The organism is Pseudoalteromonas sp. NZS37 (genome assembly GCF_015864265.1).
Taxonomy (GTDB): Bacteria; Pseudomonadota; Gammaproteobacteria; order Enterobacterales; family Alteromonadaceae; genus Pseudoalteromonas; species Pseudoalteromonas arctica.
Genome location: NZ_JADYXL010000012.1, coordinates 1 through 90,207 on the forward strand (window position 1 = coordinate 1; position 90,207 = coordinate 90,207).

100 protein-coding genes and 1 pseudogene are annotated in these 90,207 nt (G+C 39.8%); 32 read left to right on the top strand and 69 right to left on the bottom strand.

Annotation, left to right across the window (positions count from 1 at the left end):
* Nucleotides 1–984 precede the first annotated feature (984 nt).
* The 18 genes from rplQ to I6F47_RS17890 all read right to left on the bottom strand — a co-directional run bounded on the left by rplQ (nt 985) and on the right by I6F47_RS17890 (nt 11,704).
* On the bottom strand, nt 985–1,386 hold the full coding sequence (gene rplQ, locus I6F47_RS17805; RefSeq protein WP_002959450.1) for a 50S ribosomal protein L17: 402 nt from the start codon (nt 1,384–1,386) through the stop codon (nt 985–987).
* 39 nt (nt 1,387–1,425) lie between these two features.
* Nucleotides 1,426–2,412 (bottom strand): DNA-directed RNA polymerase subunit alpha, encoded by a 987-nt coding sequence (locus I6F47_RS17810; protein WP_002959452.1) that lies wholly within the window; start codon nt 2,410–2,412, stop codon nt 1,426–1,428.
* Nucleotides 2,413–2,436: 24 nt separating this feature from the next.
* Nucleotides 2,437–3,057 carry a 30S ribosomal protein S4 gene (gene rpsD / locus I6F47_RS17815; protein ID WP_002959461.1) on the bottom strand — a complete coding sequence of 207 codons (621 nt, stop codon included), beginning with the start codon at nt 3,055–3,057 and terminating at the stop codon, nt 2,437–2,439.
* Nucleotides 3,058–3,078: 21 nt separating this feature from the next.
* Nucleotides 3,079–3,465: a 30S ribosomal protein S11 gene (rpsK, locus tag I6F47_RS17820; RefSeq protein ID WP_002959471.1), complete on the bottom strand. Its 387-nt coding sequence runs from the start codon at nt 3,463–3,465 to the stop codon at nt 3,079–3,081.
* A 12-nt stretch (nt 3,466–3,477) separates the two neighbouring features.
* Nucleotides 3,478–3,834, bottom strand: coding sequence for a 30S ribosomal protein S13 (gene rpsM / locus I6F47_RS17825; RefSeq protein ID WP_007584664.1), 357 nt, complete (start codon nt 3,832–3,834; stop codon nt 3,478–3,480).
* 124 nt (nt 3,835–3,958) lie between these two features.
* Entirely contained in the window at nt 3,959–4,072 is a 114-nt protein-coding gene (gene rpmJ, locus I6F47_RS17830) for a 50S ribosomal protein L36 (RefSeq protein ID WP_002959476.1), read from the bottom strand.
* Between the two features lie 22 nt (nt 4,073–4,094).
* Complete coding sequence (gene secY, locus I6F47_RS17835) at nt 4,095–5,423, bottom strand: preprotein translocase subunit SecY (RefSeq protein WP_007584663.1); 1,329 nt, start codon at nt 5,421–5,423, stop codon at nt 4,095–4,097.
* Nucleotides 5,424–5,433: 10 nt separating this feature from the next.
* Nucleotides 5,434–5,868, bottom strand: a complete 435-nt coding sequence (gene rplO / locus I6F47_RS17840) for a 50S ribosomal protein L15 (protein ID WP_002959480.1) — start codon at nt 5,866–5,868, stop codon at nt 5,434–5,436.
* A 4-nt stretch (nt 5,869–5,872) separates the two neighbouring features.
* Entirely contained in the window at nt 5,873–6,055 is a 183-nt protein-coding gene (gene rpmD, locus I6F47_RS17845; RefSeq protein WP_002959482.1) for a 50S ribosomal protein L30, read from the bottom strand.
* A 2-nt stretch (nt 6,056–6,057) separates the two neighbouring features.
* A complete protein-coding gene (gene rpsE / locus I6F47_RS17850) occupies nt 6,058–6,564 on the bottom strand; it encodes a 30S ribosomal protein S5 (protein ID WP_002959485.1) in 507 nt (168 codons plus the stop codon).
* A 9-nt stretch (nt 6,565–6,573) separates the two neighbouring features.
* Nucleotides 6,574–6,924: a 50S ribosomal protein L18 gene (gene rplR / locus I6F47_RS17855; RefSeq protein ID WP_002959486.1), complete on the bottom strand. Its 351-nt coding sequence runs from the start codon at nt 6,922–6,924 to the stop codon at nt 6,574–6,576.
* Between the two features lie 9 nt (nt 6,925–6,933).
* Nucleotides 6,934–7,467, bottom strand: a complete 534-nt coding sequence (gene rplF, locus I6F47_RS17860) for a 50S ribosomal protein L6 (RefSeq protein ID WP_002959488.1) — start codon at nt 7,465–7,467, stop codon at nt 6,934–6,936.
* A 13-nt stretch (nt 7,468–7,480) separates the two neighbouring features.
* The gene (rpsH, locus tag I6F47_RS17865) at nt 7,481–7,873 is read right to left on the bottom strand and encodes a 30S ribosomal protein S8 (RefSeq protein ID WP_007584660.1); all 393 of its coding nucleotides are present in this window, start codon (nt 7,871–7,873) and stop codon (nt 7,481–7,483) included.
* A 21-nt stretch (nt 7,874–7,894) separates the two neighbouring features.
* The gene (rpsN, locus tag I6F47_RS17870) at nt 7,895–8,200 is read right to left on the bottom strand and encodes a 30S ribosomal protein S14 (RefSeq protein ID WP_010554914.1); all 306 of its coding nucleotides are present in this window, start codon (nt 8,198–8,200) and stop codon (nt 7,895–7,897) included.
* A gap of 10 nt (nt 8,201–8,210) precedes the next feature.
* Nucleotides 8,211–8,750, bottom strand: coding sequence for a 50S ribosomal protein L5 (rplE, locus tag I6F47_RS17875; protein ID WP_010554915.1), 540 nt, complete (start codon nt 8,748–8,750; stop codon nt 8,211–8,213).
* A 16-nt stretch (nt 8,751–8,766) separates the two neighbouring features.
* Nucleotides 8,767–9,081: a 50S ribosomal protein L24 gene (gene rplX, locus I6F47_RS17880; protein ID WP_002959496.1), complete on the bottom strand. Its 315-nt coding sequence runs from the start codon at nt 9,079–9,081 to the stop codon at nt 8,767–8,769.
* Nucleotides 9,082–9,091: 10 nt separating this feature from the next.
* The gene (gene rplN, locus I6F47_RS17885; RefSeq protein ID WP_002959498.1) at nt 9,092–9,460 is read right to left on the bottom strand and encodes a 50S ribosomal protein L14; all 369 of its coding nucleotides are present in this window, start codon (nt 9,458–9,460) and stop codon (nt 9,092–9,094) included.
* A 273-nt stretch (nt 9,461–9,733) separates the two neighbouring features.
* On the bottom strand, nt 9,734–11,704 hold the full coding sequence (locus tag I6F47_RS17890) for an AsmA family protein (protein ID WP_197184286.1): 1,971 nt from the start codon (nt 11,702–11,704) through the stop codon (nt 9,734–9,736).
* Nucleotides 11,705–11,937: 233 nt separating this feature from the next.
* Here I6F47_RS17890 and I6F47_RS17895 point away from each other — a divergent pair, with 233 nt between their 5' ends.
* From I6F47_RS17895 to I6F47_RS17930, 8 genes are all read left to right on the top strand, one after another.
* Nucleotides 11,938–12,369, top strand: coding sequence for a hypothetical protein (locus I6F47_RS17895; RefSeq protein WP_197184287.1), 432 nt, complete (start codon nt 11,938–11,940; stop codon nt 12,367–12,369).
* Between the two features lie 8 nt (nt 12,370–12,377).
* The gene (locus I6F47_RS17900) at nt 12,378–12,578 is read left to right on the top strand and encodes a helix-turn-helix transcriptional regulator (protein ID WP_024599496.1); all 201 of its coding nucleotides are present in this window, start codon (nt 12,378–12,380) and stop codon (nt 12,576–12,578) included.
* 155 nt (nt 12,579–12,733) lie between these two features.
* On the top strand, nt 12,734–13,897 hold the full coding sequence (locus I6F47_RS17905; protein ID WP_024591362.1) for a hypothetical protein: 1,164 nt from the start codon (nt 12,734–12,736) through the stop codon (nt 13,895–13,897).
* A 277-nt stretch (nt 13,898–14,174) separates the two neighbouring features.
* The gene (locus I6F47_RS17910; protein WP_024591363.1) at nt 14,175–14,861 is read left to right on the top strand and encodes a TorF family putative porin; all 687 of its coding nucleotides are present in this window, start codon (nt 14,175–14,177) and stop codon (nt 14,859–14,861) included.
* 192 nt (nt 14,862–15,053) lie between these two features.
* Nucleotides 15,054–15,767: a YIP1 family protein gene (locus tag I6F47_RS17915; RefSeq protein WP_024594265.1), complete on the top strand. Its 714-nt coding sequence runs from the start codon at nt 15,054–15,056 to the stop codon at nt 15,765–15,767.
* Between the two features lie 56 nt (nt 15,768–15,823).
* Nucleotides 15,824–16,990 carry an efflux RND transporter periplasmic adaptor subunit gene (locus tag I6F47_RS17920; protein ID WP_197184288.1) on the top strand — a complete coding sequence of 389 codons (1,167 nt, stop codon included), beginning with the start codon at nt 15,824–15,826 and terminating at the stop codon, nt 16,988–16,990.
* Nucleotides 16,990–17,697 (top strand): ABC transporter ATP-binding protein, encoded by a 708-nt coding sequence (locus I6F47_RS17925; RefSeq protein ID WP_024594267.1) that lies wholly within the window; start codon nt 16,990–16,992, stop codon nt 17,695–17,697. Before I6F47_RS17920 ends, I6F47_RS17925 begins: the two co-directional genes overlap by 1 nt.
* The gene (locus I6F47_RS17930) at nt 17,690–18,928 is read left to right on the top strand and encodes an ABC transporter permease (RefSeq protein ID WP_101216074.1); all 1,239 of its coding nucleotides are present in this window, start codon (nt 17,690–17,692) and stop codon (nt 18,926–18,928) included. The genes I6F47_RS17925 and I6F47_RS17930 overlap by 8 nt, the downstream gene beginning before the upstream one ends.
* A 13-nt stretch (nt 18,929–18,941) precedes the next feature.
* Here I6F47_RS17930 and I6F47_RS17935 read toward each other — a convergent pair whose 3' ends face one another.
* The 4 genes from I6F47_RS17935 to I6F47_RS17950 all read right to left on the bottom strand — a co-directional run bounded on the left by I6F47_RS17935 (nt 18,942) and on the right by I6F47_RS17950 (nt 24,232).
* Nucleotides 18,942–19,271, bottom strand: coding sequence for a Bor/Iss family lipoprotein (locus I6F47_RS17935; RefSeq protein WP_197184289.1), 330 nt, complete (start codon nt 19,269–19,271; stop codon nt 18,942–18,944).
* Nucleotides 19,268–19,579: a Bor family protein gene (locus I6F47_RS17940; RefSeq protein ID WP_197184290.1), complete on the bottom strand. Its 312-nt coding sequence runs from the start codon at nt 19,577–19,579 to the stop codon at nt 19,268–19,270. Before I6F47_RS17940 ends, I6F47_RS17935 begins: the two co-directional genes overlap by 4 nt.
* A 183-nt stretch (nt 19,580–19,762) precedes the next feature.
* Nucleotides 19,763–23,341, bottom strand: coding sequence for an ABC transporter permease/M1 family aminopeptidase (locus tag I6F47_RS17945; protein ID WP_197184291.1), 3,579 nt, complete (start codon nt 23,339–23,341; stop codon nt 19,763–19,765).
* Nucleotides 23,342–23,350: 9 nt separating this feature from the next.
* Nucleotides 23,351–24,232, bottom strand: a complete 882-nt coding sequence (locus I6F47_RS17950; protein WP_197184292.1) for an ABC transporter ATP-binding protein — start codon at nt 24,230–24,232, stop codon at nt 23,351–23,353.
* 187 nt (nt 24,233–24,419) lie between these two features.
* On the opposite strand from I6F47_RS17950, the gene I6F47_RS17955 reads away from it, so the two are divergent.
* Nucleotides 24,420–25,097, top strand: a complete 678-nt coding sequence (locus I6F47_RS17955; protein ID WP_165722780.1) for a nitroreductase family protein — start codon at nt 24,420–24,422, stop codon at nt 25,095–25,097.
* Here I6F47_RS17955 and I6F47_RS17960 read toward each other — a convergent pair.
* A complete protein-coding gene (locus tag I6F47_RS17960; RefSeq protein WP_007584618.1) occupies nt 25,090–25,398 on the bottom strand; it encodes an ArsR/SmtB family transcription factor in 309 nt (102 codons plus the stop codon). The genes I6F47_RS17955 and I6F47_RS17960 overlap by 8 nt on opposite strands.
* 285 nt (nt 25,399–25,683) lie before the next feature.
* On the opposite strand from I6F47_RS17960, the gene I6F47_RS17965 reads away from it, so the two are divergent.
* Entirely contained in the window at nt 25,684–26,028 is a 345-nt protein-coding gene (locus I6F47_RS17965) for a rhodanese-like domain-containing protein (protein WP_166378880.1), read from the top strand.
* Nucleotides 26,029–26,051: 23 nt separating this feature from the next.
* On the opposite strand, the gene I6F47_RS17970 is transcribed toward I6F47_RS17965, so the two are convergent.
* The 5 genes from I6F47_RS17970 to I6F47_RS17990 form a co-directional block, all read right to left on the bottom strand.
* A complete protein-coding gene (locus tag I6F47_RS17970; RefSeq protein WP_024599483.1) occupies nt 26,052–26,447 on the bottom strand; it encodes a DUF1801 domain-containing protein in 396 nt (131 codons plus the stop codon).
* A gap of 45 nt (nt 26,448–26,492) precedes the next feature.
* Nucleotides 26,493–27,038 (bottom strand): PH domain-containing protein, encoded by a 546-nt coding sequence (locus tag I6F47_RS17975; protein WP_024599482.1) that lies wholly within the window; start codon nt 27,036–27,038, stop codon nt 26,493–26,495.
* 66 nt (nt 27,039–27,104) lie between these two features.
* Nucleotides 27,105–27,722 carry a LysE family translocator gene (locus I6F47_RS17980; protein WP_024599481.1) on the bottom strand — a complete coding sequence of 206 codons (618 nt, stop codon included), beginning with the start codon at nt 27,720–27,722 and terminating at the stop codon, nt 27,105–27,107.
* Complete coding sequence (locus I6F47_RS17985) at nt 27,723–27,905, bottom strand: hypothetical protein (RefSeq protein ID WP_024599480.1); 183 nt, start codon at nt 27,903–27,905, stop codon at nt 27,723–27,725.
* A gap of 17 nt (nt 27,906–27,922) precedes the next feature.
* A complete protein-coding gene (locus I6F47_RS17990) occupies nt 27,923–28,321 on the bottom strand; it encodes a DUF3224 domain-containing protein (protein ID WP_197184293.1) in 399 nt (132 codons plus the stop codon).
* A gap of 88 nt (nt 28,322–28,409) precedes the next feature.
* Between I6F47_RS17990 and I6F47_RS17995 the strand changes: the two genes are divergently transcribed.
* Nucleotides 28,410–30,188, top strand: a complete 1,779-nt coding sequence (locus I6F47_RS17995; protein WP_197184294.1) for an ABC transporter transmembrane domain-containing protein — start codon at nt 28,410–28,412, stop codon at nt 30,186–30,188.
* Here the strand turns inward: I6F47_RS17995 and I6F47_RS18000 are convergent, their stop codons facing one another.
* Nucleotides 30,189–30,821: an OmpA family protein gene (locus tag I6F47_RS18000; protein WP_165722786.1), complete on the bottom strand. Its 633-nt coding sequence runs from the start codon at nt 30,819–30,821 to the stop codon at nt 30,189–30,191. It lies immediately after the preceding gene.
* Between the two features lie 190 nt (nt 30,822–31,011).
* Here I6F47_RS18000 and chrA point away from each other — a divergent pair, with 190 nt between their 5' ends.
* A complete protein-coding gene (gene chrA, locus I6F47_RS18005; RefSeq protein WP_010554934.1) occupies nt 31,012–32,166 on the top strand; it encodes a chromate efflux transporter in 1,155 nt (384 codons plus the stop codon).
* On the opposite strand, the gene I6F47_RS18010 is transcribed toward chrA, so the two are convergent.
* From I6F47_RS18010 to speA, 4 genes are read right to left on the bottom strand one after another with little or no spacing between them, the layout of a single operon-like run.
* Nucleotides 32,123–33,382, bottom strand: coding sequence for a mechanosensitive ion channel family protein (locus I6F47_RS18010; RefSeq protein ID WP_197184295.1), 1,260 nt, complete (start codon nt 33,380–33,382; stop codon nt 32,123–32,125). The genes chrA and I6F47_RS18010 overlap by 44 nt on opposite strands.
* The gene (locus tag I6F47_RS18015; protein WP_197184296.1) at nt 33,379–34,299 is read right to left on the bottom strand and encodes an acetyltransferase; all 921 of its coding nucleotides are present in this window, start codon (nt 34,297–34,299) and stop codon (nt 33,379–33,381) included. Before I6F47_RS18015 ends, I6F47_RS18010 begins: the two co-directional genes overlap by 4 nt.
* A 25-nt stretch (nt 34,300–34,324) precedes the next feature.
* Complete coding sequence (locus tag I6F47_RS18020) at nt 34,325–35,203, bottom strand: acyltransferase (RefSeq protein ID WP_197184317.1); 879 nt, start codon at nt 35,201–35,203, stop codon at nt 34,325–34,327.
* A 60-nt stretch (nt 35,204–35,263) separates the two neighbouring features.
* Nucleotides 35,264–37,144: a biosynthetic arginine decarboxylase gene (gene speA, locus I6F47_RS18025; protein ID WP_024591379.1), complete on the bottom strand. Its 1,881-nt coding sequence runs from the start codon at nt 37,142–37,144 to the stop codon at nt 35,264–35,266.
* Nucleotides 37,145–37,342: 198 nt separating this feature from the next.
* Here speA and speE point away from each other — a divergent pair, with 198 nt between their 5' ends.
* Nucleotides 37,343–38,206 (top strand): polyamine aminopropyltransferase, encoded by an 864-nt coding sequence (gene speE, locus I6F47_RS18030; RefSeq protein ID WP_007584590.1) that lies wholly within the window; start codon nt 37,343–37,345, stop codon nt 38,204–38,206.
* Between the two features lie 221 nt (nt 38,207–38,427).
* Here the strand turns inward: speE and I6F47_RS18035 are convergent, their stop codons facing one another.
* Both I6F47_RS18035 and I6F47_RS18040 read right to left on the bottom strand, forming a co-directional pair.
* The gene (locus tag I6F47_RS18035; RefSeq protein WP_197184297.1) at nt 38,428–39,660 is read right to left on the bottom strand and encodes a hypothetical protein; all 1,233 of its coding nucleotides are present in this window, start codon (nt 39,658–39,660) and stop codon (nt 38,428–38,430) included.
* Nucleotides 39,650–40,273, bottom strand: coding sequence for a methylamine utilization protein (locus I6F47_RS18040; RefSeq protein WP_197184298.1), 624 nt, complete (start codon nt 40,271–40,273; stop codon nt 39,650–39,652). The genes I6F47_RS18035 and I6F47_RS18040 overlap by 11 nt, the downstream gene beginning before the upstream one ends.
* A 158-nt stretch (nt 40,274–40,431) precedes the next feature.
* Between I6F47_RS18040 and I6F47_RS18045 the strand changes: the two genes are divergently transcribed.
* On the top strand, nt 40,432–42,474 hold the full coding sequence (locus I6F47_RS18045; protein ID WP_197184299.1) for a glycoside hydrolase family 97 protein: 2,043 nt from the start codon (nt 40,432–40,434) through the stop codon (nt 42,472–42,474).
* Nucleotides 42,475–42,496: 22 nt separating this feature from the next.
* On the opposite strand, the gene envZ is transcribed toward I6F47_RS18045, so the two are convergent.
* Both envZ and ompR read right to left on the bottom strand, forming a co-directional pair.
* Nucleotides 42,497–43,810, bottom strand: a complete 1,314-nt coding sequence (gene envZ / locus I6F47_RS18050; RefSeq protein ID WP_197184300.1) for a two-component system sensor histidine kinase EnvZ — start codon at nt 43,808–43,810, stop codon at nt 42,497–42,499.
* Between the two features lie 5 nt (nt 43,811–43,815).
* Entirely contained in the window at nt 43,816–44,535 is a 720-nt protein-coding gene (ompR, locus tag I6F47_RS18055; protein ID WP_002959552.1) for an osmolarity response regulator transcription factor OmpR, read from the bottom strand.
* Nucleotides 44,536–44,730: 195 nt separating this feature from the next.
* Here ompR and greB point away from each other — a divergent pair, with 195 nt between their 5' ends.
* The 4 genes from greB (at nt 44,731) to I6F47_RS18075 (ending at nt 48,778) form a co-directional block, all read left to right on the top strand.
* Nucleotides 44,731–45,210, top strand: coding sequence for a transcription elongation factor GreB (greB, locus tag I6F47_RS18060; RefSeq protein ID WP_007584978.1), 480 nt, complete (start codon nt 44,731–44,733; stop codon nt 45,208–45,210).
* Between the two features lie 128 nt (nt 45,211–45,338).
* Nucleotides 45,339–45,650, top strand: a complete 312-nt coding sequence (locus tag I6F47_RS18065) for a hypothetical protein (RefSeq protein WP_007584977.1) — start codon at nt 45,339–45,341, stop codon at nt 45,648–45,650.
* A 50-nt stretch (nt 45,651–45,700) separates the two neighbouring features.
* A complete protein-coding gene (locus tag I6F47_RS18070) occupies nt 45,701–46,282 on the top strand; it encodes a CBS domain-containing protein (RefSeq protein WP_165736147.1) in 582 nt (193 codons plus the stop codon).
* 168 nt (nt 46,283–46,450) lie between these two features.
* Nucleotides 46,451–48,778: a Tex family protein gene (locus tag I6F47_RS18075; RefSeq protein WP_197184301.1), complete on the top strand. Its 2,328-nt coding sequence runs from the start codon at nt 46,451–46,453 to the stop codon at nt 48,776–48,778.
* Between the two features lie 72 nt (nt 48,779–48,850).
* Here the strand turns inward: I6F47_RS18075 and I6F47_RS18080 are convergent, their stop codons facing one another.
* The 3 genes from I6F47_RS18080 to bioH form a co-directional block, all read right to left on the bottom strand.
* On the bottom strand, nt 48,851–49,705 hold the full coding sequence (locus tag I6F47_RS18080) for a putative metalloprotease CJM1_0395 family protein (RefSeq protein ID WP_165722793.1): 855 nt from the start codon (nt 49,703–49,705) through the stop codon (nt 48,851–48,853).
* Between the two features lie 4 nt (nt 49,706–49,709).
* A complete protein-coding gene (locus I6F47_RS18085; RefSeq protein WP_007584971.1) occupies nt 49,710–50,018 on the bottom strand; it encodes a hypothetical protein in 309 nt (102 codons plus the stop codon).
* 90 nt (nt 50,019–50,108) lie between these two features.
* Nucleotides 50,109–50,846, bottom strand: a complete 738-nt coding sequence (gene bioH, locus I6F47_RS18090) for a pimeloyl-ACP methyl ester esterase BioH (RefSeq protein ID WP_010554945.1) — start codon at nt 50,844–50,846, stop codon at nt 50,109–50,111.
* Between the two features lie 74 nt (nt 50,847–50,920).
* On the opposite strand from bioH, the gene I6F47_RS18095 reads away from it, so the two are divergent.
* On the top strand, nt 50,921–51,598 hold the full coding sequence (locus I6F47_RS18095; protein ID WP_197184302.1) for a ComF family protein: 678 nt from the start codon (nt 50,921–50,923) through the stop codon (nt 51,596–51,598).
* 224 nt (nt 51,599–51,822) lie between these two features.
* Here I6F47_RS18095 and I6F47_RS18100 read toward each other — a convergent pair whose 3' ends face one another.
* Entirely contained in the window at nt 51,823–54,372 is a 2,550-nt protein-coding gene (locus tag I6F47_RS18100) for a M14 family zinc carboxypeptidase (RefSeq protein ID WP_197184303.1), read from the bottom strand.
* Between the two features lie 146 nt (nt 54,373–54,518).
* Here I6F47_RS18100 and nfuA point away from each other — a divergent pair, with 146 nt between their 5' ends.
* Nucleotides 54,519–55,094, top strand: a complete 576-nt coding sequence (nfuA, locus tag I6F47_RS18105) for a Fe-S biogenesis protein NfuA (RefSeq protein ID WP_007584966.1) — start codon at nt 54,519–54,521, stop codon at nt 55,092–55,094.
* Nucleotides 55,095–55,103: 9 nt separating this feature from the next.
* Nucleotides 55,104–55,373, top strand: coding sequence for a hypothetical protein (locus tag I6F47_RS18110; RefSeq protein ID WP_002959572.1), 270 nt, complete (start codon nt 55,104–55,106; stop codon nt 55,371–55,373).
* A 14-nt stretch (nt 55,374–55,387) separates the two neighbouring features.
* On the opposite strand, the gene I6F47_RS18115 is transcribed toward I6F47_RS18110, so the two are convergent.
* A complete protein-coding gene (locus tag I6F47_RS18115) occupies nt 55,388–56,722 on the bottom strand; it encodes an MATE family efflux transporter (RefSeq protein WP_407072744.1) in 1,335 nt (444 codons plus the stop codon).
* On the opposite strand from I6F47_RS18115, the gene I6F47_RS18120 reads away from it, so the two are divergent.
* Nucleotides 56,702–57,739: a polysaccharide deacetylase family protein gene (locus I6F47_RS18120; RefSeq protein WP_197184304.1), complete on the top strand. Its 1,038-nt coding sequence runs from the start codon at nt 56,702–56,704 to the stop codon at nt 57,737–57,739. The genes I6F47_RS18115 and I6F47_RS18120 overlap by 21 nt on opposite strands.
* Here I6F47_RS18120 and I6F47_RS18125 read toward each other — a convergent pair.
* From I6F47_RS18125 to I6F47_RS18185, 13 genes are all read right to left on the bottom strand, one after another.
* Complete coding sequence (locus tag I6F47_RS18125; RefSeq protein WP_007584963.1) at nt 57,729–58,760, bottom strand: protein-glutamate methylesterase/protein-glutamine glutaminase; 1,032 nt, start codon at nt 58,758–58,760, stop codon at nt 57,729–57,731. The genes I6F47_RS18120 and I6F47_RS18125 overlap by 11 nt on opposite strands.
* Nucleotides 58,761–58,768: 8 nt before the next feature.
* Nucleotides 58,769–59,386: a chemoreceptor glutamine deamidase CheD gene (gene cheD / locus I6F47_RS18130; RefSeq protein WP_007584962.1), complete on the bottom strand. Its 618-nt coding sequence runs from the start codon at nt 59,384–59,386 to the stop codon at nt 58,769–58,771.
* A complete protein-coding gene (locus I6F47_RS18135; protein ID WP_024591684.1) occupies nt 59,370–60,200 on the bottom strand; it encodes a CheR family methyltransferase in 831 nt (276 codons plus the stop codon). Before I6F47_RS18135 ends, cheD begins: the two co-directional genes overlap by 17 nt.
* Before the next feature lie 79 nt (nt 60,201–60,279).
* A complete protein-coding gene (locus I6F47_RS18140; protein ID WP_007584960.1) occupies nt 60,280–62,586 on the bottom strand; it encodes a methyl-accepting chemotaxis protein in 2,307 nt (768 codons plus the stop codon).
* Between the two features lie 45 nt (nt 62,587–62,631).
* On the bottom strand, nt 62,632–63,117 hold the full coding sequence (locus I6F47_RS18145) for a chemotaxis protein CheW (RefSeq protein ID WP_007584959.1): 486 nt from the start codon (nt 63,115–63,117) through the stop codon (nt 62,632–62,634).
* Nucleotides 63,114–65,204: a chemotaxis protein CheA gene (locus I6F47_RS18150; RefSeq protein WP_197184305.1), complete on the bottom strand. Its 2,091-nt coding sequence runs from the start codon at nt 65,202–65,204 to the stop codon at nt 63,114–63,116. The genes I6F47_RS18145 and I6F47_RS18150 overlap by 4 nt, the downstream gene beginning before the upstream one ends.
* Nucleotides 65,205–65,214: 10 nt before the next feature.
* Nucleotides 65,215–65,577 carry a response regulator gene (locus I6F47_RS18155; protein WP_007584956.1) on the bottom strand — a complete coding sequence of 121 codons (363 nt, stop codon included), beginning with the start codon at nt 65,575–65,577 and terminating at the stop codon, nt 65,215–65,217.
* A gap of 8 nt (nt 65,578–65,585) precedes the next feature.
* Entirely contained in the window at nt 65,586–65,858 is a 273-nt protein-coding gene (locus I6F47_RS18160; protein WP_002959595.1) for an STAS domain-containing protein, read from the bottom strand.
* A 152-nt stretch (nt 65,859–66,010) separates the two neighbouring features.
* Nucleotides 66,011–66,628, bottom strand: coding sequence for an SCO family protein (locus tag I6F47_RS18165; RefSeq protein ID WP_007584954.1), 618 nt, complete (start codon nt 66,626–66,628; stop codon nt 66,011–66,013).
* On the bottom strand, nt 66,625–67,554 hold the full coding sequence (cyoE, locus tag I6F47_RS18170) for a heme o synthase (RefSeq protein ID WP_002959598.1): 930 nt from the start codon (nt 67,552–67,554) through the stop codon (nt 66,625–66,627). The genes I6F47_RS18165 and cyoE overlap by 4 nt, the downstream gene beginning before the upstream one ends.
* Before the next feature lie 12 nt (nt 67,555–67,566).
* Nucleotides 67,567–68,556, bottom strand: a complete 990-nt coding sequence (locus I6F47_RS18175) for a COX15/CtaA family protein (RefSeq protein WP_197184306.1) — start codon at nt 68,554–68,556, stop codon at nt 67,567–67,569.
* Nucleotides 68,557–68,584: 28 nt separating this feature from the next.
* Nucleotides 68,585–69,079, bottom strand: coding sequence for a transmembrane cytochrome oxidase associated protein (locus I6F47_RS18180; RefSeq protein WP_101216094.1), 495 nt, complete (start codon nt 69,077–69,079; stop codon nt 68,585–68,587).
* Complete coding sequence (locus I6F47_RS18185) at nt 69,069–69,809, bottom strand: SURF1 family protein (RefSeq protein WP_197184307.1); 741 nt, start codon at nt 69,807–69,809, stop codon at nt 69,069–69,071. Before I6F47_RS18185 ends, I6F47_RS18180 begins: the two co-directional genes overlap by 11 nt.
* Nucleotides 69,810–69,823: 14 nt before the next feature.
* On the opposite strand from I6F47_RS18185, the gene I6F47_RS20730 reads away from it, so the two are divergent.
* Nucleotides 69,824–70,132, top strand: coding sequence for a DUF2909 family protein (locus I6F47_RS20730; protein ID WP_076915320.1), 309 nt, complete (start codon nt 69,824–69,826; stop codon nt 70,130–70,132).
* On the opposite strand, the gene I6F47_RS18195 is transcribed toward I6F47_RS20730, so the two are convergent.
* The 5 genes from I6F47_RS18195 to lexA form a co-directional block, all read right to left on the bottom strand.
* Nucleotides 70,035–70,910: a cytochrome c oxidase subunit 3 gene (locus I6F47_RS18195; protein WP_002959610.1), complete on the bottom strand. Its 876-nt coding sequence runs from the start codon at nt 70,908–70,910 to the stop codon at nt 70,035–70,037. The genes I6F47_RS20730 and I6F47_RS18195 overlap by 98 nt on opposite strands.
* A gap of 35 nt (nt 70,911–70,945) precedes the next feature.
* Nucleotides 70,946–71,476 carry a cytochrome c oxidase assembly protein gene (locus I6F47_RS18200; RefSeq protein WP_002959612.1) on the bottom strand — a complete coding sequence of 177 codons (531 nt, stop codon included), beginning with the start codon at nt 71,474–71,476 and terminating at the stop codon, nt 70,946–70,948.
* Nucleotides 71,476–73,068, bottom strand: a complete 1,593-nt coding sequence (gene ctaD / locus I6F47_RS18205; RefSeq protein WP_197184308.1) for a cytochrome c oxidase subunit I — start codon at nt 73,066–73,068, stop codon at nt 71,476–71,478. Before ctaD ends, I6F47_RS18200 begins: the two co-directional genes overlap by 1 nt.
* Nucleotides 73,068–74,210, bottom strand: coding sequence for a cytochrome c oxidase subunit II (gene coxB / locus I6F47_RS18210; RefSeq protein WP_024594300.1), 1,143 nt, complete (start codon nt 74,208–74,210; stop codon nt 73,068–73,070). The genes ctaD and coxB overlap by 1 nt, the downstream gene beginning before the upstream one ends.
* 483 nt (nt 74,211–74,693) lie before the next feature.
* Nucleotides 74,694–75,311, bottom strand: a complete 618-nt coding sequence (gene lexA / locus I6F47_RS18215) for a transcriptional repressor LexA (protein WP_007584941.1) — start codon at nt 75,309–75,311, stop codon at nt 74,694–74,696.
* A gap of 167 nt (nt 75,312–75,478) precedes the next feature.
* Here lexA and I6F47_RS18220 point away from each other — a divergent pair, with 167 nt between their 5' ends.
* Nucleotides 75,479–75,919 carry a PaaI family thioesterase gene (locus I6F47_RS18220; RefSeq protein WP_197184309.1) on the top strand — a complete coding sequence of 147 codons (441 nt, stop codon included), beginning with the start codon at nt 75,479–75,481 and terminating at the stop codon, nt 75,917–75,919.
* On the opposite strand, the gene I6F47_RS18225 is transcribed toward I6F47_RS18220, so the two are convergent.
* The gene (locus tag I6F47_RS18225; RefSeq protein ID WP_008138697.1) at nt 75,920–76,300 is read right to left on the bottom strand and encodes a hypothetical protein; all 381 of its coding nucleotides are present in this window, start codon (nt 76,298–76,300) and stop codon (nt 75,920–75,922) included. It lies immediately after the preceding gene.
* 313 nt (nt 76,301–76,613) lie between these two features.
* Between I6F47_RS18225 and I6F47_RS18230 the strand changes: the two genes are divergently transcribed.
* Nucleotides 76,614–77,339, top strand: coding sequence for a hypothetical protein (locus I6F47_RS18230; RefSeq protein WP_197184310.1), 726 nt, complete (start codon nt 76,614–76,616; stop codon nt 77,337–77,339).
* Between the two features lie 75 nt (nt 77,340–77,414).
* Here I6F47_RS18230 and I6F47_RS18235 read toward each other — a convergent pair whose 3' ends face one another.
* Together I6F47_RS18235 and I6F47_RS18240 are read right to left on the bottom strand one after the other, a co-directional pair.
* Nucleotides 77,415–77,735: a chaperone modulator CbpM gene (locus I6F47_RS18235; protein WP_007584937.1), complete on the bottom strand. Its 321-nt coding sequence runs from the start codon at nt 77,733–77,735 to the stop codon at nt 77,415–77,417.
* Nucleotides 77,735–78,703, bottom strand: a complete 969-nt coding sequence (locus tag I6F47_RS18240; protein ID WP_197184311.1) for a DnaJ C-terminal domain-containing protein — start codon at nt 78,701–78,703, stop codon at nt 77,735–77,737. The genes I6F47_RS18235 and I6F47_RS18240 overlap by 1 nt, the downstream gene beginning before the upstream one ends.
* A gap of 231 nt (nt 78,704–78,934) precedes the next feature.
* On the opposite strand from I6F47_RS18240, the gene I6F47_RS18245 reads away from it, so the two are divergent.
* From I6F47_RS18245 to I6F47_RS18255, 3 genes are all read left to right on the top strand, one after another.
* Nucleotides 78,935–79,588 carry an endonuclease gene (locus I6F47_RS18245; protein ID WP_197184312.1) on the top strand — a complete coding sequence of 218 codons (654 nt, stop codon included), beginning with the start codon at nt 78,935–78,937 and terminating at the stop codon, nt 79,586–79,588.
* 99 nt (nt 79,589–79,687) lie between these two features.
* Nucleotides 79,688–81,307 carry a S41 family peptidase gene (locus I6F47_RS18250; RefSeq protein WP_197184313.1) on the top strand — a complete coding sequence of 540 codons (1,620 nt, stop codon included), beginning with the start codon at nt 79,688–79,690 and terminating at the stop codon, nt 81,305–81,307.
* The gene (locus tag I6F47_RS18255) at nt 81,307–81,678 is read left to right on the top strand and encodes a hypothetical protein (RefSeq protein ID WP_024591696.1); all 372 of its coding nucleotides are present in this window, start codon (nt 81,307–81,309) and stop codon (nt 81,676–81,678) included. Before I6F47_RS18250 ends, I6F47_RS18255 begins: the two co-directional genes overlap by 1 nt.
* Before the next feature lie 80 nt (nt 81,679–81,758).
* Here I6F47_RS18255 and hmpA read toward each other — a convergent pair whose 3' ends face one another.
* Genes hmpA through I6F47_RS18270 form a run of 3 tightly spaced genes read right to left on the bottom strand, consistent with a single transcriptional unit; the run spans nt 81,759 to nt 84,462 of the window.
* On the bottom strand, nt 81,759–82,940 hold the full coding sequence (gene hmpA / locus I6F47_RS18260; RefSeq protein WP_165722802.1) for an NO-inducible flavohemoprotein: 1,182 nt from the start codon (nt 82,938–82,940) through the stop codon (nt 81,759–81,761).
* Between the two features lie 20 nt (nt 82,941–82,960).
* Nucleotides 82,961–84,193 carry an NnrS family protein gene (locus I6F47_RS18265; RefSeq protein ID WP_165722803.1) on the bottom strand — a complete coding sequence of 411 codons (1,233 nt, stop codon included), beginning with the start codon at nt 84,191–84,193 and terminating at the stop codon, nt 82,961–82,963.
* Nucleotides 84,193–84,462, bottom strand: a complete 270-nt coding sequence (locus I6F47_RS18270) for a hypothetical protein (protein WP_007584928.1) — start codon at nt 84,460–84,462, stop codon at nt 84,193–84,195. The genes I6F47_RS18265 and I6F47_RS18270 overlap by 1 nt, the downstream gene beginning before the upstream one ends.
* Nucleotides 84,463–84,622: 160 nt before the next feature.
* Between I6F47_RS18270 and norR the strand changes: the two genes are divergently transcribed.
* Entirely contained in the window at nt 84,623–86,179 is a 1,557-nt protein-coding gene (norR, locus tag I6F47_RS18275; RefSeq protein ID WP_165722804.1) for a nitric oxide reductase transcriptional regulator NorR, read from the top strand.
* A gap of 21 nt (nt 86,180–86,200) precedes the next feature.
* Here the strand turns inward: norR and I6F47_RS18280 are convergent, their stop codons facing one another.
* The gene (locus I6F47_RS18280) at nt 86,201–87,100 is read right to left on the bottom strand and encodes a LysR family transcriptional regulator (RefSeq protein WP_197184314.1); all 900 of its coding nucleotides are present in this window, start codon (nt 87,098–87,100) and stop codon (nt 86,201–86,203) included.
* Between the two features lie 119 nt (nt 87,101–87,219).
* Between I6F47_RS18280 and I6F47_RS18285 the strand changes: the two genes are divergently transcribed.
* On the top strand, nt 87,220–87,786 hold the full coding sequence (locus tag I6F47_RS18285) for an NADPH-dependent FMN reductase (protein WP_165722806.1): 567 nt from the start codon (nt 87,220–87,222) through the stop codon (nt 87,784–87,786).
* Between the two features lie 21 nt (nt 87,787–87,807).
* Here the strand turns inward: I6F47_RS18285 and I6F47_RS18290 are convergent, their stop codons facing one another.
* Nucleotides 87,808–88,248: a tellurite resistance TerB family protein gene (locus tag I6F47_RS18290; protein WP_197184315.1), complete on the bottom strand. Its 441-nt coding sequence runs from the start codon at nt 88,246–88,248 to the stop codon at nt 87,808–87,810.
* Between the two features lie 99 nt (nt 88,249–88,347).
* Between I6F47_RS18290 and I6F47_RS18295 the strand changes: the two genes are divergently transcribed.
* Nucleotides 88,348–88,728 (top strand): hypothetical protein, encoded by a 381-nt coding sequence (locus tag I6F47_RS18295; RefSeq protein WP_024591701.1) that lies wholly within the window; start codon nt 88,348–88,350, stop codon nt 88,726–88,728.
* Between the two features lie 2 nt (nt 88,729–88,730).
* Here the strand turns inward: I6F47_RS18295 and I6F47_RS18300 are convergent, their stop codons facing one another.
* Nucleotides 88,731–89,324 (bottom strand): hypothetical protein, encoded by a 594-nt coding sequence (locus tag I6F47_RS18300; protein WP_197184316.1) that lies wholly within the window; start codon nt 89,322–89,324, stop codon nt 88,731–88,733.
* 145 nt (nt 89,325–89,469) lie between these two features.
* On the opposite strand from I6F47_RS18300, the pseudogene I6F47_RS18305 reads away from it, so the two are divergent.
* Nucleotides 89,470–89,808 (top strand): annotated as a pseudogene (locus I6F47_RS18305) (DapH/DapD/GlmU-related protein); the annotation flags it as partial.
* Nucleotides 89,809–90,207: the final 399 nt, after the last annotated feature.

A 90,207-nucleotide genomic window follows, 5' to 3' on the forward strand; every position in this document is an offset into this window, starting at 1 on the left:
GAGACTCTAATTTGTTTGCCTCGCTACCTAAGTAGGTTGGCTGTTAGAACTCAATCTGTACGAGTGCCCACACAGATGATTGCTTTATATTGTTAAAGAACGTTGCGATTATAAAGTTAAACTTTATCTCGCTAGGGCTGCGCATATTACGCTTTCCTATTTTTTTGTCAACACTTAAATTTAAACTTTCTAAAAATATTCAATCTAAGTTTTACTTAACACCCTGAGTTGTTCGTGCCTCGCTATGCGTTGGCGTTTCCCGTCTCAGTGGGGTCGCATTATAGGGAGATCCGAAAACAGATCAACCCTTTTTTGAAGAAAACTTGAAATAATGTGCTGTTCGCTGAGTATTTGAGCTAAACGCTCAAAAACACAACTAAACTACCATTATTAATAGGTTCATAGAGCTATTTGAGATGAAAGTTGGGCAACTACTAACGGGTAGAGACACATTTCGATCATCGATGCAGAAAAAACAACCAATAGAGCAAGAGTCGTATTCCTATTATCATTTAAATTAATCAAAAGCTGATAATTGAATTGATCAGCCTATGTTTAATAATAGTTTTACATATTTTAGGAGGAAGTTTACTTAGGCCGTAATGGTTAACTTTACTCTGAGGTTCTTAGTACCGGTATATTTATAAGAGTACGCACGTTATATCTTTTAATCAGCTCTATAAGTAGAAACTTCGTTAGGGATTGCTCTAATTGTAGCTCAATTCGCGGCGGTATTATTAATAGCTGTAAATCACAATATATAGTGGAAATGATCTTTAACTAGAATCTGATAGGCTATTTTGAATGAATGGTAAATAAAGAGTAATTAGATAGAGCTATTAAAGCAGCTGTCAAAACAACTTATCAATTCAGAATCTATGAGTCATTGCCCATAATAGAAGGTAATTACTGGTTCATATAGTTTGACAAATTTTAGGCAAGAAAAAGCCGAGCATAGGCTCGGCTTTTAGGTTTCTTTAAGACTTACTCTGCAGACTGTGCGTCTTCTTGAACTGCTTCGCTAGTCGCTGGGCGACCAACTAGTTCAATATAAGCCATTGGTGCATTATCACCAGTACGGAAGCCACACTTAAGAATACGAGTGTAACCACCTGGACGATCCGCGTTACGTGGACCGATTTCACTGAATAATTTACCAACAACTTCATTATCACGCGTGCGAGCAAACGCTAAACGGCGATTTGCTACACTGTCAGTCTTAGCCAGTGTGATTAAAGGTTCAATTACACGACGTAACTCTTTCGCTTTAGGCAAAGTAGTTTTGATGATTTCATGTTTCACCAAAGAACCTGCCATATTGCTAAACATCGCTTTACGATGGCTACTGTTACGGTTTAATTGACGACCACTCTTACGATGGCGCATGACCCTATCCTTCTAACTAAACTAATATAGTGATTTAGATTATTCAGCTAAACTTGCAGGTGGCCAATTTTCTAGGCGCATGCCCAGAGAAAGTCCACGTGAAGCTAGCACGTCTTTAATTTCAGTTAGAGACTTCTTACCTAAATTAGGTGTTTTAAGAAGCTCAACTTCAGTGCGCTGAACTAAATCACCGATATATTGAATTTGCTCGGCTTTCAAACAATTTGCTGAGCGTACTGTTAATTCAAGGTCATCAACTGGACGAAGTAGAATAGGATCGAATTCTGGCTTCTCTTCTTTCTCTTCTGGCTCAGTTACATCACGTAAATCTACGAATGCATCTAATTGCTCAGCTAAGATAGTAGACGCACGGCGGATCGCTTCTTCTGGATCTAAAGTGCCGTTTGTTTCCATATCAATGATTAACTTGTCTAAATCTGTACGTTGCTCAACTCGAGCTGATTCAACCGAGTACGCAATACGTTCAACTGGGCTAAATGATGCATCAAGCAACAATCTACCAATTGGACGCTCATCGTCATCAGAGGATAAACGACTAGATGCCGGCACATAACCACGACCACGTTCAACACGAATACGCATGCTGATCTCGCTGTTATTTGTAGTTAAATTACAAATAACGTGATCTGGATTAGCAATTGTTACATCGCCATCGTGCTGAATATCAGCCGCAGTAACAGGGCCTACACCAGATTTAGTCAGGGTCAGAAAAACTTCATCTTTGCCTTCTAACGTTACTGCTAAACCTTTAAGGTTTAATAGTATTTCAATGATGTCTTCTTGAACGCCTTCTTTCGCGCTGTACTCATGTAATACACCGTCGATTTCAACTTCAGTTACTGCACATCCAGGCATAGATGAAAGTAATATACGGCGTAAAGCATTACCCAGAGTATGGCCAAAGCCACGCTCTAATGGTTCTAAAACTATTTTAGAACGCGTTGGGTTGATAGCGTCGATGTCGACTAACCTTGGTTTTAGAAATTCTGTAACAGAACCCTGCATTTTATCCTCTCTTAACTCTTAACTTTACTTAGAGTAAAGTTCGACGATTAGTTGTTCATTAATGTCCGCAGACAGGTCTGAACGCTCAGGTAGACGCTTAAAGCTGCCTTCCAATTTCTTACCGTCAACTTCAACCCAAGTCGGCTTTTCACGTTGCTCAGCCAACTCTAGAGCAGCGATGATACGTGCTTGTGTCTTAGACTTCTCACGGATTACAACAGTATCTTCTGGAGTAATTACGTATGAAGGAATGTTCACAACACGACCATTAACTAAAATCGCTTTATGGCTTACTAACTGACGTGCTTCTGCACGTGTGCTAGCAAAACCCATGCGATATACAACATTGTCTAAACGTTGCTCTAAAAGCTGTAACAAGTTTTCACCTGTATTACCTTTAAGGCGAGCAGCTTCTTTGTAGTAGTTACGGAATTGCTTTTCTAATACACCGTATATACGACGTACTTTTTGCTTTTCACGTAATTGTAAACCGTAATCAGATAAACGACCTTTACGGGCGCCGTGCTGACCAGGTGCAGTCTCAAGTTTACACTTAGAGTCGATAGCTCTTACGCCGCTCTTAAGGAACAGGTCAGTACCTTCACGACGACTCAGCTTGAGCTTAGGGCCCAAATATCTTGCCATGTTATTTCTCCTAACCTATTGTTAAACGCGACGTTTCTTCGGTGGACGACAACCATTATGTGGTATAGGCGTCACGTCAGTAATGTTGGTAATACGGTAACCAGCAGCATTCAAAGCACGTACAGCAGATTCACGACCTGGACCTGGACCTTTGATGAAAACTTCTAGATTTTTTAAACCGTATTCTTGAGCAGCAGTACCTGCACGCTCTGCAGCAACCTGAGCAGCAAATGGTGTAGATTTACGTGAACCACGGAAACCTGAACCACCGGCAGTAGCCCATGATAGTGCATTACCTTGACGGTCGGTAATCGTTACAATAGTGTTGTTGAAAGACGCATGAACATGAGCCATACCATCAGCAACTTGTTTTTTAACCTTTTTACGACGAATTGGTGTCTTAGCCATAATACTATCCCCTTATCGCTTAATAGGCTTACGAGGACCCTTGCGGGTGCGCGCGTTAGTCTTAGTTCTTTGACCACGTAGTGGTAAAGAGCGACGGTGACGTAGGCCACGATAACAACCAAGGTCCATAAGGCGCTTGATATTTAAAGTAACTTCACGACGAAGATCACCTTCAACAGTGTACTTGCCAACTGCATCACGCAGTACGTCAAGAATTTCGTCTGAAAGTTCACCGATTTTTGTGGTTTCGGCGATACCAGTCGCTACTAAGATAGCCTTAGAGCGAGTCTTACCTATGCCATAAATAGCTGTTAAACCAATAACTGCATGTTTATGATCAGGGACGTTAATGCCAGCAATACGGGCCACTAACACATCTCCTATATTCGAATTTGGTAATCATCTGTTTGAAAAGCCCGTAAGGATACTCAAACGAAGACCAAATTACTACTAAAAACACAGGCCGAGAAAACTCAGCCTGCACGCTGTTTACTTAACCTTGCCTTTGCTTATGCTTAGGCTCACTGCAAATTACGCGTACTACACCAGCACGTTTAATAACTTTACAGTTACGGCATATTTTCTTAACGGAAGCACGTACTTTCATTGCTCAACTCCGTAAACTGACCTTATCGACCGTAGCCTTTAAGGTTCGCTTTTTTCAGCACAGAATCATACTGATGAGACATCAGGTGAGTCTGTACTTGTGCCATAAAGTCCATGATCACTACAACGATAATCAAAACTGATGTACCGCCGAAGTAGAATGGCGTTTGCCACGCCATCGTCATGAATTCAGGCACCAGACAGATAAAGGTTATATACAAAGCACCTGCCAATGTCAGGCGTGTCATCACTTTATCAATGTATTTAGATGTCTGCTCACCTGGACGAATACCTGGGATAAATGCGCCAGATTTCTTAAGGTTATCTGCTGTTTCACGTGGGTTAAAAACCAACGCTGTGTAGAAAAAGCAGAAGAAGATAATAGCCGCAGCTAAAACAAGTGAGTACAACGGTTGACCTGGGGTCAACGTAGTAGCAACAGCTTGTAATACATCAGCGACTGGACCTTCACCTTGGCCGAACCAGCTAGCAATTGTACCAGGGAACAGAATTATACTGCTAGCGAAGATTGGTGGAATAACACCCGCCATATTTACTTTTAGTGGTAAATGCGTGCTTTGAGCAGCAAATACTTGACGACCTTGTTGGCGTTTAGCGTAGTTAACAACAATACGACGTTGTCCACGTTCGAAAAACACTACAAGATAAGTAACAGCGAATACGATTACCGCAACCATCAACAGTACAAAAACATTCAAATCACCTTGGCGCGCCATTTCGACTGTCGAACCAATAGCAGACGGCAAGTTAGCTACAATACCAACAAATATTAGAACAGAGATACCGTTACCGATACCGCGCTCTGTTATTTGTTCACCCAACCACATAAGGAACATAGTACCAGTTACTAAACTCACCACTGCGGTGAAATAGAAACCCATACCAGGGTTAACAACTAACCCCTCCATCATGCCCGGTAAGCTAGAAGCAATACCGATTGATTGAATAGTAGCTAGCACAAGCGTGCCATAGCGTGTGTACTGGCTAATTTTTTTACGCCCTTGCTCACCTTCTTTCTTAAGCTCTATAAACGGAGGATACATATGCGTTAATAGTTGCGTAATAATCGAAGCCGAGATATACGGCATAATACCCAGTGCTAACACTGAAGCTCGCTCAAGTGCACCACCACTGAACATGTTGAACATCTCAACAATGGTGCCCTTTTGTTGCTCGAAGAAATCGGCAAGTACAGCGGCGTCAATCCCAGGGATCGGCACAAATGAACCTAGACGGTAAATTATGATAGCACCCAATACGAAGAGTAATCGGCGCTTCAATTCCGAAAGTCCACCTTGTGCACTTTTTGTATCTTGACCTGGTTTAGCCATTAGTACTTCCTTAGTCTTCTACCTTGCCTCCGGCAGCTTCAATAGCTTCGCGAGCACCTTTAGAGGCTTTAAGGCCTTTAACGGTAACAGCGCGTGAAACTTCGCCAGATTTAACAACTTTAACGAAAAGAACGTTCTTTTTAACTAGACCAGCTGCTTGTAACGCGCTTAGGTCTACCACATCGCCTTCTACTTTAGCGATTTCAAAAAGGTTTATTTCTGCAGATACTAAAGATTTGCGAGAAGTAAAACCAAATTTAGGTAGACGACGTTGCATAGGCATTTGACCGCCTTCAAAACCAACGCGTACTTTGCCGCCAGAACGTGATTTTTGACCTTTGTGACCACGGCCGCCAGTCTTACCTAGACCAGAACCGATACCACGACCAACACGTTTTGGAGCAGTTTTTGAACCTGCAGCAGGTGAAAGTGTATTCAAATGCATCGAATTAACCCTCTACCTTAACCATGTAAGAAACCTTGTTTATCATACCACGTACACATGCTGTGTCTTCTAACTCAACAGTGTGGTTGATACGACGTAAACCAAGACCGCGTAATGTAGCTTTATGTTTCGGTAAACGACCGATAGAGCTTTTTACTTGTGTTACTTTTACAGTTTGATTTGCCATGGTTACCCCAGTATTTCGTCTACGCGAAGGCCACGTTTAGCAGCGATTGACTGTGGAGAATTCATATTCTCAAGAGCCGAAATCGTTGCACGTACCACGTTGATCGGGTTAGTAGAACCGTAACATTTAGAAAGTACGTTCTGCACACCAGTAACTTCTAGTACTGCACGCATAGCACCACCTGCAATGATACCAGTACCTTCAGATGCTGGTTTCATGAACACTAGTGAGCCAGCATGACGTCCCTTAACAGGATGCTGTAATGTGTTGCCATTTAGGTCTACGTTGATCATGTTACGACGTGCTTTTTCCATTGCTTTTTGAATAGCAGCTGGAACTTCACGTGCTTTACCATAACCGAAACCTACTTTACCTGCGCCATCACCAACTACAGTTAGTGCAGTAAAGCTAAAGATACGACCACCTTTAACTACTTTAGACACACGGTTCACCGCGATTAGCTTTTCAGCTAGATCAGGCTGTTGTTGCTTTGCTTCTACGTTAGCCATAGTCTACTCCTAGAATTGCAAACCGGCTTCACGCGCAGCATCAGCTAGCGCCTTCACACGGCCGTGATATTTAAAGCCACTGCGATCAAAAGCAATCTTTTCGATGCCTTTGTCAGCCGCACGTTCAGCAACCGCTTTGCCAACTGCTTGCGCAGCTTCAACGTTACCGGTGCCTTTAACTGTTTCGCTAATAGCCTTTTCAACAGTAGAAGCAGCAGCCAGTACATTACCCTCAGCATTTACTACTTGAGCGTATATGTGACGTGGCGTGCGGTGGATAACAAGACGCGTTGTGCCTTGTTCAATATAATTTCTACGAGTGCGTTTAGCACGACGTAGACGAGCTGTTTTTTTATCCATCGTCTTACCTTACTTCTTCTTAGCCTCTTTACGGCGTACATTCTCATCTGAATAACGAACACCCTTACCTTTATAAGGCTCAGGTTTACGGTATGCACGAATGTTAGCAGCTGTTTGACCAACTAACTGCTTATCTACGCCCTTAACTAGAACTTCTGTTTGGCTTGGAGTTTCAATCGTAATTCCTTCAGGAACTGCGAAATTAACTGGGTGTGAGAAGCCAAGAGTTAAATCTAATGTTTTACCCTTAGCTGCAGCACGGTAACCCACGCCTACTAACTGAAGTTTCTTCTCGTAACCTTCATGCGTACCAACAACCATGTTGTTGATTAGAGCGCGAGCAGTACCTGCTTGAGCCCATGCATTAGCTACGCCATCACGAGGTAAAGTAGTAATAACGTTGTCATTAACTTGTACTTCAACAGCGTTGTTGATAGTACGAGTAAGTTCACCGTTTTTGCCTTTAACTGTGATTTCCTGGCCTTTTAATGTAACTTCTACACCGGCAGGAACAGTAATTGGTGCCTTTGCTATGCGAGACATAGTTCCCCTCCGATTAAGCTACAAAACCAATGATTTCACCACCAACACCAGCACTACGTGCTGTGCGGTCTGTCATTAGGCCTTTAGAAGTTGATACGATAGCGATACCAAGACCACCCATTACCTTAGGTAATTGGTCACGTTTCTTATAGATACGTAGACCAGGGCGACTTACACGCTGGATATTTTCAATTACAGCTTTGCCTTCGAAGTACTTCAACTCGATAGAAAGCTCAGGTTTAGTTTCACCGTTAACGGCGAAATCTACGATATAACCTTCGTCTTTTAGTACTTTAGCTAATGCTACTTTCAGCTTTGAAGTTGGCATCGTTACAGATACTTTCTTCGCTGATTGACCGTTACGAATTCGTGTAAACAAATCCGCGATAGGATCTTGCAAGCTCATAGTCTTACTCCCATGATTCTATTACCAGCTAGCCTTTTTAAGGCCAGGAATTTCACCGCGCATAGCTGCTTCGCGAACTTTAATACGGCTCATGCCGAATTTGCGAAGGAAACCATGTGGGCGGCCCGTAATGTTACAACGATTACGTTGACGTGCAGGGCTAGAATCACGAGGTAAAGCTTGTAGCTTAAGTACCGCGTCCCAACGATCATCTTCAGATGTATTAACATCACTGATGATAGCTTTTAGTGCCGCGCGCTTTTCAGCGAACTGAGCAACTAGTTTTGTGCGCTTTGCTTCGCGCGCTTTCATAGAATTCTTTGCCATAACCCTACCCTTATTTCTTAAATGGGAAGTTAAACGCTTCTAACAACGCACGGCCTTCCTCATCAGATTTCGCAGAAGTAGTGATAGTAATATCCATACCGCGTACACGGTCTACTTTATCGTAATCGATTTCTGGGAAGATGATTTGTTCACGTACGCCCATGCTGTAGTTGCCACGTCCATCAAAAGACTTAGCACTTACGCCACGGAAGTCACGAATACGTGGGATAGCGATTGATACCAAACGCTCAAAAAAGTCCCACATACGCTCGCCGCGTAGGGTTACTTTACAACCAATCGGGTAACCTTCACGCACTTTGAAGCCAGCAACAGATTTGCGTGCTTTAGTGATTAGAGGTTTCTGACCAGAGATTGCTGCTAGATCCGCTACTGCGTTATCTAAAATCTTCTTGTCAGCTAGGGCTTCGCCCACGCCCATATTCAATGTGATCTTTTCGATCTGAGGGACTTGCATGACAGAGCTGAAACCAAACTTCTCTTGAAGTTCCGCAACTACTTTGTCTTTATATACTTCATGCAGTTTCGCCATCATTCTACTCCAACTATTAGATAGTTTTACCAGTAGATTTAAAGATACGTAATTTCTTACCATCTTCAATCTTGAAACCTACACGATCAGCTTTACTCGTTTCCGAGTTGAAGATCGCAACGTTTGATGCATCCATAGATGCTTCTTTCTCAACAATGCCGCCAGCTTGGTTCAATTGTGGAACCGGCTTTTGGTGTTTCTTGATCAAGTTTATGCCTTCGACAAAGATTCGACCAGATTCAGTAACAACTGAAAGCACTTTTCCGCGCTTACCTTTGTCTTTACCTGCTAGTACGATTACTTCGTCATCACGACGTATTTTTGCTGCCATGATTGGCTCCTTACAGTACTTCTGGGGCTAGTGAAACGATTTTCATGAACTTATCATTACGAAGTTCGCGAGTCACAGGGCCGAAAATACGTGTACCAATTGGCTGCAAGTTATCATTTAAGATAACAGCCGCGTTGCTGTCAAAACGGATCAAAGAACCATCTGGACGGCGAACACCTTTTCTGGTACGCACAACTACCGCGTTTTTAACATCACCTTTCTTCACTTTACCGCGAGGAATAGCTTCTTTTACAGAAACTTTAATGATGTCGCCAATCGCTGCGTAGCGACGGTGTGAACCACCAAGGACTTTTATACACTGCACTTTGCGAGCGCCGCTGTTATCAGCAACTTCCAGCTGAGTTTGCATTTGGATCATGTTAATGACCTCCGGTGTAGTAATTACAACGTGTCTAAAATTCGTTTAAAAATCAGACATTTCGATTAAATCCCAATCAAAAAACAAACGAGTTGTCTCTTAAGGGCGGGCAATTGTACCAGCATTGAGGGGGTAGTGATAGGTTATTTTTTAATTAATTTAGAGCGTATGGTTATTAAAGTTGAGTAATTACGGCTATGTAGCTATTTTACAGATGGTTACAAAACAAACAAGGCACTATATAAGTGCCTTGTTTGTTTTAACTATAGATGATTAACCGAATAAACCTTTTAATTTATCTTTAATCTTATCCTTTGCTTTGTCTTTGGCTTTTTCTTTTGCCTCATCAACCTTCTGCTTAGCTTCATCTTTAAGCGCATTGCCTACATCAAGCTTTATACCAACATCGTGGAAAGGCCCTTTTATACGTAGTGGTATTTTAAAACCAGTGCTGTCATCAGTGGTCCCCTGTCCTTCGATTGATCCAACTATGCCTGTAACCAAACGGTAATTAACTGTTGTTTGTGGTAAATCAACATCGCCTTCACCTGATATTCTAACGAGTGGGCTAATAAGTGATAAATCAGTATTTTTACCAACACCATTAGTAAAGTTAAAACTTCCTGTTAGTGCAGAGAAATCTGTTTGCTCTGATTCTTCAAACCCGGTATCCAGCCCTTCAGACGCAGCACCGAAGTTTCCTGAAATGAGTTCCTTACCTTTACGAACCATCTCAGCTATATTCGCACCTTTTACGGCTCCATCAGCAAACTCAAATCCAAGTTTTCCGTTAAGCGCACCAATAAACGACTTTTGACTTTGGCCAGTTGTGTTTAGGTTCCAATTTAAAGACCCCTTACCCATTAGCTTGTCAAAACCTGCCGCATCAGTTAATAGAGGCTGTGCATCTATACCAGCTAAGTCAAAGTTAGTTGATATTTTATAAGGTACTTGTTGTGCGTTTACATTGATAACGCCTTTACCTGACCCTTCATAAGCAGAAAAGCTATCTAGGCTTAGTTTTGCAATGCTATTTTTTAAAGCAACAGTAAATTGATTTGCGCCCAACTTAATATCGTTAGCTTTTAATCCACTTGAACGAATAACTACATTCGCATCTAGTGAATTTAACGCACTTAGATCAATTTTAGTGTCATCCCATACTATTGGCTCTGCAGGTTTATCATTTTGCTCTACTGGCTCTTCTTGTTTTGCTACTGCTTCAGGTAGGTACGGGTTTAAATCAAGCATACCTAAATCGATATCAGCATTTACAGCTAAACGCTTACCTAGGTTAAGCTCGCTCTTACCTTTTATTTCCAATGCGTCTAACGTCGCAACTAAATCGTCTAAATTAAATTCCTCACCTGCTAGGTGCATTTTACCGTTTACACTGAATGCGTTAAAAGCATTGTCTTTAGCGTCTAACTCTACACCTTGCCATTTTGCAATACTTTTAACAGACTCACCGCTTAGTGATAACTGACCTTTAATATCTTGTCCTTGCCCAGCGATGCTCCCTTCGAACGTTAGATCAACTAAACGAGAATCTAAGGTTTGTTTAACATTAAAAGTAGCACCTTCAATTGCTTTAGCAGGAGTATCTAATTTTATATCAAGCTCAAAACGCTCCTGCATATAAGTAATCCCCCCTTTTACTTCTAATGCTTTACGAAGTGATGGAAGTAAAATAGCGAGTTCTAAATCACTAATTTGTTGCTTAGCACCTGTTAGACCATCTAGATAAGTAAATGTGCCGCCATAAATAGCAACCTCACCTAACTCAATATCAAAGTTATCTGGAAGCTTTATCGCTTCACCTGATTGGCTTTGCTCTTTAGGTTGCTCTGCAACTGCATCAAACAACTGCCAATTAGCTTTACCATTTTTGTCAGTTTCTAATAGGATATTTGGTTCGTTTATAACAAACTTATCTAATTTAAACTCACCACCAAATAATGAAAACCAAGGTATATGTACAGCAAGCTGTTTCATACTCGCCATATCGGCGCGCGAACCTGATTCCATATTTGCAAAATGCACGTCGTTAAGTTCTAACTTTAATGCAGGGAATACGCTAAGTGTTTTATCACCTTTAATAGTAAGAGTGCGCCCAGTTGTTTGTTCTACCTGCTCAGACACTTTATTAAAAATAGTATCAGTAGGGATTAAAAACGGTGCGGCAACAATTAGTGCTATACATAGTAAAAGTATTACACCTACAATTTTAAGTAAAGTTTTCATGATCGTCCTTTCAAACGTGCAAATAATGTTCTTATCATAGCGAGTGTTAGCCTTAAAATCATTGTAGTTGATGTAAAAAAGCCACTAAAACCATTTTACCTGTTATATGTGAATCTTTCCTGAAACATTTTGATACCTTTAGGTTACAAATAAATATTGACCCGGTGATACCCCAAGGTTACATTGATACCCAGAGGTTACAAAAAATAAAATACTATCACAGGATGAATACTATGAAACAACAGGATATTAAAACTGAAGAACAATTTATGGGTCAAAACATATGGATTAGTTTAAGCGCAGGGATAGTTTGTTTACTTCTCTGTGTTTACTCACTAATAAAACAAGATCAACATATTGGAGGGCTTTTAACTGTTGGAATGGGCGTTTTTTTTTATGTAGTTATAGTGATTATTTACCTCATTAAAGGGGGCTTTCCGTTAAAAATGTATTTTCAATACGCTTATAAAGATGAGTTTCTAAACACCATTGATACTAATGCCTATAAACATTTAAGTTTTGCATTTGTATTTTGCCTTCTTGGAGTTTTTTATAAAGGTAATGAAATAGCTAGCGAGGTCTCGCATGCAACTATGGCAATATTCTACCTAGGTATCATGCTCTTGGTATATGGCGCTTCATTGCTTTGGCAAAATCGTGATTAGGAGAGGAAATGCAAAATAACATAGCAAAGTATCGAAAAGAAGCCAGGCTTTCACAGCAAGAACTTGCTGATGCTATTAACGTGTCGCGCAAAACAATAAGTACCGTAGAAACAAACCGGTTTACGCCGTCGGTAATAATCGCTCTAAAAATAGCAAAGCATTTTAATACCTCAGTCGAAAGTCTCTTTGTACTGGATGAAAATGATTGATACATGTTAAAGCATTAGTCTCATTTTATTAGCAAAAATACCGATTTAGTCACTTCAATTACAACGTATGGAGGACAGCGCTGTTGTTATTAGCGTAATTGCGCTAAAATAGACCAGCAAAAAAATATATATCTAAACCGGAGATTCTACAAGGCATGAAAAAACTGCTAATTTCACCGTCAAAAATGACGCTAGGCGAACAAGAAAATCAAATCTATCAGAACATTCTGAAGCAATCTTCAGAGTTAAGCCTTAACCTTATGGCCGTGAAAGTAGAAAACCACCCTGATGATTTTTTACCTTGGTGTTACGAATTGCTAAGTGCAAGCAGAGATCGTATGAACTACGATTTACTAGAGCCACAGCAGTTACCAGTACTTAAGAAGCTACACGATCAGCTTATTTCAGCTATCAGCTTTTTACAGGTTAAAACTTTACGTATTGCTCCGTGGCCTGTTGTAAGTGTATTTGTAGAACAACACAAAGATGTTATTGCACTTGATGAACAGCTTCGTTTGGTAGACTACATTAAAAGCATTCGTGAACAATCTCTTAAAGATATGATTCCTGAAGACTTACTTGCGTTTAGCGGTAAGCACATGGCATCACTTGATCCAAGCACATACAACTTTGACGTTGAATGGTTTGCATCAACAAAAAGTGCAAAGAGCTTCCATCAAATGCTTGGAGATTTACCAGGTGCTTTTGACGATGCACTAGTGAATATTCCACTTGAAGGTGATATTACTCAATACGAATATCAACAATTTGTTGCTGCTTATTCAAAAATATTCACCGACAACAACGAAAAACCAACACTTGCGCCTGCAACACGACTGCTTGCAATGCGTCGCCCTGATTTATTTACTCCGATTACAAATAATCGATTAGATGCATTATGTGGTGCCCTTGGTGTTTCTAAACTTAAAAATAGTGATTTTGAGCGTTACTGGCAAGATATCGTAAAAGGTATTCAAGCTATGTCATGGTACAAAATGGCTAAACCTAGTAACGAGTTAGAAGAACAATTGGTTGCTATTAAAGCATTAATTCCATGTTTCTTTCACTACGCTGATGCTAAAACACCAGATAACTCTAACTACATTAAACTGCTAACCAAGCCTAAACGTACTACAACTACAACAGGTAAAACTCAGCGTAGAGGTAAAGAGTCTGCAGAAATATTAGTAGACCGTGCTCTTGCTGCTGACGATATTCCTGAACACATTCGCAGTAAACGTGATTCAATTGTGAGTGAAGTACAAAAAGGTCGCAGCGTAAACGAAACAATTAGCCTTATGCGCACTATATTCGGTTAAAATCTTCTAATTTAGCCGTACTTTTATGGTGCGGCTAGGTTAATTTATGCACCAGCAATGTGCGCAACATCTTCCTTCATGTTATATCCCCATCCTATTCATAAAATTCAAGCTCATGTTTTTAATAAATAAAAAATAATTTTTAATAAAAAATAATGAAGCTGGCACATACAGTGCAATTATCCCGTTAGTTAAACAATAAAAAGCCGTCAGCCTAAAGGTTCCGATTACATAATAAAAACCTTGGCGAGCAAAAATCATATAACGGGAAATGGACATGCTAAAACTAAAAAAAACCATCGCTATAAGTGCTATAGCATTAATGGGCGCAACATCTTTAACGTCAACAGCCGTACATGCTGAAGTAACAGCAAACGCAGCGGCAACATCAAACTACTTATGGCGTGGTCAAGAGCAAACTGGGGGCGATGCAGCTATTTCAGGCGGTATTGATTACGCCAATGAATCGGGCTTTTATGCAGGTACTTGGGCTTCAAATGCATCGTGGGCAGATGAAATGACCTATGAGCTTGATTTATACGCAGGCTTTGGTGGCGACATTAACGAAAGCGTTAGCTACGATGTTGGTTATATTTATTACGCTTACCCAGATGCCGCTTCTGAGGCTGACGCAGATTTCTCTGAAATTTACGGTAGCATCAGTGTTGAAGGCTTTACATTTGGTGCTTCAGTACTTGCAACATCAGCTGCAAGTGGTGATGGTACAGACTTTGGTGATTCACTTTACCTGACAGCTGATTACGGTTTTGCTGTTGGCAGTAACGGCACTGAAATGGCACTTCACTTAGGCCACTACTCTGGTGACTTTATTGGCGATGATAATATCCTAGATTACGGTGTATCAATTTCGAAAGATGGTTTCACTTTTGGTTTATCTGATACAGATATGGATGATTCAGATATTAAAGCTTACGTTGCTTATTCTGTAGACTTTAATTTATAAGAAAGAATGTGTTACTTGCTGCGACACGAAGGGCCTTTTGGCCCTTTTCTCGTTTTTGAACAAAACCCCTCACATCTGTTAACAAACCGTTACAATTGAATAAAAACAATACATACATTTTCCTTTATTCTATTACTTAGTCACTGGGCATTTATAACTGCCTAGCCATAAAATAGGTATAAAGGAATAATAATGAAATCACCTAACGCTTTTAGCGCCCTACTCGATATTTATATAAATCCTAGTAAAGCTTTCAATGGTGTTGAACACGCCAAAGGTTGGTCATGGTTAGCATTTATATGTATTACCCTTGCTAGTATCGCTAGTGTTTATATTTTTTACTCTAGTGTTGATATGCAGTTTTTGATTAATGAGCAAGTAGCAGCATCAAGTATAGATGCAACAATTGGCGAGCAAAAAGCAATTCGTCAAAGTATAGAGCTAAATGCAGAAAACCAAATTTGGTTTGCTCTGTTTGGCGGCGTAATTGCGCTGGCTATCATGAATGCACTCATGGCACTTTATTATATGCTTGTGGCTAAACAAGATCCTGAATCAGAACATAGCTACGGAGCTTGGTATGGATTCTCTACCTGGACAATGATGCCAGTTGTTATTTCAAGCCTAGGCACAATTGCTCTTGTACTAAGTGCAAGTACAGATCAAATATCTCAACAAGCCGTATTTAGCTACGCATCTATTAACCAGTTAATAATAGGACTTGAAATAGGCCATCCTTTTTATAGCTTATTAGAATCAATAAACTTATTTAGCTTTTGGAGCATTGCACTGGGAATGATCGGCTTAAAATGCTGGACTAATTTTTCAACTAACAAAGCACTCCTATTCTCTGCACTTCCTTCAATCATTATTTTTGGTATTTGGGCAGTCATTGCAGCAATGTAACCACTAGATGGGGGTATGTATTGCCTCCGCATTACTTAATTCACGGATAGATAAAAATGAAAAAAGCAATAATCATCACACTCGCTGTAGGCGCATTTATAGCCCTAATTGTGTCAAAGCAAATCTCTGGCGATGAAAAACAAGCCGAAGTAAATATTGCTCAAGTAGAGCTTGGCGACATTGCTGACTCAATAATGGCTTCAGGTAATTTAGTTTTTAATACACAAGTGCAATTACGCTCTGAAGTGACAGGCCGAGTAGATAAAATATTTGTTCAAGAAGGTCAAGGAGTGAAACAAGGCGATATGTTAATGCGCCTTGATACAACTGCTTTTGAATCAGAAGTTACCCGTAGTAAAGCAATCCTTCGCGCCACAGAGATTGAAATTAAACATAGTAAAACACGCCTTGCTAACCTAGAGCGCCAACTTAAAAGACAAAAAGACTTATATGACGTCGGTTTAGGTAATCAAGAGAGCTACGAGAATATTGAAAGCGCACGCGATCTGGCTAAAATCGATATTGAATCACGAATAGAGTCGTACAACCAAGCACAAGCGTCATTACAAATTGCGCAAGATCGCTTAAGTAAAAGTGTATTTAGAGCTCCAATGAGCGGCTTGCTTGCATCTGTAAATATTAAAGAAGGTGAAACCGTTATAGCCGGTACTACTAATATTATTGGTTCTGATTTGATGTTAGTAGCCGACCCAAGCGCTATTTTAGCCGAGCTACGTGTTGATGAAACCGACATTGCGAGTATTAAGCTTAACCAAAAAGCGAATATTTATGCTGCCGCATACCCAAATAAACCATTTAGCGGCACAGTAATCAATATTGGTACATCAGCTAAAAACCAAGCCGGCTCTCAAGGTTTATCGTTTAAAGTAAAAGTATTACTCGATACTACTGAGCGCCAGCTATATGCAGGAATGAGTTGTAGAGCAGAGATCGCAACAAGCATTGCCGAAAACGGTTTAAAACTTCCAATAGAAGCAATCCAAAAAGAAGACGATAAAACATTTGTATGGCGACTAAATAGCGATAATACAGTTAGCAAAATTGCCGTAACTGTTGGAATATCATCTGATATAGAGCAAGCAATTACTGACGGCTTAAATGAGGGCGACAAAATAGTTATTGGCCCTGCGCGCCCAGTAAGTCTTCTGACTGAAGGTGATGTGGTAAAACTTAAATCAGATGCAGACAAGGAAGAAGCCTAATGTCTGCGGTAATCAAGCTAGAGCATATTAATAAACAATACAAAATGGGCTCAGAGGTATTTAAAGCACTTGATGATGTAAACGTACATATAATGCAAAACGAATACGTGGCGATTATAGGACCTTCTGGTTCAGGCAAGTCGACCTTGATGAACTTACTAGGTTGTTTAGATACACCCAGCAGTGGCGAATACTACTTAAAAGATAAACTAGTAAAAAGTATGACCGAGACAGAGCTTGCTCATCAGCGTAATGAAAGTGTCGGGTTTATATTTCAAAGCTTTAACTTAATACCACGTGCAACCGCACTAGAAAATGTAATGCAGCCTTTAGTATATCGCTTTATTCCTAGTAAACAACGCAAGCAACAAGCTCTAGAAGCACTAAAGCGGGTAGGTCTCGGTGATAAAGTTAATCATTTATCTAGCCAGCTATCGGGCGGGCAACGTCAACGTGTTGCTATTGCCCGCGCTTTAGTCACAAAACCACATATATTATTAGGAGATGAACCCACAGGTAATCTTGATAGTAAAACGACCCGCGAAATTATGGATTTGTTTGATGAGCTGCATAACGAAGGTCACACTATTATTTTAGTAACACATGAGCAAGAAATTGCCGATCATTGCCAACGCGTAATTCGTTTAGTGGACGGTAAAGTGGTAAGTGATGTAACTAAAGATGAAGGAATCAAGCAACATGTTTAAATCAGCTCTTGCCATAATGGAAGGCACTAAAGCCGCTTTTTCAGCTATTAAAGCTAATGCAATGCGCAGCGCACTGACTTGCTTGGGCATTATTATTGGTGTTGCCGCCGTAGTTACTGTCGTTGCAGTAATGCAGGGTTTTACAAAGCAAATAAACGATCAACTTGCTGATATGTCGCCAGATGTAACAACAATAAAGCCTTACACCAGTATTGAACTCGAAATGGTTGGTAAAAATGCCAAGCTTACCTACGACGATTTTTTAGCTTTAAAGTCGCGTATAAAAGAAGCTGAAACGCTAACTGCCCTAATGTTTACCTGGCGCTTTTCGGGGGGAGCTGAGTATGGAAATAAAAGCCACTCATCGCGTGTTATCGGTACTGAGCAAGACTATCAAAAAGCGTATCGTACTTATCCTGAACTTGGTCGCTTTATTCGTGCTGAGGACGATGATAAGCGAAGAAGGGTCGCATTTATCGGCCCTTCAATCATAGAAAAGCTAAACCTTCCTGAAAACCCAGTAGGTGAATATATAAAGCTAGGTGGTGAATGGTTTAGAATTATTGGCGTTGCTGAAAAACAAGGTAGCTTATTTGGTTTTGACCAAGACGATTACATTAATATTCCAATTAGTACCATGAGTGCTTTAGAAGGCGGAAGTACACAAACTAATGTGCAAATTATGTTTAGGTTAAATGAAGGTACTAACGAAGAACAAGTGCTTGCAAAAATAACCCGTGTATTGCGCCAACTACATAAACTAAAAGAGAAAGATGAAAACGACTTTGAATTTGAAACCGCTGAAAAATCTCGTGCCCAAATAGATAAATTTACCAGCAGTGCTACTGCTATTACTGCTGGTATTGTTGGAATAAGCTTACTTGTTGGCGGTATTGGTGTTATGAATATAATGCTAGTGTCGGTAACTGAACGCACACGCGTTATTGGTACATTAAAAGCACTAGGCGCAACACCTGGTTTTATTATGCTGCAGTTTTTAGTTGAAGCCGTTGTGCTTTCACTCTTTGGTGGTTTAATAGGACTCATTATAGGATATGGCGCCGCAGGGCTTATTTCGTTTTTAGTCCCTAGTATGCCTGATGCATATATACCAGCATGGGCTGTAATACTATCGTTCGGATTTACATCAATGATTGGGATTATATTTGGTTTAGCCCCTGCTATTAAAGCAGCAAGACTAAACCCTATAGATGCACTGCGTTACGAATAACTAGTTTAAATAATTATTTAGCTTTAAATGGTACCTTATTACATTGTACTTCTACTGTTTTAGGGTACCAAGCTGGGCCGATTTGATTCACAACCACCTCAGCTAAACCATTAGTAAACGATTTATACGTATGAACGCTTTTCCACTCCCCTTGTGGGCAATGTGTTGTTAAATCTAACGGCTCTGATCCCTCGTACAACGCAAGTGCAAAATTATGATGCCACTGTGAGCTTTTTAGCGTTTTATTGCTTACTTTGCTCTGTATACCGTTATCAAAGTAAATATTTGTACACCCCGTTAAAATAATCAGTGTGCAACCGGCTGCAAATAGCTTGATGCTCATAATGTCTCCCCTAGTATTTGCTCTTGGCACCACACTTTAATGGTATGAGGCGAGTATATTCCAAGCGTAATTAAACTCAGCGCTCCATCACTAAACGTTTGTTGTGACTGCATTTGAATAACCGGTGTATTTGAACATATTTGTTTTACATCTACCCGCTGCTCACCCACTAATCCCCATAAATAAAATGGGCGGCTATCCTCATAGATCGCTTTACTTGTAATTTTTGCGATAGCTTGTGGCTGAATGGTTACCGCAGAACAAGCGCTGAGGCTTAATACTATCGCCCCTATAATTAATGACTTCATACTCTTCCTTATAAACTAAATACCAGTAAGGTAACTTTATAAGAGAACATAAAATATTAGCGTAAAAAGCTGTGGGGAATATGTAGAAACGCTATGAAGTTTTATACAGTTTATTACACATAAAGGCCGCATAAATGCGGCCTTTAAAGTAGTCAGTTTAAGTGGTTAGTAAATAAATAGACGTTAGAATTTAGCTAAGTTGTTTTTACTGTCTTTATCGACCAGCTTAATGTAAGGATCAACCCCCGCAAATAGTGGCTTTTCTTTTACTTTTAGCTCAATAGTATTGGTTCCAGATACTATTTGATGCTTGTGCGAGTAAATAACAAAGTCATCAGCTAGTAAGTTTTCAGGGTCGTCGCTAAATAATGCAATATCAATTAGCTCATCGAGCGGCTGTTCGGTTTCTTCACCTTGGCCATCCGCACGCTGTTTAATGGCTTCAATGTTTAGCGTAACGCTATAAAAGCCATCACTATCAGCGCTATCTGTAACTGAAACGTCTTTCATCTCAAGCTCATACAAGGTGATATATTTAAACTGATCGTCAATAAAACTTTGTTCTGCTTGCGTTGCGTCTTGTTTTAAATAGCTAAGTAAATCAAGCGTAGTTGGGTATGGTGTTGATTGGTATTTAAACTCATTCAAAAATGCTTTAAGTGCATCATTTAAACGTTTTTCACCTAAACGATCATAAATCGCCATCATCACAACTGATCCTTTATTGTAATGAAGATATTGTTGCGACTGTGTTTTATATAGTGGCATTTCTTCAAAGGCTTCCCCTGTACGCCCTATTAAGTACCTATCAAGCTCATATTTTAAAAACTTACGTAGCTTCTCGCCGCCAAAGCGTTTTTTTAGCACCATAAGCGCACTATACTGTGAAAGCGTTTCAGAAATAACAGCACTGCCCTCAACATTTGCTCCCGACACTTGATGCCCCCACCACTGGTGCGCTACTTCATGTGCGGTAACATAGTAAGGGTAGTCAACTTTACTCTCATCTCTTAAGTCTGTAATAAACCCCATGCTTTCTGAGTAAGGGACTGTATTGGCAAAACTTTGTGCAAACGAGCGATACTTAGGAAACTCAATAATACGTAGCTGTTTATGCTGATACGGCCCAAATGCTTGTGTAAAGTAATCTATCGAGTCTTGTACTGACTCAATCATACGGTCAATATTCCATGCATGATTTTTGTGGTAATACACCTCAATATTTACCCCATTATGTTCAACCTTTTTACTTTCAAGCTCTGCCGAAAGCACCGCATAAAAGTTTAAAATAGGCGCATCCATTTCATAAACAAAAGTGCGGCGCCCGTCTTTTACACTTTCACTTTGTAAATACCCTGGGGTAATAGCAAATTGCGACTCGTCGGTTGTTACCGTTGCCTTAAAGTTAATAAACCCATTAGCTGCACCAAAATTACTTTGTGTATAGTACTGACTGGCTTCTAGCTTATGGGCACGTTCAAGTTCTGGTAAATCATGCTTACGGCGTTCAAATTTATCAGCTACCTGTAAACCACGGCTATAACCAAAGCTAGGGAGGAGTTCAAAGTTATTAATAAAAGTGCCATTGGCAACTAATTGTGTATCAGAACCTTGATCAGTAAAGCCTTTGTGATCGCGAGTAACCGACAGTTGCCCTTCTCTTATTTCGTTTGGCATAAGCGGCTGCTCAAACTCAAACCATGCTGAATAAAGCGCTGGTAATTTTTCAACTATCTTACCGCCTGCCATGGCTACATCCCAACTTTTAGCGTGTTGAGGTGAGCTTATTAACACTCGCGTAATTGGCTCGTTAGATGTATTGGTAAATTTAATTTTTGCCACAGCACTTAAAGCACGCTTTTTTGGAAAAATATCAACAGTTAAGTCAACATCGGTCACCATAGGTAGTGCTAAGTCTTTGTATTGTGCAAACTGCTGCTCATAACTTATTTGCTTGTCTTGAAACTCATCGCTCGTAGTAAACTCGTTCAAAACTCTTGTGTTGTTATAAATATTGTAGCCTGCACCAACAAACACTAATGCACTAATAACCGCAACCGCTTGCCCTTTTAACGACATATTATAACGAAGCATAGACAGGCGTGTGCGCAGCGTTTGTGAAGGACCACGATGCCATAACGCAAACCCAACAATCGCTAAAACAAGACTTAACGCGCCCCAATATAATGTGTACCAATGCGCAGCTAATAAAAAGTGCCCATAACCATTTATATCAGAATACGGTACGCTACTGCTTTGGCTAAAATGATACATATGATGCTCAAACCCATAAGAATCCATTACTGTTTGCACTATGTAATACAAAATAAACAAGCCCATTCCTACATATTTATTCGGGCTAATAATTTGTAAAAAGAAGGCGAGTACCGTCAGCATAATTAACGGTAAAATCGATAAATAAACAATCCTAAATAAATACTGTCCTAGCTCTAAATTAAATTGACCTTTAAATAACTGAACTGTAATTGTGAGTATCATTCCCACGAGGAACAACCCAGAAATAGCGGCGATTAAAGCCAGTATTTTTGACACCCAAAAAACACTATTATGTACTGGAAAGCTGTCTACAATATCGCCCATACCACTTTGTCGCTCTCGCCATACAAGCTCAGCACTATAAAAAGCGATAATAACAAACAAAAATAAACCGGAAATACCACTAATAACATTTACCATATTCTGAGTTAAAGGCCAGTTAGTAGTGCCATAAGCACCAATAGGCGCAAACAGAGGGATCATAAGCGTTACAATGCTTACACCCGCTAAAATCATAAAAGGAGCACTAAATATAACTTGTTTAAGTTCGAATATACTGCGCATTATTAGCTGAGATTTAGTACTAACCCCCGCTGATTTATAATTTTTAGCACTATTGATAAGTGCAGCTTGTTTATTTTGTACAAAAGCAGAGACTTTAAATTGCTTCTTCTGTTTTTTAGTTACTATGCGATTGCTTAGCTTTCCAAGGCCAAAAAACATTGCAACACTGATTGCCACCCACAATATACGGTTAACTAAAAGGTCACCTGTGAGCGTTAGAACTTCTGTGTTTTTATCATTTACAGTCCAATAACGTGTTAAATCAATTAACGAACCAGAGCCAAATGGGTCGGCGTAAACAACAATATTTCTAAATGCTAAATCATCAAAGTAAACGCCGGCAATTTGATAGGCTATAAAAATCACAACAGCTGCTACATACACCGACATCATGGTTTTAAAATAGACCGCTACACTATTAAAAATAGCCGAAAGCACCAGTAAACTTGGCACTGCTAAATAAAGATAAGGCGCAGCGTAGTACATTAGCTTATTAGGACCAATCAATTCGCCATCGAGCCAGCCAACTAATAAACCAAATTGCGACCCTAAAAACACACCCAATGGCACGCTTAAAAACACAATAAGTACAACTAAGTAAGAACCAAAAAAACGCCCTGCTTGATAAGGCACCGGATTAACAGGCTTACTAAAAACCAGCTCATCCATTTTGCTTTCACTGTTGCGAATAGCAGAGCTGGCAACAAAGTTAACCACTAAAAACATCGCAAACGTACAAAATGTAACGGTTAAAAGCATAATCGAGAAAGGCGAGTTCATATGAACATTCGCCCCACCAAGTGGAAATTTACTGCTAGAGCTTATAAAAAACGCCATAAAAAAGAAGATTAACGAGGTGACATAAAACGAAGGCTGACGCACAAAATAACGCAGCTCAAACGCGAGCATATTAAAAAACATAACGCCCCCTTATGCTACTTGGCTGTTACGATGACTAAGCAGCGTAGAAAAATACACATCTTCTAAATTTGCATTACTTGCTTCAAACCCTTGTGGGGCTTGCTCTGCTATTACATGTAAAATTGTTTTCCCTGCAAATAGGCGCTTAGAAATAACCGGTAATTGCGGCTCAAGTTCTTGCGCTTCTTCTTGGCTCATGGCTTTGCGCCAAATTTGTCCTTGAAGCTTATCGGTAAGCGCTATTGGGTTACCTTCCAGTAAAATCTTACCGCCAGCCAACACCGCCATATTTGGGCAAAGCTCTGCTACATCTTCAACAATGTGAGTCGATAATATAACGACTTTTTGCTCACCTAAGCTTACTAACAAGTTATGAAATCGATTACGTTCCTCTGGGTCTAACCCTGCTGTTGGTTCATCAACGATTAGTAAATCAGGGTCGCCTAATAACGCTTGAGCAATACCAAAACGCTGGCGCATACCGCCCGAAAAGCCACTTACGGCTTTAGAGCGATGTTGATATAAATTAGTGTGCGCAAGTAATCCTTCAACCGACTCTTTACGCTCTGCTTTATTATGAATACCCTTTAAAACAGCCATATGATCTAGCAAGTCGTAAGCACTAACGCGTGGGTAAACACCAAAATCTTGCGGGAGGTAGCCTAAACGTTGGCGCAGTGCCTGTGGGTCTTTAAATACATCAATGCCATCAAAAGTAATTGAACCTGAATCAGCCGACTGCAGTGTTGCAATGGTACGCATTAGCGATGACTTACCTGCGCCATTTGGCCCAAGCAATCCAAACATCCCTTTACCGATAGATAAATCAACACCTTGTAGTGCATGTACGCCGTTATCGTAGGTTTTAGATAACCCAGTTATTGATAGCATTTTTACTTCCTTGAATATGAGTAATTATTTTTATAATGTTTTATATCACAAGCAAAACAGGAACATAAGTTACTTGTTAGTTAAATTTGTAACAACAAATAAACATAATTTAAACTCATAACACTTGCCTGCACTGTATTCACTCGGTATAAAAACCACATATACTTTTTATAAGAAGCGAAAAGCCATGCAAGATCACCAAAGCCAACCATTAAACGACTTTATAGAATATCCACACGACGAAATGCTAAATCGTGCTAACGAGTTTTTACAAACCAGCCAACGCCGTCATAGCATTCGTAGCTTTAGCGATCGCCCAGTACCAAAAAATATTATTGAAGCATGTATAAAAGCAGCTGGCACAGCACCAAGTGGAGCGAATCATCAGCCTTGGCATTTTGTGGCTATAAACAGTAGCGATGTAAAAAAACAAATAAGAGAAGCTGCCGAAAAGCTAGAGCGTTCTTTTTACGAAGGACGAGCAGGTGAAGAATGGTTAGATGCGCTAAAACCGTTAGGTACCGACGCCAATAAACCTTATTTAGAGCATGCACCTTGGCTTATAGCTGTATTTAGTCAAAAAAAGGGCGGCGTAAGCACTGATGATAAAAATACGAATTATTATGTGCATGAGTCTGTTGGTTTAGCTACCGGCTTTTTAATTCAAGCTTTGCACCGCAGTGGTTTGGCAACCCTTACTCATACTCCAAAACCAATGAGTTTTTTAACCGACATATGTGGACGCGATAGAGATAACGAACGCCCGTATATGCTACTTATTGCAGGCTACCCAAGTGATGATGCAACAATACCTGCTCATGCACTGGATAAAAAATCTATCGATGAAATAGCTACGTTTATTTAGTATTTTCTTGTCGGCAAAACCACTCATATAGCAAAGCAATGATCGACTCAACTTTTGGGTCTGTCAATGAGTAATAAATAGTATGCCCTTCTCGGCGAGTAACAACCATATTTGCCTTGCGTAAACTTGCTAAATGCTGAGATAGCGCCGACTGCGCTAAAGGTACCTTTTTATTTAGCTCACCTACACTTTGCTCACCTTGTAATAAACTACATAAAATCATTAAGCGATTTTTGTTAGCCATTAATTTTAAAAACTGTTCGGCTTGCTCTGCGTTGACAGCTAGTTGTTCAATATTCATTTTATTATTTCTCTTTTTGATACCTTTTTAAGTATAGACTTTTACATTAGTAAGTTCTAATATAATTAACATTAGGTTTTACTAATATTAAGATGACCATGAAACTAGCGATGCCATTTTATTAATCGGCGGAAGTGCTGTAGCAGTATCCGCACTATTAAGTTACTTTATATAAAGTAACTTTCAGTTTTTAACGTTATTTATAAGTATTAACTCAATTCAACCTACTTATACCAAGTAGCACTCATTAATGTCTTTTTTAAGAAAAAGAGGATTTACAAACTAATGCTTACATCAATCCCTGATTTACTAAAAATTATCACACCTAACCAACGCCGTATTGACGCAGCGCAAGCAAAACTCGAGCTTGAACAAAATAGAGGTTTACTTATTGATGTGCGAGAACCTGCAGAGCACGCGACAAAATCGGCTGCCGGCGCTATAAATATTCCGCGTGGATTACTTGAAATGAAACTAATGGAAATAGAAAAAGACGCAGCTCGCCCTATTTACGTGCACTGCGCAAGTGGTGCTCGCGCAACGTTGGGAGCAGAAGCATTAACGCGTGTGGGTTATGAAAACGTGACCGTTATTACCTGTGATGCAAACCAAATATGTAGCGTGTTTTAAGCACATACGTAAGTACTTGGTAGTTATACCCCTAGCAAAGGGTAGTGCTTAACTTTATGATAAGTCAGTGCTAATTTAATACACGCTTTAAGTGGGTGTTCTGGTAATGGCTTTTCACTATTTAACACTATTGCTCTATTTCCTTCAAAGGTAAGATTATGAGAGTACAATTCTCTAAATGTGCTTACTAGCTTTGATTGGCAATGAAAAAACAAATAACACGATGAGCCCTTAAAGCCTATGCGAATGGGGCTGCCATTTATTACGCTATAACTTGGCTCTCCCCACTTTAGTGACTCTTCAACGGCTCCTAAGTTTTGCTCTTGTGCTACGATATAAATTAACTCTCGTAATTTTATGAGCTTACTTTTAATTAACTCAGGATAATTATTAAATATATTTTCGACACCCTTATTCATAAAAGCATCCTTCTTAGCAGAGCATTCGTTACATTTAAGGCTAAACTATTTTTGCTGCCTTTCATCAAGTAAAACTAGTAGCATCTGCTCAATATTTTTAACACTATAAGTAAGTGCTCTCAGTAGCTCTTTCTCACTTTGCTCTGTTGCCTGCTGCGACGTTTTACCTTGATTAGCCAATACATCTTTTTGCTCAAGTATCGCCTCTCTAAACTCACTCGCATTAACTACACCAAGTAAAGATACTAAAGCGCCATTTCCTGACTGCCCAGCTGTTTCAAAACTTAAACGGTACAACCCAAATAGTCGCATTAGTGGGCCTTGGCTTAAACCTACATCGGTTATTTTTTCAAGCGGAATAGATTTTTCTTCTTTAAATAATATGCCACGTTTAACTACCAATTTTTGTGGTAATAAGTCAGCAGACATAGCTGCGAGTATTCGCCCGCCCACTAGCCATACAATCGCCAAGACAATGGGTAACAACGGAATAGTCACCAGCGCTAGTACACTAAAAAAAGCGGCCATTAGCATCCAGTATTGCTGAACCTTCGGGTCGAAAGATGCACTTTTTAAAATATGTTTTGTCATTGTTTTAATCCTTTATCTATATAACTAAAAATACACTCTGCAAGCTTCAATAATCTCTACTCAATCTTACAAGCTAATAACAACTTTTATAGCAAGAGCAATAAACACAACACCCAGTATTTTATCAAGCCATGGGTTTTGCTTAGTAAAGCCAAAGCGGGTTTTAGAAACCTCGGTCAATAATGCCACCAGCAAATACCAGCCGGTATCAATGACAAACACCGTTAAACACATAATTATGCCCACACTTAAAGTAAGTGCCTGAGGGTCTATAAACTGTGAGAACAAGGCTAAAAAGAAAATAGCGAGCTTGGGGTTTAAAAACGCAATGGCAAAACCATCTTGTAATGCTTTAGCTTCACTTACCTCACTTTTTTGTACTTCAAGTTCGTTATTACTTGGTTTTGCTAGCAATATTTTTATACCTAAATACGCCAAATAGGCCGCACCTAAGTAAACTAGTATTTGATAAACAGTTGGAAACTGCGTCATTAAAGCGCCTAATCCCAATAACGATGCACCGGCATACAAGCCAACGCCAATACCATGACTGAGCGCGGCAAGCATACCGTTTTTCATACTGCCATTAAGCGAGTGCTTTAAAACCACCGCTAAACTTGGCCCTGGTGACATTGCACCCATCATGCAGATAGCCGCTAGGCTTAACCATACTGAAAGTGTCATCTAAAGCTCGTCAGTTTCAATAAATAATGTATAACCGTGCACTTGCCCATAAAAGCCAGTTAATGGCACTGCGTTTATTACTTTCCAACCATCTTGGTTTAATTCCTGTATGCGATCATTCAGTGCGACTATATCTACGCCACCCAAAAAACGGGTCTTTCTAAATTCGATTACTTTTTGCATTTTAGTCCTTGTGTACTTTATAAAGTGTATTCAAAATCGTAGTAGTGAATTCCTTGCTCAATGCATATTTTCATACTGCCAGTTAATCCTTTTAGCTCATTTGTGCCTGAATCAGGAACAACATTTAAAATAAGACTGTCTTGTCCTTTATCCATAGTGCCAAAGTGTTGCAGTACAAAACTGCCCTGCTTACCTTCAAGCTCACCTATCACTTGCTCTATTGCCACGTAACCCGCACTGCCTTGGGTTGGCGTCATTGCGCTAAGCATCTCGCCTTGGCTTGTAGCATTTAAGTCACCTTTAAATGTTTTATCGATCGACATACGTCCTAAGTTAATACCTTGCTGCCCTTTGGCATAACCTTCAATAGGCGCTAAAGCCACTGTAAATTCACCGCTTATTATTTTTGTTGTCATAACAATTCCTTATTGATGATATTTAATACTATTGATTTTTAATCCGATGATGCCATATCTATACCTTAACCTTTAAAAAGAATCCACTATGTCAAAAAACACCTCTGCATCCGAAAAAGCCGCTTTTAGCAGTTTATTACCTGTTTTTGCTTTTATAAAACCTTACAAATGGATGGTAGTAGCTGCGCTAGCCGCGCTATTGGTCACTGCGGGTGTTAACTTATCACTAGGTCAGGGGGTTAAGTTTGTTATTGATCATGGGTTTATTGCAGGCTCCAAAGATCAATTACAACAAGCTGTACTGGTACTCATTGGCTTAATCAGCTTATTAGCGATCGGTACCTTTAGCCGTTTTTATTTAATGTCATGGATTGGCGAACGGGTAAGTAACGATATTAGAAAAGCAGTGTTTAATCGCATTGTAACGCTACACCCTAGCTACTTTGAAGAAAACCGCAGTGGCGAACTTATGTCGCGTTTAACCACCGACACCACATTACTGCAATCAATTATCGGCTCATCATTTTCTATGGCACTGCGCAGTGTACTTATGTTGATTGGTGGCTTAGCTATGCTGTTGTTTACTAATTTAAAACTTACCTTAGTGGTTGTAGCCTGTGTACCGCTGGTACTTGTTCCTATGATGATATTTGGTCGCAAGGTACGTAAACTAGCAAGCTCTAGCCAAGATGCCATTGCCGACATAAGTACCTATGCCGGAGAAATCATACAAAATATTAAAGTAGTGCAAAGCTATAGCCACGAAGCACAAGAGCAGCATGCCTTTGCGCTTGAGACCGAAAAAGCCTTTAACGTGGCTAAAAAACGTATTAAGCAACGTTCATTTTTAATAGCCGTGGTGATTTTTTTAACCTTTAGTGCCATTAGCGCTATGCTATGGGTAGGTGGCAACGATGTACTTGCAGGTACTATGACAGGTGGTGAGCTAGGTGCGTTTGTGTTTTACGCTATTATGGTGGCAATGTCGGTGGCAACCGTTGCTGAAGTATATGGCGAACTACAACGTGCAGCTGGTGCTGCGGCAAGGTTACTTGAGTTACTTGCTGTTAAAAGTGAGATAGAAAACCCGCTAGATCCACAAGACGATAGCTTACTGCAAAACATTAACAGCCCTGCTATTACACTTGAAAATATAAGCTTTAACTATCCCTCTCGCCCAGACGTGAGTGCGCTTAATAAAATAAGCCTAAATATAAATCAAGGCCAAACCGTGGCAATTGTTGGCCCTTCTGGCGCAGGTAAAACAACGTTATTTGAATTACTACAACGCTTTTACGATCCGGCTAGCGGAGCTATTAAGTTTAAAGATGTAAACATTAAAGATTTATCGCTTAATACTCTGCGTAATAAAATGGGCATGGTAGCGCAAAACCCTATTTTATTTAGCTCCGACGTAATGCATAACATCCGCTACGGCAACCCAAGTGCAACCGATGAGCAAGTATATGCCGCAGCAAAGTATGCGCATGCCGATGAATTTATCAAACAGTTACCGCAAGGTTATAACAGCTTTTTAGGTGAGCAGGGTGTGAGGTTATCGGGTGGGCAAAAGCAGCGTATTGTGCTTGCACGTGCCATATTAAAAGACCCTGAAATACTTCTTCTTGATGAAGCCACCAGCGCGCTGGATGCGCAAAGCGAACACCATGTACAAGCTGCACTTGAGCATTTAATGAAAAACAGAACAACGTTAATTATTGCCCATAGGCTGGCAACGGTAAAACATGCAGATGTAATTGTAGTAATGGAAAATGGGGAAATCATAGCAACGGGTACTCACCAAGAGTTGTTAGCAAGTAACCCGTTGTATCAAAAACTGTGTGAATTACAGTTCAATAAAGACTAATTATTCTTCGGTATTTGGCACTATCTGAATTTCTACGCGACGGTTTTGAGCACGGCCATTTGCACTATCATTAGTTGCAATTGGGCGTGTTTCGCCATAGCCCATAGTGCTAACACGTGTAGCCATAATTTGTTGGTTCACTAAGTAGTCTTTCACACTTTGTGCGCGTTCACGCGATAGGTTCATGTTGAAGCTATCTTTACCCGTACTGTCAGTATGCCCTTGCACACTAAGGTAGGTTTTTTCGTACTTGTTCATTACTTTAGCAATCGCATCTAACGTATCGTTAAAGCCTGATGAAATATAAGACTGAGCAGTCGCAAACGTAATGTTTGATGGCATTACTAAACGTAAGTTATCGCCTTCACGCACTACTTCAACACCTGAACCCGCTAACTCATCACGAAATGCTTCTTCTTGCTTATCCATGTAGTCGCCAACAGCAGCGCCCGCCAGTGCACCAATAGCTGCACCAATAAAAATACGTTTATCTTTATGATTACCCGTAGCCTTACCTAATACACCTCCGGCTGCGGCGCCTATAGCGGCTCCTTTACCTGTGTTATTCATTTCACAACCAGAAAGTAATACAGCTACTACGGTTACGCTTAAAAGTGATTTAGTTAAAGTCATGGTGATACCCTATTCATTAAGAATTTAGCAAGAGTATGCAAATACATGTATGAACAAACTATGAAGAGAGTGTTAAAAGCAACGCATCTTGCTTGATTGTTAAACAGACCTCAAACTAATGTGCCATTTTAATAAAAATGTCATACTACGCTGTGACAATTTAATGAATTTTACAAAGGATATTGGCGCAATGTTAATTGCTATTTTTAGACAGTTTTTTTTACTAGGGTGTATGAGCTTTGGCGGCCCTGCTGCGCATTTAGGTTATTTTAAACGCCACTTTGTAGACTCGTTAAATTGGTTAACTAACACGCGTTACGCACAACTTATTAGTTTAAGCCAAGCGCTGCCTGGGCCGGGCTCTAGCCAAGTTAGTTTTGCTATTGGTGTTGAGCGTGCTGGAGTACTGGGCGGTATAGCTGCCTTTGTAGGTTTTACTCTGCCTTCGTTTTTAATAATGGTGCTGCTTGCGGTGAGTGCTCATCAGTTTGACGCTGTTTACTTTGCTATTATTGCAGGCTTAAAGTTATTTGCCGTTGTTATAGTTGCTGATGCTACATTAAGTATGGCTAAAAGCTTTTGTACAAGTGCTGCGCTTAAGTTACTTGCTGTAATGAGTACACTTGCTTTGGTGTTATTTCCAATGATGGGTACTCAAATCGCTATTTTAATAACCGCTGCAACAATAGGTGCTATATGGCCTTTATTAAAACTGGGTACAGCCACAGAAAATGTTAGCAGTACAAAAAGTAATATTAATTGGATTGCACTGGGGTTATTTGCGCTCTTACTTGGTGTTAGCTTTATTCCACTAGGACATGAGTTTGCTTTGTTTGCCCCTTTTTACCAGGCAGGTGCAATGGTGTTCGGCGGCGGACACGTAGTACTGCCGGTACTTCAAGCTGGCGTACCAGCATTGAGTGATGATCAGTTTTTAAGTGCTTACGCGAGTGCACAAGCAGTACCTGGGCCTATGTTTACTATTGCTACTTACTTAGGCGCACAACTTACTACCGAACAACCTTTAGTGGGTGCTCTTATAGCTACACTGCTTATATTTATGCCTGGTTTTTTACTTATACTCGCATTCCAAAAGAGCTGGATTAACTTGGCAAGTAAGCCACGTTTTGCAAGCTCAATAGCGGCGCTTAATGCCGCGGTAGTAGGTTTTTTAGCGGCTGCACTGTATTCGCCAATTTGGACATCAGCGGTGCATAATCTTTGGCAAGTTGCGTTAGTAATAATTACATTTGCATGGCTGCGATTTAAAAAGCCACCTATTTGGTGGCTCTTAGCTTTATTTATTGCTGTGGGTCTTTTACAACACTATTTGCCATCACTCTAAATGTTGGCTTATCTGTTTGTTGCTCACTCGGTGGGCTTAATTGCCCGCTTACACTTTGATATGCTCTAAGCCCAAACACGGGTAATACCGCAAGTAAATGGTCCATTATTTCGGCTTGTAAATGCTCGTACGAAATCCAGCGTTTGTCTTCACTAAAGCAATAAAACTCAATAGGTAAACCATGGTTTAGTGGTTGTAGCTCTCGTACCATTAACGTAAGCGACGTATTAATTTTACTGTGCTGTTTTAAATAGCCTTCAGCATATCGACGAAATAACCCTAAATTAGAAACCTGAGCAGGTAATGTCGTCACTCGAATATAGTCGTGCAGCGGAATAGCCGCATCAATTTGTTTTCTAAACTCATCACCCACTAAACAAATACTGTGCATATCTATGTTAAGTGAACGTTTAATACGTCTACCGCCCGACTCTTGCATGCCGCGCCAGTTTTTAAATGAACCCGCTACCAACATATAAGTTGGAATAGTTGTTATGGTGTTATCCCAGTTACGTACCTTTACAGTGTTTAAACCCAAATCAATTACTTCGCCATCGGCGCCGTAGTTTTCTACTTGAATCCAATCACCATAGGTTACTAAACGGTTTGCTGCTATTTGAATACTGGCTACAAAGCCTAAAATAGTGTCTTTAAATACTAATAACGTAACGGCAGCAATAGCACCAAAGCCAGAGAGAATATAAGTAGGTGACTTCTCAAGAAAAATGCTCACAATTAAAATTGCACACACAATAAAGGTTATTAGCTTAACAACCTGAATTAAGCCCTGAATAGGGACCTCGCGGGCAAACTCTAACTGGTTATAAATAGTACCCGCAATGCTCACAATACTACTAAAAATAAAACCAGCATAAATAATAAGTAAAGCTTGTCCTATCGTTTTTAGTATTTCTGCTGCTATTTCGTTAACTGGGTATACACTATCAAATGTAGCTAAAAACAATACGCAGCAAAGCATTCCTGCAATACGTTTATTTAGCTTATTGAGCATAGGCGAAAGCGCACCAATTCGCTCAGGGGAAAGCCTCGTCACTATTTTTTGAATGCCAGGTAACATTAACCTACGAGTAAATAAGTAAACAATTAATAAAGAAAAGATCCCTATCGAGACTGCGGTGATTGAGCTAAGAAAATCCGCGTCGGGTACTTTTTCAAACCAAGGAGCAATTAATTCCTGTAGGTGGGTGTTGGTCATAGTGTTTCAATTTCCTTACTGATTTGTGGTTCAGGTAAATCTTGTTGAGCATAAATATCGGCAAGCTGCTGATCTTTAGCAACCCATAGCTCATTCACATAATGTTGAAAATTAACTTTAAATACGTCATCGCTTTGATAGCTGCCCTGCATACTTTCATTAATGGGCGTTACATTTATTGAAACATAAATAGAATCTAGCTCACCTTTTAACAAGTTACGACAAACATGATCTGTTTTACCGCTATACACTAAACTTGTATTAAGCATGGCATCAAATTGATCCGCTAATACTTCAAGCGCAAAAGCAATGCCGCCCGCTTTAGGCTTTAATAAATACTTAAAAGGACTTTGCTGGAGATTATGTTTGGTTGGCGTATAGCGTGTACCTTCAACAAAATTAATGATGGTAGTAGGATGATGACGAAAATTACGACAGCTACGCTTGGTGCGCTCTACATCCAATCCTTTCAACTTTGGGTTTTTAGCTAGTTGCGCTTTGCTTACCCGTTTCATAAACGGCATACCCATAGCCCACGCACCAGTCCCAATAAAAGGCATGTATTTTAACCCGTCTTTTAAAAAGAACTTAGGGGCAGGCAATGCATGTAATGAGCTAAGTACGGTTATATCTAACCAACTCGCGTGGTTACAAATAAGTAAATACCAACTTTTTGAGTTTAAGTCGCCACTTATATCAACCACAATGTTAGGGCAACCTAACCAAAGCCCTAAACGGTTGCCGTTACACCAACCTCGGTAAGCGCTGTGTAATATAGAGTTAACCACAGGCAAAGGCAGTAATAACTTAATAAGGCCCAGTACAAATACTAGCGAGCCAAAAAGTATCATGTTAGAAAACAATACGCAGCCTACAATTAAGCCGTTAAGCCAATTGGGTAACCACTTTTTTAGCATAACTGTAAGCTCATATTTTTACCTTTTACTTAGGGGGTTTTTCGAGCGATTGCAGTGTTTGCTCTTTGTTTTCCCATAAGCGGTTTAACTCGCTTTGAAAGCGAACTCTAAATTCAGAATCACCTGTGTAGTCACCAATAAGCTCTTCGCTTACCGGCCTTACTTCCACGTGTACGTTGATATTTTTTACCTTACCACCAGCAAAATCCATAAAAGTAGGTATGCCATCAGGGTAGTGAATTGTTACGTTAACCACTTTAGTAATTTGCTCGCCCATTGCTTGCATTACAAAAGCAATCCCGCCCGCTTTTGGTTTTAATAAATGTGGGAACGGGCTATTTTGACGCTCATGCTTTTGCGTAGTAAAACGAGTGCCTTCTACAAAGTTAACTACGGTTACTGGCATTTCTTTAAATTTTTCACACGCTTTACGCGTGGTTTCTAAATCTTTGCCACGCAACTTTGGATTCTTTTTTAATTGGCTTTTGCTCGTGCGAGTCATAAACGGAAAATCAAGCGCCCACCAACACAAACCTAAAATAGGCACGTAAATAAGCTCTTTTTTCAAAAAGAAGTTTAAAAATGGAATTTTTCGATTAAACACACGTTGTAATACTAAAATATCGACCCAGCTTTGGTGATTCGCTATTACTAGGTACCAATCCTTTAGTTTAAGGTCTTCAAGGCCAGTTACATTAAGTTTAGTTGGCGTAAATAACTTTTGATTTAAGCTATTAAAGGTAACCCAAATAGTTGCAAATTGCTTAGCTGCCCAGCTCATAAGCTTTTGTAAAGGCTTAATAGGGATAAGCTTTATAAGCCCACAAACAAAAATAGGCACAAACCAAAAAAGTGTGTTTATTGTGTAAAAAATAATACTAAATACACTGCGAATAACTGACATTACTTCCATTCCTTTAAACATTGCGCAGCCACTAATACTGCGCTTTCAGTTGCTTACAAATTAATCTTCAAAATAGGTATAGCCTTCAAGGCCTGCATTAAGCTCAGCTAAATAACCTTCTTTACACTGCGTCGATACATCAAGTTTATTAACTTGGTACGCAAAGTTGTCAGCTAAAATGGCGCTATCATAGTCAACAAACTTTAATACATCCTTAACGCTATCACCTTTTATGGCATTGGTTAACACATAACCTTCATCGTTAAGCTCTACATGCACTGAATCAGTGTCACCAAATAGGTTATGTAAATCGCCTAAAATTTCTTGATACGCGCCTACCATAAACATAGCAATGTGGTATTGCTCGCCATGCTTATATTCTGGTATTGGTAGGCTGGTTTCGATACCAGCGCCTTCAACGTATTCACGAATCTGCCCGTCAGAATCGCAGGTAATATCTTGAATAATCGCGCGCTGAGTCAATGGCTGAGTTAAGTTTTCGATTGGCATAACCGGAAACAACTGCTGAATACCCCAAACATCAGGCAATGACTGAAATAATGAAAAGTTAACGAACAGTTTATCTGCAAGTTTTTCGTTTAAATCGTCGAGTACTTCACGGTGCGCGCGCGCGTTATTACTAAGTGATGCCCGCACACGATGTAAAATAGTAAAGTAAAGCTGCTCTATTTTCGCCCACTCTAGCATGCTTACTAAGCCATGCACGTACTGATCGTGCGCTTCGCTAAATAAGTGCATAGCGTCGTGATAAATCTCTAATGCCATACGCGGGTTTAAACGCTGTAAACACTGCCACATTTCATCAAGCACTAATGCGCTATTTTCAAGCGGTGGCTCTGGATTTAAATGATTAGGCGCTTTTTCTACGTCAATTACATCGGTAATTAATACCGCATGGTGAGCAGTTAAAGCACGCCCCGACTCGGTGATAATGGCCGGATGCGTAAGATTATGCTGATCGCACACTTCTGCAAATGCATTCACTACGTTACGCGCATACTCTTCTACGGTGTAGTTCATTGAACATGCACTACGCGAGCCAGAGCCCTCGTAATCAACACCTAAGCCGCCGCCCACATCAACGGTATTTAACGGTACGTTTAATTGTGTAAGCTCAGCAAAGTGGCGTGCACATTCACGTAAAGCACGGTGAATATCACGAATATTGGCAATTTGAGAACCAATATGAAAATGCACCATTTGCATTAAGTGCAGCTTATTATGCTTTTTAAGCACTTCAACAGCACTTAGTACTTGGCCTGCTGTTAAACCAAACTTGCCTTTTTCGCCGCCCGTGTTTTGCCACTTGCCTTTGCCTACTGAGTTTAGGCGAATGCGAATACCAATAGCCGGTTCAATGCCTAGGTTGTCTATTTCTTCAAGTAGTGTGGTCAGTTCTGAAAGCTTTTCTACCACAATTTTTACGCTGTGGCCCATTGCTTGACCAATACACGCTAGGCGTAAAAACTCACTGTCTTTATAGCCGTTACACACTATTGTGATTGGCTCTTTTGCTACACCCAAAATAGCCATAAGTTCTGGCTTTGAGCCTGCTTCTAGGCCAACAAGCCCGCTTGGATGCGCTAATAGTTTACTTACTACAGAACGTTGCTGATTTACTTTAATTGGGTAAACACAGGTGTATTTTCCGTTATATTCACGATTTGCTCGCGCTTGCGTAAACGCGTTAGTAAGGGTGTCTACACGATTTTTTAAAATATCGGTAAAGCGCACTAAAACCGGCAACGTTAAACCTTGTTGTTTAAACTGCTCTGTTAATTGCGTTAAAGAAATGGCCGGTTTTGTTTGGTCGCCATCTGGGTAGGCCACCAGTTCGCCTTGTGCGTTAATATCAAAATAACCATCACTCCAATGAGCAACGTTATAAGTGGCGCGTGCTGTTTCTAAACCCCAGGTCATGGCAACTCTTCTTTAGTCAATTAGGTATAAAGGCGCATTTTAATACGTCACTATCCACTAGGCTAACAAAAATTGAACTTTCACTCACTCCTAACTAACTTTATTCGTCAAATCAGTTAAAATGTCATTGAGCAAAACGCCAAGCACTGGCAGAATTGCCCCTTTTTCATACTCAACCTAAAAAGTGTAATAGTAACTATGGCAAATTTAGATCAAAGTAAGTGGTTTACTGAAATTAGCGACCGCGATGGCAGCGCATTTTCATTACGTATTAATAAAAAGTTAGATGAAAAACAGTCTCCTTTTCAAAAGGTAGAAATGTTTGAAACCACAGACTTTGGTAATTTAATGATCATCGACGGGTGTACTATGGTAACAACCCGCGAAAACTTCTTTTATCATGAGATGATCAGCCACCCTGCACTTTTAGCGCATCCAAACCCTAAAAACGTCGTTATTATTGGCGGCGGCGACTGCGGTACTTTACGCGAAGTATTAAAACACCCAGGCGTAGAAACTGTAACGCAAATAGATATCGACGAAGTAGTAACGCAAATGTCGTTAAAATACTTCCCAGAGCTTTGTGAATCTAATAACGACGCCCGTGCAACTGTTATGTTTGACGACGGTATTAAATACATGCGCGAAGCCGCTGGCGAATCTATCGACGTAGTCATTGTTGATGGCACAGATCCGGTAGGTCCAGGTGAGGGTTTATTTAACCATGCGTTTTACACAAGCTGTTTAGATGCACTGCGCCCAGGTGGTATTTTAGTACAACAAAGTGAATCACCACTTATGCACATGCCATTATTAGTTGAAATGCGCGAAGCAATGCTAAGCGTAGGCTTTAACGATTTACAAACACTGCCATTCCCACAACCAATTTACCCAAGCGGTTTATGGTCAGTAACACTTGCGCGTAAATCACAAGCATTTGACGGTTTTAGAGAAGACGCTGCTGCAAATATTGCACAGCACAGCGAGTACTATAACAACGGTATTCACCATGGTGCACTCGCTACACCTAACTACATGAAACGCGCATTCGATAAAAAATAATACCAATCTGCTTATATATAGGGTCTATTTAACGTTAAGAAAATTACGCTAGAACTAGGCAAAAATTTTTGTATCTAGTTGTTCTAAATAAAAAATTTTTAACGACGTTATAGTGCAATTTAATTCGTTAAATTGATCAAAGATTTATGCAGGTTGGTATAATCTATACCAATTTTATTAAACTAAAAAGGGAGCATTTAAATGCTCCCTTTTTTATACTTTTAAAAACGCCATTGCGCATTTAGCATTATTTGCTGCTGCGAGATTCGTTCATTAAATCCAATTGGCTCTCTATTTTTTGCAACACTTTTAAGTGCAGAACCTTCAACCCCTATTTGTAGTTTATTAGTGAGCTGGTAGCGCCATGTTGCGGTTAAGCCTTCCCCATTACTTGCATTAGGGTCAAACGCGGTTGTGTCGTTGTCAGTAACTTTAAAATAATCATAACGTACTGAAACTCGATGTTTGCCTTCTTTATGGCTCAGCATTAAATAATGGCTATAAAAAGCATTATCAATTAATGCGTTACTGCCCATTTCAGTTTTACCATTAAGTACCTGTGCTATTAAACGTGTTTTACTATTAAACTTATAAAGCCAAGCGGCGCTTGTAAAGCGAGTATCCCAAGCATACTGCCCTGTACTAATATTAAGTGTGGTTGGGTCGCCATTATTGTTGTAATAATAAATTCGAAATTGTGATTTTTTTAAGTAATCCCAATGTACGCCAGCGTAATAGCCAAAACGCCCATCTACTTCTTCAAACGGTAAAACCTGATTAGCCTGCCAACGTAATTCGTATGCATTTAATGCCGCTATAGGCGCAAATTTAATACTTTCGTTAAATGTAGTTTGTCTATCGTGTAATGCAAAACCACGCCACGCAAGTAAAGTACCGGCAGGATCATTGCCTTTAAATGTAGCACCTACAAAACTAAAGCTATGAGCGCTGTTGAAACGTTTTGCTGGGCGCTTAATAGTTACCTCTGCGCCAACAGTGCGTACTTCCTCGCCTATCCAGCTATTAATAGCTGAGTTTGTATAGTTATAAGGAGAAGTCCACCCTATATCAGGGTTTTCAAGCGACATAAGTGGGTAAAAGCCCCCCACGCGCATGTGCCATTTATAGTTGCTGTTAGATAGTGGCTGATACTTTATATAAGCCTGCGTAAAACCAAGGTCAACGTCAGGATCTTGATTCGCATTTAACACCCCATGAGCCGACCAACTAGATGCTAAATCAACATTAAAATCTAAAATACCTTGGGATAAAATAAGTTCGTCGCTTTTAGTATCGTGCCGATATAGCCCAAGGCCGCCCTCTTGGAAGCTACGTATATCGTCCCCCTGCACGGCTCTAATTTGTATCAAGCCTTTTACTTGTGCATACAATGCATTACTAAAACATAAAGCACCGGCTAAAAATGCCAGCCTCGTTAAGCGATTAATAGTCATCAAATTCATCCGTAGCAAAGTCAATTTGCTCCGCAATTTCCTGCTTTACTTTATAAGTGATAGGGTTAGTAGCCACATTGATAGTTTGAGATTCAACCTTACTAATATCACTAAACCCAGAATGCCAAACACTTAACGTGTATTCGCCTGCATTGGCATTTAAATCAACATTCCCGTTTTCATCGGTGATTGCAAAAATAGTACTATCTACCACCACAATATAACCTAACATCCAATCATGAATATTACAGCCAAGCTCAACAACACCCGTTTGATCAAAAGTAATGGGCGCTTTTGGGTGCTCCTTATATAGCTTTAATTCGAACGTTTTGGCTTTAGAAAATGAATAAACATGATGCATGATTGAGTCCGCATTCGGAAACTCTACCTTTGCATTTTGTGGGACAACTAAAATACGCGGCTTAAATTCTCGATTTTGCTGGGTCATCGCATAAGGTGCTTCTGGAGGAATAACGCTAGAGAGGTCTCCTGCAGTTAGCCATACAACAGCATTAGGTAATGGGTCATTATTAGCATTTTTAATTGTAATATTTGCTGCAAAAACTCCAGTATTAACACTTAGTAAAAATACACAAAGTAAGCTTTTTATCATTTTCTTGTCGCTATTATCAATTTGTTTACATTATAGACCGATTAAGCCACCAAATTCTTTCTATTTTTTAAAACATTGAATACGTATGTAAGCAGTCGTATTAATCATCAACAGTCATTATCCTTAAATGTCACCACCGACTCATCTAAGGACACACCATGAGAATACCAGCACTTGTGCTTTTAGCCTTTGCTAGTAATAGCTACGGACAAACCGTAGAGCTAAAATCGCCAGACACACAAATAACAGTAAGCATCTCTGACGAAAACAACACGCCAAGCTACGCAATAAAATTTAAAAACAAAGCGGTTATAAACAAATCTTTACTGGGGTTTGAATTTAAAACACAAGCAGCTTTTAGCGACGGCTTTAAAATTAAAAGCATTGAACAACAAAGCGTTAACTCGCAGTGGCAACAACCTTGGGGCGAACGCCAAAACGTTGTTGACGAATATAACGAAGTAGCCGTTACCTTTACAAAAAATGAGCCAAATAAAGGTACCTACACCATTCGATTTAAAGCATTTGATAGTGGTGTAGGTTTTAGATACGAAGTACCACAACAAGCCGGCTTCGAGCATACAGAAATAACCAAAGAGCTGACTGAATTTGCAATAAACAATAGCCATGATGCAACAGCATGGTGGATACCTGCTCGTGGCTGGAACCGCTACGAATATGTTTACAACACTACTCCACTTAACGAAGCTCCACTAGCTCACACACCATTTACGTTTAAAACAAGTGACGGTACTCATATTAGTATTCATGAAGCCGCACTTGTTGATTACGCAGGCATGGTGCTTAATCAACGCCGCTCTGGTACGTTCACTGCCGATTTAACACCGTGGTCAGATGGTGTTGCAGTTAAAAAACAAGGTGCTTTTAAAACACCATGGCGCACCATTCAAATAGCCGACAGCGCTGTTGGCTTAGTTAATTCAGATATAATACTAAACCTAAACGAGCCTAATAAACTCGGTGACGTGTCGTGGGTTAAGCCTGGCAAATACGTGGGTATTTGGTGGGGTATGCATATAAACACGCAAACTTGGGGTAGCGGTAAAAAACACGGCGCCACTACGCAAACCACAAAATACTATATGGATTTTGCAGCGCAGTATGGTTTTGATGGCGTACTCGTTGAAGGCTGGAATATTGGTTGGGATGGCGATTGGTATTTTAATGGCGATGTATTTAACTTTACCAAACCGTACGACGACTTTGATATAGCAGCGCTTGCTCAATACGGCAAAGAAAAAGGCGTACAGCTCATTGGCCACCATGAAACATCAGGCAATGTAAGCAACTACCGTGACCAAATGGAAGATGCTTTTGCCCTTTACGAAAAATCAAACGTAAACCAAGTAAAAACAGGTTATGTAGCCGATGGCGGAAATATAAAACGTATAGACAAAAACGGTATTGCTCGCCACGAATGGCATGACGGCCAGTTTATGGTTAACGAATACCTTTATAACGTAAAACTTGCGGCTAAGCATAAAATTAGCATTAATACTCACGAGCCAATTAAAGATACAGGCCTGCGCCGTACTTATCCAAACTGGATTGCGCGCGAAGGTGCACGCGGACAAGAGTATAATGCATGGGGTTCACCACCTAACCCACCAGAGCATGTACCAATGCTTGCTTTTACCCGCATGCTTGCAGGACCAATGGACTTTACGCCAGGTATTTTTGATATGAGCTTTAATGGTTTAGGAGGCGATACAAACCGTCCACAAACTACACTTGCCAAACAACTTGCACTTTATGTTGTTTTGTATAGCCCAATTCAAATGGCTGCCGACTTACCTAAAAACTATTTGGCTAAGCCCGATGCGTTTCAATTCATTCAAGACGTACCAACAGATTGGCAGCAAAGTATTGCTATTGATGGTGAAGTAGGCGACTTTATTGTATTCGCTCGTAAAGAACGTAAAAGCACTAAATACTCAGGAAATGATTGGTACTTAGGTGCTGTTACTGACGAAAAAGCCAGAACTATTGAGGTAAAACTCGACTTTTTAGAGCAAGGCAAAAAATTTGAAGCACAAATTTATAAAGATGGTAAAAACGCAGAGTGGAAAAACAATCCGTACGATATTGCTATCGAAAAACGTGTTGTAACTGCAAGCGATAAACTAACGCTTAAATTAGCCACTAGTGGCGGTACAGCTATTCGTTTTAAAGCACTTTAATATAATGGGCCCCCTGCATTTACTATGCAGGGATTGATACCTTTATTGGCAAATATACTTGTGCACTTAAACCGCCTTCTGGGCGGTTTTCTAGCTTTACTTTACCGTCGTGCATATCAACAATGCGTTTAATAATAGCAAGGCCTAAACCACTGCCTTCACTGCCACGTGCAGCATCGCCTTGTTTAAAGGGCTCAAACACAGACTCTAGTTCGTTTTCAGGAATGCCGGGGCCATTATCGTTTACAGCGATAACTACATACTTTTTGTTTGAATTAAAGTAGCTAAGTACTTCAATATCGCCCTCAGAATAACGCAGCGCATTACCAATCATGTTGGTAATTACACGTTTAATAGCCACAGAGCTTAACGGTATATTGCCTATATTTGGATTACTTTTAAACGTAATAGTACGTTGATGCTGAAGCTCAGAATTGACAACCTCGGCAACTAAAGCATTGATATCTTCGCAACTTAGTTCTTCACGTTTATGGTGGCGTAGATACTCAATAAACTGATCAATAATCCCGTTCATGTCTTCTATATCGTAAATAATACCTTCACGAAGATAATCATCTTCATCAACCATCATTTCGGTGGCTAAACGGATACGCGTAAGCGGCGTACGTAAATCATGAGATACACCGGCCATTAGTAAACGGCGGTCGTTTTCAAGTGCGGCAATTCCGCGCGACATTTGGTTAAACGCGCGCGTTACTTCTATTACTTCTGTTGAGCCTTGTTCTTCTAACTTGGTAGAAAAGTCGCCTTTACCCACTTTCACTGCAGCTTGTTGCAGTGCTTTTAATGGTCTATTAAGGTGCCTTGCAAACAACCACCCACCCAGCACACTTAAAAAGCCAATACTTGATAAGTAAAAAGTTAAAAACTCTAAGTTGTTCTCTTTAAAGCCTTTAAGCGGTACTTTTACCCAATAACCTGGCGCTTGCGGTGCTTCGACCCAATAAATCAACGGATCAGTTTGGCTAATACGTACACGAGAATAACCACCAAGTTGCTCAGTCATGCTGCGCGATAGCATAGAATATTCGCGGCTTTGCCCAAGCCCTTGGCGCATTGCTTCGCGCTGCGTCATGACTTCAATGCCGGTAATTTCAAAAAACTTTGCAGATACTTCGTCGTTTATTTCAACGCCATCTTCCCAGTCAATAAATACTGTTTTAATTTGCTTAGCAAGCATCAAGTTAACTTGCTCAATGGTTGGTTTTACAACATAAAAACTAACCGTAACATAAGACACTATTTGATTTATGAGCAGCAGAGCCGCCACTAAAAAAACAGTTTGTCCAAAAGCACTGCGCGGAAACATGCCCATAAATATTACTTTTCACCGTCAGGAACAAACACATACCCCAAACCCCAAACGGTTTGAATATATCGCGGATTGGCAGCATCTACTTCAATCATGCGGCGAAGTCTCGACACTTGCACATCAATGCTTCGCTCAAGCGCACTGTAATCGCGGCCACGCGCTAAGTTCATTAGCTTATCGCGGCTAAGTGGCTCACGTGGATGCGAAACAAGCGCTTTAAGCACTGCAAACTCACCACTGGTAAGCGATATTGTTTTATCCCCTTCACTCATTTCGCGCGTTGCTAAATTAAGCGTAAATTTACCAAAAGCGATTAAGTTTTCTTCAGCAGCAGGTGCGCCTGGCACTTCTTTTGCGCGGCGACGTAAAATGGCTTTTATGCGAGCAAGTAGCTCTCGTGGATTAAATGGTTTTGGAATGTAATCGTCAGCGCCAAGTTCAAGGCCAATAATGCGATCTACTTCGTCGCCCTTTGCAGTAAGCATAACAATAGGAATTTCATTTTCTTTTTGGCGTAGACGGCGGCAAATAGATAAGCCATCCTCGCCTGGAAGCATTAAATCGAGAACCATTAAGTGAAAGTTTTCTCGCTCTAGGAGTCTATCCATTTGCTCCGAGTTTCCTGCGGTTCTAACAATAAAGCCTTGCTCTACTAAATAACGTTCAAGCAAACTGCGTAAGCGCATATCGTCATCAACAACTAATACTTTTGTGGTTTCGTGTCCCATAATCTCTTTCTTATTTTTATATCCAATTACTAGTTAATATAAATGAAAAACTTAATAATCAAAAACTAATTACTTGCTTAGATTGTTACTGAACATTTCAAAGCTTACTTACTCGCACTTTATTATATTTTACGCTCGACAAGTTTTGACAAATTTAATAACGTGCACACCATTAGAGCTAATAAAGAATTCACCATGAAAACAAATTTAGTTACCCGCGAAGGTTACTTACAATTACAACAAGAACACGACCAACTATGGAACGTTAAACGCCCAGAAGTAACAAAAATAGTAAGCTGGGCAGCCAGCCTCGGAGATCGCTCTGAGAACGCAGACTATCAGTACAACAAGCGTTTGTTACGCCAAATTGACCGTCGTGTACGCTATTTACGCAAACGCATACCTGATTTAAAAATCATCGACTACTCTCCCGTTCAAGATGGAAAAGTGTTTTTTGGTGCATGGGTCGAAATTGAAAACGAAGAAGGTGAAACTAAAAAATTCAGAATTGTCGGACCTGATGAAATTTACGACCGAAAAGATTACATATCGATAGACTCACCTATGGCGCGGGCGCTGATTAAAAAACAAGTAGATGACGATTTTGAGGTACCTACTCCTCAGGGTAAAAAACAGTGGTATGTAAACAGTATCGATTACCAAAAAAAGAAATAAAAAGTTTTGATTCAGATCATGTTAACTTTTGATTGTGTAAATTAAACCAATAAGCTATAACTGAATTATTCAAGTTGATTTGTTTAATTTGAAAGCAGTTAATAAAGCAGTTAATTAAGGTCGTGGTTATGTCAAACATAGTACAGCGCATATTAAATAATGCCGTATTGTTTGCACTTTTAATGAGTGTAAGTTTGACGCTGCATGCCAGTAACACTGAAGTAAACCTTGATAACGCTAAACTATCTAATCACTTTATTGCTTGTGACATTCCTGACCAAGCAAACCTCGATTTTGACGTAGACTCTCACGTTAATACTATTACCTTTAGGTCGCCTCAACCACTTCCTAATGTCGTAGATTCTTTTTATAAGAGCACCAATCTAAACAGACCTTTTAGCACTGCGTACCAACGCGGACCACCTAGCTATTTAATTTAATTCATTATTTTACAACTTAATTAAATTTTATAACTACTAAGGTGACTACTATGTCTAACTTTAAAGAATTACGTACTCTAAATGTTTCTCACGGCGTTATTGCAAGCACATTTGCAGATGACCAACCATTGATTGATTTATCATCTCCAGCGCTAAAAATGGTAAATAACTTTACTCAAAAAACGCCTATTCGTGCAGAGCATACAACAACGATTACAGATGCACTTAAACAAGTTAGTGCACAACAATCTGATTTTGTTTTAGTAACCGACGAGAACCAAAAATTAATTGGCCTTGTTTCTAGCGCCGATTTACAAAGCTCTAAAATTACTATTATTGCAGAGCGTTTAAATATGCAACGAAGCGAAGTAAGCTTGCGCGATATTATGACGCCAATTAGCCGACTTACAGGTGTAAGCATGCAAAGCTTAAGCTATGCATGCATTGGTGATGCGCTGCAAACGATGGAGCATCAGGGCACAATGTTTTTATTAGTTACAACAGCAAGTAGCGAAATTTGTGGTCTAATTTCAGCTCGCCAAATAGCTAAAACATTACATATTCCACTACATATTAGCCCTATTGCTCACTCTTTCAGTGAAGTATTAGAAAACATTGAGCATCCTCACTAGGGCGCTCTTTTAGTTGAATTGATTTACTCCCCTCCCAACCATCTTAAAGCAAGTGAAATAGCTTGCTTTAAGAGCTTTTTATTACTACCTCCTGTGATATTATTCAAGCAATTAACGGCGCCAGTAACACGCTTCTGGTCTTATTTTATTGTATAAAAAGGTTTTTGCATGAGCGATATCTCTGCACGTTTAGCCGGTGAGTTAAACGCACAGCAGCAACAGGTTGTTGCAGCTACAAAATTACTTGATGAAGGCGCAACTGTTCCTTTTATTGCCCGCTACAGAAAAGAAGTTACCGGCGGCCTAGACGACACCCAATTACGCCTTTTAGAGCAGCGTTTATCGTATTTACGTGAACTAGAAGAGCGCCGTAGTTTTATTTTATCGACCATCGAATCGCAAAATAAATTAACGCCAGAGCTAAGTGCCGATATAACTAATGCACAAAGTAAAACTGAACTTGAAGATTTATACCTACCTTACAAAGCTAAGCGCCGTACTAAAGGCCAAATAGCAATTGAAGCAGGTTTAGAGCCACTTGCAGATGCACTATTTAAAGATGCTAACCTTGACCCAGAGCAACAAGCAGATCAATTTGTAAGTGCTGAAAAAGGCTTTGCAGATACAAAAGCTGTACTCGAAGGCGCTAAATTTATCTTGATGGAGCGCTTTGCTGAAGACGCAAAATTACTTGCTAAATTTAGAAGCCACATAAGCCAAAACGGCGCAATTGAAAGCACTGTAATTAAAGGCCAAGAGCAAGCGGGTGCAAAATACCGTGACTACTTTGAGCATCAAGAACTTCTCAAAAAAGTACCTTCTCACCGCGCGCTTGCTATGCTTAGAGCCCGAAATGAAGGTGTACTTCAGTTAAATGTTAATCCAGAGCCTAGCGCTGAAAATTCAGCGCAACTATGTGCCAACATGATTGCTGACCATTACCGTTTAGATATTAAATATAAAGCGGCAAGTCCTTGGTTATTAAACGTTGTGCAATGGGCGTGGAAAATTAAGTTAGGATTACACCTAGAGAATGAATTTTTTGCAGCAATGCGCGAAAAAGCAGAAGCTGGTGCAATCGACGTATTTGCTAAAAACTTAAAAGATTTATTAATGGCAGCACCTGCAGGCCCCCGTACTACTTTAGGTCTTGATCCAGGCCTTCGTACTGGCTGTAAGATTGCCGTTGTTGATAGCACAGGTAAATTACTAGCTACACAAACTATTTTCCCTCATGCACCACAAAATCATTGGGATAAATCAGTGCGTACGTTAGAGCAACTTTGTCGTCAGCATAAAGTTGAGCTAATTGCGATTGGTAACGGTACTGCATCACGCGAATCAGATAAGTTGGTTGCTGAGCTTATGAAAGCAAACAGCGAACTTAAGCTTAGTAAAATTATGGTTAGCGAAGCGGGTGCATCGGTTTACTCAGCTTCTGAATTTGCAGCTAATGAATTCCCAGATTTAGATGTTTCTATACGAGGGGCTGTCTCTATTGCGCGCCGCCTTCAAGATCCTCTTGCTGAACTTGTTAAAATTGAGCCAAAATCAATTGGTGTTGGCCAATACCAACACGATGTATCGCAAAGCCAATTAGGCCAAAGCCTTATTTCAGTAGTTGAAGACTGTGTAAACTCAGTAGGCGTAGATTTAAACATGGCATCGGTACCGCTACTTACACGCGTATCTGGTTTGAACAAAACATTAGCGCAAAATATCGTTAATTATCGCGATGCTAACGGCACATTTACTAAACGTAGTGAGCTTAAAAAGGTTGAGCGTTTAGGGCCAAAAGCATTTGAACAAGCGGCTGGTTTTTTACGTATTAACAATGGTAGCGATCCTCTAGATAACTCATCAGTTCACCCTGAAGCTTATCCTGTTGTTAAACGTATTTGTGAACGCAATAGCGTCGATGTCAGTAACCTAATTGGTAACAGCGACTTTTTAACTAAACTTGCTGCTAACGATTACACTGACGAAAAATTTGGCTTACCAACCGTTACCGACATTATTACTGAGCTTGATAAACCAGGTCGAGATCCTCGCCCTGAATTTAAAACAGCTGAGTTTAAAGCCGGTGTTGAAAAAATTAGTGACCTAAAACCAGGTATGATTTTAGAAGGCGTGGTTTCAAACGTTGCTAATTTTGGTGCGTTTGTTGATGTAGGTGTTCACCAAGATGGTTTAGTGCATATTTCAGCAATCACGAATAAATTTATATCAGATCCGCGTGAAGTTATTAAAGCTGGTGATATTGTAAAGGTTAAAGTTGTTGAAGTAGACGCTGCACGTAAACGTATAAGCTTTACTATGCGCTTAGATGACGACATTGACACAAGTAATAAGTCAGCAGCGCCAGCTACGCAAAAGCCACAAACACGTGCTAATAATTCGCAACCTCGCGCTGCAAAGCCTAAACGTGACAATGGCAATGCGTTAATGGGTAATGCATTTGCCGATGCGTTCGCTAATGCTAAAGTGAAAAAATAATACTTGTACAGCTAAGCTAAAACGAAAAAAACCGCGTAAGCGGTTTTTTTGTGGTTACGTTTTACTAAATTATTAACTTAACGCTGAAAAACTACTTTGTCTCGCTGGCGATGTAGCCATTTGATAAAAGTTAGCAATACGCCCCGCCCGTGCCTCAACATCGGCATCACGTGTTTGCTCGTCACTTTTAGCTGTTTTTGTATCGCTGCTTTCATCGCTAGAGAATGACGCTTCAAGTTTACTTTTTGCGTCTTCGTCGTCTTCTTTTTCAGGTTGTGCAAGCTCAGCCTGAGCCGCTGCTAGCTTTTGCGTAGCATCTGCAGCAATAGAGCGATCAGCTCCCGAAGGCTCTGCAGGCGCTAATGCGGCAGCGCGTACCGTTTGCATTTTGTCTATAGTCGCTTGCGGGTCACCCGGAATTTCTGACACATCTATTTGTACTTCTCCGCCAACTGCGTAGTTAGTACCATCTGGGCCACGTTGATACTCATAGCTTGGCGAGCCAGCATGTTGCCCACCTACAGAAGCGTGCGCTTGCTCGTGTATTCGTACTTCAGTATCTCGTGCTTTTAGCTCTGTAATTTGTTGTTGTTCTTGTTCTAATTGCAGCTCTTCTTGCTCAGATTCTTTTTTCTCAATTGCTTCACTTTCTTCCTCAGAGCCCTCAGGGTTTTCTGAGTTTCCATCGCGCTGCTGAACTGACTTTTCGTCTGCTATTTTTCCCGTTGCGTTATACGTCGCACCATCGCTACTGCCTGGTAATTTTGCTTTTTCAGAATCACTTTGCGCTTTGGTTTCTGTATTGCTTGCGCTACTAGATGCGGGAGCAGGAATAACTTCGCGTAGTTGGTTGTCACGCCGTGCAGTTTCCGTATAAACATTTGCAGTGTTTATATTAATAGATGGAAATGGCGTGACAATATTCATAATACTAAACTTTAATATCGATTAACGTGCCAAGTACATCATCGGCCGTTTGAATTGATTGCGTATTTGCCTTGGCATTAAACTCTTCAACTTTTAAGTTAACAAGCGCTTCATCAACACGAGCTGGCTGTGCTACAGGTGCAGTAATAGCTTCTTCAGGGCGTGCTGCTGTAAGCTGACGTTGCTGCGCTAATTGCGCGTCATCCTGCTGTTCTATACTGGCACGGTTAATCTCAGCACTGGCTTTTTCAATACCTTGGCTAGCTCGATTAAACCCTTCTACACCACTATTAAATACAGATCCGATTGGCATATTAAAACCTCCACCAAATAAACATTGTTTAATTATCGCTCAGGTTCTGCTCAAAATAAAGCTTTAAACAGCGCTATTCTTAGCTCTATTTTAAAGCATTGATTTAACGACAGATAAAAACTCACTTTTATGAGAAATAAATGGCGCGTGCGACGCTTTATCTAGCACCTCGTATTCAAACTCAGTATTTAGTACTGACATTTCACTAATTGCTTTATAAGGCACTAAGGCATCAAGTCGGCCAAATACTCCTTTGATAGGTACTGGGCAATGAGCAAATAAATCGCGTAAATCGTCGTTTTGTAAAATATCTAAACCAGCACTCAGGGCGTCGCTTTGTGGTGCGCTGTACTGATTTAGTAATTGTTTAAGCAGCTTTATATCATCACGCGCCGACTCGCTACCCATCGCTTGAATAGCTAAGAAGCGCTCTATTGTTTTTTCTCGATGATTAACTAACTGCTCTTTAAACTGCGCCAATACATTCGCTTTTATTCCGGGCCAATTATCTGCCTCCGCAAAAAAAGGAGTCGATGCAATTAAAATAACTTTTGATACTTTTTCAGGCCAATGCTTAGCAATATAAAGTGCAAATAATCCACCTAACGACCACCCCATTAAAATGGTCTTCGGCTTTAACTGCTTACTTAAAGTTTCTGCTGCATCATGCAAAGTATAAGGGCTTGGGCAAACATGGCTATTACCAAACCCAGGTAGGTCAAGGCTACGTACACTTCCTGAATATAAAAACTCAAGTTCTGGCTGTACTAACTGCCATACGCCCTGATTCATTCCCCAACCATGTAATAACACTAACTCATTTTGCATATTTGCCTAACCTTTACCAAACTTAGGCTCATCATAACGTTTAAAAAGGCGATTGCAATGCAAGGAGAGAGTCAGTGAAACAAGCCGTTTTAAATTGGTTATTTCCCTCTTATTGCGTGCAATGCCAAAATACGATTACGACCTCTTTAGGGCTTTGTGATTATTGCCTTGAAGATTTACCATTGTTTGATTTTAGTAAGCATAAGAATTTACTGCATCGACCCGATATTGTTGAGATGTTTCCTAATTGCGAGTTTGATAACTTATTTGCCTGTGCTTTTTATCAACCTCCCTTTGAACATTGGCTTAAAAGGCTAAAATTTAATAATCAAATCCATTATAAAAAGGCATTGCAGCAAGTTATACAAAAACAATTAACGCAGTTTTTTGAGCAAAGCCCTACTTTGCCAGATACCTTTATTATTTTACCTCTTCATAAAAGCCGATTCATTACTCGCGGGTTTAATCAGGTAAGCCAAGTTTGGCAACCATGTTTAGCTAATTACGCATCAGTGAGTAACGTACTTATTCGCAATAAAAAAACACAAGCCCAGTCGGAGCTATCTAAAGCAAAGCGTATTAAAAACTTAAAAAATGCCTTTATTTGTACACAGGATATGGGCGGTAAAACAGTCGCTATTGTTGATGATGTGATGACGACAGGGGCAACATTAAACGCAGCTACTAGTGCACTAAAACAAGCAGGCGCTAAACAAGTGTGGGCTTTTACAACTTGCTTAACGCCTATTTAATTATTAAAAAGTATTATACCAATCCGCAATAATACTTAATCATTTTACGGGGCTAAACGTGTCGCTACCTGAGTTAAAAAATTCTCATTTACGACTGCATGGATGCAGAAGGTAGAGCAATGCAGGAGCAATTGCCGAGAACAACTAAATAGCGAATTTTTTGCCTAGCTATCAACACGTTTTTCCATCCTCAAAATAGATCACTTAATTTAAGCGAATTGGTATTATTCGCCATTTGCACGAAACGTATGGCCAAAAAATAAAGCGTTGCTTAGTAGTCGACTAGTCCCATACCAGTAACCTCTAAATACAGGGTCATCGGTCATGCCTATTACTGTACCTCGTCCGTATGAGTGAGCAATTAAGCCTGCGCCGCCAGCAACTTGCTCAACATTAACGGCATCGGTAAAGCCTGCCAATAATGGATTTTTAGTGTAGGTAAGTACATTTACGAACGGAGCATCGGAAGCTTCTAGCAACCAAGTACTGTTTTTGAATACGGGCAATGTATTACGCTTTAGTGAAAATGTAAGCGGATGAGTTAAATCTACATTAGTATTAAAAATAGCACCTGCAATGCGTTGACGTCCTGCTAAATGATCTTTATCGCCATAACTTAAACCTGTCGTTTTAAATGCACTTGCTACATCTTGTCGTGATAGATAGCTTGCTTTGAGTAATTGCTGATCAGCTAAAAATTTAGCGCCGCCTTTATGACCCCAAATAACGCCGCCTTTTCTTACCCAGCTTTTAATAGCCACTTTGTCGGCATCAGATAAGCTATTGTAATTGCCATGAGCAAGCACAATATGGCTGTAGTCACTTAACTCGAGTGAACTAAAGCGGTTCATTTCAACAATTGTTGGTGCAACACCTACAAAGCGATCTAGGTAATACCACACTTCGCCGACTTCGTACTGGCTTGCGCCTTGCCCGCCAATAAGCAGTACTTTTGGAGCACTAACAACCGCCATTGATCGCGACCCTAAATCGGCTCCTTTGCTTGTTAAACCTGATGTAATAGGTTTGATTGCAATACCAAACTCATTTTGTGCTTTATTTAGCAAGGTAATCCAATCTGTATTTGTTTGTAGTCCAGCCGGTATAATAATACTTCCAGGTTTAAAATTAATTTCTCCTGATGTTGATTTAGCCGTTAATGCTTTTAGCGCTACACGTGCTTTTATACCTTGCTGTAATAAGCTATTTAACATTTTAGGTGCTAAATAATCATCCCACGAAAAACCAAATGCGTAACCTTCGGTGAGTGAAGAAAATGATGGGGTTGCTACTTTTTCCCATGCTTTATCAGCAACCTTTAATCCCCAACTACTTTTAACTTTAGAAAATGGCAAATTAAACGCATGCGCTAATGTCCAGCCAGATACATCGTAAAAAGTATTATCGGCAAAGTTTTTTTGCTCACTAAAAATCGCTTTTACTAAACGATATTGTGGTTGTGCTAATGGTACAAAATAGCTATGTGTACTGAAATTCTTACCATCTGCTTTTAATGATTTAGTAAGTGGGTAAGCGTTAATTTGGTGCTGCTTTAACAATTCTAAAAAGTGCATAATACGGGTGTTGTCGCTTGCACCTTCAACAACATAACCTTCAAAGCTTTCATCGCTGGCTAAATCAGTAGCTTGATTGTAAAAGTTAGCCTGGTAATCAAGTAATGCTTGACGGTTATCAACTGCTGCCTTAAAGGTAGATAAACTCGTTAACAGTTGATTTTTAATAGTGAAAGGAAAGCTCAAAGGTCCATTTATGGTGTCTTGAATATGTCCGCGAGAACTTGCTTGCTCAAATAAAATGCCTATGCCGCCATTTACATCGGGATAGGTTGAACCTTTACCGTAATAGAAATCATCAAAGCTTTCTTCAGTAAAATAAAGTGCGTTGTTTTCATCTAACGTTTTTGCGTGATAGTTAGCAATCGCTTTAGTCAACGTTACATTTTCATCAGGTGTTATTGGGTGTTTACGGCTTGGAATACCTGGTTGAAAAAAGTAACTGCTGTTTGGACCCATCTCATGAAAGTCAGTTAAAATATTTGGTTTCCACTGATGAAATTTAGCAATACGTGCACGCGATTCAGGATGCTGTAGCAGTAGCCAATCGCGATTTAAATCAAACCAATAGTGGTTAGTACGGCTGCTAGGCCAGTTTTCAACATGCTCACGGGTTTTAGGGTCACTTGATAAATTCATGCCTCGGTTACTGTTGGCCCAATTAGCAAAACGAGCAAGCCCGTCAGGATTAAGTGAAGGGTCGAGTAAAATAACCGTGTTATTTAATAGCTCATCTATTTCAGTACCTTGTGCAGCAGCTAAATAATAAGCCACCAGCAATGATGAGTTACTACCTGATGACTCATTACCATGAACGCTATAACCCATCCATACAACGGCAGGATCGTCTTGTGCTTTACTACTGTTATTACTTAAGCGTGCTAAGTGAGCTTGGCGTGTCTGCTCTATGCTTGATAACTTATCAGCAGCAGTAATTGTTAGCATTACTAACGGGCGTTGTTCATGCGTGCGGCCAATCACCTCAAAATTTATACGGTCGCTTTTATCAGCAAGTATTTCCATATAACGTACGAGCTGATCGTGTCTCACGTGCCACTCTCCTACTTCGTAACCGAGTACTTGCTCAGGAGTAGGAATTGAAGGGTCAAATTTTACATCTTGTTCAAAATAATACGAAAGTGGCTTAGCTACACTTGAAAAGCTAAGCAACACCACCATTAATGTTAATACCAAACGCATATAAATCACTCAAAAAATGTTCGTTGTTTGCACGCTACCATTGCTTAAAATAGATGCCAACTTTTTACGCTCAACACTAGCCGCAACACGATGAGCGGAGTATGATACGCAGTATCCGAGTAATTTAGTCAAGTATAGATGGTTTTATGATTTCTATTTCCGAAACAGCGCAAGCGCATTTTGCTAAACTATTAGCAGATCAATCACAACAAACCAATATTCGTGTGTTTGTTGTAAACCCTGGTTCATCACAAGCGGAATGTGGTGTGTCTTATTGTCCAGAAGACGCTGTAGAAGCGAGCGATATTCGCCTAAACTTTAACGGTTTTGATGCCGTTGTAGATGCAGAAAGTGCTCCATTTTTAGAAGAAGCTGAAATCGATTTTGTTACCGACAAAATGGGTACTCAGTTAACGCTAAAAGCACCAAATGCAAAGGCGCGTAAAATAGGTAACGATGCATCGTTAAACGAACGTGTACAGCACATGCTAGAAACCGAAGTAAATCCACAACTTGCTAACCACGGTGGCCAAGTAAGCCTTGTTGAAATTACAGCTGCAGGTATTGCTATACTTCAGTTTGGTGGTGGTTGTAACGGTTGTTCTATGATCGATGTAACGCTAAAAGAAGGCATTGAAAAAGAAATGATAGCTAAGTTTGAAGAAATCACCGGTGTTGCTGATATAACAGAGCACGAAGCGGGCGATCACTCTTACTATTAGGCCTTGTAAATGCTAAAACAGCTTATTTATCGCTTAGGGAGCAACCCTAAGCTGAGCTTAAAGCGCTTTTTTCGCGGCTTAGCACTGTTTGTGCTAGCCGTGATATTCATATCTATTGGGTATTACACTCACTACAGCTTACAAATAATTGGCGTTATAATTTTACTCCCCGCATTATTTTTTGCCGGTTGGGGCTACTGCGGTATTTTTGCTAATCGTTTTTCACAAGTTTTAAAAGATATGGGCCCTAAACACCACGACCCCGATCTCTGGAAATAAACCATTTATTTAGTTTAATCTAATAGCTGATTATTTATTTTTAAGTGGTGATATTTAATTATTAATGTAACCCCGCGCATTAACATAAAACAGCTCATAGCCAGCCATAACCCGTTATTTTGCAAGTCTATAAACACCCAAAACACACCAAAAAAGCCAACTCCAGCTGAAAGTATCATACTGTTACGCATGTTCTTTGCTCGCGTAAGCCCTACAAAAACACCATCAAACAAAAAGCAACTCATGGCCAAAATAGGCAACACTATTAGCCATGGTAAATAGTGTGTTGCCTCTTGAATAACCTCTGGCACATTGGTTAAAAGCTTGATTATACCGCTGCCGAATAATGCAAAAAAAGCGCTATATAAGACGCCAAAAAGCATGCCCCAAAATACACTTATTTTAACCCAAAGCTCTATATTTTTAACGCTTCCTTGGCCTTTAGCTTGCCCTACTTTTGCCTCAGACGCGTAAGCAACGCCATCAAGAGCAAAACTCACCAACATTAGAAAGTTAAGTAAAACAGCATTAGCAGCTAATGTGGTTTCGCCTATACGCGCTGCGTAAAACGTCATAAAACTAAAGCATAATTGCAGTATTAAAGAGCGAATAAATATATCTCTATTCAAACTCAATAATTCAGCCATTTTGCTAATACTCAACCAATTCGGTACATTTAGATCAATGTCTTGTTTTTTAGCTAGTTTAACCACTAAAAACAGTGCAAATACTAAAGCCGTATAATCAGCAATAAGTGAAGCCCACGCAGCGCCTGCAACTGCCCAATCTAAATAAACAACAAAATAAATATCGAGTACTATATTAACGATATTAGTGACGAGTAATAAATAAAATGGGCCTCGACCATAATGCACACCAAGCATCCAACCCAGTAACACTAAATTACACAATGCTGCTGGAGCACTAAAAATACGAATGCTAAAATACTGATACGCTTGGATAAGTACATCGCTATTGGCGGCGGAGAGGTAAGCAATAGCGTGCTTTATTAATGGGGATAACACAATTAATAGCACAGCCACTGCGCTTGCAAGCAATAAGCTTCGTTTAAGTAAAGCGGCAAGTTGGGTTAAATCGTTTTTTCCGTATGCTTGTGCCACGAGCCCCGTGGTACTCATTCTTAAAAAACCAGCAAGCCAAAATAAAATAGATATAACTGCAGAGCCAAGGGCAATACCCGCTAAGTAATGAGCGCTTCCTAAGTGCCCAATTACAGCGGTATCAACAATTCCTAACAACGGCACTGTGATATTTGATAGTATCATCGGACCCGCTAACAACAGCAAGCTTTTATGGTGTGCCTTATTATGTATAAGAAATTGTTTCATTTAGTATTATTTATCCTCATTAGTATATCTGTGCGGGCTCAAGCAGCCGTTATTTTACAGTATCATCATGTTAGTGAAACCCTACCCGCTGTAACGAGCGTTAGCGCCAATACATTCACTAAACATTTGAGCTATTTAAAAGAGCACAACTTTAACGTTATTCCTCTTAATGACTTAATAAGCGCACTTCAGCAAGGTGAAACCTTACCTGATAAAACTGTCGCCATCACCTTTGATGATGGTTATAACAATAACTATGAACAAGCCGCGCCTATTTTAGAAAAGTTTGGCTACCCGTACACTATCTTTGTAAATCCTAAATTAATAGACGAGGGCATGAGCTACGTAATGGGGTGGGATAAGCTCAAAGAATTATCTAAAAAAGGTGCATTAATAGCCAATCATAGCGGACAACATGATTACTTACACCTTAAGCTTGAAAACGAAACCGATGCACAATGGCAATCACGTATTAAGCAAGATATTATTAGCTCTCAAAAGCGTATAAAAGAAGAAATAGGCCACGACTATAAATACTTAGCATACCCGTATGGTGAGTTTAATAACGAGCTGCAAGCACTTGTGACAGAGCTTGGTTTTGTGGGTATTGGTCAGCACTCCGGCGCTGTAAATAAAGACTCTAATTTTAGCCGCTTACCGCGTTTTCCTGCATCAGGCTTTTACAGCAAACTAGAAACTCTTATTACTAAGCTTAACTCACGCGCGTTTAATATCACCAATTTAACTTATCAAGATAGCGTTACACAACAAAACCCACCCACGCTCACAATTGAATTTAAAATGGGTGACTTTCATAAAAGCCAATTTGCCTGTTACGTATCAAGCGTAGGCCAAGCAGATTTAAAATGGGTAAATAAAAATACAGTCGAAATAACCTCACCAAAGGTGCTTAATAAAGGACGCTCTCGTTTTAATTGTACGGCCCCTTCTATTTCTAGCCCTGGTGATTATTTTTGGTTTTCGCAGCCTTGGGTAATTGAAGCGCCTAAACCTTAACTGCCTGATGTAATAGTCGCTGGGTTATTTTATCCAGCGCAACTATCTCGTCTGCTGCATTTAACTCAGCGGCAGCCTTAGGCATACCCCATACCACCGATGAGTACTCATCTTGAGCCAAGGTATACGCACCGTTTTGTTTTAGTGCAAGTAACCCTTTTGCGCCATCACTCCCCATCCCTGTTAGTATGGCTGCAACTACGTTTTTAGCTCCTGTCTCAACTAATGAGTTAAACAGCACATCTACCGCAGGTTTATGTCTGTTGACCGGCTCGCCATCATCAAGCTGGCAATACAAGCTAACACCTCGCTTTTTAATACTTAAATGAAAACCACCTGGTGCTATATAAGCCCAGCCAGTGCTAAGCTTATCGCCATGTTCAGCCTCTTTCACATTTATCGTGCATGTACGATTCATTCGCTCAGCAAATGAGGCGCTAAACACAGGAGGAATATGCTGAGTAATTACAATGGGCGGGCAATTTTGTGGCATTTTAATAAGTACTTCTTTGATAGCCTCAGTACCCCCCGTGGAAGCACCTATCGCAATTACTTTATTAAGTAAAAATTGAGAATGGGTATTAATAGGCTCATTTGTGACGACCGTTTTTTTATAGCTTCTTACTCTTGCTCCAGCAGCTATTCGCACCTTTTGTTGAACAAGTGATGCATATTGGCTCAATTGCTCTCTTACGTTATTAGTAGGCTTAGCTATAAAATCAACAGCCCCTAATTCGAGTGCCTCGAGTGTAATAGGAGAGCCTTTTTGGGTCAGTGTTGAAATCATCACTACTGGCATTGGTCTTAATCGCATTAAGTTTTTTAAAAAACTAATGCCATCCATTTTTGGCATTTCTACGTCGAGCGTTAATACATCAGGATTTAACTTTTTTATCATTTCGCGAGCTTCGTAGGGATCCTCAGCGCTCCCCACTACCGTAATATCTTTAGCTTGCTGTAATATTTCAGTGAGTAAACGCCTAATTAAGGGGGAGTCGTCAATTATTAATACTTTAATCATGCATACTCCTAAAACAGCTCTATATCAGTTACTACTTCTTGCTTTTTAAGGTTTTGTAAGTAACGGACTTCGCGTTTTTCAATCGTATTATTATGTAGGTTTTTAAGTTTTTTCATATGAACTTTACCGGTGTTCGGATGAAAAAATATTTTTCGTGGCCATGGTCCACCCATATCGTGGGCAACTAGATTTAATGCCTCTTCTTTAATATACGCCGCTGCAAAACTAATATTACCCAGCCCTATATCAGTCATCGCACTAATAATTTTACCCCCACCAAAAAGTTTTACTTTTAGGTTACGGCGAGACGCACCATTTTTTAAAACTTCGTTTATAAGATACTCCATAGCCCAATTGCCATACCGACAACTTAAACTATGCGCATTCTTAAGTTCTACTCCCTTTTGAATTGGTAACATAAAGTGATTCATGCCCCCAATCCCTAGTACTTCATCGTAAACACAAGCCGCAATACACGAACCCAGAACTGTAGAGATCAGCTCATTATTTTTAGAAACATAAAACTCACCCGGAAGCACTTTAGCAACAACGCTACCTCGGCCCGAGTCCCAATATCGTTTAATATGTTCAAAGTTAGGTAATACCGGCCTAAACTCTGCGTGCATTTTGTCCCTTTTGGTACATAGTTTTCCCTAAATTTTTAAATTGCGTATGCTCTTTTCCCATACTTTCTGAGTGACCTAAAAACAAATAACCTTGTTCATTTAATATATTGGCGTAACGCTTAAAAAGCTGATCTTTTGTTTCTTTATCAAAGTAAATAACAACATTACGACATAAAATAAGATCAAATGATCCTTTCATTGGCCAATCTTGCAATAAGTTTAAACGCTTGAATGAAATAGACTCTTTTAGCCTATCTTTAACTTTATAGTTTTCACCGTCTTTACTTTTTAAAAACCAACGCTTAAGTTGCACGTCATCTAAGCCGTTAACATTCGCTGCGGTGTAAATACCCTTTTGTGCTTTTGCCAATACATTAGAATCTAAATCGGTTGCTAGTATTTTTACATCCCAATTGCTCGGAAATGCATTATTTAAAGTCATCGCCAAACTGTAGGGCTCTTCTCCTGTTGAGCAACCTGCAGACCAGATTCTTACTCGCTTACTATTTTTATTTGCCTTTAAGAGAGCAGGTACAAGCTCAGACTTTATAAATTCAAAGTGGTGTATTTCACGAAAAAAAGACGTTAAATTAGTTGTTATTGCATTAATAAAGGCATCAAACTCCTGATCTTTATGGCTATTTAAATACTCTAAATAGGCTTTAAAGTCAGTTAGTTTTCGCTCTCTAATACGTCTTGCTAAGCGTGAATAAACCATCTCTCGCTTATGCTCACCTAATACAATTCCACATGCGCTATAAACTAAACTGGCAATTTCTTTAAAGTCGCGGTCGGTACACAAAAACTCTTTCATTGTTCGCTCTCAATTTAGCCTGCCAAATAATACCTCGCTGTGATTATGTATTCAGCGAGGTATATAAGAAGATTGGTTGTTAAAATTCTTCCCATTCATCAGCAGAGTCTACAAAGTTATCGCCTCTGGGTTTATTACTTACAAAACTGCTTTGCGACTTATGAGATAATTTAGGTGTGCGCATAGTCGGCGAAATCATCGCCATCTCTTGCTGACCTATTGAGAAAAAGTTGAGTAGTTGGCGCATCTCATTAGCTTGCTCAGCCATAGACTCGCCAGCGGCAGAGGCTTGCTCTACTAAGGCGGCATTTTGTTGCGTCATTTCGTCCATTTGTGAGATGGCGGTATTAACTTGTTCAATACCCGCACTTTGTTCTTCAGATGCCTCTGTAATATCAGAAATCATTTGCGTCACTCTTTGTACCGATACAACAATCTCTTTAAGTGTAGCGCCCGACTCATTAACTAATTGAGAGCCATCAGCTACTTTGCCTACACTATCTCTTATTAACTCTTTAATTTCTTTCGCTGCGCCTGCAGAGCGCTGTGCTAAATTACGCACTTCACCTGCAACAACCGCAAAGCCTCGACCTTGTTCACCAGCCCTTGCAGCCTCTACTGCAGCATTAAGCGCTAATAAGTTAGTTTGAAATGCTATTTCGTCAATGACACCAATAATATCTGCAATTTTCTTGCTCGACTCATTAATTGCCGACATGCTCGTAACTGCTCTATTTACAACCTCACCACCTTGAATCGCCTTTTCGCATGTTTCTTCTGCTAAATCGTTTGCCACTTTTGCGTTATCAGCATTTTGGCGAACGGTGCTAGTCATCTCTTCCATGCTCGACGCTGTTTCTTCAAGTGACGAGGCTTGCTCTTCTGTACGTTGGCTTAAATCAGCATTACCTTGAGAGATTTCCTCTGCACCACTGGCTACAAGCGTTGCCGATGAATTAATGCGATTAATCACTTCCGTTAACTTATCTGCCGTAGCATTAGCATCGCGTTTGAGTTTATCAAATGAGCCTTTATATTCTTTTTCAACTCGTTTTGATAAATCACCATTTGCCATCGCATCGAGCATACTGCCCGTGTCAGCAACTGCATCATCAACTATTTTAACTAAGCTATTTAGCCCTTGAGCCAAACGTAAAAAGAATCCTTCCTTGCCTTCTTCCGCGACTCTTGTATCTAATTCGCCATTACCTGCAGCGCTAATAAGTTCGGCTATTTCTTTTTCAAGCGCAACCTCATTGGTCCTATCTTCCCACTCAACAATGGTGCCTAAATGCTTTCCATCTTGGCTAATCCAAGGTGAAGCAATCAAGGTGAAAGTGACACCCGCTAAAAGTAATTCGGCTTTATGAGGCTTATCGAGATTTTTTAATAAATCGCGCTGATGATTAGGGTGCTTATGAAAATCATCAACACAGGTGCCAATTAAATTATCAACAGAAAAGCTTGGTAATACAGTTTGTAATTCTTTTTCGCGGACTTTTAGCATTTGCTGAACACGATCGTTCACAAATACTATATTAAGGTCTTCATCAGCAATCATTACGTTCGCTTGGCAAACTTTAAGCGCATTTGCTAAATCGGCTGCTTTACGAGATGCTTTTTCAAGCTCTTTTTGTTCAGTAATATCAGATGCGTATTTAATCACTTTAAACGGCTTGCCGTTCATATCATAAATTGGGTTATAAGATGCTTGAATCCAAACCTCCTGACCCTGCTTCCCTATTCTTAAATATTCCCCTGAATCAAATTCACCGCGACCTAGTTTGGCCCAAAACTCTTTATATTCGATACTATTTGCATGTTCGGGTTCAATAAAAAGCCTATGGTGCTGACCTTTAATCTCGCTAAGTTGATAACCAAGTGCATTTAAAAAGTTATCATTGGCATCAATAATAGTGCCATCTAAATTAAACTCGATAACCGCTTGAGATTTACTTATAGCACTAATTTGCCCTGAAGCTTCTGCTGCTATTAACTTTTGCTCGGTCACGTCGGTGGCAAACTTAACTACTTTTAATACTTGCCCTTGCTCATCAACAATTGGGTTATAAGTTGCTTGGATCCATACCTCAGTTCCACCTTTTGCATTACGCTTAAACTCATCTGAGATAAACTCGCCATTACGCAGGCGTTGCCAAAAGTTCTTATAATCGTTGCCCTGAGCTTCATCTGGGTCAACAAACATAGAGTGATGCTGGCCTTGAACCTCTTCAAGACGATAGCCCATCGCGTTTAGAAAATTCATATTTGCAGTAATTATTTTTCCGTTAGGTTCAAACTCAATCACCGCTAATGATTTATTCAATGCGTCTACAATTAAATCATTACTTGATTTTGACTGCTTTGGATTACTAAACCATCCCATGCTCATCACCACCTTTAAGTTTATTATTCATTTAGTTTCTATTTGCTAAATATTCATTGTTTTTTGCAGGTCAATTAGCGCTACCATTTTTTCACCAACATTCACCAACCCAGCTACATATTCACAATTATTCGACTCAGATAAACTAGGAACCGCTTTCGCATCTTGCTCCGCAATACTGTAAACATCAGAAACGGCATCAACAGCAACACCTATAATTTTACTACCTAGTTCAAATTCTATTTTAACAACGATAACCACCGTTAATGGCCCATAGTCGACACTTGGTAATCCAAAGCGCAACCGTAAATCAATAATTGGCACTATTGTTCCACGTAAATTAATAACGCCTTTTACAAATTCAGGCGCATTGGGCAGTACTGTAATTTCTTCCCAACTGCGAATTTCTTGTACTGTTAAAATATCAACGCCGTATTCTTCATCAGCCATAATAAAAGTTAAAAACTGTTTTACACCTTGCTGTTGCTGAAGATTTAATTGATTACTTAACTGGCTTTGCTCTGAGCTCATAACGCCTCCAAAGTGGCTTGCGTTTCAATAGTTAGTTCTTGGCTACCTGGTTTTTTTAAACCTGAGAGCTTTATTAAGCCGCTAATGTCCACAATCAGCGATACACGCCCATCGCCTAAGATAGTGGCTCCCGATACGCCATCAACTTTATGATAGTTAGCCTCTAAACTTTTAATAACAACCTGTTGTTGAGACAGTAAATCATCAACTAATAAACCCACCTTTTGGTTATCTGTTTCTACAACAACAAGCAGCGTTTTATCGAGTGATTCAATGGCATTTTTATGATTAAAAATATCGTAGAGCCTTAAAATAGGAATGTATTCGTCCCGAAGTCTCAATACATCAAGGTTTTTACCCACTCGACTCACTTTAGCAATATCAATTTGCAGTGACTCCACAATAGAAATGAGCGGGATAATATAAGTATGCTGAGCCACCTTAACTAATTGCCCATCTAAAATAGCGAGAGTAAGTGGTAATCTAATAGTAAACGTAGAACCAACACCGGGCGCTGAGGTTACTTCCACTGAGCCATTTAATGATTGAATATTTCGCTTAACTACATCCATCCCAACTCCACGACCAGATAAGTCACTTACCTCATCCACTGTCGAAAAGCCGGGCATAAAAATAAGCTCATTTATTTCATCGTCACTGAGATGATTATCAGCTGAGATTAATTCGTTAGTGATGGCTTTTTCTTTTATTTTTTTTGTATTTAACCCCTGCCCATCATCCATTATTTCAATAACAATGTTTCCACCCTGATGAAATGCATTTAAGGTTACTGTGCCAACGGGATCTTTACCTGCCGCCAGTCTTTGCTCAACAGTCTCTAATCCATGATCAAGTGAGTTCCTCACTAAATGCACCATAGGATCGGATATTTTTTCCATTACTGTTTTATCAAGCTCGGTTTGCTCTCCAATCAACTTTAGCTCAACCTGCTTATTTAGTTTTTGCGCTATATCTCGCACTAATCGAGGAAAACGACTAAATACAAAGTTTATTGGCAGCATACGAATGCGCATCACATTTTCTTGTAAATCACGCGTATTATGGGCAAGTTGCGCTAGGCCTTCCTGTAGTAAAGTAATTGTGGCTGGTGTGATTTCTTGTTCGCTGAGTTGATTTAGCATCGCTTGTGTAATAACAAGTTCGCCAACCATGTTTATTAACGAATCAACTTTATCAATACCAACTCGAATGGAGGTAGACTCTGGTGTACTTGCAGGTTTTTTATCTTTATTAGCAGCGGGTTGCTTTGGCTTACTAGGTAGCTCAGCTACTTTTATTAAATCGGATGTTTCAAGCTCAACAGCTTTAGATATCTCACCTTGATTAGGTAGTATTTGCTCATCATTGCCAAATAAGCCTCCGCATAATTCAATTTTTATGTCGGCATCGTCTTCTACCCATTCAAATACTTCTTTTATGGCTTTTTCATCATGGCTAGTATCTAAAAAAAAGCGCCAATGTAAAAAGCATTCATCACTGCTCAAATCTGTAATTTCTGGAACTTCATCGTAAAATACTGTGGCTTCTAACTCACCTAGCTCTTCAAGCTCACTGATCATATACAGTGGCTCGTTTCCTGTTTTAAATAAATGATGATGGGGTTTAAAGTCTATTTGATAGGTGTTACTACTTGTTTGCTCGCCAAAGCTTTGAGGTTTATTTTCTTGTGTTTCGTTTTTCATTCCAAGTACATGTTCAAATTGTACTTTTAACAAATCTGCCTCAGTTAAATCTGGCTCTTGCTCACCTTGAAGTGCAGCAAGTAAAGCGCGCAAGCAATCCACAGCTTTGAGTAATAAATTAACATGCTCGGTACTAAGCTCTCGTTCACCTTGGCGAATTTGATCCAGTAGTGTTTCAAGTACATGAGTAAAGTCAGCAACGGAGCTAAAGCCAAAAGTGCCACTGCCTCCTTTTATTGAGTGAGCAGCTCTAAAAATAGTGTTGATAGTTTCTAAATCTTCCTCACCTGGCACTAAGTTTAATAGCTCAGCCTCCATGGTATCTAGGCCTTCAAAACTCTCTTCAAAGAAAACTTCAAAAAATTGACTTAAATCTATACTCACACTGCGCTCCTTAGCGAATAACTTTTTTAATTACCGCTAGTAGCTGATCGGGATTAAATGGTTTTACAATCCAACCTGTTGCACCAGCAGCTTTACCCTCTATTTTTTTTTCTAAGCCCGACTCTGTAGTAAGCATCAGTAGTGGTGTAAATTTATAACTCGGTAAAGTACGCAGCTCTCGTATTAATGTAATTCCATCCATTATTGGCATGTTTACATCTGAGATCACGGCATCAAAGTCTTGTTGCTTGGCAATAGCGAGAGCTTCACTGCCATCCTTAGCTTCGGTTACATCAAACCCGGCAGTTTTTAATGTAAAGCTCACCATTTGACGCATCGATGCTGAATCATCAACCGCTAAAATTCTTTTCATATATACCCCTAACTTTTACTTTCGGTTGTTAAGTATTGGCTTAAGCCAAGTTTATTAATTGTATGCGTTAAGGCCTCGCTACTGCCTACCCATATTATTTTGTGCTGTATAGTAAGTAGGTGTTTTTGTAAGGCGCATAAAAGTTGAATTGAGGCAGTATCAGCAGAAATCACATCGTTAATATCAAGACAGATATCATCGTTGCTATTGAGTTCGTGTAGTAAGTCTTGATGTAGTGTTTCAACTTGCGTAATAGCAAGTTCGCTCGGAAGTTTTAGCATTTAGTAAGTGCATTCCCTGTCAATTCAATTCATAACAAAAGCTTAGCCCTAGTTATTAAAATTGCCATAAAATGCTTAATTAAATTTAACCTGTCGTTAAAATACAAAAAAAGGAGCCTAAAGCTCCTTTAAAATTGGTAAAAAGTAAAAAACTAGTTTTTATAGTAATCAGCTATTTTTTTAAACTCTTGCGTTAAAGTCGTCGCATTAATTAATGGCACACTACCTTGTTTAAATTCTGGTTTAAAAATAGCTCTAACGGCTCCATTTTGATCAACCATAGCGACCGAGGCACTATGATCAACAGCATATTCTGATTCACTACTATCGCTAATGGCGTAAATTAAACCAAGCTCTCGAACAACAGGAAAAAGGTGTTTATGCTCTCCCGACACAGCTAAAAAGTCTGGGTTAAAGTAATCTATATATTGCTTTCGTTTAGCTGGTGTATCGCGTTTTGGATCAACCGATAAAAACCAAACTTGTAGCGGATAATCTGCTTGTAAGTTTTTATAAACAGCATTTAACTTAGCAAGTGTTAATGGACAAATATCTGGGCAGCTTGTGTAGCCTAAAAATACTAAATTCCACTGTCCTAAAAATTGTTGCTTAGTCACTAATTCGCCGCGCTGATCGTTTAGCGTAAAATCAGACAGTGGCTTTGCATTTTCGTAAACTAATGCATCTACATCTGGTGGACTATTTTCATTTGAACATGCTGATAAAAACGAAACTAAAATAACAATTAATCCAAGCCATAACTGCTTCATAAAGGGAGCCATTTATCTATAAATAAGATTACAAAGAGTACCATTAAATGAATAATCGAAAAACGAAATAAGTCCATTGCAGTCTCATCATTTCCAGCAATTTTTAAATTGACCGCCTTATATATAAACACGGCATTTAATACACATGCACCTATCAAATAGATTAATCCAGACATACCGATTAAATAAGGTAATACGCAAACAACAGCGAGTAAAACAGAGTAAGCAACGACGCACGTTTTACAAAAATCGATACCATGGGTTACTGGTAACATAGGGATTTTAGCGCGTTCATAATCACTTTTTCGTGCTATAGCCAGCGCCCAAAAGTGTGGTGGGGTCCAGGTAAATATTATCATTACGAGTAACCAAGGGGCTGCTGCCATTTGGTTTGTTTCTGACACCCAACCTAATAATGGAGGCATTGCGCCAGCCAACCCACCTATAACAATATTTTGCGGCGTTGCACGCTTTAAAAATGATGTATAAACAAATGCATAACCTACCAATGCAAATAACGTTAATATAGCGGTTAAGGTATTAGCCCACACCATCAGCATAATAAAACCAGCAACCCCAATAACAGCTGCAAAACTAAGCGCATGTGTTTTACTTAAACGCCCTTTAGCCACAGGGCGATGACGAGTCCGCGCCATTTTTGAGTCTATCTCGCTATCAACCACATGATTAATAACCGCTGCAGCAGCAGAAAGTAGCCCTATACCTAACAAGCTAATAAACTGTACGACCATACCGCGCCCTACATCGGGAGCCAGCGCTAAACCAACCCAAGCTGTTAGCACCAGCATAGCTACCACTTTAAATTTACTAATTGCTAAGTAGTCTTGCAGCAAACTATGTGTACGCGAAATTAGCGATTGAGTATTAACGGGTAGCAGTATTTTTTTATCAATTATAAGTGCCATCATATTTCCCCTTTATGTGCGTGATTTTAGGTAATAACACAACCTAACCATGCTTAATAACAGTATGGCTGCCATCAAGTTATGCGCCAGTGCAACTCCCAACGGAATATGCCAATGTACTAAAATAAGTCCTAAGCTAATTTGGCAAAGCAGAACAAGTAATACACTCACAACGCAATTTTTAATTTTTTTAGAGTACGCTTGGCTGTATATTTTCCACATAATTAACGCCAGAACAATGCCAGTAACGAGTGCCCAAATGCGATGTAATAAATGAATAGACATACGCGCTTGCTGCGATAACACACCAAACTCATAATTACTGTGCTCAAGTGGTAATTGAAATACGCTACTCAATGAAAACGGTTGTGCGTAATTACACAATGGCAAACCACTACAATGTGGAGCGGCGTAATTTGCAGCCAGCCAACCACCAAGTGCAATTTGGATAATTAATACACTGAGCGCTACTAAACTTAAACCGAAATAGCGTTTTGCGCCGCTATCGCCACCCATAATAGGTTTTGCGGTTAGCCGTAAATATAAAAGCGTTATAAGTGACAAAATACTAAAGCCACCTAATAAGTGGCCCATTACAATAAGCGGCTGAAGGTTCATGGTTACTGTCCACATACCAAGGGCAGCCTGAAACACCACTAGTAGAAGTAAAGCCAAAGGCAATTTAACTGGCGTAGTTGGATATTGGCGTTTTAAAAAAGCCAACACAAATAAACCTAAAATAAGTAAGCCTAAAGCACCTGCAAAGTAGCGATGAATCATTTCTTTCCACGCTTTTGCGGTTTCGAACATCATATCGGGGTAGCTTTGAGTTGCTAAGGCTATGTCAGCCTCATGCTTAGGTACCGTTAAAAAGCCATAACAACCAGGCCAATCGGGGCACCCTAAACCTGCATCACTTAAGCGGGTGTACGCACCTAAAGCAACTACAATCAAAGCGAGTAATCCTGTTATTAATACTAAGTTTTTATAATTTTTATACATCAGATACTCCAACTTAAGCTCAACTTAGTTAGCTAGAACGAGAATAGTTAAGTAATTTTTTTAGATCTTTTAATAACCCTTTTTGTACTAAACGATTTTCTTGTGGCTCGACCTTAAAGGGATATTCAAGTACCACTAACCCCATATGATCAATTAAATACAAACTTGCAGGATTTAAACTCTGTTGCTCGGTAATAATTTTCCATGGTAGGTTTTTATTGTCGGGACTTCCCATTACAGCCATATCAACCTTGCCTTGGTTTTTGCCAAGTGCCACATATAAATTATTAAGTGCATTGAGCTGTTCGCGGCATGGGGTGTTACATTCGTTTGAATAATTAAGTGCGATAGTCCATTGCTTGGGATTATTTTGCGGCCAATTTTTAAGTTTTATTTCTTGGCTTAAAAACTCGCCATTATTAGTAATTGCAGTAGGCAACCAATCAAACTTTAATGCGCCATATGCCAAAATTAATGGGATAGCGCAGCAGCCCACAAACAACACAAGGGGATTATTTTTCATTAAGTGTCCTTTTTTTACTCGCAAAAATAGCCACAACAGCACATGCAACAGCAATTAAAAACCATTGCACAGCGTAGGCATTATGCTTTTGAGGGCTCATAACAACTGCCTCATAATGAGGTGTTGCAATCTCATCACCAGTACCTTGTCTGTAAGCCATAAAATTAATTAATGATTGCTGGCTTTGAGTGCTCAGCATATTCAAGTCGATAGATTGGATTCTTGTAGGTAAGTCATTATTTGTAGTTTTATCTTCAAGCGTAAAGCTACTTAAGTTATTTTCTTTTATTTGCGCTTTAAGAATAAAAACACCTGTAGGCAGAGTAACCTTTGGCAGTGTATCTCTAGATATAGGCGCTTTTACCCATCCTAAATTAACTAAAATCACTTTTTCTCCGCTGTCTGGCTTTAGTAAAGCAAGTAAATCGTACCCTACTTGCCCGTTATAAACTTGATTATCTAAAAGCCAATATTGGCTTTGTACAAACCGCCCTTTTAACTCAACCAATACACCTGTTTTGTTCCAGCTATCAGGCAGGTTAAGTAATTGAGACCAACTCATCACACCCCGATTCTGTTGCTTAGCAATAGCGGTTAGTTGCTGCTGTTTTTGCTCACCTCGCTCCAACTGCCAAAATCCTAATCGCACACACACAAGTACAACAACCACAACCATACAAAGTGTGATTAGTGAACTAAGCTTTTGTTTGTGCCATAAAACTAACTGCATAAAGGGTCAACTCAGTGATTATTAAAATTATTATCGTACTGTTGTTAATATTTATACTTTTTAACTTATTTAGAGCATTGTTTATTATGGTGTCAGGGAAAACAGGGGGACGACCTATGTCTCACTTTTTAGGTCGTCGCGTATTGTTTTCGGTCGTTGTTTTAGTTGTTGTTATTGCAGCGCTTAAACTTGGTTTTATTAAAGCAAATAATTCGCCAATAAACGCTACAGCACATATACAAATACAAACAAACACAGCCACACCACATCAACAAAGTGCCAATACCAAGCAGCTGCTTGAAAAGCAAAGTGCTTATCTTTAGTAAAGTGCCCTTTTAATATCCGTAAAAATATTACAAATAAAAGTACGGTTCCTAGCGTTACATGCATGCCATGAAAACCAGTCAATAAAAAGAACGTATTACCGTAAATGCCCGCATCTAGCGTTAGATTAAGGTCATTATATGCATGCATGTACTCCTCAACTTGCAGCCCTAAAAAGCAAACGCCCAATAAAATAGTAGCGCCTAAAAAAACTTTAAGTGGAGTGCGTTTATTGTTTTCCATCGCTACGTGGGCAAAATGTAAAGTCACTGAGGAAGTAAGCAGTATTAAGGTATTTATAAGCGGTAAGCCTTGCCAGCCCATAGCTTGAGTAGTTTCGCCAGCAGGTGTTGAAACTAGCGGCCAAACGGCTTCAAAAGTAGGCCATAAAACCTCGTTAGTCATTGCATTATTGCCTGCGCCTCCAAGCCAAGGTACCGACAATACGCGTGCATAAAAAAGCGCACCAAAAAAGGCCATAAAAAACATAACTTCAGAAAAAATAAACCAGCTCATACCTTGTCTAAAAGAGCGATCCATTTGTGCTGAGTACAAACCTTGGTCCGACTCACTAATTACATTTTTAAACCAGCTAAACAACATATACACAAGTACAGCAATACCGGCGTAAAGCAGATAAACCCCGCTACCACCTTCTTTACCTACACTCATAACAGTCAAGCCTGCCCCTACTGCAATAAAAAACAATGCAACAGCACCTACAATAGGCCATGGGCTTTGTTCTGGTACGTAATAATGCTCATATTCTTGATTCATTTCATTTACTCCTAGTTTCACACTAGTTTAAAAAGCTAGTTATTACTTGCCACCAGCTGTTCACTAATATCAAATACGGTATAAGATAAAGTTAATTCTTCAATATCGCTTGGCAGTGCGGTATCAACATAAAAAAGTAATTTAAATTCAAGTTCTTCCCCTGCTTTTAGAGGTTGCTGATCAAAGCAAAAACAGGCTATTTTGTGTAAATACTTTGCCGCTTTACCTGGCGAGACTGATGGTACAGCCTGCATTACTTTATCTAGGTTGCTGTTATTTTTAGCACTAAACATTACTTCACGCATTGCACCGGGTTTTACCACTACACTGTATTCTTTTGATTTAACTTCAAACGGTGCACCACTTTGTGCGTGAGTAGTAAAGCTAACGCCGACTTCTCGGTTTTGTACTATTTGTGTACTTTGCTCTGCTTGCTCAAGCGAAGGTTTTCCATTAAGCCCTGTTACATCACAAAACACGTCATACAAAGGTACTAAAGCAAAGGCAAAGGCAAACATGCCTATGCAAATAAGTACCAAACGTTTGAGTAGCGGTGCGTGTGTCATTACTTAATTACCGGCGGCGTAGAAAAAGTATGATATGGCGCTGGAGAGTCAACTTCCCACTCAAGCCCTTCTGCCCCTTCCCATACTTTTGCAAGCACTTTATCACCGCCACGCGCGCATTTAATTACCACAGCTACAAACAACAATTGCGATAAACCAAAGGCAAATCCACCAATACTTATGATTGCGTTAAAGTCGGCAAATTGAAGTGCATAATCGGGAATTCGACGCGGCATACCGGCAAGCCCTACAAAATGCATAGGAAAAAACAGTACGTTCACACTCACCAGCGATAGCCAAAAATGCCATTTAGCTAGCGTGATATTAAACATGTTGCCTGTCCATTTGGGTAGCCAATAATAAGCACCTGCCATTATCGAAAACACAGCCCCTGTTACTAATACATAATGAAAATGCGCCACTACAAAATAAGTATCGTGGTACTGAAAGTCAGCAGGTGTAATTGCCAGCATCAAACCCGAAAAGCCACCTAAGGTAAACAGCACAATAAACGCAATACTAAAAAGCATTGGCACTTCAAAAGTTATTGAGCCTTTCCACATTGTGGCAACCCAATTAAATACTTTTACTCCTGTAGGTACCGATATAAGCATGGTCGCGTACATAAAAAACAACTCGCCAGCGACCGGCATCCCAGTGGTAAACATATGATGAGCCCATACAATAAAGCTCAATAGTGCTATGGAGGATGTGGCGTATACCATTGAGGCATAGCCAAAAAGTTTTTTACGAGAAAAGGTAGGTACTATTGTAGATATAATGCCAAAGGCAGGAAGAATCATTATGTATACTTCGGGATGACCAAAAAACCAAAAAATGTGTTGGAACATCACCGGGTCGCCACCGCCTGCGGCATCAAAAAAGCTGGTCGCAAAATACTTATCGGTAAGTACCATAGTGACAGCTCCTGCAAGCACTGGCATTACCGCTATTAATAAAAAGGCAGTAATTAACCACGTCCATACAAATAAGGGCAACTTCATCCATGTCATGCCTGGGGCACGTAAGTTCACTATGGTTACAATCACATTGATTGCGCCCATTATTGAACTAATCCCCATAATATGTACGGCAAATACAAACAATGCAGTATTATCATTACTGTATGTTGTAGACAGTGGTGCATAAAAAGTCCAACCAAATGCAGGACCCCCACCAGGCATAAATAACGATGCCAATAGGATTAAAAACGCAAACGGTAAAATCCAAAAGCTCCAGTTATTCATTCTTGGCAATGCCATATCTGGCGCGCCAATCATGAGTGGTATCATCCAGTTAGCAAGGCCTGTAAAGGCCGGCATAACCGCACCAAACACCATAATTAAACCATGCACTGTGGTCATTTGATTAAAAAAGTGAGGATCGACCAACTGTAAACCTGGTTGAAATAATTCAGCTCTGATCACCATGGCCATTCCACCACCAATTAAGAACATGGTCAGCGAAAAAATTAAATATAAACTACCTATATCTTTATGATTAGTTGTGTAAAGCCAGCGTTTAAAACCTTTAGCTGGGTGATGAGCATGATGAGCTTCATTGGCGTTAGGTTGTTCTACTATGCGACTCATTAGTTCGCCTCCACTTTGGCATCAAGTGCTGCCTGTATTTGACTCGGTTGAATAACATCACCCGTATCATTACCCCACGCATTACGTTTATAAGTAATAACCGCTGCTAATTGCTTTATAGATAACTGTTTGGCAAATGCTTGCATTGCCGTACCGGGTCGCCCATGGATAACTACATCAATGTGATCTTTTATATCGCCAAGCACTATAGGGCTGCCTTTAAGTGCAGGAAATACACCCGGTAACCCCATGCCAGTAGGCTGATGACATGCAGCACAATTGGCCATATATACTTGTTCGCCTAAAGTCATTAATTCTTCTTTTGGGAGGGTTTTATCAAGTAATGCGGCATCTGCTAATGCTGCTTTTTGTTTAGCTTGCTTTGCATCTGCAAGCCACGTTTTAAAATCAGCCTCAGATTTAGCGACCACCACAACGGGCATAAAGCCATGATCTTTACCACACAACTCAGCACATTGGCCTCGGTAAGTACCTTCTTCGTTTATGTTCGTCCATGTTTCGTTTATAAAGCCGGGATTCGCATCTTTTTTAACTGCAAAATCAGGTACCCACCAAGAGTGAATAACATCGTCAGAAGTCATTAAAAATCGTACTTTTTGATTTATTGGCAGTACGAGAGGTTTATCAACCTCAAGTAAGTAGTTAGGATTTTTATCTGCAAGATTCGCTATTTCATCTTGCGGGGTAGATAAAATAGAGTAGAACTCTACATCTTCACCCATATATTCATAATGCCATTTCCATTGCGAGCCTGTAATTTTAATAGTGAGATCAGCTTTGCTGGCATCTTCCATTGCAATTAGGGTTTTAGTGGCTGGTACTGCCATAGCAATTAAAATAACAAACGGGATTGCAGTCCAAAGTATTTCTACTTTAGTGCTTTCGTGAAATTGGGCAGGTACAGCCCCTTTAGATTTACGGTGATGAATAAGTGCCCAAAACATAATTGCGAACACTATCACCCCAATCACACAACATATTATAAATATGGTCATGTGCAGCTGATATACATTATTGCTTATATCGGTTACGCCTTTGCGCATATTGTATTGGCTGTTAGCCAAAACTGGGTGCGAAAAAACACATAATATAAGCCACAAGGTAGAGGTCAGTTTACCCATGTGACGGCTCCTTTGATGCTATTGCGAATGCAAAGCGAAGAGGCATACGGCTTAAACGCCAATTCGTTATTTTTATTTTTTTAGTCAATCTCATTTAATATTGATTGGTTTTGCTGCGCCAACAACGGGTTTGTGTATATTGTGTGTTCTCAAAACTAAAAAGCTGTGAGTTATTATTAGCTCAGCACATTAATAATTAGCTAAAAAATGAACAACAAGCAAGTTTTAGTATAAAAAACAATCAGGTGATATTGAGTAATTAATAAAAAATCAGTAACCAACTAGGTAACAGTAAGTTCAAAAGATGAGCAAAACAAAGGGGTTTAACGCATTCGAAGGGGGAAAATATAAGTGCAAAAAAGTTTACAGCTTAAATTGTCAGTGAGCTATTTATGCCCTATTTTTAGTGCGAATTTAAAACAAAAAATGCGTACTAATTAGTACGCATTTATAAAACTGCTTGTTTAAAAGCTATTTTTAAAGTCACATCCAATCAGCGTTTCTTATAACGCCAACGGCTAAGCCTTCAATATTAAAAGACTCATTCTCAAGATCTACTTCAATAGATTCAAAATCGTCGTTTTCAGCATGAAGTAATACTTTACGACCCGCTTTCTCAAGACGTTTTACAGTTACGTCTTCGTCTAGGCGGGCAACAACAACTTGCCCGTTTTCAGCGGTTTGAGTACGATGTACAGCAAGTAAATCACCATCCATAATACCAATATCTTTCATGCTCATACCGTTAACGCGTAGTAAAAAATCTGCAGCCGGTTTAAACATTAATGGATCGATTTTGCAGTGACTTTCAACGTGCTCTTGCGCCAAAATAGGTGAACCAGCAGCAACACGCCCTATAAGCGGTAAACCTAATTGTTCTGGCTCTTCTTCTTCAATTAACTGAATACCACGGCTTGCACCTGGTTTCATTTTAATTGCGCCTTTTTTAGCAAGTGCTTTTAAATGTTCTTCAGCAGCATTGGCACTTTTAAAACCTAATGTTTGCGCTATTTCAGCACGTGTAGGAGGCATACCAGTGTCTTTAATAAAAACTTTAATTAGTTCGAGTATTTGAGCTTGGCGGTTCGTTAATGGTCGCATACAACTGGTTTTCCATACAGTACATTTAACTGTGAGTATATACAGTTAAATAAAAATCGCAAATTTAAATTAAGCCTTAAAATAGCCAAAGTAATTTCACTTGTGTACATTTTAGGGATATAACTAAAGCTAGATTTATAAATGATTAAAAAAGCAAAGGAGTCATTATGAGTATTTGGTACCAGCCCATCACTTTAGAGCTGTGCAAGCAGTTAGAACAAGGCATTGATGGCCAAGGAACATTAATGAAAACCATGGGAATAGAAGTCACTGAAATTGGTGATGATTACTTAGTAGCCACTATGCCGGCAATTCCTGAGCATCATAACCCAATGGGAATGGTTCACGGCGGTGCTAACGTTGTACTTGCCGAAACAGTTGCCAGCTATGCAGCTAACTTTGTTGTCGATTTTACAAAATTTTACTGCGTGGGGCAGGAAATTAGCGCAAGTCATTTAAAAGCATCTCGCAGCGGCACTTTAACAGCAACGGCAAGAGCGTTTCATATTGGCAAACGTAGTTCAGTGTGGGAAATAAAAATTACAAATAGCCGCAATGAGCTGTGCTGCGTATCAAAAATGACCGCAGCAGTCGTAGAGCGAAGATAGTTACTTTTCGATTGGGTAAATTGTAATTTCCATACCCGCACCAATCGCAGATATACGTAGTAATGTATCTGCATCTAAGGCTTGATTAAAGCACTTAGGGGAAGTGCCTGATTCAAAACCAATATCAAACGTTCTACGTGAACAGCTTAACCATTGCTTTAGCGCGTTACGCGAACACGATTCAATAAGCTCACATATATGGTTTATTGCTTTGTCAGGCGTGTTTACTACACCTGTTGCTTCAATACGCGCTAATTGACGGTATTCGTCTTTGTCATAATGTAAAATCGTCGCGACTTTTTTCAAGTCTGCCACTAGCAAACTAATATCTTGCTTTGATTCAAGCTCAAGATCTACATTTAAAAATTGAATTTCCGACATCGTTTCGTATTTATCCTCTAATAATTTCATTGCAAACTTTAACGCAGTTTTACCGTTATACCAAATCAACTATGCTCTATTAACCACTTTATATAGATATTTCGCAGCTTTTAAGTATTTTTTAGCGTTTAAAGCTAGCTGGATATCAAACACTCAGCTCAATTAAACAAATAAGTCATGTTAGCAATTTAAGTGTAATCTTTTTTATTTTTAAATGATTACAGTAAGCTATAGTTTAAACTGCGACAAAATGTCGCAGTAACTAATCCCATTAATGTAATAAACTAGCCTCTAAAAATAATAAGACTAAAACATGAATAAAAAAATATTTAAGTATGCTCGCAAGTTACATAAATGGCTCGGTTATTTGCTCACATTACAAATTTTAGCTTGGCTGTTAGGCGGTTTAGTCATGAGCGCTATTCCTCTTGATAAAGTTCATGGGGAGCATCTTGCAACACGTACTCTTAATAACCCATTTACGCAGGCTGATTATGTTGCCTCCCTTAACGATATTGCATCTCAGGTGGTTAATCCAACACAAATAATTTTTGAGAACTTTTTAACCACACCTATAATTACAGTTATAAATAAAGATGAACAGCAAAGCTTTAACGGTATAACAGGCCGGCCTTTTGAGCCGCCAACTAAAATACAAATTACCGCAAATGCTAAAGCACACTTACTTATTGATGCTCAAGTAACAAGCGCTATATTGCTAAAGCAAGGTATGCGAGAAGTTGGATATAAAACCAATGTTTGGCAGGTACAATTTGACGACACATTTAACACAACACTGTACTTGTCAGAAAATAACGGCAGAGTTGTCACCGTTCGCAGCACACTATGGCGAATTTTCGACTTTTTTTGGATGTTACATATTATGGATTACGATGAGCGAGAGGATTTTAATAATCCGCTGCTTATTAGTTTTGCAGCAACCAGCGTACTTTTTTGCCTAAGTGGAATATTACTACTTATGCAAAACATACGACTAAAACGATTTATCCGAATTAAAAGTAAGAATAAATCAAAGTAGTCATATTGGTTTTTAAGAACTAGCGCACTCTCACCAAAGAGTAAATAAGCCCTAGGAAGTACCCAAGGGCAGATTTTATTCCAAGTGTTTAAATCGACTCAAATGTCGCTTTAACATTTCGTTTTCGAAAATCAACTCATCACGCTCATCCAGCAATTGTAAAACTAAAGCTATTGCCGACCAATCTAACGAAAAGTCATGTTGAATACGGGCCGCTTTTTTAACTAAGGTCACTGCAGATACCGTAAATTGCCACTGCGTAACATGCTTCCCCTCAATTGGAACCGCAATATTGTGCTCAACTAGCTCATATAAAATTGCTTCGCTAATATCACTACTCAAACATAGCTCTTTGCTAGTAAGTAAATCATCTTTTTGTGTCACGATAATTTGCATTATGGCTTGCTCCAGTTATTACGGGGATCAAAGTGAGCTTTTTCGGCTAATTCTTCCCAAAGTTTTTTACTGGTATCATCAACAGATGTTGGATTAACAATTTTAAGCACAGCAAATAAATCACCTTTGGCTTTTTTACTCATTAATCCCTTACCTTTAATACGCAAGCGTTGACCAGACTGACTATTAGATGGAATAGTTAATTGGATTTTGCCTGCCAACGTAGGTAAATTTATTTTTGTACCAAGAGCCGCTTCCCATGGTGCAAGAGGGACGACTATATTTAGGTTATGACCTTCAACATCAAATAATGGGTGGGGCACTAAACTAATTTGTAAGTACAAGTCGCCATTTTGCCCGTTCGCTGACCCTAATCCGCCTTGCCCTTTTAGTCGAATTCGTTCGCCATTTACTGAACCTCCGGGAATTTTCACTTTAAGTGATTTTTTAATTTCAGAGACACGACCACTACTATCTCGCTGCGGTAACATAAACTCAACAGGCTTAACGGTATCAACTAAAGTCTCTTCAAGAAAAATCGGGAACTCTATTTCCACATCTTGTCCTTTTTGCGCGCGAGCGGCGTTACTTCTGCTCTGCCCGGAACGATTGAATCCACCGGCGCCGCCAAACATTGAATTAACAAAATCAGAAAACTCTTGATCGGTTTGAGGATCGCTTTGCTGATAATTACTTTGCGATGAGGCATTGTTACCACCATAATTACCTTGCTGTTGACGAGCACGATTTTGTTGATGACGACGTAACTCGTCGTATTTAGTGCGTTCTTCTTTGTTATGAATGACTTCGTAAGCTTCTGCTATTTCTTTAAACTTATCTTCTGCTTGAGGCTCTTTGCTTACATCTGGGTGATATTTTCTGGCTAATTTTTTATAAGCTACTTTAACCGCTTTATCGTCTGCATCAGGCGATATTCCGAGCACTGCATAATAATCAACAAATTTCATTTGCAATCCAAATCCCCATATTGAGTAAGCTTTAAGCATACTCCTTAACGTATAATCTTGTGTGGTTAAAATACGATAAATAGTAAGAAATAAATGAATAGTGAAAATAACTTTGAATAAAAAATTAATCGGACACTTTTTAGTAATATAAGTGCAGGCCTTAAGTTAACTTTATCTTTTATCTTCAAGGCTTTAAACTGCCTGTTCCTGTAGTTCACATTTGTGATGGATATGACTCGATTTATTCTGGCCTTACTGGCTTGTTGTGTGTGCGTTTCGGTATCAGCCGAACAATTTACCCGTTTTTCAACGGCTAAAAGACATTTAATTAAAACCCTCCCTGGCAACGCCAAAAGTATTTACTGCGGTTGTGATATTAAAAAAGAAGGCAAAAAACTCATTCCTGATCCTTCTAACTGTGGTTACATTCCTCGAAATACACTTACCCGCTCAGGCAAAGTAAATGTACGAGCACTACGTATTGAATGGGAACACATTGTTCCGGCGTGGGAATTTGGTCATCAGCTACAATGTTGGCAAGATGGCGGACGTAAAAACTGCCGTAAAGTAAGTGCTAAATTTAGAAAAATGGAAGCCGATATAAATAACTTAGCGCCAGCTATTGGCGAAATTAATGCCGATCGCTCTAATTATCGTTTTGGCATGCTTAGCGAAAACGCCACACAATATGGTCGTTGCGAAGTAAAAGTAAACTTTAAGCAACGTGTAGTTGAACCGCCTGTCTATGCACGTAAACGTATAGCCGACACTTACGCTTACATGCAAAAAACATACGGTTTAAAAATCTCTGATAAACAGCAAAAGTTATTTAATGCGTGGAAAAAGCAAGCATTTGCAGATACAAGTAGTGCGAGCAAGCTCTAAGCTTTAACACTCATTTACATAAATCAAAGTTATAAATGTTGAATAAACGAGCGAGTGCTGTAACATTTTAAACAACTTATTTACAGGAAGTTCTTAACTATGTTTAAAAATAATAAAACCTCGCTTGCTATTTTTGCAGTGCTTTCGGGCTTTGCTTTAACAGGTTGTGGCGGCGGAGGCGGTATCGACTCTGCTCCTGTAGTTACCACGCCTATAGTTACAACACCTGTTAATAGCAGCCCAACATGGACAGCGGGGGTATTTGAACCCTCTAACGATTTAAAAAACTTTTGCGAAACCCCTCGTACGGGTAACGATCCCTTTAATAACAACAACCCCTACCCAGATCAAGCGGGTTCTGCCCTTTATGAAAAGCTTTGGCTTCGCTCTTGGAGCGACGAAACATACCTTTGGTATGATGAGATTGCCGATAACGACCCTGAAAGCTTTACAACAGTAGCCGATTACTTCGCTCAATTAAAAACAGAGCAGCTTACCGACTCAGGTGCAAAAAAAGATAACTTTCATTTTTCAGAACCTACTGAAGATTACTTTCAAGAAGCGCAATCGGGCGTTACTTCTGGTTACGGTATAAATTGGGCGTTTATTGGCGATACAGCCGATCGTATTTTACGCGTTGCTTATCTTGAAGATGATTCGCCTGCAAGCCAAATAGGCTTTCAACGTGGTGATACTGTACTTTCAGTTGACGGTGTTAGCATTAATACCAATACAGAGTCGGGTGTAGATACGCTTAACGAAGGTTTATTTAGTCCTACTAACGGCGACTCACATACTATTGTTGTACGCAGTAACGATGGCGCCGAAAAAACATTTAATGTAACCGCTGGCAATATTGAACAAACACCTGTTCAAAATGTTAAAACGATTACAACCGCAAATGGTTCAAGCGTGGGTTACATGCAATTTAATAGCCATATAAGCATTGCCCAAGAAGGACTTATTGATGCGGTAAATAAGTTTAAAACCGATGGTATTGATGAGCTTGTAATCGACTTTAGATATAACGGTGGTGGTTTATTAGCACTGTCGGCACAATTAGCTTATATGGTTGCCGGTAATGCCAACGTTAACAACCGCTTTTATTATCAAACTCAACAAAACGATAAACAACCCGTTGATTCGCCCTTCCCATTTATTGATGAAGAAATAGATTACTCTACTTTTTTTAGCACAGGTGAAAACCTACCTGATTTAAACCTATCGAAGGTTTATGTATTAAGCACATCAGGCACCTGTTCGGCATCAGAAGCTTTTATTAATGGTTTAAAAGGTATAGACGCAGAAGTTATTTTAATTGGCGACACAACCTGCGGTAAGCCCTATGGCTTTACCCCAACTCATAACTGCGCAACAACCTATTACACTATTCAATTTAGTGGCGTAAATAGCAAAGGATTTGGCGAATACGCTGCGGGTTTTACACCAACCCCTACGCCACAATTTGATGCTGATGTTCAAGGTTGTGAAATTGAGGACGACTTTGATCATCAGTTAGGCGACAGTGACGAGGCCGTTTTAGCCACCGCATTATTTCATGTTGAGAATGGCAGTTGTCCAGTTAGAACGGCTGCTGCAAAAGCAGAGCCAGCTAATTTTTCAAGCTCTCGTGAATCTCTCATTCCTTTAAATATGCCTGAGCAATTTACCCAGCGTAATATGGACTTAACTTGGCCAACGCTGGGTGAGGAAAGGTAATGGCTAAATTATTACTCCCATTAGCCACCTTGCTCGCTTTAGGCGGATGCCAAAGTGTAAATAGTGAGCCTGCTAAACCCGCTATATTAACGAGCGTTAATCCCAGCGTTATTACAACACTACAACAGGCAATTCAACAAGCGAAGGGAGGCACATTAGTAACACTTGCCGATTCGGTATTTACTAAACGTAGCGAACTGCTAATTGATCATGCAATGAGTAAAGGGTCTGATGGCAGAGTAATTATGGGCGCGCATAATATAAAATCTGAGAAGTTTATTTTGCAACTACGTAATAATCAATGCGAGCTTTACTATCCTAAAAAAGAGCTTACTACAGTACTTGAAGGTGTTACCTGTAAAGAGTTATAAGGCACTTTATTAATGTTTATAAATTAATAAAAAAGGCGCGCAGCATATCGCTGCGCGCCTTTTTCTATTTTAAAGCGTTATTACAAGTCTTGATGCGGACCAAACACTTCATAATGAATCTGCTCGTTTTTAACACCTAACTCAAGTAACTGGTTTTTTATAAATGCCATAAAACCGGCAGGACCACATAAGTAAAAGTCGCCATTACTCAATGGTAGCTGTGCTTGTACTGCGTTTAGGTTCATTAACCCAGTAAAGTCAGCGCCCTCTGTCGCTTGATTAAACCAGGTCATTGTTTGCAAATGGTTATTTTTCGTTGCTAAATCATTTAAATATTTTGAAAACGAATGCTGCTGAGTATTTTCGCAGGCATGTAAATACATAATATTTTGATTAGAGTTATCGCTTAATAACGTTTCGAGCATTGCTAGCATTGGCGTTTGCCCAACACCTGCTGAAATGAGTACCGCTGGACTTGTATTATTACGTAAAAAGAAGTCTCCTGCCGGCGGGTATAGCTCAACAATAGTGCCCTGCTCTAATGAGTGTAAATAATTAGACACCATGCCAGGCTTTGGCTGTAGCTCTTTTTTAACACTAATACGGTAGTTTTTAGCGTTACTTTTTTGTGAAATAGAATATTGGCGAATTTCTTCATATTCAGCGCCCTCTGGCTTAACTTTAATACCTAAATACTGCCCTGGTTTATGTGTAATAACAGCTTCGCCATCAACTGGCGTAAGTGTAAAACTCGTTACTAGTTCTGATTCAGCCTGTTTGTTGGTTATTTCAAATTGGCGAGTTCCCGCCCAACCACCGTGTTTATTTTTACTGTGCTCATACAAAGCAGCTTCTTCGGTTATACAAATATCAGCAAGTACGCCGTAAGCTTCGCGCCAAGCGTATTCAACATCGGGAGTAAATTGCTCAGGAAGAAGCTCTTTAAGCGTACCAATTAAGTGTGCACCTACAATAGGGTAATGCTCAGGTAAAATATTCAAGCTTGTATGCTTATGATTAATACGTGTTAGCGCTTCTTTTAATACGGCTAAATTATCAATATTTTGTGCATACGCAGCCAATGCATTAAAAAGTGCAAATTGCTGACGACCTGTATCTTGATTCGCCATATTAAAAATATTTTTAAGCTCAGGATTATGGCTAAATAAACGCTTATAAAAATGATCGGTAACAACCGTACCCGCCTGCGCTAATAACGGAACTGTGCTTTTTACAATCTCAATGGTTTTATCAGATAACATATGTGTTTCCTATGGATGAACTAACCACGACGCCCATCAACACGACGCCGCGTTAATATAGGTGTGCAGTGAATTAAAAATAATGAAAAAGCCACTAACCACAGCAAAGCACTTATTTGCCAAGCAAGGTGAGGCCCAATAATAAAAGGGAGTAATGAACGAGTAATAGCGGCCACAAGCAAAAACGCAAAAGCAACAGCCATGTAATGAGGAATAGCGAGTGTACGCCCTGTATGACCATGTGATACACGCGTCATCATTGCTAAAATCATCATACCTATTGTGCCAATAGTGATTAAGTGCAGCGCATCTTTAAATTGTATTGCACTGCTATAAAAGCTAAATGCAACCATCATTAACCCTACGCCTAACGCTAAGTAGGAAAAATGTAAAGACCATAACAACGGCACTCTCAATACCTTGCTATCCCACCAAAAACCAGCCCTGACCAGGTGAAGCGCAGCAACAGTTGCAACAACTAACGCAGGATTAATCGTGTTCAAAAACAACTTGTTGATGAAAAATAAAGTGATAGCCAAAATAGATAAATACATCACCGCTTTATCTATTTTAGGAGTGCGAACTTGTGCGGTTAAACCTAGACCTTTAGCGGTAAAAAATGGTAAAACGCGACCAGCAACAATGCCAACTAGTAAAGTAATTACTAGTACTGCGGTATCAACCACACCAAGTGCAAGCTGCATGTTTTTCTGTAAAATGAGTATTAAATACAATACATTGAGCCCACAAAGCACAGCCAAAATAGCTAAAAACGGATAGTTACTTTTGCTATTGGCTTTTAATAACATATTAGCCAACGCGGCTATGGCGCCTAACCACCAAATAACTTGTAATGTAAGTGCAGCATATAAATTAAAATGAGCAATATCAGGCAATATCACAAAAAAAGCTAAGCGCGCTGCAAGCCATATAAACGTAAGCCACATAAGGGCTTTGCCACTTATGCTCGGCACGCCTGTCCATGTTTGTGCAGCGGTAAGTAAAAAGCCAACAGCTACAACTCCTGCAAAGCCAAACAGCATTTCGTGCGCGTGCCATAATGTCGCAGGTATCGATAAGTGCCAACTTGCATGGCCTGTTAAAATAAGTAGCCAATACCCCACCGACAAAAATGCCAATAAGCCACCGCCTAAAAAGAAAGGTCTAAAAGCGAGCATCCATAATGGCCATTGAGATACTTGATGAATAGCAACGCGTGCTGGCATTGGCTCAGTTAAGTTTATAGGGCGCATTATCGTACCTCCTGCCCTAAACCATGTTGTGCAACACAGCGCAGTACGTAACTTACTTTTAAAATAGCAGCAATAACAATAGTGCCAATATGAGCTGATACTTGCACCGCCATGGAAAAGTACTCAGCAAACGGGTAGCTAATTAAAATACTTGCCGTAATACACACTAAACTCACAGCTAATGCAGTATTGGCAGCAAATAATACTGTTTCGTATAGTGAACTAAACTGTGTTTGATTATTTAAATTATTCAGCATTAGTGTGTTCATGGCGATCTCTGTAACTAACTACGTTACTTAGCTATTACACATACTGTGCCAACAAATTTAATTAATTAAATTCAATAAGTTAAATTAAACCACTTTACAGTATGAGTCTTTATGACCTACTATAAATTAACTCATAAGAACACAAACAGGTCATTTTGACATGAACCAGCAATTCAACCTTACCCAAGTTGCTCTAGAGCTTGCTCAAAGTACACTACACGAGCATAGCTTTGATCAATTACTAGCAACGGTTGAGCGGGTGATTCCTAGTGATGCAAGCGCGTTATTAGTGCTTCAGGGTGAGCAATTAAAACCACTGGCAATTAAAGGATTAATGTCCGACAGTCTTGGCAGGCGATTTAAGATAGTAGAACACCCTCGTCTAGAAGCTATTTGCAAAAGCACACTCGCGCTACAATTTGCGCACGACTGCCCACTACCCGATCCATACGACGGATTGCTATTAGCTAAAACCGGCGACATACCGGTACATGCATGTTTAGGTTTACCTCTTTATGATAAAAACGCGCTACTTGGCGTACTTACGTTTGATAGCCTTAACGCCAATGCATTTAACAGCATAAGCGCTGATACACTCAATACTTTACAAACACTGTGTAGTGCGCACTTTAAAACAGCTTTAGAGCTTGCCCATTACAAACAGCATGCACAGCACTCAAGTGCATTAGTGCAAGAACTAAATCGTGAAGCGTTAACACGAGATGGCGGTGAAATTATTGGTCAAAGTCCGCTAATGCAAACACTTAAAAACGAAATTAAACTCGTTGCAGCATCTAACTTTAGCGTGCTTATATTAGGTGAAACAGGAGTAGGGAAAGAGCTTGTAGCGCGTAATATTCACTTAAATTCAGCTCGAAAAGATCAACCGCTTATTCACTTAAATTGTGCATCGCTTCCTGAGAACCTTGCTGAAAGTGAATTTTTTGGTCATGCGAAAGGGGCTTTTACAGGCGCACAAAATTCGCGCCAAGGTAAATTTCAATTAGCTGATGGCGGCACGTTATTTTTAGATGAAATAGGCGAACTGCCCCTGACCATGCAAAGTAAACTATTACGAGTGCTACAAAGTGGCGAAATACAAACGGTAGGAGAAGACACGCCAAAGTACGTAGATGTACGCGTAGTTGCCGCAACCAACAGAAATTTAAAAGAAGAAGTAGCTCAAGGTCGCTTTAGAGCCGATTTATACCATCGCCTCAGTGTCTACCCTATTACTGTGCCACCACTTAGTAAACGCGAGCACGACATAACACTCTTAGCTGGTTATTTTATTGAGCAAACAGCCCGTAAATTAGGGATAAAACAATTAAAACTAAGCCCTGAAGCGCAAGTACTGCTTAATCAGTACAACTGGCCAGGTAACGTTCGCGAGCTTGAACATGTCATTAGCCGCAGCGCCCTAAAAGCAAAACAAAGCCAATGGCAAAATCCAATAATAACCATTACAAGCGAGCACTGTGATTTAACCCCAAGTGCGCCACAAAACTCTCTAGTAGCAAGCCAAATTACAACCAACACCTTAATCAACCAACCTTTAAAGCAAGCTGTAGAATCGTTGCAATACAACGTAATTACTGAGCAATTAAAGAAGCATAACTACAACTGGTCAGCAGCAGCAAGAGTGCTTGAATTAGATAGAGCTAACTTAGTACGCTTGGCTAAACGCCTAGGGATAGAAGTAAAAAAAACACTATAATCATTCAAAACACAGCTAAAATTATTGATTAGCAGCTAACTTACTAAAGTGTGTTTTCAACAATCCTGCAAAAGCTTGTACTTTAGCAGTGCGATGTACTAAGTGATGCGTGACTAACCATACATCGGTAGGCCAGCTTAAATCACTGTGCAATATAGGTACTAAATCAGAATATTGCGCTGCCACATCATGTTGTAATCCGCCAATACCTAGCCCTTTAATTATTGCACGAGTTGCTTCTGAGGTTTCGGACACTCGCAGCTTTATTTGCGATGCAGGAATATGTTCATCAGCCCATGCAAAATAAGGCACGCGGGCATTAAAACCCGCCACACCTGATACAAAATTATGTTGTTGTAAATCACTTAATAATTTAGGCATGCCGTATTTATTAATGTAACGTTTATTAGCGTATAAACCCGATGAAAGCTGCGCCAAATGCTGAGCAATATAATCGCCTTCATCTGGTCTTGGGCCTGCACGCACTGCAATATGTGCTTGTCCGTGATCGAGTCTTAATCTTTTTTGTTCTAAAATAACCTCAAGCTGCACTTGTGGATGTAGCGACTGAAATTGCTCACATACATCACCAAGTACATCCATAAAACCACTTACCGTCGTTAGTAATAAACTCCCTCTAAGGGTGCTATCGGCTGCTGCTATATCGTTATGTAACTGCTCTAAGGAGCTATGGATAGTTTGTGCTGTTGCAAATAACTTGGTGCCAATTTCAGTAACCTTGTAACCACGGGCATGGCGATGAAAAAGGCGTGCATTTAAGTTTTTTTCAAGATTATTAATTCTCCTAAGTACTGTGCTGTGGTGCACATTAAGCTCTTCTGCTGCCGCCGTTAACGTGCCTAATCGTGCTACTTCAAACGCTACTTTAACGTCTTGCCAATCTTTAAATTTTATCGCCATGCTGCTTACCTTATACTTATGTGCATTTACGCACACAAGTGTTGCGTTTATTGGGGTTTTCTACAAGCAAAATTTTGCTACATTAGCGTTGTAAGTTTAAACACTAAAAGGTCACTAGCATGTCAGTACCAAAAATTATCGCCCTAGCAGGAAGTCTTCGACAAGAAAGCTTTAATCAAAAAATTATTAATGAGGCAGCACGTTTTGCTCTACAAACAGGTGCTGAAGTAGAAGTAATAAAACTAAACGAATTAAACATCCCACTATTTAACGAAGATATTGAAGCGCAAGGTACACCAGGCGATGTACAGCTTTTAAAAGACAAACTACGTGCAGCTGACGGTATTTTACTAGCAAGCCCAGAGTACAACGGCTCTATAACTGCAGCACTTAAAAATGCGATTGATTGGGCATCGCGCACAGAGCAAGGTGCTGTTCCTGCTTTTCGTAATAAAGTAGTGGCGCTGTTTTCAGCATCACCAGGTGGACTTGGTGGGTTACGCGGTTTAAATCATGTACGTGATATATTAAGTGGTATTGGATCGTTAGTGCTTGCCGATCAACTTGCAGTACCCGCTGTACACACATTGTTTGATGAAAATGGGCAAATTAATGAACCTGTTACTGCAGAGCGAGTATTGGCGCTTGCTCATCAGTTAGTAAGCGTTGCAAGTAAGTTAAGATAACCTGCACGCCTAAATAACTAATTACTTTGTCGCCGCGAGTTTTGCGGCGATAAAATCGGTATGCGTTACATATAAAAGCCCTGCTACTTTACGTATTACGTAGTCTTCTTGGGGATCTATTTCTCCATCGGCATAGGCTAAGCGCCATAATAATTCTATTATTTCTATTCGCTGCGCCGCGCTGTAATGCTCATTAATCTGTTTTGAAAACTGAAAGTAATCTATCGAATCATCTAAGCTGCTTGCCGCGTTATTAGTAAGCTCATTAACCTCAATATCTGTTAAATTAAAATACTTTTTTAAGGTTACAGTCAGGGTTCGTTGTTCATCATGTTCAAGCTTGGTATCTGCACGCATAACTTCAATTAATAATGCAGCAACAGCTGTTTTTAAATCGTGCTCTTGCATACTTGGCTGCTGTTCATCGAATACAGCAAAAAGTTGTTTTATTTGTTTGAACATCACACTTTCCCTTTTTGGGTGTTAGACTAATACGTAAAGAAATCGACCTTATTACTCTTATTAATGGGTATAAAGTTCGCAAATTAAAGGATACATTTTATGAAAGGAATAAACGCACCACGCTTATTTATAGGCGCTACACTGGTGGCCCTTTCAAGTGCAAATACTGCACTTGCTGAAAAAGCCGAAACAGAGAAGCTCTACGACTTTGACAACAAAGTGCATTACTACCAAACCAAAATTGGCGAAGACAACTATAAAATAGAAATCCAGTCAGACGATTACAAACACTTTACCAATCAAAGTGTATTTTTATTACGCCATGCGGACCGTCTATGCCGCGGCAATACCTTTATGTTGAAAATACTTGAAGGCGTGCAAGAGTACGAGCGCTTTCCGACAAAACCACGTGCTTACCAACCAGATTTAAGTGTTTTACTACAATGCGAAACTAAAGAAGATACAAACAAGGGTAAGTAACCTTAGTCTTTATAACCCCAAGATGCTGATGGTGGAGTAATCGGTTTAGTTAAATCAAAATCCACCTTAAACTCACGTCCTTGGCGAATTAATCGATAAGTAAATACTTCTGGGTAAATATACATTTGCCATGTATTACCTACAGACTGTGCAATGCCTTCTTTCACGAATAACTCTTTAGAGTATTGGTCTGCTGGAAACGACTGCATTTGCGAGAACCCTGCATCAAGCGTATGGCCACCATACATAGTTGATGCGTCGTCTGTTCCATCTTTATGACGATGATCGTGCTTTAAACTCAAGCCACTACCCGTTTTAGTTATGATCCACGTACGTGATGCATCGTCTCCTACATGAAACGGCACTTGTAACTCAGTCTCGCTACATTTACGTACATGCATAACCAGCTTTTTATCTGTAAATGAGCTTGGCCCTTTCGCGTTATCTACCGCTACTTCACCTTCAAAAGCTTTACCGCAATGCGCTGCAATACTATTAAAAAAGGCATCATGAGTAGGAATAGACACTAGCGGTGCAGGGCGTGCAAAAGCTGTCGATGAAGCAACTATTAAAGTTGCTGCAGTTAATAATTTCATATGTTTCTCGTTATAGTTATTTTAAAACACCTGTAATAGTACAGTTTTCTTAAGTACTTTATTAGAAGTATCTATATAAAATTTAGAACAAGACAACTAGGTAAAACTACTAAATAGCGATTAACGACTAAATATCTCAGCCTTCATTAACAATCCTACTTTTATAAATATTAATTACACACCTCAACTAGCCATTGGCCAATTACTTAATCACCATTTGTGATGACTGCTTATAATTGGCCCGAACGTTCAGCTCTTAGCTGTGTCACATGCTACTAATCCAGCAAAAAGGCTTATTAAAGAAAAATTTGCAGCACCTATCGCGTTAGACAATAACGTATGGGTTGACGCAGGTGTAATTATTTTAGCGGGTGTGAGTATTGGTGAAAATAGTGTTGTGGCTGCGGGTGCTTTCGTTACTAAAAGTGTAATGCCTAATACTGTAGTAGCGGGTAACCCAGCTCGTGAAATAAGAAAACTGTAGTTATTCTCGATGTGATTTTAACGTTGGGAGTCGCTACGCTCGCATCAGCGAGCACTTTAACTCGTTAAATTAAGTGAATTATTCACTAAGAGACGCTCCGCTATAGAGGAATACCTGAATCACTTTTTTGTAGACGTAAAAAGCCCGAATCATTAGATTCGGACGCTCTACAATATAAAATCGGTACGCTACGCAGTATATCAGCGTCGGGAGTCGCTACGCTCGCCCGACCTACGTGATGTGTATTGATGTGAGTGTGTGTTAATTGCGCACATTTTACTTTTCTGTAGACGTAAAAAAGCCCGAATCGTTAGATTCGGGCTTTCTACAATTTGAAGCCTGGTAATGTCCTACTTTCACATAGCAAATGCTACACTATCATCGGCGCTGTTTCGTTTC

Excerpts from the sequence above, each read along its gene's own strand:
- rplQ (WP_002959450.1), bottom strand. The coding sequence starts at position 1,386 with ATGCGCCATCGTAAGAGTGGTCGTCAATTAAACCGTAACAGTAGCCAT.
- I6F47_RS17810 (WP_002959452.1), bottom strand. The coding sequence starts at position 2,412 with ATGCAGGGTTCTGTTACAGAATTTCTAAAACCAAGGTTAGTCGACATC.
- rpsD (WP_002959461.1), bottom strand. The coding sequence starts at position 3,057 with ATGGCAAGATATTTGGGCCCTAAGCTCAAGCTGAGTCGTCGTGAAGGT.
- rpsK (WP_002959471.1), bottom strand. The coding sequence starts at position 3,465 with ATGGCTAAGACACCAATTCGTCGTAAAAAGGTTAAAAAACAAGTTGCT.
- rpmJ (WP_002959476.1), bottom strand. The coding sequence starts at position 4,072 with ATGAAAGTACGTGCTTCCGTTAAGAAAATATGCCGTAACTGTAAAGTT.
- secY (WP_007584663.1), bottom strand. The coding sequence starts at position 5,423 with ATGGCTAAACCAGGTCAAGATACAAAAAGTGCACAAGGTGGACTTTCG.
- rplO (WP_002959480.1), bottom strand. The coding sequence starts at position 5,868 with ATGCATTTGAATACACTTTCACCTGCTGCAGGTTCAAAAACTGCTCCA.
- rpmD (WP_002959482.1), bottom strand. The coding sequence starts at position 6,055 with ATGGCAAATCAAACTGTAAAAGTAACACAAGTAAAAAGCTCTATCGGT.
- rpsE (WP_002959485.1), bottom strand. The coding sequence starts at position 6,564 with ATGGCTAACGTAGAAGCAAAGCAACAACAGCCTGATCTAGCTGAAAAG.
- rplR (WP_002959486.1), bottom strand. The coding sequence starts at position 6,924 with ATGGATAAAAAAACAGCTCGTCTACGTCGTGCTAAACGCACTCGTAGA.
- rplF (WP_002959488.1), bottom strand. The coding sequence starts at position 7,467 with ATGTCTCGCATAGCAAAGGCACCAATTACTGTTCCTGCCGGTGTAGAA.
- rpsH (WP_007584660.1), bottom strand. The coding sequence starts at position 7,873 with ATGAGCTTGCAAGATCCTATCGCGGATTTGTTTACACGAATTCGTAAC.
- rpsN (WP_010554914.1), bottom strand. The coding sequence starts at position 8,200 with ATGGCAAAGAATTCTATGAAAGCGCGCGAAGCAAAGCGCACAAAACTA.
- rplE (WP_010554915.1), bottom strand. The coding sequence starts at position 8,750 with ATGGCGAAACTGCATGAAGTATATAAAGACAAAGTAGTTGCGGAACTT.
- rplX (WP_002959496.1), bottom strand. The coding sequence starts at position 9,081 with ATGGCAGCAAAAATACGTCGTGATGACGAAGTAATCGTACTAGCAGGT.
- rplN (WP_002959498.1), bottom strand. The coding sequence starts at position 9,460 with ATGATCCAAATGCAAACTCAGCTGGAAGTTGCTGATAACAGCGGCGCT.
- I6F47_RS17890 (WP_197184286.1), bottom strand. The coding sequence starts at position 11,704 with ATGAAAACTTTACTTAAAATTGTAGGTGTAATACTTTTACTATGTATA.
- I6F47_RS17895 (WP_197184287.1), top strand. The coding sequence starts at position 11,938 with ATGAAACAACAGGATATTAAAACTGAAGAACAATTTATGGGTCAAAAC.
- I6F47_RS17900 (WP_024599496.1), top strand. The coding sequence starts at position 12,378 with ATGCAAAATAACATAGCAAAGTATCGAAAAGAAGCCAGGCTTTCACAG.
- I6F47_RS17905 (WP_024591362.1), top strand. The coding sequence starts at position 12,734 with ATGAAAAAACTGCTAATTTCACCGTCAAAAATGACGCTAGGCGAACAA.
- I6F47_RS17910 (WP_024591363.1), top strand. The coding sequence starts at position 14,175 with ATGCTAAAACTAAAAAAAACCATCGCTATAAGTGCTATAGCATTAATG.
- I6F47_RS17915 (WP_024594265.1), top strand. The coding sequence starts at position 15,054 with ATGAAATCACCTAACGCTTTTAGCGCCCTACTCGATATTTATATAAAT.
- I6F47_RS17920 (WP_197184288.1), top strand. The coding sequence starts at position 15,824 with ATGAAAAAAGCAATAATCATCACACTCGCTGTAGGCGCATTTATAGCC.
- I6F47_RS17925 (WP_024594267.1), top strand. The coding sequence starts at position 16,990 with ATGTCTGCGGTAATCAAGCTAGAGCATATTAATAAACAATACAAAATG.
- I6F47_RS17930 (WP_101216074.1), top strand. The coding sequence starts at position 17,690 with ATGTTTAAATCAGCTCTTGCCATAATGGAAGGCACTAAAGCCGCTTTT.
- I6F47_RS17935 (WP_197184289.1), bottom strand. The coding sequence starts at position 19,271 with ATGAGCATCAAGCTATTTGCAGCCGGTTGCACACTGATTATTTTAACG.
- I6F47_RS17940 (WP_197184290.1), bottom strand. The coding sequence starts at position 19,579 with ATGAAGTCATTAATTATAGGGGCGATAGTATTAAGCCTCAGCGCTTGT.
- I6F47_RS17945 (WP_197184291.1), bottom strand. The coding sequence starts at position 23,341 with ATGTTTTTTAATATGCTCGCGTTTGAGCTGCGTTATTTTGTGCGTCAG.
- I6F47_RS17950 (WP_197184292.1), bottom strand. The coding sequence starts at position 24,232 with ATGCTATCAATAACTGGGTTATCTAAAACCTACGATAACGGCGTACAT.
- I6F47_RS17955 (WP_165722780.1), top strand. The coding sequence starts at position 24,420 with ATGCAAGATCACCAAAGCCAACCATTAAACGACTTTATAGAATATCCA.
- I6F47_RS17960 (WP_007584618.1), bottom strand. The coding sequence starts at position 25,398 with ATGAATATTGAACAACTAGCTGTCAACGCAGAGCAAGCCGAACAGTTT.
- I6F47_RS17965 (WP_166378880.1), top strand. The coding sequence starts at position 25,684 with ATGCTTACATCAATCCCTGATTTACTAAAAATTATCACACCTAACCAA.
- I6F47_RS17970 (WP_024599483.1), bottom strand. The coding sequence starts at position 26,447 with ATGAATAAGGGTGTCGAAAATATATTTAATAATTATCCTGAGTTAATT.
- I6F47_RS17975 (WP_024599482.1), bottom strand. The coding sequence starts at position 27,038 with ATGACAAAACATATTTTAAAAAGTGCATCTTTCGACCCGAAGGTTCAG.
- I6F47_RS17980 (WP_024599481.1), bottom strand. The coding sequence starts at position 27,722 with ATGACACTTTCAGTATGGTTAAGCCTAGCGGCTATCTGCATGATGGGT.
- I6F47_RS17985 (WP_024599480.1), bottom strand. The coding sequence starts at position 27,905 with ATGCAAAAAGTAATCGAATTTAGAAAGACCCGTTTTTTGGGTGGCGTA.
- I6F47_RS17990 (WP_197184293.1), bottom strand. The coding sequence starts at position 28,321 with ATGACAACAAAAATAATAAGCGGTGAATTTACAGTGGCTTTAGCGCCT.
- I6F47_RS17995 (WP_197184294.1), top strand. The coding sequence starts at position 28,410 with ATGTCAAAAAACACCTCTGCATCCGAAAAAGCCGCTTTTAGCAGTTTA.
- I6F47_RS18000 (WP_165722786.1), bottom strand. The coding sequence starts at position 30,821 with ATGACTTTAACTAAATCACTTTTAAGCGTAACCGTAGTAGCTGTATTA.
- chrA (WP_010554934.1), top strand. The coding sequence starts at position 31,012 with ATGTTAATTGCTATTTTTAGACAGTTTTTTTTACTAGGGTGTATGAGC.
- I6F47_RS18010 (WP_197184295.1), bottom strand. The coding sequence starts at position 33,382 with ATGACCAACACCCACCTACAGGAATTAATTGCTCCTTGGTTTGAAAAA.
- I6F47_RS18015 (WP_197184296.1), bottom strand. The coding sequence starts at position 34,299 with ATGCTAAAAAAGTGGTTACCCAATTGGCTTAACGGCTTAATTGTAGGC.
- I6F47_RS18020 (WP_197184317.1), bottom strand. The coding sequence starts at position 35,203 with ATGTCAGTTATTCGCAGTGTATTTAGTATTATTTTTTACACAATAAAC.
- speA (WP_024591379.1), bottom strand. The coding sequence starts at position 37,144 with ATGACCTGGGGTTTAGAAACAGCACGCGCCACTTATAACGTTGCTCAT.
- speE (WP_007584590.1), top strand. The coding sequence starts at position 37,343 with ATGGCAAATTTAGATCAAAGTAAGTGGTTTACTGAAATTAGCGACCGC.
- I6F47_RS18035 (WP_197184297.1), bottom strand. The coding sequence starts at position 39,660 with ATGACTATTAATCGCTTAACGAGGCTGGCATTTTTAGCCGGTGCTTTA.
- I6F47_RS18040 (WP_197184298.1), bottom strand. The coding sequence starts at position 40,273 with ATGATAAAAAGCTTACTTTGTGTATTTTTACTAAGTGTTAATACTGGA.
- I6F47_RS18045 (WP_197184299.1), top strand. The coding sequence starts at position 40,432 with ATGAGAATACCAGCACTTGTGCTTTTAGCCTTTGCTAGTAATAGCTAC.
- envZ (WP_197184300.1), bottom strand. The coding sequence starts at position 43,810 with ATGGGCATGTTTCCGCGCAGTGCTTTTGGACAAACTGTTTTTTTAGTG.
- ompR (WP_002959552.1), bottom strand. The coding sequence starts at position 44,535 with ATGGGACACGAAACCACAAAAGTATTAGTTGTTGATGACGATATGCGC.
- greB (WP_007584978.1), top strand. The coding sequence starts at position 44,731 with ATGAAAACAAATTTAGTTACCCGCGAAGGTTACTTACAATTACAACAA.
- I6F47_RS18065 (WP_007584977.1), top strand. The coding sequence starts at position 45,339 with ATGTCAAACATAGTACAGCGCATATTAAATAATGCCGTATTGTTTGCA.
- I6F47_RS18070 (WP_165736147.1), top strand. The coding sequence starts at position 45,701 with ATGTCTAACTTTAAAGAATTACGTACTCTAAATGTTTCTCACGGCGTT.
- I6F47_RS18075 (WP_197184301.1), top strand. The coding sequence starts at position 46,451 with ATGAGCGATATCTCTGCACGTTTAGCCGGTGAGTTAAACGCACAGCAG.
- I6F47_RS18080 (WP_165722793.1), bottom strand. The coding sequence starts at position 49,705 with ATGAATATTGTCACGCCATTTCCATCTATTAATATAAACACTGCAAAT.
- I6F47_RS18085 (WP_007584971.1), bottom strand. The coding sequence starts at position 50,018 with ATGCCAATCGGATCTGTATTTAATAGTGGTGTAGAAGGGTTTAATCGA.
- bioH (WP_010554945.1), bottom strand. The coding sequence starts at position 50,846 with ATGCAAAATGAGTTAGTGTTATTACATGGTTGGGGAATGAATCAGGGC.
- I6F47_RS18100 (WP_197184303.1), bottom strand. The coding sequence starts at position 54,372 with ATGCGTTTGGTATTAACATTAATGGTGGTGTTGCTTAGCTTTTCAAGT.
- nfuA (WP_007584966.1), top strand. The coding sequence starts at position 54,519 with ATGATTTCTATTTCCGAAACAGCGCAAGCGCATTTTGCTAAACTATTA.
- I6F47_RS18110 (WP_002959572.1), top strand. The coding sequence starts at position 55,104 with ATGCTAAAACAGCTTATTTATCGCTTAGGGAGCAACCCTAAGCTGAGC.
- I6F47_RS18120 (WP_197184304.1), top strand. The coding sequence starts at position 56,702 with ATGTATAAGAAATTGTTTCATTTAGTATTATTTATCCTCATTAGTATA.
- I6F47_RS18115 (WP_407072744.1), bottom strand. The coding sequence starts at position 56,722 with ATGAAACAATTTCTTATACATAATAAGGCACACCATAAAAGCTTGCTG.
- I6F47_RS18125 (WP_007584963.1), bottom strand. The coding sequence starts at position 58,760 with ATGATTAAAGTATTAATAATTGACGACTCCCCCTTAATTAGGCGTTTA.
- cheD (WP_007584962.1), bottom strand. The coding sequence starts at position 59,386 with ATGCACGCAGAGTTTAGGCCGGTATTACCTAACTTTGAACATATTAAA.
- I6F47_RS18135 (WP_024591684.1), bottom strand. The coding sequence starts at position 60,200 with ATGAAAGAGTTTTTGTGTACCGACCGCGACTTTAAAGAAATTGCCAGT.
- I6F47_RS18140 (WP_007584960.1), bottom strand. The coding sequence starts at position 62,586 with ATGGGATGGTTTAGTAATCCAAAGCAGTCAAAATCAAGTAATGATTTA.
- I6F47_RS18145 (WP_007584959.1), bottom strand. The coding sequence starts at position 63,117 with ATGAGCTCAGAGCAAAGCCAGTTAAGTAATCAATTAAATCTTCAGCAA.
- I6F47_RS18155 (WP_007584956.1), bottom strand. The coding sequence starts at position 65,577 with ATGAAAAGAATTTTAGCGGTTGATGATTCAGCATCGATGCGTCAAATG.
- I6F47_RS18160 (WP_002959595.1), bottom strand. The coding sequence starts at position 65,858 with ATGCTAAAACTTCCGAGCGAACTTGCTATTACGCAAGTTGAAACACTA.
- I6F47_RS18165 (WP_007584954.1), bottom strand. The coding sequence starts at position 66,628 with ATGAAGCAGTTATGGCTTGGATTAATTGTTATTTTAGTTTCGTTTTTA.
- cyoE (WP_002959598.1), bottom strand. The coding sequence starts at position 67,554 with ATGGCACTTATAATTGATAAAAAAATACTGCTACCCGTTAATACTCAA.
- I6F47_RS18175 (WP_197184306.1), bottom strand. The coding sequence starts at position 68,556 with ATGTATAAAAATTATAAAAACTTAGTATTAATAACAGGATTACTCGCT.
- I6F47_RS18180 (WP_101216094.1), bottom strand. The coding sequence starts at position 69,079 with ATGAAAAATAATCCCCTTGTGTTGTTTGTGGGCTGCTGCGCTATCCCA.
- I6F47_RS18185 (WP_197184307.1), bottom strand. The coding sequence starts at position 69,809 with ATGCAGTTAGTTTTATGGCACAAACAAAAGCTTAGTTCACTAATCACA.
- I6F47_RS18195 (WP_002959610.1), bottom strand. The coding sequence starts at position 70,910 with ATGAATCAAGAATATGAGCATTATTACGTACCAGAACAAAGCCCATGG.
- I6F47_RS18200 (WP_002959612.1), bottom strand. The coding sequence starts at position 71,476 with ATGACACACGCACCGCTACTCAAACGTTTGGTACTTATTTGCATAGGC.
- ctaD (WP_197184308.1), bottom strand. The coding sequence starts at position 73,068 with ATGAGTCGCATAGTAGAACAACCTAACGCCAATGAAGCTCATCATGCT.
- coxB (WP_024594300.1), bottom strand. The coding sequence starts at position 74,210 with ATGGGTAAACTGACCTCTACCTTGTGGCTTATATTATGTGTTTTTTCG.
- lexA (WP_007584941.1), bottom strand. The coding sequence starts at position 75,311 with ATGCGACCATTAACGAACCGCCAAGCTCAAATACTCGAACTAATTAAA.
- I6F47_RS18220 (WP_197184309.1), top strand. The coding sequence starts at position 75,479 with ATGAGTATTTGGTACCAGCCCATCACTTTAGAGCTGTGCAAGCAGTTA.
- I6F47_RS18225 (WP_008138697.1), bottom strand. The coding sequence starts at position 76,300 with ATGTCGGAAATTCAATTTTTAAATGTAGATCTTGAGCTTGAATCAAAG.
- I6F47_RS18230 (WP_197184310.1), top strand. The coding sequence starts at position 76,614 with ATGAATAAAAAAATATTTAAGTATGCTCGCAAGTTACATAAATGGCTC.
- I6F47_RS18235 (WP_007584937.1), bottom strand. The coding sequence starts at position 77,735 with ATGCAAATTATCGTGACACAAAAAGATGATTTACTTACTAGCAAAGAG.
- I6F47_RS18240 (WP_197184311.1), bottom strand. The coding sequence starts at position 78,703 with ATGAAATTTGTTGATTATTATGCAGTGCTCGGAATATCGCCTGATGCA.
- I6F47_RS18245 (WP_197184312.1), top strand. The coding sequence starts at position 78,935 with ATGACTCGATTTATTCTGGCCTTACTGGCTTGTTGTGTGTGCGTTTCG.
- I6F47_RS18250 (WP_197184313.1), top strand. The coding sequence starts at position 79,688 with ATGTTTAAAAATAATAAAACCTCGCTTGCTATTTTTGCAGTGCTTTCG.
- I6F47_RS18255 (WP_024591696.1), top strand. The coding sequence starts at position 81,307 with ATGGCTAAATTATTACTCCCATTAGCCACCTTGCTCGCTTTAGGCGGA.
- hmpA (WP_165722802.1), bottom strand. The coding sequence starts at position 82,940 with ATGTTATCTGATAAAACCATTGAGATTGTAAAAAGCACAGTTCCGTTA.
- I6F47_RS18265 (WP_165722803.1), bottom strand. The coding sequence starts at position 84,193 with ATGCGCCCTATAAACTTAACTGAGCCAATGCCAGCACGCGTTGCTATT.
- I6F47_RS18270 (WP_007584928.1), bottom strand. The coding sequence starts at position 84,462 with ATGAACACACTAATGCTGAATAATTTAAATAATCAAACACAGTTTAGT.
- norR (WP_165722804.1), top strand. The coding sequence starts at position 84,623 with ATGAACCAGCAATTCAACCTTACCCAAGTTGCTCTAGAGCTTGCTCAA.
- I6F47_RS18280 (WP_197184314.1), bottom strand. The coding sequence starts at position 87,100 with ATGGCGATAAAATTTAAAGATTGGCAAGACGTTAAAGTAGCGTTTGAA.
- I6F47_RS18285 (WP_165722806.1), top strand. The coding sequence starts at position 87,220 with ATGTCAGTACCAAAAATTATCGCCCTAGCAGGAAGTCTTCGACAAGAA.
- I6F47_RS18290 (WP_197184315.1), bottom strand. The coding sequence starts at position 88,248 with ATGTTCAAACAAATAAAACAACTTTTTGCTGTATTCGATGAACAGCAG.
- I6F47_RS18295 (WP_024591701.1), top strand. The coding sequence starts at position 88,348 with ATGAAAGGAATAAACGCACCACGCTTATTTATAGGCGCTACACTGGTG.
- I6F47_RS18300 (WP_197184316.1), bottom strand. The coding sequence starts at position 89,324 with ATGAAATTATTAACTGCAGCAACTTTAATAGTTGCTTCATCGACAGCT.